Below are 115,343 nucleotides of genomic sequence, written 5' to 3'. Positions count from 1 at the left end.
GCGGCTGGTGCCGCCGATGCCGGACGGCCCCGGCGTCGACGTCGGCGCGCCGTCGCCGGTGCTGGCCAGGCTGGGTCTGCGGATCCCGCCGGGGCTGTGGCTGTTCCTGTGCCGCTGGGCGGGGTGGATCGGGCCGCTGGCGATCACTCTGGTCGCCGGGATCACGATCTTCTGGAACCTGGGCAACCCGCACGCGATCATCTTCGACGAGACCTACTACGCCAAGGACTCCTGGTCCATCTGGCACTTCGGGTACGAGCGCAACTGGGCGGACAACGCCAACACGCTGATCATGCAGCACCCGCAGAAGATCCCGACGCCGACCGGCGCCGAGTTCATCGCGCACCCGCCGGCGGGCAAGTGGGTGATCGGCATCGGAGAGATGATCTTCGGGCTCAACCCCTTCGGCTGGCGCTTCATGGTCGCCGTGCTGGGCACCCTGGCCGTGCTGATGGTCTGCCGGATCGGCCGCCGTCTGTTCCGCTCCACGCTGCTGGGCTGCGTCGCCGGTCTGCTGCTGACCTGCGACGGCATGCACTTCGTGATGAGCCGGACCGGCCTGCTGGACCAGGTGGTCATGTTCTGGGCGCTCTGCGCCTTCGGACTGCTGCTGATCGACCGGGACCGCAGCCGGGCGCGCCTGGCCGACCTGGTCGGCGCGACCGCCGACAACCCGGACGCGGCGCCGAACGACGAGCTGGCCACCGCCGCCCGCCTGGGCTGGCGTCCCTACCGGCTGCTGGCGGGCGTCTGCCTGGGCCTGGACTGCGCCACCAAGTGGAACGGCCTCTGGTTCGTCGCCTTCTTCGGCGTGATGACGGTGCTGTGGGACGCGGGGGCACGCAAGGCCGCGGGTGCACGGCGGCCCTACCGGACCGCGCTGCTCCACGACACGCCGCTGGCGTTCGTCTGGATGGTGCCGGTGGCCCTGGTCACCTACGTCGCGGCCTGGTCCGGCTGGCTGTTCACCAGCGGCGGCTACGACCGCACCTGGGCCGACGGCCGCAAGGGCCTGTCCCCCTCGTCGATCGGCCCGCTGCACAACCTGCCGCAGTTCGACATGAGCTGGGTGCCCGCGCCGCTGCGCAGCCTGTGGCACTACCACTCGGAGATCTGGAACTTCAACACCAACCTGCACACCCCGCACACCTACATGTCCAACCCCTGGAGCTGGTTGGTCAACGGGCGGCCGGTCTCCTTCTACTACGAGTCGCCGACCAACGGTCAGAGCGGCTGCCACGTGGCGCAGTGCTCCAGCGAGGTGCTGGCGATCGGCACCCCGCTGCTGTGGTGGACGGCGACCTTCGCGCTGGTCTACTGCCTGTACCGGTGGCTGCTGCGCCGCGACTGGCGGGCGGGCGCGATCGCCTGCGGCATCCTGGCGGGCTACCTGCCGTGGTTCCAGTGGCAGCAGCGGACGATCTTCCTCTTCTACACGATCGCCTTCGAGCCGTACCTGGCGCTCGCGGTGGCGTTCCTGATCGGCGCGCTGCTCGGTTCGGCGCGGGCGCGGGGGGACCGGCGACTGCTGGGCGGCATCGCGGCGGGCGTGCTGGTCGTGGCGATCATGGCCAACTTCCTCTACTTCCTCCCGCTTTACGACGCCCAGGTCATTCCGATCGACAGTTGGCGCGCGCGGATGTGGTGGCCGACCTGGATCTGACCTGCCGTCGGATTCCCCGCTCACCATCCAGATCTGGATTCAGGGGGCACGAACGGGTCACAGAGTCCGCACAAGTTCATCGATTCCCCCTGCCATGACCGGCCTGGCACGCATACGATCCGATTGATTGGGTCGTATGTGTGCCATCAGGCACGGGGGGATTCGGCAGACAATGAACAAAGCGGCGAAAATCGCCGTCGCCACCACGGTGACGGCCATGCTGGCAGGCGGCGCGTACGCCGCGTTCAACATCGTGCACGCCGTGGTCGGGGGCGGCGGTGACAGCAGCGACACGAGCTCGGCGGCGAACGTCGATCCGACCGCGATGGCCACCAAACCGCCCAGCAACACGGACGCACAGAAGCTCGCCACCGCCTTCCTGCAGACCTGGCAGAGCGGCCCCGCCCACTACGGCGGCGCGGCCAGCGACACCGACTTCCCCACCAACGCACTAGCGGCACTGCAGAGTTACCACGACGGGCTGGCCCTCACCGGCATCGCCTTCACCGGCATCACCGCCGCAGGCCCCGACCCGCAACTGACCGGCGCGACCAAGGTGAACTTCACCGTCACGGCCCAGGTCAAGGGCGGCACCTGGACCTATCCGGGCACGCTGGACGTGGTGCAGAGTGCCAGCGGCGGCACCCAGGCCGTGCACTGGGCGTCCTCCGTGCTCTACCCCAAGCTGACTGACGGCCAGAACGTCACGGCCGGGCCGATCCCCAATGCCTCCGGCGGGTCGGCCACCGTCCTGGACGACAAGGGCAAGCCGCTCACGGCTGCGCAGTTCCCGTCCCTGGCGGACATCCTGAACCAGCTGCGCGCGAACGGCGCGGGCCTGGCCACCGGGTCGTCCGGCAGCGGCGTGTCTGTCGTCGACTCCGCCGGCAGCCCGGCCGGCATCACCGCCACGGTCTTCCAGGCGCCGACCGGGGCCGTCCTCAAGACCACCCTGGACGCGGGGCTCCAGGCCGCCGCCGAACGCGCCGTGCAGGACAACCACATCAACGGCATGCCCTCCGGCGTGGTGGCGATCGACCACCACACCGGGGAGATCCGGGCGATCGCCTACAGCGGCAGCACCGACCTGGCCATCAACGACTGGTCGGCCCCCGGCTCGACCATGAAGATCATCACTGCTGCCACGCTGATGGACCAGGCGGGCATGAACCCGGACACCCCGGCCTCCTGCCCGCCCACCACCCAGGTCAACGGCCAGCTCTTCCACAACGTGGACAACGAGCACGCAACCGGCTCCGACATGCGGACCGCGTTCGAGATGTCCTGCAACACCGCCTTCATCGACCTGCTCGACAACGCCTGGGGTACCCACAACCAGCCGCACCTGGACTCGGTCGCCAACGAGGCGACGGACGTCTTCGGCATCGGCAGCTGGCACATCGGTGTCGCCAGCAGGGACCCGCAGATCCAGGCCGCGCCGAACCGCAACTTCCTGGCCGGGGACGCCATCGGACAGGGCGACGACGCCGCCAGCCCGTTGGTGATGGCCTCGGTGGCGGCCACAGTCGCCCACGGCGGGTTCCTGCAGCCGATCCTGGTCCCCGGGCTGCCGCAGACCCCGGCGCCGCAGCAGATGAACCCGACGACCGCACAGAACCTGCGCGACATGATGCGCGACACCGCCCAGTACGGCACCGCCGCACCCCGCACCGCGGGCATGAGCGGCGTCGGCGCCAAGACCGGCACGGCCGAGGTCGGCAACAGCACGAACGGCTGGTTCGTCGCCTTCGACGACAACATCGCGGTGGCGGCCGAGGTGGTCGGCGGCAGCACGGGCGTGGGCTCCGCCGGCTATGTCGCCACGGACGTCCTCCAGGCCGACCAGTGACGGTCCGTCAATCGACGTTGCCGACGCGTCAGACGCTCGACCCGTAGACGTCCTGCAGGTTGTCCCTCGGGGCCGGGCGGTGGTTGGCCGCCGGGCCCTGGGCGAAGGCGGTGAGCAGGTTCTCCGTCGCCTTGGTGACGAAGCGCGCCGTGCGCGCGTCCATGCCGTGGTCGCCGTAGTCGTCGTGGCCGCCCGCCATCAGGCCCTCGACCCAGCGCATCGTGCCCGAGGCGAAGACGCCCGCACCGCTGCGGGCGGTGTAGTAGGCCGTGTCCGAGTGGCTGTGGTTGCCGTTGCAGACCAGCGGCGAGTGGGCCAGGATCTCGATCGGCCGCGGCGTCGGCGCGCTCGGGGTGACCCGGTCGTACTCGACGCCGATCAGGTGCGCGAACGAGTCGCCCGCCTTCACCCCCGTGCCCGCGAAGAGCCAGTGGTCGGGGGTCTGCACCACGTAGGGGGCGTCGGTCGGGTAGCCCTCGTAGAAGACGCCGGTCATCGACGACTCCGGGTCGGGGGCGGGGCCGGAGCGGAAATCGGTGGTGGTCAGCGCCCGGTCGGTCCAGTAGACCGGGTCGTCGCGGTAGTCCGTCTTGTAGCAGACCACCGTCCGCCCGGCGTCCTCGATCCGAATCCGGCGGAAGCAGGTGTTCGCGCCGAGGAAGGCAACGTTGGTGCCGGTGTCCCTGGCCTTGGTGACGTAGCCGCGCTGCTCCGGGGTCCAGTACTCGTCGTGGCCGAGGGAGATCAGCGCCGTCGCCCCGCTCAGGATCGACGGATCGTTGTGCACGTCGACGCCCGTCGTGTAGGCAACCGGCAGGCCGAGCCGCTCCGCGAGGACGACCAGGGCGCGCTCGTAGACCAGGAACTTGACCGCACCGTTGTCGTCGTAGGGCCGGGCGAAGGAGACCTTGAGCGCCCGGGCGTCGTAGCTGCCGTCCGCACCCTGGTAGAGGCTGGTGCCGCCCCAGGTGTTGTACGCCTGCCAGGTCGCGGTGCCGTGCATCACCAGCACCTTGCCCTGGGCGGACGCCGACCGGACCACCAGCGGGATCCAGCGCTGAGCGCGGTTCTCGGCGTCCAGGCGCAGCAGGTAGGCGCCCTCCGGCCAGCCGGTGGTGTCGACGGTGAGGCTGGGCTTCCAGCGGACCTGGACGGTGCGGGTCGCGCCGACGATCTGCGACGGCGGCTGCCGGTGTCCGGCGATCCGCCCGGACTTCCAGACCAGCCGGGCCTGGTCGCCGCCGTACCAGCCGACGCGGTAGGCGGAGACGGTGAAGCCGGGCGCCGTGGTGGAGACGCGCAGCGTCAGCTTCTCGCCCGGACGGAGGGACGCCTGGTCGGCGAAGCCCTCGACGTCCTCCTGCGCGCCCTGGTGGGTCATCCGCCAGTCGGCAGCGCCGGGCTTGGCGTTCTCGCGGGCGGTCGCGTTCGCCGCGGAGGCGGGCGACGCGTCCACCGACTTGGCGGACGTCGCGTGCGTGGCCGTCGAACCGGAGTCGCACGCGGCGAGACCCAGCCCGGCCCCGGTGGCGGCTGCTGCCGCTCCCAGCACCGTCCGACGCCGCACTCCCCGCCGACCTTCGTCCTGCACCGCCGGTTCCCCTTCCCACAACCGTTGCTACGAACATTCCATGTGTTTCCTGAATGTTCGACTCCCCGCGACGACGATACGCCGGGGGACCGACTCCGGCGTCCGGGAATCGGCCGCGTGGAAGAGCGCCGCAGGTGGGAGAGGTGGCCGCAGATGCCGCGTCAGGACTCGCCGACGCCCGCCAGGACCCCGGTGCCGTCCTCGTCGTCCGTGCGGTCGAACGGCCCCGGTTCGGCGTCCGGCGCGTCCGGGCCGGCGTGGAGCGCGAGCCTGGGCCACAGGAAGAGCAGCGCGGGCAGCTGGAGGTAGCCGAACCGCCCCGCCGGGGCCAGTAGGAACGCGGTGGCGACGCCCAGCGCCAGCCGGTCGCACGCGGCCCGCGCGTTCTGCGGCGGGCGAACCACCAGCCACACGCAGATGGCCAGGCCACCCAGCCCGAGCAGGGCGAGCGAACCCATGCGCCCGGCCGGGCCCAGCTCCGCCAGCAGATGGCCGGGCAGCGGGCTGTCCGCCGGGGTCCGCACCGAGGAGAGGCCGAGCGGGAACCGGATCACCTGCTCCAGCATCGTCCCCGGGAAAGCGACGGCGAACGGAACCACCAACACGCCGCCCACGATCGCCGTCCACAGCGCACTGCGGCGCACCGCGCGCCAGCCGCCGACCTGGTAGAGCAGCAGCAGACCGACCGGCACCGCCGGCCAGGCGGTCCACTTGATCGCGCAGACCAGCCCCAGCACCACGCCCGCCCGGGCCGCGTACCCGCGTCCGGCCAGCGCCATGGCGAAGCAGCAGCCGCCGATCATCGGAAGGTCGACACCGCTGACCGCCGCGGGCAGCGCGACCAGCGGCGAGGCGAGCACCGCTCCCAGCGGCACGGCCAGCCCCGCGGTGCTGCCGCCGCGCAGCAGCTTCCAGGTGGCGACGAGGAAGCCCAGGAAGGCGAGCAGGAACCAGATCCGGACGTCCCCCAGCGCCCCCGGCAGCACCAGGTGCGGCAGGCCGAACAGGGCCATGCCGGGCAGATAGGGCGTGTAGCCCCGCCAGTCCTGCGGATGGAGTATGTAGGGCGACCCGGTGTGCAGCAGCCTGGTCGCCGACTGCTGAACCACCCAGATCTCCGACTGCCCCTCGTTGCGGGCCAGCAGCACGGCCATCGGCACGACCAGCGCGAAGGTGAGCGCCAGCGCGACCGCGACCCGGAACGCACGCGCGCGAGGCAGCAGCGCCGCCGCCAACGCGGCGAGGCCGTACCCGACGGCGGCGGACCAGCCCCAGTAGCGCTGGGCCGGGATGTTGGAGATCAGCGGGAACCCCAGGGCCCAACCGCCGCAGACGAGGGCGCCCAGCACCCAGAGCGTGCGACGGACCAGCCAGGTGCCCTCCGGGCCGACGAAAGCGGCGGCGAACCGCTCGACGCGCGGCCGCGGCACCCTGAGGCGGGTGGCGGCTCTGCTTGCCTCCCCCAAGCGCGCCCGCAAACGCTGCCTCGAACGCTCCCCCGACCGGGCATGAGTCGTCGTCACGATCCCAAGCCTAGAAAGGGACATACCGCGCTGTCGTCACGCTGAAGGGTTGTTCACCCATCCACCCCCAGGTAGGGGTCCGCATGGTCCCGTAAGCCGACCACGAACGGGTTCACTCCCCGGGTTCACGCCCCGGTTGATTCCGGTTCCCTGTCGACGCCGTACGCCGTTCATTCGGGCTGTGCGGTTCACCGGGCTGCGCCGTTCACTCGGGCTGGTCGGTGCCGCCCGCGAGGCCGTGCTCGTAGGCGAAGACCACGGCCTGGGTGCGGTCGCGCAGCTCCAGCTTGGCCAGGATCCGGCCCACATGGGTCTTGATGGTCTGTTCGGAGAGGACCAGCTCGTCCGCGATCTCCGCGTTGGACAGCCCGCGGGCCACCTGGCGCAGGACGTCCAGCTCGCGCGCGGTGAGCGCGGAGACCGCCTCCGGCCGGAGGTTCCCCGCGCGGCGACGGCGTGCCACGTCGGCGATCAGACGCCGGGTCACCGACGGGGCGAGCAGCGCCTGCCCGGCCGCGATCACCCGGACGGCGTTGATCAGGTCCCGTGCGGGCGCGTCCTTGAGCAGGAATCCGCTGGCCCCGCGCGCCAGTGCCTCGTACACGTATTCGTCGAGGTCGAAAGTGGTCAGGATGAGGACGCGCGGTCCGTCCTCCCCGGCCGCGTCGATGATGGCGCCGGTGGCCGTCAGGCCGTCCATGCCCGGCATCCGGATGTCCATCACCACGACGTCGGGCCGGAGTTCACGCGCCAGCCGGATCGCCCGGACGCCGTCGCCGGCCTCGCCGACCAGCTCGATGTCGGACGCCGTGCACAGCAGCGCGCCGAGCCCGTCCCTGACCATCTCCTGGTCGTCCACGAGCAGCACCCGGATCGGGTCGCCCGAGCGGTCCAGCACCTGCCGGGCCTGCTCGTGGGCCTGCTCCGCGCCAGGTTGAGCGCCCCGTTCTGCGCCCGGTACTGCGCCCGGTTCCGCGCCCGGCTCCGGAACCGCCTCAGCCATCGCCCCCGCCCCGGTCATCGATCACCTCGCCCGTCAGGCCGCCCGTGCGGCGGTTCCTGTCCGATTCTCCATGGCGATGGCGTCTCCAGGGCGCCTGGCCGTCCACCGACACGTCGGAGAGTTCGCGAGTGTCGTCGTCCTGCGTCCGTTCGGCCTCAGGCAGCTCGGCGGCGGGAGGCGGTGCGAAGGCCTCGTCCGGCGTCGCGAAGAGGAGCCGGTTCAGCCGCTCCTCCAGGCTGCCGTCGAGACCAGCGGGGAGACCGGCGGCGGCCAGGCCGCCGTCCACCGGCCCGTCCGTCGGCAGTTCGGCGCTCACCTCGAAGCCGCCGTCGGCACGCGGCCCCGCCCGCAACGTGCCGCCGAGCAGCGCGGCGCGTTCGCGCATGCCGGTCAGTCCGTGCCCGCCGTTGCCGCCCGGCGGGACCGCCTCGACGCGGGCGACGGTGCCGCCGTCGTCGGCGACGTTGACCCGGACTTCGGAGCGGGTGCGGTGCACCTCGATGGCAACGCGGGCCCCGGGCGCATGGCGGCCCGCGTTGCTCAGCGCCTCCTGGACGATCCGGTACGCCGAGACGTCGACCACGCCCGGCGTCCGCTCCGGGCCGCCGGTCAGTGTGAGGTCGACCTGCATGCCCGCCTGGCGGGCGGCGCGGACCATGTCGGGGATGCTGTCGATCCCCGGCTGCGGCGCGCGCTCGGCGCCCTCGTCCTCCTCGCGGAGCAGCCCGATCACCCGGCGCATCTCGGTGAGCGCGGTGGTGGACGCCTCCCGGATGGCGGCCAGGGTGCGCCGGGTCTGCTCGGGCAGGCCCGGCTCCTTGTACGGCGCGGCCTCGGCCTGGATCGCGATCATCGACATGTGGTGGGCGACGACGTCGTGGAGCTCGCGGGCGATCCGGCTGCGCTCCTCCAGCACCGCCTGCCGCGCCAGCCCGGCTCTGCGCTGCTGCTCGGCCTGCTCCAGATGGCGCTCCGCCTCCAGCCGGGAGTGGATCGACTCCCCCAGCACCAGCACGAGGGTCACCGCCACCACCGCGACGGCGAAGACCACCGGCGGCATCCCGACCAGCAGCGTCGCGGGCAGCAGTACGGCGCCCGCGACCAGCACGTCCACCGCGAAGGCGATCTCGCGGCCGTAGCGCTGCGCGACCACGAAGAGCAGCACGACGTAGCCGCAGCAGGAGCCGACCGGCCAGGGCCAGAACGGTGTGGGGACGTGCCCCACCTCGGCGAAGGTCGCCAGCGTCATGCCGAGCGTGCAGATCCGCCAGGCGGCCAGCGGCCGGGCGACGACGAGGAGCAGCGGCAGCGTCTGCACCGCCGCGAGCGCCCAGGCCAGGCTGCCGGGCACCAGCCCGGTCAGCTGCTCGTTGGCCGTCACGGCCAGGACCGCGACCACCAGCGAACCGGCCACGGCGAGCCCGATCCGCGCGGACAGGTTCAGCCCGGGGGCCAGTGCCACCGGCCGGTCCGGCGCCGCCCACGCGGCATCCCGGATCAGCCGCGCGCCGCGGCTACCCCGCCGCCAGACCCGCGCTGCCTGCTCCTGCAGTGCTCCGCCCATGACGACTTCAGCGTAGGCCCTGACGGGCCGCAACGGCCGGACGACGGACGGTCGGGGCGGCCGCGTCCCGTCACTGCTCGGGAGGCGCGCGGCAACCCACTCACAGCATCAGAACGCGGCCATTGACCCTCTGCCAGATTGGCCTATACCTTCCCTCTCATTGGTCTATGCCAATGCCGCTGCTCCGCACCGTCTCGCGGTCCTCCCCGCACCGCCTCCGCGCTCCATCCCGCCGAGGAGAGTCCATGCCTGCGATCCGTCGCGCCTCCGTCAGAAGAACCGCCGTCGCCACCGCCGCGGCGGCCTGCGCCCTCGCGCTGCTCGGTGGAGCACCCGCCCACGCCGCCGCGCCTGCCTCCAGCACCAGTAGCAGTGACCGCGGCAACAACCAGAAGCAGCTGATCGGTTACTTCACCCAGTGGGGCATCTACTCCGGCTTCGACGAGAAGAACCTGATCACCTCCGGTGAGATCAAGCACCTCACCGAGCTCGACTACGCGTTCAGCAACATCTCCGCCGACGGCCTCTGCGCGAGTGGCGACAGCTGGGCCGACTACCAGCGTCCGTTCGCCGCCACCGAGTCCGTCAACGGCCAGGCCGACGCCTCCGGCCAGGCGCTGATGGGCAACTTCAACCAGCTGCGCGAGCTCAAGGCCGCCTACCCGCACCTCAAGATCGTGATGTCGATCGGCGGCTGGTCCTGGTCCGGCAACTTCTCCGCAGTCGCCGCCACCGCCGCGTCGCGGCAGAAGTTCGTCGCCTCCTGCGTCGACCAGTACCTCAAGGGGGACATCCCCGGCCTGCCCGCCGGGGCCGCCGCCGGGATCTTCGACGGGTTCGCGATCGACTGGGAGTACCCGGACGAGCCCGGCAACGGCAACCCCTACGGGCCCCAGGACACCGCGAACTTCACCTCCCTGATGCAGGAGTTCCGCACCCAGCTGACCGCCGCCGGGGCGCAGAGCGGCGAGCGCTACCTGCTCACCGCCAACACCTCGGCCAGCCCTGCCGTCGCCGCCAAGGTGCAGCTCCGCCAGGTGGCCAAGGTCGTCGACTGGTTCAACGTCATGACCTTCGACTACCACGGCAGTTGGGAGCCTGCCGGCCCGACCGACTTCGCCTCTGGGTTGACCCAGGACCCGCGCGACCCCAACCCGGCGAACAACCGGTTCAGCGTCGCCCAGGCCGTGTCGTACTACGAATCCCAGGGCGTCCAGCCGAGCAAGATCGGCATCGCCATCCCCTACTACGCCCACGAGTGGACCGGCGTGGCCCCGGGACCGAACGGGGACGGCCTCTTCCAGACCGCCACCGCGGGCGGCGGCACGCCGAACTACAACCAGGTCGTCACCGCACCCGGCAAGACCTACTGGGACCCGCTGGCCCAGGAGCCCTACAAGTACGACGCGGCCTCCGGCACCTTCTACACCTACGACAACCCGCTCTCCGTCTTCATCAAGGGCCGGTACATCCAGGACCAGGGCCTGCGCGGCACCTTCGTCTGGTCCATGGACGGCGACACCAGCGACGGCAGCCTGACCGCCGCTCTCGGCGCAGGGCTCGGCATCGGTTCCGACAACTGACCCTCCGACATTTGCCCCTCCCACCACCGTCCCTGCGCGGCGCGGACCGACACCCGACCCGTCAGTCCGCGCCGCGTAGGCGCGAGTGCTTGATGCTGTACCCGAAGTAGATCAACGCCGCCCCCGTGAGCCACGCCGCGAAGAACCCGAAGGTCAACGTGTGCAGCCCCGAGATCACATAGATACACGCCGCCACTGACAGCAGCGGTGTGACCGGGAAGCCCGGCACCCGGAACCCGCGCGGCATGTCCGGGTGCGTGCGGCGCAGCACCATCACGCCGATCGAGACGACGGTGAACGCCACCAGCGTGCCCAGGCTGGTCAGGTCGGCGAGCACGTCGAGCGGCACGAAACCGGCCAGCAGCGACACGCCGATGCTCACCACCACGGTGTTCCAGACCGGCGTCCCGGTGCGCGGCGAGACGCTGGCGAAGGCGGGCGGCAGCATCCCGTCCCGGCCCATCGTGTAGAGGATGCGGGTCTGGCCGTAGATGACGACGAGGGTGACGCTGAAGATCGAGGCGATCGCCCCCAGCGCGAACATGATGGACGGCCAGGTCTGTCCGGTGACGTCCCGCAGGATCTGGGCCAGGCCCGCCTGCTGGCCCTGGAACAGCGTCCACTTCTGCGCGCCGACGGCCGCCAGCGCCACCGCGATGTACAGGGCGGTGACCACGATCAGCGCGATGAGGATCGCGCGGGGCAGCGTCCGGTGCGGCTCGCGGACCTCCTCGCCCGCCGTGGAGACGGCGTCCAGCCCGATGAAGGAGAAGAAGATGCTGGACGCGGCGGTGCTGATGCCCGAGAAGCCGAGCGGCGCGAAGGGCTTGAGGTTGGAGCTCTGGAAGCCACTGAAGGCGATCGCCACGAACAGCAGCAGGACGACGAGCTTGACCCCGACCATCACCGCGTTGAGCGTCGCGGACTCCTTGGTGCCGCGCACCAGCAGCAGGCAGCAGAGCGTCACCAGCACCATCGCCGGCACGTTGACGTAGCCGCCGTCGCCGGGCGGCTGGGCGATCACGTTCGGCAGGGTGAATCCGAAGGCGTCGTGGAAGAACTCGTTGAGGTACTGCCCCCACCCGACCGACACCGCCGAGGCAGACACCCCGTACTCCAGCAGCAGGCAGGCCCCGACCCCGAACGCGACGATCTCGCCGAGCGTGGCGTAGGCGTACGAGTACGAGGAGCCGGACACCGGGATCGCCGAGGCCAGTTCGGCGTAGCAGAGCGCAGTGAGCCCGGCCGTGATCGCCGCGATGACGAAGGAGACGACGACGGCCGGACCCGCCTCCGGCACCGAGGTGTTGAGCACGAAGAAGATGCCGGTGCCGACGGTCGCGCCGATCCCGATCGCGGAGAGCTGCAGCAGCCCGATCGACCGCGTCAGATGCGGGCCGGTCCCCGCCGGCGTCCCACCGGCCCCCGGTGGCGGGGTCTCGATGTCGCCGCTGCTCTCGGCCATCAGCTGGGCCACCGACTTCCGACGCAGCAGCTGCTTGGCCAGCGGAGTGGAGGGCGGCGTGGGCGGGGTGGCCAAAGGGACGTTCGGGGGCGTCATATGACGTATCGTCGCATGAAAAACGGACAAACTCTGACAAACAATACGGGCCAGCGGCCGTCGCCCGTCAGAGTTCGCCGAGCTCCCTGGCCAGCTCCTCGCGCGTCGGCAGCGACGGCTGCGCGCCCGCGAGGGTCGTGCTCAGCGCGGCGGCGACGTTGGCCCGCCGGACCGCCTCGTGCAGCTCACGTCCCTCGACCAGACCGGCGGCCAGCGCCCCGCAGAACGCGTCGCCCGCCGCCGTGGTGTCCAGCGGCCGGACCGGGTGCGGCGGGACCAGCAGCACCGCGCCGTCCTCGCAGAGCAGCGCGCCGTCCGCGCCGAGGGTGACCACGACCGCCGCAGGACCGCGCAGTTGGCGGGCCGCGTCGGCGACGGCGTGCAGGTCGGGGAGCGGATGGCCGACCAGCGCGGCCAGCTCGGCGCGGTTGGGGACCAGGATGTCGACCATGTGCAGCAGGTCGACGGTCAGCTCCCGCGCGGGAGCGGGGTTGAGCAGCACGGTGCCGCCCGCGAGCCGTGCCGCGGCGGCCACCGTCTCCGGCGGGATCTCGTGCTGCAGCAACGTCACCGTGGCGTCCCGGAGCAGGGATCCCTCGGTGGCGCAGTGCTCCGGGTGCAGCGCGTTGTTGGCGCCGGGGCTGACGATGATGGAGTTCTCGCCGGTCAGCTCGTCGACCGCGATCAGCGCCCGCCCGGTCGGCACCCCGTCGACCGGCTCGACCCGGGTGACGTCCACGCCCTCGCGCTCCAGCGCGCCCCGCATCCGCGCGCCCGCCTCGTCCGCGCCCACCCGGCCCAGCATGGCCACGGCCGCGCCCAGACGCGCGGCGGCGACGGCCTGGTTGGCGCCCTTGCCGCCCGGATGCTCGGCCAGGTCCCCGCCCAGCACCGTCTCCCCCGGCAGCGGATGCCGCGCCACCGGGACGACCAGGTCGAGATTGAGGCTTCCGACGACTGCGATCTTCGGCATGACGCCCACCTTAGAGGCTGCCGGGTCCGTCCGACGCAGACATGTCAGCCGTTGAGCACGGCCTGCATCACGGCCTTGGCGATCGGGGCCGCCAGGCCGCCGCCGCTGATGTCCGCGCGGTTGGCGTTGCCGTCCTCGATCACCACGGCCACCGCGACGGGCGAGGGCGCGGACGCGGTCGGCTTGGCGTAGGAGATGAACCAGGCATACGGCGTACCGGAGTTGCCGACCCCGTTCTGCGCCGTCCCGGTCTTGCCACCCACGACGACGCCCGGGATCTGCGCGTTGGTCCCGGTGCCCTGGTTGACCACGTTCACCATGGCCTGCTGGATCTCGGACGCCACCTGAGACGAGACCGGCCGGCTGAACGTCCGGTCACCGAAGGTCTGGACAGTCGTGCCGTTGCTTCGGGTGATCCGGTCCAGCAGCCGGGGTTGCATCAGCGTCCCGTTGTTCGCGACCGCCGCCGCGACCTCCGCCATCTGCAACGGCGTCGCGGCCGTGTCGTACTGGCCGATCGAGGAGAGCGCGAGGAAGGCCTGGCTGGTCAGGCCGGTGTCGAAGTTGCTCTTCACCACACCGACGGGAACCGTCTGGTTCGTCTGGTTGAAGCCGAAGGCCTGGGCCGTCTTCACCATGCCCGCCTCGCCGACGTCAACGCCGACCTTGGCGAAGACGGTGTTGCAGGAGACCTGGAGCGCGTAGTCGAGCGTCGCGTCGGCGCACGGCAGGCCGGGGTTCTCGTTGGTGATCGCGTGGTTCGTGTCGTTCGGGGTGAACGGGTCGGGCGAGTTGGTCGGCACGTCGATACCGGTGTAGAGACCGTTCTGCAGCGCCGCGGCGAGCGTGACCACCTTGAACGTCGAGCCGGGCGGGTACGTCTGCCGCAGCGCGCGGTTGAGCATCGGCGTGGTGCTGTCCGCGTTGAGCGTGGTCCAGTCGTCGACCGTCGACTGGCCCGCGCCGGTCAGGCCGTTGGGGTCGTAGGAGGGCGTGCTGGCCAGCGCCAGGATCCGGCCGGTCGTCGGGTCGATGGCGGCGACGGCGCCGCGCTTGTTGCCCAACCCCTGGAAGGCGGCCTGCTGCGCCTGGGGGTTGATGGTGGTGAAGACGTCGCCGCCGGGCACCTTGGCCCGGGAGACCGCGTCCCACAGCGCGTTGGTGGACAGCCTGCTGTCCTGGCCGGTGAGCACGTCGTCCTCGACGCCCTCCAGCAGCGTGTTGCCGTAGGTCTGCGAGGAGAATCCGGTGACGGGCGCGTAGAGCGGGCCGTCGGTGTAGGTGCGCTGGTAGTCGTAGAGTCCGCCGGTCGCCTTGGAGCCGGTGACCGCTCTGCCCGCGACGTAGATGTCGCCGCGCGGCTGGCCGTAGCGGGCGATGACGCTGCGCTGGTTGGCGGTGTTGTCGTTCAGCGACTTCGCCTGGAAGAACTGAAGCCGCGTCATGTTGACCAGCAGCGCGAGGATCAGGACGAGGCAGAACAGGCCGGCCCGGCGACCGGTCCGGCTGAGCGACAGCCGGACCGCCCCGCGCGCAGGCGTCTTCGGGCTGCCGGGGCTGCTGCTCATACCTTCGGCACCCCCTGCGTCTCCTCGCCGTCGGGGCCCTCGCCGTCGCCGTCTTCGGTTTCTTCCCGCTCCGGCCCGTCCGGTCCGGCCTTGCGGAGGCGTCTGGGCCACACAGGCCGCCTCGCCTCGCGGCTCTCCCTGCTCTCCCTGCTCTCGAGGGCCTCCTGGATCTCCTCGATCTCGTCCGGTTCCATCGGCGCGACCGGCGCCTCCGGGCGGCGGGCGGCATCGCTCAGCCGGATCAGCAGCGCGATCAGGATCCAGTTGGTGACCAGCGACGATCCGCCCTGCGCCAGGAACGGCATGGTCATCCCGGTCAGCGGGATCAGGTCCGTCACGCCACCCCCGACCACGAAGACCTGCAGCGCCAGCAGCGTCGCCAGGCCGATCGCCAACAGCCGCCCGAACGGGTCCCACAGCAGCCGCCCGGTCCGGTAGCCCCGGACGACCAGGATCGCGTAGAGCAGCAGCAGTGCCGCCAGGCCGACCAGGCCGAGCTCCTCGCCGAAGGTCGCCAGGATCCAGTCGGACTTCATGGCGAAGCCGATCAGGTAGGAGTGGCCGAGCCCCAGGCCCGTGCCGAGCAGGCCACCGGCCGCGAAGGCGAACATCGACTGCGCCAACTGGCTCGGCCCCTGGCCCTGTTGGATGGTCCGCATCGGGTTGAGCCAGTCGACGAAGCGGACGTGCACGTGCGGCTCCCAGAGCGCCACCGGCACGACCGCGATCCCGACCAGCACCAGGCCGACGGCGATCCAGCCGATCCGGCCGGTCGCCACATAGAGCATGACCACGAAGAGGCCGAAGAAGAGCAGCAGCGTCCCCAGGTCCTGCTCCAGGAAGAGGATCGCCGCGCTGGCCAGCCAGATCAGCACGATCGGGCCGAGGTTGCGGCCCCGCGGCAGCTCCAGCTTCCACACCTTGCGGCCGGTCAGCGCCAGGGCGTCCCGGGCGACGGCCAGATAGGCGGCGAAGAAGATCGCCAGCGCGATCTTCGCGATTTCCCCGGGCTGGAACGAGAGCGGGCCGATCTTGATCCAGATCTTCGCCCCGTAGACCGCGGGCAGGAAGATCGGAACGATCATCAGCAACAGCGTGGCGAAGGCCAGCACGTAGGCGTAGCGCTGCAGCACGCGGTAGTCGCGCAGCAGGAGCACCACGCCGATGAAGCAGAGCACCCCGACGGCCGACCAGACCAGCTGGGTGGGCGCGGAGGCGCTGCCGGGCGTGGCCCGGTCCAGTCGGTAGATGACCACCAGGCCGAGGCCGTTGAGCAGCACCGCGATCGGCAGCAGCAGCGGATCGGCGTAGCGGGCCCGGAACCTGACGGTCAGATGGGCCGCAAGCGCCAGGACGCCGAGTCCCACCGCGTACTTCACCGTGTCCGACGGGACCTTGCCGTCGATGTCGTAGCCGACGTCGGCGTACCCGTACGCGGAGATCGCCACCGCGACCACCACCAGGGCCAGTTCGATCCAACGGCGGGAGCGGGGCTTCGGGGCGGCGTCGGGTGCGGGGGTCGCCTGGGCGGCGGTCGCTGCCATCGAGGAATTCTCGGTCGCTTCGATTCGGTCAGTCGAGAGGTCGGTACATCGCTGGGTCCGTCAGTCGACAGGTCGGCACAGACAGCGGCCTCGGCTGGACGGACGGCTGCCCGAGGCGGCCCAGGAGCGACACCGTCCGGGCAGCCGGGATGTCGGCTGCCCGGACGTGCGTGTCGCCGCGCGGGGGCGGAGGGGTCAGGCGTGGGCCGCGGACTGGGCAGCGGCCACGGCCTCCTTGAGGTGCTCCTCGTCGGCCGGGCTGAGGGAGGTCTGGATCAGCTGGCCGCCGAAGGGGGCGAGCTCCGGCAGGACCTTCTCGGTCACGGCGTCGCTGACCAGGGTGAAGACCGCCGCCGCGCCCGGCGTCAGGTGCTGGCCGACCTGGCGCATGAAGTTGTCGTCGACGCCGAAGTCCTGGGCCGAGCCGACTGCCGCGCCCGTCGCGCCGCCGATGGCCGCGCCGAGGAACGGCATGAAGAAGAGGAGGCCGATCAGGCCGCCCCAGAGCGCGCCGCCCGCTGCGGCCGCACCCGTGGTGCTGACGGCCTGGTGGAGCTTGACCTTGCCGTCGGGGCGGCGCTCGACGACGACGGCGTCCTCCACCTTGATCAGCTTCTGCTTCTGCAGCTCGATCAGCTTGTTGCGGACCTGCTCGGCGGTGGCCACGTCGGGGTAGGCGACGGCGATGAGGTTGCTCACGGGGGTCCTTCCCAGCGTCCAGAGAATGGGTCTCTGGTGGGAATCTACCGAGCTACTCCTGATTTGTCCGATTTATTCTCCGCGTGTCGGGCCCGCAGCCCGAGCGTCGGCAGATCCGCGCGACCGACCGCCGGAGGAGCGGGCTGGGGCTCGCGCAGCGTGAAGCCGATCTCCGCGCCGCCGCCGACCCGGTTGCGGGCGAAGACCTCGCCGCCGTGCTCCTCGACCACCTCGCGGACGATGGAGAGCCCCAGGCCCGAGCCGGGCAGACTCCGGGCGGCCGTGGCCCGGTAGAAGCGGTCGAAGATCCGGTCCAGGTCCTCCGGGTCGACGCCAGGACCCCGGTCCAGGACGCTGATCCGGTCGGCGCGGACCACGACCAGGATCTCCTCGGGCCCGCTGGAGAACTTGGCCGCGTTCTCCACCAAGTTGGTCAGCGCGCGCTGCAACGCCTGCGGACGCACCGTCCGCACCACCGGGAGCGCGTCCACCACGATCTCGCGTCCGGTCCGACGACGCGTCAGATCGGCGACGCGTTCGGCCAGCTCGTCGAGCTCGGTCTGGGTGGGCAGCTCGGTGCTGCGGCGGTCGTTGGCCAGCTCCACCAGCTCGTTGACCAGGACCGTCAGCTCCCGCGTCTCGGTCTCCAGATCGTCAAGCAGCGCGGCCCTGGACGCCGGGGGGAGCCGGTCCATCCGGCGCAGCGCCGCGATGTTGGTGCGCAGCGAGGTCAGCGGGGTGCGCAGCTCGTGGCCGGCGTCCTGGACCAGGCGTCGCTGGTCGTCCTTGGAACGGGCCAGTCTGCCGAGCATGTCCTCGAAGGCGCGGGCGAGTCTGCCGATCTCGTCCCGGCCGCGCTGCGGCACGTCGAGAGAGAGCTCCCCGGTGATGGCGACCTGTTCGGCGGTCGCGGTCAGCCGCACCAGCCGTCGGGTGATCCGACCGGCCACCCACCACCCCGCGGCACCGGCCGCGACGACCACGGCTCCCGCCAGCGACGCGATGCGCAGCATCAGCGAGTCGAGCAGCGCGTCCGTGGCGCTGAGCCGCTCGGAGATCATCACCGCTCCGCGTCCGCCGCCCAGCGAGACCGTGACGACCCGATAGCGGTCGCCGCCGGTGAACTCGGTGATGTCGCGGCTGCGGCCGGGCTGGTGGGCTGCGGCGAGCTCCTTGTCCTGCTTGCTGACCGGGAGCGGGTCCGGCTTGCCCCACTGGAGCACGCCGCCGTCCTCGCCGAGGACCTGGATGCCGATGTCACCGGACTGGGTCACCTGGTCGGAGAGCTGGTCCTTGCTCTCCTGCTTGGCCAGGAAGTCCTGCGCGGTGAGCGTCATCGAGCCGACGTCGCTCTTGAGCGTGGTGAGCGACTGCGAGAACTCCTTCGCCCGGTCGTTGCGGATCAGCGCCGCGGCGGAGCTGTAGCCGAGCGCCCCGACCAGCACCGCGACGAGCGCCGCCAGCGCAGCGAACGCGACGGCGAAACGGACTCTCAGGCCGACGTCGGCCCGCACCCAGTTCATCCCTGGACCTTACGGCAGTTCATACCCGGCCTTACGGCTCGCGCAGCGTGTAGCCCACTCCGCGGACGGTGTGGATCAGCGGCGTGCGCTCCGGGGTGTCCAGCTTGCGGCGCAGGTAGCCGATGTAGACGGCCAGGTTCTTCGAGCCGGGGCCGAAGTCGTAACCCCAGATCCGGTCGTAGACCGTGCTGTGGTCCAGCACGATGCCCGCGTTGCGGGCCAGCAGCTCCAGCAGGTCGTACTCGGTGCGCGAGAGCTGGATCTCCTCGCCGCCGCGCCAGACCCGGCGGGCGGTCGAGTCGATCTTGAGGTCGTCCACCTCGATCAGGTCGTGCCCGGCCAGGATGCCCTCGGCCTCGGACCCGTTGTCGTCCGAGGTCACCGCGGGCGCGGCGGCACGCCGGAGCAGGGCACGGAGCCGGGCCAGCAGCTCCTCCGCCTCGAAGGGCTTGACCATGTAGTCGTCCGCGCCCGCGTCCAGACCGGCGACGCGGTCGGAGGTCTCCACCCGCGCCGTCAGCATCAGGATCGGCACGTGGTCACCCTCGGCGCGGAGCACGCGGCAGACGGCCAGACCGTCGATCCCGGGCATCATGACGTCCAGCACCACCACATCCGGGCGTTGCTTGTGCACGGAGGCCAGCGCCTCGATGCCGTCGGACACCGGAGTCACCTGGTAACCCTCCAGCGTCAGCAGGCGGTCCAGCGAATCACGGATGGCCCGGTCGTCCTCGGCCAGCAGAACAGTCGACGTCACGACACCGATTGTCCACGACAGGATGAGGAAGGGGTAAGAGACACCCGTTCACCGGAGGTTCACCCCTGCCCCGGCTGGGCCGCCCCATCAGCCCTCGGTCCGGCCACGGCGGCGGAGACTGCCGTCGCGTCCATGGAGGGCGGAGCCGGCGAGCTGGTCCTGACCCATCGTGTGACGGTGCGTCAGGCCATCCTGGGCCGTTCAGCCCGCGTAGACCGTGAGCACCGCCCCGTCGATCTCGACCCGGCGCGTCCCGCTGACGTCGCCACGGCGCAGGGCCTCCAGGCAGCGGCGGAACAGCACCATCTCCCCACTGTCCAGGACGGCGGCAGCCAGATCCAGCACCTCCACCAGATTCTGATCCGTCAGATCCGCGGGCAGCTCCCCCGACAGCAGCACCACGGACTCCCCCGTACGCCCCCGGACCACAGCGGTGGTGGGGCCTCCTTGCACGACCAGCACGTTTCCCCCTGGCCTTCGCGCCATTGAGCGCAGGAGTCTCCGGCAGCCCCGGAGCCCCTGTGGCGCAGACGGTAGCCCGGTTCATGCCGGTTTGCCCGGGGCAATCGCCGAATTCCCTCTTTCCGGTCGGACTCGGACAGCGACGCAACCGTTTCCGTCAGCCGCGCGTCAAGGTACGACCGTGTCGCCTGCACCGCCCGCATCGTCTTCGGTGTCGTCGGTGCGCCGGCCGCGCTCCAGCAGGGATTCGACCAGCGCCGCCACATGCCGCCGGTCCTGCGCCGAGAGCTGCTGCACGCTGGCGATCAGCACATCGACCTCGGGGTCGGGCGCCGCCTCGTAGACGTGGATGCCGCACGCCTCGGCGGCGGCCCTGCGGACGGTGTCAAGCGGCAGCTCCAGCCCGCGCGCCAGACCCTCCAGGGTGTTCGGCTGCGGCATCCGCACCAGCCGGTCGGCGGTGGCGAGATGATGCACGGTCGACCTCGGAATGGCACCGCGACGTGCCACGTCGCCGTACGACCAACCCTGCCGGTCCAGCCGTTCCCGCATGAGCGCCTGCAGCGCGTTGGACACCCTGATTCCCTTCTCCAGCCTGCGGTGGCGCGCCCCCGATTCTAGGGCGATCACCCCTTCCATGACCGGCGCATACCGCCCGACCTGCAAACTTCTCTCTGTTGCGAGCCTGTTACAGAGAGTTGCCAAAAGCCGCTTGCGCAGTGCCCGACGCGGCCACTACTGTCCAATCTCGTTGGACAGCTCGTCCGACAGGATTGGACAGGTGGCCGCACGGCGTCGGCCTTCGTCCGGTCCGGCCCATCACTGATTCGTCCCAAGGGGGACTCATGAGCATGGACATTACCGAGCTCGAGGCGGAGTCGGCCGAGCTGCTGCCGGGCCGCGAGGCCCTCGGTCGCCTGAAGTTCAACTTCACCAAGACCGTCAACGTCACCAAGCACGTCGCCACCGTCAACGCGCACAACCACTCGACCGCGCTGAACATCGGCTCCAACTGTTCGACGGCGGCCTCCGACGCCAGCCAGGCGATCACGATCCACCAGTAGCACCACCGCAAGAAGAGCACCACGGCAAGAACTGCACCACCGCACGCAGACACCACACACGACAGGAGTCACACCATGAGCATGAACATCACCGAGCTCGAGGCGGAGTCGGCCGAGCTGCTGCCGGGGCGCGAGGCCCTCGGTCGCCTGAAGTTCAACTTCACCAAGACCGTCAACGTCACCAAGCACGTCGCCACCGTCAACGCGCACAACCACTCGACCGCGGTGAACATCGGCTCCAACGGCGCCGACGCGGAGTCCGAGGCCGCCCAGACCATCGTGATCTCCCAGTAGCTCCGAGCGGTCCCAGCGCTCCGCAGTTCCACCTCCGCGGTGCCACGCGGAACAGGCTCCATGTCGTGGGCCGGCCCAGGTTGCCCGACAACCCCTCCGGGGCTGGGTCGGCCCACGCCTACGGGGGAAGGACACATCCGCATGACCGTCACTACTGAGGCCGAGGCGCTGGTCCCCGGCCCTGGTGGCTTCGCGACGCCGGTGCCCGTGCCGTTGGCCCGGTCCCCGTTGACGGAGACGCTGGTCGACTCCCTCGCCGGCTCGTCGACCGAGGCGCTGGACTGGCCTTTGCCCGTGCCGCGGTTGAGTGCGGGTCTGCGACTGCACGGCGAATACCAGGGGTCGGGGTTCACCGAGCCCCGGTACATCGCGCGCCGCGGCGACGGCCAGGTCGTGCAGCTGTCACGGCTGCTGCACCTGGTGGCGCGCGCGATCGACGGGGTGCGGGACACCGAGGGGATCTCGCACCGGGTGAGCGGACTGTTCGGCCGGGAGGTCAGCGCGGAGAACGTGCTGTTCCTGATCGACAACAAGCTCATCCCGCTGGGCGTGGCCGTCCCTTGGGACCAGGAGCACGACGAGGTCGACGACGCACCGCGTTCCGATCTGTTGCTGGCCCTGAAGGGGCACAAGGTCCTGTTCACCCCGCGCCGGGTCAACCGGATCGGGCGGGCGCTGGCCTGGCTGCACCGCCCGCCGGTGGTCGCCCTCGTGCTCCTGGCCGCGCTGGCCCAGGACGTCTGGCTGTTCGCGCTGCACGGGGCGATGACCCCGCTGCTGCAGGTCCTGGACCAACCCGTGCTGCTGCTGGCCGTCTTCGCACTGACGGTCGCCTCCCTCATGTTCCACGAGTTCGGCCACGCCTCCGCCTGCCGCTACGGAGGGGCCAGACCGGGCTGCATCGGCTGCGGGCTCTTCCTGATCTGGCCTTCCCTCTACACCGACGTCACCGACGTCTACCGCATCGGCCGGGCCGGACGGATCCGCACCGACCTGGGCGGCGTCTACTTCAACGTCGTCTTCATGCTGGCCCTCACCGCCGGCTACGTGGTGACCGGACAGCCTTTCCTGTTGTGCGCGGTCTACCTGGGCCACTTCGAGATCCTCGAACAACTCATGCCCGCGGTCCGCCTGGACGGCTACTACATCCTGGGCGACCTGGCCGGCATCCCCGACCTCTACGGGAAGATCCGCCCCATCCTGGCCGGCGCGATCCCCGGCAGGCCCGTCCCTCCCGAGGTCGCGGGCCTCAAGCGCTCCGCGCGGACCATCGTGACCTGCTGGGTCGCCACCATGGTCCCGCTGCTGGCCGTCGACCTGGGCTACGCCCTGTGGAACCTGCCGCGCATTCTGAGCACCAGCGTGCGCTCGCTCACCGAGCAACTCGCGGGCACCGGCGACGCGCTGGCGCACGGTCAGGTCGCGGCCGGAACCGTCGGCCTGCTCGGCTGTCTCATGCTGATCTGCCCGCTCGCCGGGACGACCTACCTCTCGGTCCGGCTGACGGGACGCCTCCTCCGGGCGGCGCGCCGGGCGACGGCGCAGAACCCCAGGCTCCGTATCGCCCTGTGCGCCCTGGCGACGCTCACCGTCGCCGGGCTGACCACGGCGTGGGTGATCGGCGTGACGCCGAAGCCCATCCCCGCCCAGCCGCCGATCATCCCCGTGCTCCAGCCCGGTGTTCCCACTGCGGTGCCCACGCCCACGCCCACAACTCCCGCGCCGCAGCCGCCCGGCAGTACGGGTTCTGGTACCGGCACGGGCGGGCGCAGCCGTCACGGCTCCGACTCGAGCCCGACCGCGCTGCCCTCGGTCTCGGCATCGGCATCGGCATCGGCCTCCCCTTCCGCAAGCGCGACGGTCACGGCTTCCCCTTCGGCCGCACCGACACCCAGGCCGACGGTCAGCCCGTCCGCCTCGGCATCCCCGACCCGGCCCGTCGTCGGCCCGACGACCAAGCCGACGGGAGTGGCGAGCGCCTCCCCCTCAGCGTCCGTATCGGCGACTCCCCCGCCCGTGACGACGACACCGAGCGCCCCTGCCACCGCCGGCGCGCTCAAGCCCACCCCCTAGCAGGTAGCAGCGAGGAGTCCACCATGGCTATGGAACTCAACCACCACCGCAAAGTCCGGATCCGCGTCGGCTCGGTGCGACGCGCCGTGCGCTTCGGTCTGCTGGTCACCGCCGGCCTCGGCACTCTGGGCGCCACCACGGGCGTCGCCCAGGCGGTCGGCCCCAACGGCGGTGCGCTGGACGGCACCGCGGTGCGCGGCGTCGCCGTGGCCGACGACGGCGCGTTCACGCTGGCCACGCGTGCCCACGAGTCCCGCTTCCAGGACTCCTTCACCGTCCACCAGTTCGGTGCGGTGTACTCGGCCACCGCCGACAACCAGGCCACCGCATACACCTCCTGGTGCTCGGCGGACGACCCGTGCCGGTCCGTCTCACTGTCCTTCCAGATCGTCACCATGGCCGGGACCGACATCCACCTGGACGCGCACAACCGCAGCACCGCAGCCAACGTCCACTGCCCGGGCTGCGAATCCCTCGCCGGGGCTTACCAGTTCATCGTCTCCACCCCGCGCCCGTTCACCCTCGGCGTCTCGGCGCAGCGCCAGTTCGCGGAGATCCACCGCAAGCTGGACGCCCTCGGCCGGTCCTCCGCGCCGGTGGCCGAGGTCCGGCAGCAGGCCGACGCGCTCGCGGCCCAGGTGACCGCCCTCCTCCGAGCGGCCGCGGCGACTGCGCCCAAGGGACCGGGCGTGAACGCCCTGGCGGAGCTGGAGCCCCAGGTGACGGTCCATCGCGTCTGGGCTTGACGAGGGCTACCCCCGCGGGCGCGCGGCCCGTGCCGCGCGCCCGCGCTGTCGGCGCGACAATCTCCTCCGGTTGCCCCGTGAGGGTGGTAGACAGGCGGTGTGACTTCCATGCGCCACCTCGTCCGCCCGGACGGCATGCCTCCAGCGAACGGCTACAGCCATGCCGTGGTGGCCCAAGGGCCGCTGATCGCGATCTCCGGCCAGGTTCCCCTCGACGCCGAGGGCAGGCTCGTCGGGGCCGAAGGCGACGCGGTCGCCCAGCTCCGCCAGGTCTTCCGCAACATCGGCACCGCCCTGAACGCCTCCGGGGCGGACTGGCGGCACGTCATCAAGTTGACCGTCTACCTGGTGGATCTCGACGACCTCCAGGCCTTCCGCACGGTCAGGGACGAGTTCGTCGACACCGTGCAGCCTCCGGCCAGTTCGCTGGTCCAGGTCAGCGCGCTGGTGCACCCCGGGTTCCGGGTCGAGGTCGACGCCTTGGCAGTTCTCACCGCGCCGTAAGAGCCGCGACGAACCGAGAGGCGACGCTCATGTCCCTGTCCCTGGACCTCCCCGGTCCCCTGGTCGGCGTCGAGTGGCTGGCGGAGCGGCTCGGCAGCGCCGACCTGCTGGTGCTCGACGCGAGCGTGGGCGGGCACCGGCGCGAGGTGCCCGCGATTCCGGGTGCGCGCCTCTTCGATCTGGACGGGCCGATGTCCGACCGGAGCAGCCCGCTGCCGCACACCATGCCCGGCGCCGAGGAGTTGGCGCGCGAGCTGCGCGCGCTCGGGCTGAACGCGTCGAGCACGGTCGTGGTCTACGACAACGCGGGCATCTACTCGTCCGCCCGCGCCTGGTGGATGCTGCGCGCGGTCGGCTTCGACCGCGTCGCCGTGCTCGACGGCGGCCTGCCCGCCTGGTCCGCGGCAGGGCTGCCCGAACAGACGGAGCTGCAGCACCCCGCCGCGCCCGGCACGTTCACGGCGCGCCCGCAGCCCGGGATGTTCGTCGACAGTCGGGCGGTGCTGGCCGCCCTGTCCGACCCCTCGGCGTCAGTGCTGGACGCGCGGGCGCACGAGCGCTACACCGGCGAGGCGCCGGAACCCCGGGAGGGTCTGCGCGGCGGCCATATGCCGGGCGCGCGGAACCTGCCGTTCACCGCGCTCCAGGACGCCACCGGCCGCCTCCTCCCGCCGGAGGAGCTCCGGTCCCGGTTCGGCCCGACGCCGTCCCAGCTGCTGTTCAGCTGCGGCTCGGGCGTCACCGCCTGCGTGCTCGCGCTCGGGGCCACGGTCGCCGGGCTGGACGGCGCGTCCCAACTCGCGGTCTACGACGGGTCGTGGAGCGAGTGGGGTCTGCCGTCCGACCTGCCCGTCGTGACGGGCCCATGACCGCCGGGGCAGGCGAGGCCGGCGAGCGGCGGAAGCCCGTCCTCTTCCTGGACATCGACGGCCCGCTCAACCCCTATGCGGCCATGCCGGACCACCTCCCGACGGGCTACCAGGAACACCACCTGATGCCGCCCCGCTGGGAGGAGATGGAACGCGCCCGACTCGAAGCCTGGGGCCGCCCCTGGGCAGAGCCACGACCGCTCCCGGTCTGGCTCAACCCCGCGCACGGCGCACAGCTGGCGGCCCTCCCCTACGAGCTGGCCTGGGCCTCCACCTGGGAGGAGGACGCCAACGGCTTCGTCGGGCCGCTGATCGGTCTGCCTCCGCTCCCCTGGATCACCTGGGAGGGCACGCTGATCGGCGAGCCGGGCCCGCTCTACTGGAAGACCCCCGAGGTCGTCGCGGCGGCGGCCGGTCGTCCCTTTGCCTGGGTCGACGACGAGGTGACCGCGGCCGACGAGACGTGGGTGGCCACCCACCATCCGGCCCCGGCCCTGCTGTTGCGCATCGACCCGAACGTGGGCCTGCGTGAGCCGGACTTCGAGCGCCTCCGCGCCTGGGCCGCCGGGCTACGGTGAGGCAGGTCCCGTCCACCGACCGCCCGTCCACCGAGTGCCTGGAGCCCGCGATGTTCGACGCCACCGATGCCGCCCTGGTCGCGGTGCTGCAACGGGACGGGCGTACCTCCTTCCAGGACCTGGCGACGGCGGTCGGCATCTCCCGCGAGGCGGCCCGCGCCCGGGTGCAGCGGCTGCTGGAACGGCGCGAGGTCCGGGTCGTGGGCATCGTCGCGCCGGAGGTGCTCGGCCTGCGCACGCTGGCCCACGTCTCCGTGGAGGTCGTAGGCGACAGCGCCGAGGCGGCCCGGACGCTGGCCGGACGCGGTGCGGTGATGTTCCTGTCCCGCACGGCGGGCCGCCGCCATCTGGTCGCCGACGTGCGCGTCCGCGACACCGCGGCGCTGGAAACGGAGCTGGCGCTGCTCCGCGCGGCTCCCGGCGTGCGCGGGATCGAGGTCTTCCGCTGCACGGAGCTGGTCAGGGACGCCTACTCGCCCGCCGTGCCGAGGCCGTCGCTGCACGGCCCACTGGAGCTGGACGACCGGGACCGGATGCTGCTCGCCCTGCTCCAGCGCGACGGTCGCAGCAGCTACGCCGACCTGGCGGCGCGGATCGGGCTCTCCCAGGCGGCCACCCGCGCCCGGGTGCTGCGGATGCTGGACGCCGGCGCGGTGCACGTGACCGGCCTGGTCGCGTCGGCGGCGATCGGCGTCCGCGAGGCCGCCGGGATCGGGCTCGGCGTCGGCGGACCGGTCGGCCCCGTCGCAGAGGCGGCCTCGGCCCTGGAGGGGGTCAACTTTGTGATGTCCGGAAACGGGCGGTTCGATCTGGTCTGCGGGGTCGACGCCCCGGACCGCGCCCGGCTGCTCGCCACGCTGGACCGGCTGCAGGGGCTGGCGGGCGTCAACCGGTCCGAATCGTGGGTCCACCTGGACATCGTCAAGGAGGACTACACACACGTTTCGCCGCTCCGACCGGCGGATTGATATCCGTACTCGCCGGTGACAAATGAATCGCCCAAATCAAGCGCAATGCACTGCGATTAGTTATCCCAGTGATATTGACGCCATCTTTTCACCTGCCTTTCAATGGCCGGACCCCCACACCGCGTCCGCCCGCTGAAAGTCGGTGCCCGATGCCCGCGCCCTCGCCCACTCCCGGCTCCTCCTCCGCCGATCCCGTCCGGCCCGCCGAACTCCCTCGCTCGCTCGGCGTCTTCGGCGCCGTCATGCTCACGCTCTCCTGTGTCACCCCGGCCTCCTCGCTCTTCATCGTCGTGCCGCCGCTGCTGACCTCGCTGGGCAGCGGCACCGTCGAGGCGCTGCTGATCGCGGCCGTGCTCTCGCTCGGAGTCGGCCTCTGCTACGCCGAGTTGGGCACGCTGGTGCCGAGCGCGGGCGGCGAGTACTCGATCGTCGGGCAGCTGCTGGGCCGGATGACGGGCTGGCTGGTCTTCGTCATCTCGATCGTCTCGCTGATCGTCATCCCGCCGATCATCGCGCTCGGCACGTCCGACTACATCGGCGCCGTCGTCCACGTCGACCCGCGCTACGCGGGTGGCGCGGTGATGCTGATCTCGGTGCTGGTCGGCGTGCTGGACATCAAGTCGAACGCCCTGATCACCGGCATCTTCCTGGGCATCGAGATGCTCGCCGCGGCCGTGGTCAGCGTGCTGGGCTTCGCCCACGCGCGGCAGCCGGTCTCGTCGCTGCTGCACGCCGTCGTGCCCGACGGGCACGGCCACACCTCCCCGCTGACCGTCGGGCTGCTCGTCTCCGGGCTCGCCGTCGCCCTGTTCACCTACAACGGCTTCGGCACCGCCATCTACCTCTCCGAGGACCTGGTCGAGCCGCGCCGCACCGTGGCCCGGACCGTGCTGTGGTCGCTGCTCGCGGGCGTGGTCGTCATCACCGTTCCGGTGGCCGCGATCTGCCTCGGTGTCAGTTCGCCGGACCAGCTCGCCTCGGGGGACCTGGTCGCGATCGTGACCTCCTGGGCGGGCAGCGGCGTCGGGACCTTCGTCAGCCTCTGCATCGCCGCGGCCATCCTCAACGCGGTCATCGTGATGGTGCTGCAGAACGGCCGCGTGCTCTTCGCCTCCGCGCGCGACCGCACCTGGCCCGACCCGCTCAACCGCGCGCTCGGCCGGATCCACCCGCGTTGGGGCTCGCCGTGGGTCGCCACCCTCGGGATCGGCCTGCCGGGCGTGGTGCTCGCGCTGGCCGTCGACATCAACTCGCTGCTCGGCTTCACCGGCGTGGTCGTCGCCGTCATCTACCTGCTGCTCGGCGTCGCCGCCCTCGCCGCCCGGACGAAGCGTCACCGGGCCACCCAGGCCTGGCGGATGCCGCTGTGGCCGATCCCGCCGCTGATCACCACGGTCGCGCTGGCCTACGTGCTGACGCAGCAGACCGCGCACGACCTGACGATCACCGGCATCGTCCTCGCGGTCGGCGCGCTCTACTGGCTGCTCTACCTGCGTCCGCGCCACGCAACCCACTGGCAGCTCAGCCTGCCCGCCGACCAGCGCACCGACGCCGCGCCGCAGTCCGGCCCGGACGCCGAATCCGCCGTGTCCCCCGCCGCCATCTCGGCCGACGCCTCGGCCCTCAGCTCGGAGAACCCGTGAACGACAGCGCAGCCCCCGCCGACCTGATCATCCACAACGCCCACGTCCACACCGTCGACCCCGCGCTCCCCCGCGCCGAGGCCCTGGCCGTCCGCGACGGCGTCATCACCTGGGTCGGCGACGAGGCCGACTGGTCCCACCTGCGCGGACCGGCGACCGAGGTCGTCGACGCCGGAGGCCGCCTGCTGCTGCCGGGCTTCGTCGACGCGCACAACCACGTCCGCCTCGGCTCGGACTCCGCCTGCGTCCAACTGGCAGGCGCCCGCACGCTGGAGGAGATCGGCGCACGGATCACCGCCTGGCTGGACGCGCACCCGGACGCTCACTGGGTGGAGGCCGAGGCCTTCGACTACTCGGCGATCCCCGACGGCCGCATGCCCACCGCGGCGGACCTCGACCGGTTCACCGGCGACCGTCCGGCGCTGGTGCTGAGCTACGACGTCCACACCGCCTGGCTCAACACGGCTGCGCTGCGCCTGCTCGGCATCGACGCCTCGGTCGAGCAGACGCCGTACGGCACCGTGCAGAAGGATCCGGCGACCGGCCGACCCACCGGGTTCCTCACCGACTTCGCCGTGCGCGGCCTGTCCCGCGACGGCCACCGCGCGCTCCAGGCGGCGGGCGTCCCGTGGGCGCATCCGGACCGGCAGTACCAACGGCTGTGCGGCAGCCTGGACATGGCCGCGCGCTTCGGCATCACCACGGTCGTCGAGCCGCAGAACTCCCTCGACGACCTGGAGTTGTTCCAGCGCGCCGCAGCCGAGGGCCGGCTGCGCTCCCGCCTCGTCGCCGCGCTCTTCCACCCGCGCGGGACCACCCAGCGCGACCTGGCGGAGTTCCTCAACGCCGCCCGTCACCACGCCGACGACCGGATGCGCGTCCGCGCGCTCAAGCTCTACATCGACGATGTCGTCGAGCCGCACACGGCCGCGCTGCTCGAGCCCTACGCCGGGCACGCCCACCACCGCGGCGAGACCTTCTACCCGCCGCAGGAGTTCGCCGACACCGTCGCCGAGTTGGACGCGCTCGGGTTCCAGCTCTTCGTGCACGCCACCGGCGACCGCGGCATCCGCACCGTGCTGGACGCCTTCGAGCACGCGCGCGACGTCAACGGCACGCGTGACTCCCGCCACCAGGTCGTCCACGTCGAGTGCCTGGACCCGGCGGACCTGCCGCGCTTCGCCGAACTCGGCGTCGTCGCCTGCATGCAGCCGCGTCACTGCGCGCCCGACATCGCGGGTCCGGGCCAGGACTGGGCGGAGGCGGTGGGCAAGGAACGCTGGTCCAAGGCCTGGCCGATGCGCAGCCTGCACCGCGCGGGCACCCGGCTCGCCTTCTCCAGCGACTGGAACGTCGCCGAGATGGACCCGATGGTCGGCATCTACACGGCGGTCACCCGCCAGGGCCTCAACGGCGGCCCGGCCTGGATGCCGGAGGAGACCGTCGACCTGACGACGGCCCTGCACGGCTACACCATGGGCAGCGCCTGGGCGAACCACCTGGACGACCGGCTCGGCTCCCTCACCCCGGGCAAGCACGCCGACCTGGTCCTGCTCTCCCGGGACCTCTTCGCGATCAGCGACCCGCGCGAGATCCTCGACACCCACGTCGAACTCTCCACGGTGGGGGGCGAGATCGTGCACCGCGCGCCGTCGTTCGGCTGAGCGCCGGGCCGGGCCGCCTGGACCAGCGTCAGCCCTCCTCGTCCCGGAACTTCGGGTAGCGGAGGATGACCAACTGCTCGTCGGGGTTGAGCACATACGGGACGCGCAGGCCCGACGGCTCGAAGCCGACGCGGCGGTAGAAGGCCTGGGCACGGACGTTGGCCTCGTGGACGCCCAACGTCAGGTGGCCGACGTCGATGTGGCGGCGGGCGAAGTCGACCGCCGCCGCCACCAGTTCGGCCGCCGGTCCGTGCGGGCCCCGGTGGGCGGGGGTCACGTAGACCCCGTGGATATGGGCGTGGTCCACCACGTCCGGAATCGGCGCCGCGCCCGCCATGCCCAACCAGGCGCCGCCCGGATCGACCGCGACGAAGAGCGCGGCGTTCCGGGCGGAAGCCCCCGATACGGTCTGGGCCTTCCAGGCCGTATCGGGGAGGTCCTCACTTGCGGCACGGGTGGTGCTGAACGCCGACGGGGCGTCGTCGAGCGCCTCCAGCCGCAGTGCGCGGAGCTCCCGCCACTCACCGGGGGTGACCCGGCGGACCTGGAACGGAGTGCGCTGGGCGTGCGCGCGGGAGTGCGCGTTGGATTGCGCCTGGGAGTGTGCCTCTGACTGCGTCTGCGGCTCGGCCATGGGGACGATGATCCCGCACCGCCCACCGACCGGGCCGCCCCGGTCCTCAACCGCGGACCAGAACCACCTTGCCGAGGTTGCTGCGGGACTCGATGACCTCGTCGGCCCCCAGGGACCGTACGAACGCGGCTTTCTCAGAGATCCCCAGCCGCACCGGTGATGCGCGTCACACCCACGCCAGTCACACGGCCAACAGCGCCCGCACCATATGCCAGAGGCCCGGTCGGATCAACCGACCGGGCCTCTGTTGGGTGGAGCTGAGGGGATTCGAACCCCTGACCCCCTCGATGCGAACGAGGTGCGCTACCGGACTGCGCCACAGCCCCAACGAGAAGAAACTCTAGCAGGTCCGGAGGGGTACTCGTGACCGGGTTACTCGTTGGCGGCGCGAGGGGCGTCGTCGGCGTACTGGTCGAAGAGCGGGGTCGCCGGGGGCTGGACCGGGCGGCGCGGCGGGACCGGGGGCTGGGCCTGGCTGCGGGGCGCGCGTGCCGAGGAGTAGGTGTCCGGCGCGGAGAGGTCCAGGCCCAGGGTGGCGCGCGGGGCGACCGGGGCCGTGACATAGGTGGGCAGCGGCACCGGGACCGGGTTCCAGGCGTCGTCGCCCGGACGTCCCGTCGACGGCGAGGCATGCTCGGGCCGGTCGTCGTCCGCCCAAGGCTCGGGCGTCGACGGCGTCGGCCCGGTCGGCCGTGCCGATCGCGCAGACCGCGCCGTCCGCGCCGCCTGCCCTGCCGCGCCCGCTGAGGCGGCGAGCGCACCCGTGCCGGACGTGGTCGCCTCGCCGGGAGTCGCGGCAGCCCGCGGGGACGGCGCGGGCGGCGCCGGGTGCGCCACCGTCTCCGCCTCCTGCACGCGGCGCGAGGCCGCCTGCTGGCGGACGCGCTGGGCCGCCTCGGCGGCGAGACGGTGGTCGAGCTTCACCTCGTAGCGGCGGCGCTCCTGTCGACGCATCTGCGCGATGTAGAGCGAGAAGAGCACCGCCGGGACGGCGGGGATCCAGAGCAGCGCGACACCGCCGACCGCAGCCACGACCATGCCGACCGTGAACGCCGCGAAGAGCACCATCACCATGCGCCGACGCCGCGCCAGCAGCGCCGCACGCCGACGCGACGCCGTACCGGCGACCGACGGAGCGGCGGCAACGGGCGCAGAAGGCGCAGCATGCACAGGCGGTGCGGAAGGCGCAGGAGGCGTGGCCGCGGGGCGTCGCGGCTCGGCCGGGAGGTCGGCGGGCGGGTTGAGCCCCTGGGTCTCCTCCAGTTGGCGGGAGATCTTCCGCTCCATCGCCGCGCGACCCGACAGCAGCCTGATGGCCGTGCTGAACCGTTCCGTCGGACGTGCCTCGTTGAGCTCGTCCTGACGGCGGAGCCACATGGGGACCAGATACGCGGCCCAGGCCCCAACAATGACCGCGTAAATGAGGCCGCTACTGCTCACGCTTCACACCGTACGGGCGTGAGGGACGGCCGGGCGGCTATTTCGACCGGTGTGTCGCTGAATCTTCTTCATATCGACCTATTTATGTGGATGGTGACTCTCAATCCGGTGCCAGCGGGCCAGCATTCCCTCGGGTACCTCGTCGACGGTGAGGGCGTAGACCAGGTGGTCCCGCCAGCCGCCGTCGATGTGCAGGTAGCGCGGGCGCAGGCCCTCCTCGCGGAAGCCCAGCTTCTCGACCACACGGCGGCTCGGGCTGTTCTCCGGCCGGATGCACACCTCGATGCGGTGCAGCCCCATAGCCCCGAAGCAATGGTCCACGGAAAGCGCGACCACCGTCGGGATGATGCCGCGACCGGCATATGCCTCGTCGATCCAGTAGCCGATGTTCGCCGAGCACATCGACCCCCAGGTGATTCCCCCGACGGTCAACTGCCCTACCAGGCGGCCCTGGTAGGTGACCACGAACGGCAGCATCCGTCCGGCGTGCGCCTCCCCGCGCAGGAAGCGCACCATCTGACGGTACGTCGGGCGCAGCGCGGGCGGTTGTCCGGCGCGGGCGGGCGGAACGGTGGCCTCCCAGCGGCGCAGCCAGTCGCGGTTGCGGCGGCTGACCTCCTGCCAGGAACGCTGGTCGCGCATGCGGATGGGACGCAGCCCGATCGGCCCGTCCTGCAGCTCCACCGGCCAGAAGGCGTTCAGTGCGGGCCTCCTCTGCCGTGCTCCTGTCCCTGGGGAACGGCGGTCGGCGCGCCGCCCGGCGCGTGGTCGCCGCCCGCGATCTGGTCGACGGCGTGGGACAGCAGCGGGCCCAGCACGGCCAGGCCGTCCTTGACGCCGCCCGGCGACCCCGGGAGGTTGACGATCAGCGTGCTCCCGGCCACCCCGGAGAGCCCGCGCGACAGAGCCGCCGTCGGCACCCCGTTCTCCCGCCCGTAAGCGCGGATCGCCTCGGCGATGCCGGGCACGGGACGGGTGATGACCTGCGCGGTCATCTCCGGCGTCAGATCCAGCGGCGTCAGGCCCGTGCCGCCCGTGGTCACCACGACGTCGTAGCTGTCGGCGACCGCCTTGCGCAGGGCGATCAGCACCGGGTCGCCGTCGGGGACGACCACCGGGCCGACCACGCGGCAGCCGAGCCCGGCCAGACCGGACGCGATCAGCGGCCCGCCGCGGTCCTCGTAGACACCCGCGTGCGCGCGGTTGGAGACGGTCAGCACAAAGGCCTTGATCGGGCGCTGCCCTGTCATGACGTCACCTCTTCGTCACCCGTGACACCGACGCCGGCGATCCGGCCGTCGACCAGCTCCTCGCGGCGCCAGTCGCCGCTCTTGCCGCCGGTCTTCTCCTCCACCTGGACCGCCTCGATCCGGGCGCCCTTGTCGACGGCCTTGACCATGTCGATCACGGTCAACCCGGCGACGGCGACGGCGGTCAGCGCCTCCATCTCGACGCCGGTGCGGTCGGCGGTGCGCACGGTGGCCGCGATCTCGACAGCGTCGTCGGCGACCTCCAGCTCCACCGTGACGCCGGAGACGGCGATCGGATGGCAGAGCGGGATCAGGTCGGGCGTGCGCTTGGCGCCCATGATCCCGGCGATCCTGGCCACCGAGAGGGCGTCGCCCTTGGGCACGCCCTCACCGCGCAGCAGCTCCACGACCCGGGGCGAGACGACCACGCGACCGGTGGCCCGCGCGGTGCGCGCCGTGGTGGCCTTCGCGGAGACGTCGACCATCCTGGCCGCACCCGAGGCGTCGACATGGGTCAGGCCGGACCCTGACGGGACGGGATTGCTGGTGGTCACTGTGTGCTCCTGCGATCGCGACGGGCGGGTGCGGCGCCAGAGTATCGCTGAGACCACAGAACGTCGCATCGTCGGATCAGTGGAGCACCGCAGCGGGAAAGCCGGGAGGGCCTGGGCGGTCAGTCCAGCAGGACGGTCTCCACCTCGGCGCCCGCCGCGACCGACGTCGCGTCCTCGGGGACCACGATCAGCGCGTTGGCGTGCGCGAGGGCGCCGAGCAGATGGGAACCCGCGCCGCCGACCGGCGTCACCGTGCCCGCGGCCGGGTCGTACGAGCCGCGGGCGAACTGGCGTCGGCCCGCCGGTGAGCCGAGGCCCTCGGTGAGCCGGGCGGTCACCACCGGCCGGTGGATGTCCGTCGCGCCCAGCATCGCGCGGATCGCCGGGCGGACGAAGAGCTCGAAGGAGAGGTAGGCGCTCACCGGGTTGCCGGGCAGAGCCAGGATCGGCACCGGCCCGTCGGACCCCTCAAGCACGCCGAAGCCCTGCGGCTTTCCCGGCTGCATCCGGAGCTTGCGGAAGGAGACCCGCTCCCCCAGCGCCTCCTTGACCACGTCGTACGCGCCGACGCTGACGCCGCCGCTGGTGACGATCAGGTCCGCGCGGATCAGCTGGTCGTCGATGACCTCGCGCAGCCGCTCGGCGTCGTCCGGGACGCCGCCCACCCGGTACGCGATCGCTCCGGCGTCCCGCGCGGCGGCGGTCAACGCGAAGCTGTTGGAGTCCGTGATCTGGCCGGGGCCGACCGGCGAGCCGGGCTGGACCAGCTCGCTGCCGGTGGAGAGGACCACGACGCGCGGACGCGGGCGCACCAGGACACGATCCCGGCCGATCGCCGCGAGCAGGCCGATCTGCGTCGGGCCGAGACGCGTTCCCGCCGGGAGCAACGACTGGCCCTCGGCGATGTCGTCACCACGTCGCCGGACGAAGGCGCCGGACTCGACCGGCTGGAAGATCCGCACCTCGCCGCCGGAGGTGACCGGCTCGCCGCCCTGCGGGGCCATGGTGGTGGCGGCCTCCGCCGAGCCGGTGCCCGCGTCCGTCCACTCGACGGGAACGACGGCCTCGGCGCCGGGCGGCATCGGCGCGCCCGTCATGATCCGCGCGCACTGGCCCGGACCGATCACCGGCAGCGCGGCGGCGCCCGCCGCGACGTCGCCGACGACGGTCAGCACGGAGGGGTAGTCCTTGGTCGCCCCGTCCAGGTCGGCGACGCGCACGGCGTAGCCGTCCATCGAGCTGTTGTCGAAGGGGGGCAGCGCGACGCCGGAGACCAGCTCGTCGACGGTCAGGCAGCCCTGGGCCTCCAGCAGCTGCAGCTCCAGCGGCGGCAGCGGCGCGACCTGGGCGACGGCGGTCAGGATGTCGGCGAGGTGCTCGTCGACCGTCCACAGCCGCCCGTCGCCGGACTTCTCCGCGCCCGGCGCCGCCTCGGCCGCGCACGGGTCCTCCGGGATCCCGGCGTCACCGGCCCGGCCGTGGCCATGGCCATGCGCGTGGTCGTGCGCATGCCCGTGGTCGTGGCCGTGGTGTTCGTGGTCGGTCATGGTGCGCTCCCCCGTGGCGGTGCGGTTCGGTGCTGCGGGCCCGGCGCGCAGCCGGGCCGTGTGACGCAGCCGACACTACCCGCCACCGCCGACAACCCGCGGACCGTCCGCCCGCCGGACACGCGAAGGCCCCGCAGGACACGCGAAGGCCCGGGCGCGGCAGGTGTCAGAGCGCGCCGGTGGCGCCGTCCAGCTCGCCGCTGCCGACGAACTCCTTGAGCCAGGCGCGGAACTCCGGACCGAGGTCCTCGCGCTCGCAGGCCAGCCGGACGATGGCGCGCAGGTAGTCGCCCTTGTCGCCGGTGTCGTAGCGGCGGCCACGGAAGATCACGCCGTGCACCGGACCGCCGCGGCCCGGCGTGCGCTGGGAGAGGACCCGGAGCGCGTCGGTGAGCTGGATCTCGCCGTTCTTGCCGGGCGGCGTGTCGCGCAGCACGTCGAAGACGGACGGGTCGAGCACGTAGCGGCCGATGACGGCGTAGTTGCTCGGGGCCTCGCCGGGGGCGGGCTTCTCGACCAGGTCGGTGATCCGGACGATGTCCTCGTCGCCGCCGAGCTCGCCGTGCCACTCCGCCGGGCGGATCGAGGCGCAGCCGTAGAGGTGGGCCAGCGCCGGGTCGACCTCGATCAGCGCCACGACGCTGCCGCCGAGCTCGCGCTGGACGTCGATCATCTTCGACAGCAGCGGGTCGCGCGGGTCGATCAGGTCGTCGCCGAGGAGCACCGCGAACGGCTGGTCGGCGACGTGCGGCTCCGCGCAGAGCACCGCGTGGCCCAGACCCTTGGGGTCGCCCTGGCGCACGTAGTGCATGGTGGCCAGCTCGCTGGACTCACGGACGCGGTCCAGCTTGGCCTGGTCGCCCTTGCGCGCGAGCTGCTCCTCCAGCTCGTAGGCCCGGTCGAAGTGATCCTCCAGCGGGCGCTTGTTACGGCCAGTGATCATCAGCACATCGGTCAGCCCGGCCGACGCCGCCTCCTCCACGACGTACTGGATCGCGGGCTTGTCGACCACCGGCAGCATCTCCTTCGGAGTCGCCTTGGTGGCCGGCAGGAAGCGGGTGCCGAGACCTGCCGCGGGGATGACCGCCTTGGTGATCTGGCGCGTACGAGCTTTCGTCATACGGACGACTTTAGCTGCCGGACTGTGTCCGCCAGATATCTCTCCCCTGTCAAAGACTTGTCAGCGGCCCTCAGCAACAGCGCCGCATGCGAACCGTCCCTGGGCAGCAGGCCGATGCCGACCCGGGCCGACAAGCCGTTGCCGGGGAGACTTCCACACTCGTTCTGGTGGACCGGGACGGAGGGCAGCGCCAGCGGGTGTCGGCGGACCGTCCAGGACAGCCGGTCGGCCACGGTCATGGCCCCCTTCTCGTCCGTCTCCGGCAGCAGCACCAGGAACTCCTCGCCGCCGTAGCGGCCGAAGACGTCCTCCTCGCGCACCTCCATGGCCAGCCGCTGGGCCAGGTCGCGCAGCACCGCCCCGGCCCGCTGGTAGCCGTGCTCGCGCCGGATGTCGGCGAAGCCCTCGATCTCCAGCAGCAGGACCGCGAGGACCCGCTCGTCGGGACGGCGTTTGCAGCGGGCGATCTCCCGGTCCAGCGCCAGTTGCAGGTAGCGGTAGTTCCAGACCCCGGTCAGCGGGTCGGTGCAGGAGGTGCGCTCCAGCTCGGCGCGGCCGGTGCGGAGCGCGGCGAGCTCCTCGCTCCGGACGGCGAGCAGCGCCCGGGCGCGGGCACGACCGCGCCGGAGCAGCCAGGCAGCGAGCAGCGCGGGAAGGCAGACAACAGCGAGGATGTCCGCGAGGACCGGCAGCATGGTCGTCCCTCCGCCCACATCAGGGCCCGCATCAGGGCCCGCAATCAGGACCGGCACGACGACGGACCGAACAGCACCGACGAGACGGAAGGCCGTCCCATCCGATGGATAACGACAAGAAGGCCCTGAGGTCACGCCTGCTCGCCGCACGCGCCGCGATGTCACCCGTCGAGCGGCACACCGCTGCGGACGCCCTGGCGAGGAGGGCACTGGAGTTCGTCAGCCAGGCCTTCACACGGACCTCGACGCAGCCCTCCACGCAGCCGTTCACGACGGAGACGGCGGCCATCACGGTCGCCTGCTACGTCTCGATGGGCTCCGAGCCCGGCACCCGTCCGCTGCTCGACGCGCTGCGCGGGCAGGGCGTGCGGGTGCTGCTGCCGGTGCTGCTGCCGGACAACGACCTGGACTGGGCGGTCTACCAGGGCGCGGAGGGCCTCGCCCCGGCCCGGCTCGGGCTGCTGGAGCCGACCGGTCCGCGACTCGGCGTGGACGCCGTCGCCGCCGCGGACCTGGTGCTGCTCCCCGGCCTGGCCGTCGACCCCGCGACGGGACTGCGGCTCGGCCGCGGCGGTGGCAGCTACGACCGGGTGCTGGCCCGGCTGGCGGCGGCCGACTCGGCGGCCCGGCTGGTCACCCTGCTCTTCGACACCGAGCTGCTGCCCGGCCTGCCGACGGAAGCACACGACCGCCCGGTGGACGCCGTGGTGACGCCCGACCGGACGGTCGTGTTCGATTCCTGACCTCGCGTCAGGAGTGCCTCAGGGCGCCAGCGTGAGCGTGGCCTTGCCCGCCGTCTGGACCTGCTGCTTGCTGTAGGCCCAGGTCAGCATCTGGCCGTTGGCCCACAGCTGCATCTGGTCGTCGTAGTTCGCGCTGAACGCGTGCCCGGACGCGCCGCCGATGTTGATCCACCGCGAGGCGTCGAAGTCGGACAGGTCGACGATCATGCGCATCGACGGGGCCTCGTCCACGGTGAAGCCGTTGGCCGCGTCCCAGCTGGACGCGTCGACCGCCGCGCTGCCGCCGCTCAGCTCATAGGGGCCGCGGTTGAGCAGCCAGTGGACCGCGCCCGAGGCGATGTTCGAGTTGTCCGTGCCGAGGGTGCGCTCCTGGAGCTCCAGGGTGTGGATCCGGCCCCAGCTCCAGGTGCTGATGTCCTTGCCCATCAGCGAGGTCAGCTGCTTGCGGGCGTCGACCATGGCCTGGGCCAGCAGGTTGTCCCGGCCGGAGTACTGCTTGCCGGTGGCGTCGGTCCAGTTCCACCACTCGCTGTTCGGCTGGTCCAGCAGCGCGCCGACCACGGTGGTCCACTGGTCGTTGCCGTCCGGCTGGGCGGTGGCGTCGTCGCGCAGACCGCAGGTGCGGACGCGCTGCGGCTGGCCGTTGACGTCGTCCGCCGGGAGGCCCTGCTGGCTGGCGGGCACCACCATGATGCAGTCGGTGGTGGAGCGCACGGCCGCCGGGAACTTCTGGTCGAAGGCCAGGTGCAGCAGGTTCGACCAGACCGCGTTGTAGTAGGCCGCCGCCGCAGATCCCGCGTCCTGCTGGAAGTTCCAGCCGCGCAGCAGGTCCTGGGCCTGGGTGTAGTAGGAGCCGTTCAGCTTCACGTTGAGCAGGTACGGGACCAGGGACTTGGCGAAGACGCTGGTGTCGTCCTCCTGGATCGAGGCCATGTCGTCCGGCGAGATCTTGCCGCCGCCGTTGAGCTTGCCCTGGATCAGCGTGTCGATCTGCTTGGCGCGGGTGCCGTAGTCCCAGTCATTGGTGATCAGGTACGGGTAGTTGGGGTCCACCGCTGCCTGGTTGGCCGTCACGATGTAGCCCTCGGGCGGGTTCTCCACCCACGGCAGCGCGTCGAACGGCACATACTGGCCGGTCCACTTGTAGCGCGAGTCCCAGCCCGGCTGCGGGTAGGTGCCGTCGTCGCCGGAGATCTTCGGGCGGATCGGGACCTGGCCCGGCATCTGGTAACCGATGTTGCCCTTGGTGTCGGCGTAGATCAGGTTCTGCGCCGGGACCGAGAAGTCCTTTGCCGCACCGCGGAACTCGCCGAAGTTCTGCGCCTTGTCGAGCTCGAAGACCGCGTCCATGGTCTTGTTCGGCGTCAGCGCGGTCCACTTGAGCGCGATCGCGTAGCCGCCGCCACGCGGGGGCGCGGCGCCGTCGACGGGTGCGCTGGAACCCGCGGCCTGCTCCTGCGTGCTGTGGTCGGAGATGATCGGCATGCCGTCCTGGGTGGACCTGACGGTGATCGTCTGCGGCGAGCTTCCGGCGACCGGGATGGTGACCTGATGGGTCACCAGCGGGATGTTCTTCCCGTCGTAGAGGTAGGTGCCGTCGCTGTTGACCTGCTCCAGGTAGAGGTCCTGGACGTCGCTGCCGACGTTGGTGAACCCCCAGGAGACGGTCTGGTTGTGGCCGATGATCACGCCGGGCATGCCGGGGAAGGTGAAGCCGGTGACGTCGAACGGGCACTGCGCGTCGACCGTGGTGCAGTGCAGGCCCATCTGGTACCAGATGGACGGCATCTGCGGCGACAGGTGCGGGTCGTTGGCCAGCAGCGGCTTGCCCGTGGTGGTGTGCGCGCCGTCGACCACCCAGGAGTTGGAACCGATGCCCGCCGCGCCGGGGCGGCCGAGCATGGTCGGCAGCGCGGAGAGGTTGTTCCCCAGCGCCTCCGCGGCCGTCTGCGCGCCCTGCGCCGCGGTGCTGCCACCGGCCGTCTGGTACGACGCGTTGGTCGCGCCGCCCGGCTTGCTCGACGTGCCCGAGGAGTTGGACCCGTTCGACGAACTGGAGCTCGACGAGCCGGAGTCGGAGGTCACCGGCGCGGTCCGGGCGCCCTCGGCCGGCGTGTAGGTGCCGTCCTTGACCTCACCGGTCTTCAGGATCGTGCCGTTGGTGGTGTACGGGTACGACGGGTAGAGCTGCGAGATCTCCTGCGAGGTGAACGTCCCCGACAGCAGCGAACGGTCGATCTCCTGCTGCATGTTGCCGCTCAGGTCCCAGGCCATCGCCGTCAGCCAGGAGACCGAGTCGACCGGCGTCCACGGCGCGGGCTTGTAGCCGCTGTGGGCGACGCCCAGCAGCGCGTACTCCAACGAGGCACCGGCCCCGCCCGGGTGCTGCTTGAGCCACGCGTTGACGCCGTCGGTGTAGGCGGTCAGGTAGTCCTTGGTGCTCTGCGAGAGCTGGGTGTCCCACTCCTTCTGCGCGACGCCCTGCCAGTCCATGGTCCGGATGAAGGCGTCGGTCTGCAGCTGCCCCGCGCCGAACATGGACGAGAGCGTCCCGCCGGTGATGTGACGGTCCACATCCATCTGCCAGAACCGGTCCTGCGCCTGCACGTAGCCCTGGGCCATGAACAGGTCCTCGGGGCTGGACGCGTAGATCTGCGGGATGCCCGAGGAGTCACGGATCACCTGGACCGGGCCGGTGACGCCCTGGAGGTGGATCGTGCCGGTGGTCTGCGGCAGCGACGCGCGCACCTGGCGCACGCCGTACCAGCTGCCGAAGGCGACGCCGCCGACGAGCAGCAGCACGACCAGCACCACCATGAGACGAAGACGGCGGGACTTCTTGGGGCGCTTGGGACGGGAGGAGCGGGGCATCAGGGTCCTTGTGAGGGGCAGTGACTTTACCGCGGCGTACCGCGCGAAGCGGCGGTGCTGACGCTAACACCCGAAGCGGAACCGATGACGCGCGGCGGTCGCGCCGCGAGCGGAGCGGCCGTGCGAGGCGGGTGCCGGGCTGCTGCCTGCCCAGAGCCCGCCAGGCAGCTGCCCGGGGCCTGCCTAGGGCCTGCTCGCGGCCTGCTCCCGGCCTGGTCGAACAGCGGCGGAGCGGTCGCCGACCGCTGCCGGACACCGTGTCCGCGCAGGTGACCACCCTTTGGACCGGTCGGAGAATACGCCGTCAGATCGGTAAAATCTTGCTCCAGACAAGTGGAAGCAACGATTCTGCTGTGAACCCCCGCTGCCCTCCGGGAAGCGGCAGGCCCAGCGCGCGAGGTGCCCCTGCGTGTCCGTCCACCGGCTCGACCTGCTCCTCCTGCTGTTCTCCCTGGTGTTGCTGGTGGCCGTGGCCGCGGTCCGGCTCTCCTCCCGCAGCGGGCTCCCCAGCCTGCTCCTCTACCTGGGCATCGGCGTCCTGCTCGGCCATGACGGCATCGGCAGCATCACCTTCGACAACGCCGAGCTCACCCAGGTCCTGGGCTACGCCGCGCTGGTGGTGATCCTGGCCGAGGGTGGCCTGGGCACCCGCTGGACCGACATCAGACCGGCCGTGCCGGCCGCCGCGGTGCTCGCCACCGTCGGCACCGCGATCAGCGTCGGCGTCGTCGCGATCGGCGCGCACCTGTTCACCGGGGCGGACTGGCGCGTCTCGCTGCTGCTCGGCGCGGTCGTCTCGTCGACCGACGCCGCGGCGGTCTTCTCGGTGCTGCGCCGCGTCCCGCTCCCGTCGCGGCTGAGCGGACTGTTGGAGGCCGAGTCCGGGTTCAACGACGCCCCCGTGGTGATCCTGGTCGTCGCCTTCGCCACCTCCGGGCCGGTCGACTCCTGGTACGTGCTGATCGGCACGGTCGTCGGCGAGCTCGCCGTCGGCATCGTGGTCGGCCTGGTCGTGGGTCGCCTCGGGGCGCTGACGCTGCGCCATGTCGCGCTGCCCTCCTCGGGCCTCTACCCGATCGCGGTCGTCGCGCTGACGATCCTCGCCTACGCGGGCGGCGCGCTGCTGGACGGCTCCGGCTTCCTCGCCACCTACATCTGCGCCCTGCTGCTCGGCAACGCCCGGCTCCCCCACGGTCCGGCCACCCGTGGCTTCGCCGAGGGCCTGGCCTGGATCGCGCAGATCAGCATGTTCGTGATGCTGGGCCTGCTGGTGAACCCACGCACCATGGGCGACGCGATAGTCCCGGCGCTGGTGGTCGGCCTGGTCCTGGTGCTCGCAGCGCGTCCGGCCTCGGTCCTGCTGACCCTGACGCCGTTCCGGATCGCCTTGCGCGAGCAGGCGCTGCTGAGCTGGGCCGGGCTGCGCGGCGCGGTGCCGATCGTGCTGGCCACGATCCCGGTGGTGCACAACGTGCCGGGAGCGGGCCAGCTGTTCAACACGGTCTTCCTGCTGGTGGTGGTCTTCACCCTGATCCAGGGCCCGACCCTGCCCTGGGTGGCCCGTGCCCTGCGGATCTCCGACTCCGCCCACGCCGACGACCTGGAGGTGGAGTCGGCCCCGCTGGACCGTCTTCAGGGCCACCTGCTCTCCGTCTCGGTCGGGCCCGAGTCGCGGCTCGGGGGCGTCGAGATCCACGAGCTGCGCCTGCCGAAGGGCGCGGCGGTGACGCTGATCGTGCGGGACGGAGAGAGCTTCGTCCCCGGACCGACCACACTGCTGCGGCACGGCGACGACCTGCTGGTGGTGGCCACCGACCAGGTCCGCGACCGCGCCGAACGGCGGCTCCGGGCGGTCGACCGCGGCGGCAAGCTGGCCGGCTGGCTCAGCGGCAGCCGCACGGAGTACTGAGGCTCACACCCCCGATCAGTGGACTTCTCCACCCGGAATACCGCATCATTGAGGATCGTTAGCACTCATAGCCTTAGAGTGCCAGGAGGAAACAAGTGCCGACGTACCAGTACCAGTGCACCCAGTGCGGCAGCGGTCTCGAGGCCGTGCAGAAGTTCAGCGACGCCGCGCTGACCGAGTGCCCCGAGTGCGGCGGCAAGCTGCGCAAGATCTTCTCGGCGGTGGGCGTGGTCTTCAAGGGATCCGGCTTCTACCGGACCGACAGCCGCTCGTCGTCGTCCAGCAGCATCTCCTCCTCGGGCTCGTCGTCGAGCTCGTCGAGCTCCGCAGGATCGTCGTCCACCGGGTCGTCGTCCTCGTCGAGCTCCTCCACGGGCTCGTCGAGCTCGTCCTCCGGCTCTGCGGGTTCCGCGGCCTGAGCCCGGCCCTGGGTCCGACCCGGCCAGGCTGCACAGAGCTGCATGACAGAGGCGCGTGCCTCCGTCATGCAGCTCACCCTTTTGAGGAGAAGTTCTCCACAGCCCGGAGTTGTCCACAGGCTGTGCGGTCCCTCCTGGTTCTGGTCCTCGCCTCGCGGCAGCGTTGTCCTCGCAGCGAAGAACAGCTCCGAGGAGGCCAGCATGTCCCTGTCGATCCCGCCCACGAACTGCATCGCCGCGTTCCCGCCCATCCGCGCGGGACGCGGTCGGCATCGGCTGCCCGGTCCGGTGCGGCGGCGGCCGGGGCCCGTCGCCGCCGGGCTGCTCGTCGCGGCGACGACACTGGCCGTCGGTTCGTTGCGGCAACCCCCAGGGCCGGGTGAATCGGCGCCCACCGCCGGAGCGCGCGCCCATGCGCAGACGGGTGCGTTTCCGCAGGTCGCAGCCGAGCCGCCGCCCGCCGCACCGCCGCACGGCTGAGTGGGGCTACTACTTGTCGCCGTGGTGCGGCGGGGTCTCGCTCAGGTACCAGTCCAGGTCGCGGCGCTGCGACCCCTCGGTGCGCTCCTCGCCCCAGCCCGCGTCGCTGTCGTCCTTGCTGCGCCCGGTGACGGGGTCGTCGAAGACGATCCTGCGCTTGGCCCTGGTCTGCTCGTCATCCTTGCCGCTCATCCCTCCAGGGTAGGCGGCACGGATACGGACGCCGAAAGGGAGAGCCCCCGCTCCGCCTGGGGCGGAACGGGGGCTCTGTGGATCTTGGCTCTGGGGATCGGATCTTGGGCTCTGAGGATCTTGCTACGCGGCCTCGAAGCCCGCGTGGTCGGCGATCTTGCGGAGTTCGGCGAGCGCGTGCTTCTCGATCTGGCGGATGCGCTCACGGGTCAGGCCGTGCTGCTTGCCCACCTCGGTCAGCGTCCGCTCGCGGCCGTCCTCCATGCCGTAGCGGGAGCGGATGATCGAGGCGGTGCGGTCGTCCAGCCGGTCAATGAGCCGTTCCAGCTCCTCACGACGCATCATCACCATGACGGCGTCCTCGGGGGACTCCGCGCCGGTGTCCTCGACCAGGTCGCCGAACTGGGTCTCGCCGTCGTCGTCGACGGTCATGTTGAGGCTGACCGGGTCGCGCGCCCAGTCCAGCACGTCCTTGATCCGCTCCTCGGTGGTGTCCAGCTCGGCCGCGACCTCGGACGGCTCGGCCTCGCGCCCGAGCTCCTTGGACTTCTCGCGCTGGACGCGACGGATCCGGCCCAGCTCCTCGACCAGGTGGACGGGGAGGCGGATGGTGCGTGACTGGTCGGCGATCGACCGGGTGATCGCCTGACGGATCCACCAGGTGGCGTAGGTGGAGAACTTGAAGCCCTTGCCGAAGTCGAACTTCTCGACGGCGCGGACGAGTCCGGCGTTGCCCTCCTGGATCAGGTCCAGCAGCGGCAGGCCGCTGCGCGGGTAGCGACGGGCGACGGCAACGACCAGGCGCAGGTTGGACCGGATGAAGATGTCCTTCGCCCGCTGCCCGTCCGCGGCTATCGCACGCAGCTCGTCCTCGGTGGCGTCGCCGACCGTCCGCCCCTCGTCGAGAAGGTGCTCGGCGAAGACGCCGGCCTCGATCCGGGTGGACAGCTGTACCTCCTGCTCCGCGTCAAGAAGCGGGGTGCGCGCGATCTCGTCCAGGTACATACCGACGAGGTCGCGGTCGGCCTCACCTGCGGTCGGCCGCACGGAGCGACTCCGATCGGCCTTGTCGCGGACGACGGCACGGGTGGCCATACGTACTCCCTCGGGGACGTGACGGGCCTGGCTGGCCCGTACCTGGGAACTGCTTACGTAACGACTCAACGACGAGTTCCGAAGAAGCATTCCCGAAGTGGTGTTTTTCTTCGTCGATAGCAGTATGCTGGCGGGTTATTCCCGATCATCGACGCAGCGTCATCGGCCGATCACGGCGGGGCTGGCGTCCGGTTCTGTCACTCTCTGAGACGATTGTCCGCCTGGCGTTGGTTCCCCGCGCGACGAAATTGGCGACGAAATCGCGGTCGCCGACTCCGTGGGCCGGAGCCGATCAGAGTCGAGCAGAGGGAGCCTGACGTGCGGGAATGGCGCCTGTGGGCGGGCGCGGCAGTGTTCCTGCTGCTCTTCGGCGTCGTGCTGGCTCTCGTCGAGGTGCCCTGGCAGCCGCTGCTCCGGTTCGACCTCTCCGTGGACCAGCACCTGCACGACACCGCCCTGCGCCACGCCGCCTGGACCGGCTCGATGCGCACGATCAGCGCGGTCCTGGAGCCGACGGTGCTGCGGGTGGTGCTGGCCGGGGTGATCGTCTGGCTCTGGTGGCGCGGCGCGCGGATCGCCGCCGTCTGGGCGACGGCCTGCGGAGTGGTTCAGGCCGCGCTGGAGGTCGGGCTCAAGGACGCCGTGGCTCGCCCCCGCCCGGCGCTGCCGCATCCCGTGGCGGTGGCCACGGACTGGGCGTTCCCGTCCGGGCACGCGATGACGGCGGCGACGGTCCTGCCGCTGCTGGTCGCGATGGCCTGGCCCCGGCTGCTCCGACCTGCCGCGCGCGTCCTGGCCGCGACGGTGGCGGGCGGGCTGGTGCTGCTGGTCAGCTGGACCCGCATCGGGCTCGGCGTGCACTGGCCCAGCGATGTGCTGGCCGGCTGGTTCCTGGCCGGGTTCACGCTGTGCGCGGTGACGGCGGCGGTCGACACCTGGCGTCCCGGCCGGCGTGACGCCGAGCTCCGTGGCCTGCGCCCACGCGCCTCCCAGCGGGTCCAGCGAAGCACGGCGGACCCGCTGTGAGGCGGAGGAGGCGGGCGGACCAGCCGGCGGACCAGCAACTCTGCGCGCACTGACAGAGCGTGGGCACGCAGTGGGCACTCGGCGGGCACTCAGTGGGCGCTCAGCGGTGCAACTCCTGCTCGATCGTGTTCAGTTCGGCGTCACGGGCCTGCCGCGCGGCGCGGCGCGGGTGGAACACCCAGGCGCGCAGCAACACGAAGCGCACGACCGTGGACAGCCCGTTCGCCGCCACCAGCCAGACCAACTCCACCAGGTGCGACGCGTGCGGCGACACCGCGCCGGCCAGCGCGAGCGCGAGCGTGCTCAGCACCAGCCCGATCAGGAACGCGATCCCGCCCTCGACCTGGTGCCGCAGCCCGTCCCGGGAGCCGGTCACCCCGAAGGTGAAGCGGCGGTTCGCGGCGGTGTTGGCGATGGCGGTCACGAACAGAGCGACGGCGTTGGCCAGTTCGGCCGGGGCCGCCTGACGCAGCAGCAGGTAGAGCACCAGGTACGCGAGGGTGCTCAGCACGCCGATCACCGCGAAGCTGGAGAGCTGCCACCGCATCCCGGTCGGCAGCTGCGCCCGGCTGACACGCGGCGGGACCGGCAGTCTGGTGGCGCCGGAGAGTGCCTTGCGGCCCACCCGCCACATGCCCTTGAGGTCGTCCTTGACGGTCCGCACGATGTCGACGCGACTGTCCGGGTCGTCGATCCAGTCCACCGGCACCTCGTGGATCCGCAGGCCGCTGCGCTCCGCGAGCAGCAGCAGCTCGGTGTCGAAGAACCAGGTCTCGTCCTCGACCTCGGCCAGCAGCGCCTGCACGACCTCGGTGCGGGCGGCCTTGAAGCCGCACTGCGCGTCGGAGAACTTGGCCGCGAGGGTGGCCCGGAGCAGGAAGTTGTAGGTCCGCGAGATGATCTCCCGCTTCGGCCCCCGGACGACGGCGGAACCTCGGTGCAGCCGGGACCCGATGGCCAGATCGCTGTGCCCGGACAGCAGCGGCGCGACCAGCGGGAGGAAGGCCTCCAGCCCGGTCGAGAGGTCGACGTCCATATAGCTGACGACGTCCGCGTCGCTGCTCCCCCAGACGTGCCGCAGCGCGCGGCCGCGGCCCTTCTGGTCCAGGTGCACGAGCCGCACGTCCGGTAGGTCCGCGGCGAGCTCGTCGGCGACCTGACGGGTGCGGTCGGTGCTGGCGTTGTCCGCGATGGTGATGCGGAAGCGGTAGGGGAAGTTCTCGCGCAGGTAGCCGTGCAGCGTACGGATGCTCTGCGCGAGGACATGCTCTTCGTTGTAGACGGGGACGACCACCTCGACCAGCTTGGTGGTGGTGCCGTCCCTTTCCGTTCCTGGAGGGGCGGACTGCGCCGCGAAGCGCGCCGCCAGCGCGGGCGAATGGTTCATGCCCAGAACTGTTCGCCGACGCCCTGTGCTGGAGCTGTGCTGCGCGTAGGCGCAAGGTAGGCGTTGGCGGCCGAACGGGCGGCGCCCCTGCCCGGCTGGGAGAATGGATGCGCCCGACCGTCGCACGCTGTGCCACGACGCAGGGAGTCACCCGTGAGCGTGAGCGAACGTCCTCGTACCTGGCCCGCGCTGGAGTTCGCGGAGCTGGCGCCGATGGTCGACTACCTGAACCGGCTGGTCCAGGTCGGCGGCAAGTACTCCCTGGACGAGCCGTTCGAGGTCGGCTGGGGCGACATCGTGCTGGAGTGCACACCGCGCGGGCTGCGCACCCGCACGTACCGCACCGCGGGCGCGACCTTCACGGTCCACCACCGTCTGCTCGACGGCGACGTGGTCATCGAGGCCGACAGCGGCACCCGCACGATCCCGCTGACCGGCGATCCCCGCGCCCCCGGTTCCGTCGCCTCGTTCTACACCGCGTTCTGCACGGCCGCCGCCGAGCTCGGCATCGCGCCGCCGCCGAGCCCGCTGATCTGCGAGATCCCCGGCGCGCCGCCGACCTTCGACGACGACCATGCCGCGCGCACCTGGGACGCGGACGCGGCGCGCCTGATCTGGCAGGGCTTCGACCTCGCCGCGCACGGGCTGGAAGCGTGGCAGGCCCCGTTCATCGGGCACCGCCCGCGGGTCGGCGTGATGTGGGGCGGCTTCGACCTGTCCGCCACGCGCTTCCGGCACCAGCCCACGAAGCCGGTCGCGGACCGCCCGTCGTTCATGCAGAGCGGCGAGCTGTACGCCTACGTGTCGGTGGGCTTCTGCTTCGACACCACCCGCGGCGCTGACAAGGATCCCGCTGCGGAGCGCATCGGCCTGTACGGGTACATCTGGCCGCAGCCCGACGGCCTGGACGGCCGGAGCTGGGGCGTCGAGGGCGCAGCCTGGCGTCCGGACCTCGGCCTGGTGCTGCTGCCGTGGCCGACGCTGCGGCGGCAGCCCGATCCGCACCAGGCCGTCGTCGCCTTCGGCGACGCGGTGTACGACGCCGCCGTCGCCACGGCGGGCTGGCCGGCCGACGCCCTCGGCCCGCGCGTCGACGGCTGGCACATGAGCAGGACGCCGCCTCCCGGTTGAGCCCCGCGCTGTCAGGGCGTGCCTACGTCCTGCTCCTCAGTTCACCCTTGAGCACCTTGCCGGAGGCGTTCCGCGGCAGTTCCGTCACGAAGACGACGTCCCTCGGCACCTTGTAGTTCGCCATCTCCCGCCTGCACCAGGCGATCAGCTCCGTGCCCGCCTCGGCGTCGGCCGCGCTCCGTGGGACCACGAAGGCCCGGCCCACCTCGCCGAGGCGCGCGTCGGGGACGCCCACCACCGCCGCGTCCGCGACGAGCGGGTGTCGGGTGAGAACCCGTTCGATCTCCGCCGGATAGGCGTTGAAGCCGCCGACGGTGTACATGTCCTTGAGGCGGTCCGTGATCCGCAGGTTGCCGTCGGCGTCCAGGACGCCGACGTCGCCGGTGCGGAGCCAGCCGTCCGGGGTGAAGGCGTCGGCCGTGCCCGCCGGGTCCTCGAAGTACTCGCGCATCACCGTGTAGCCGCGGACCTGGACCTCGCCCGGCGCACCGGGCGGCTGGTCCTTGCCGTCCGCGTCGCGCACGCGCACCTCCACGCCCGGGATGGCGCGGCCCGAGGTCGCCGCCACCGTGTCCGGCGCGTCGTCGCGGCGGCACATGGTGACCATGCCGCTGGACTCGGTCAGGCCGTAGGCCGTCAGCACCGTGGCCAGGCCGAGCTCCTCGCGGATGCGGGTGACCAGCTCCAGCGGGACGACCGCCGCGCCGGTGACGGCGAGGCGGAGCGAGGACAGGTCGTGGCGGTGGCGCGCCGGGTGGTCCAGCAGGGACTGGTAGATCGTGGGCGCGCCCGGCAGGACGGTGACGCGTTCGGTGGAGATCTTGGCCAGTACCGCCTCGATGTCGAAGACGGGCTGCGGCAGGATCGTCGCGCCGCTCATCAGGCAGGCGAGGATGCCCGCCTTCCAACCGAAGGTGTGCGTGAACGGGTTGACCACCAGGTAGCGGTCGCCCTCGACCAGCCCGGCCAGCTCCGCCCAGGTGCCGAAGGCGCGCAGGGTCTGGACGTGCGTGGTGACCGCGCCCTTGGGGAGGCCGGTCGTGCCGGAGGTGAACATGATGTCCGCCGGGTCGTCCGGGCGGACCGCCGCGATGCGCTCACGGACGGCGCGTTCGGGTATGTCCGCGCCACCGGCCAGGAAGTCGTGCCAGCCGAGCAGCCCCTCCGGGACGGCCTGCGGCCCGCTCTCGCCGAGCAGCACGGTCGTCCGCAGGTCGGGCAGCGGGCCTGCGGCCTTCAAGGCCGCGACGTAGCTGACGCCGAGGAAGTTGGGGGTGACGAAGAGCATCCCGGCCCGTGTCCGGCGCAGCAGTTCGGCCGCCTCGCCGCCCTTGAGGCGGGTGCCCAGCGGAACCAGGACCGCGCCCGCGCTGACCGCGCCGAGCGCCGCGACGACGTAGTCGGGGGTGTTGGGCGCCCAGATGCCGACCCGGTCGCCGGGACGCACCCCGGCAGCCATCACGCCCGCGGCTGCCCGCCGTACCCGCTGGGCGAGTTCGCGGTAGCCGACCCGGGTGCGCGGGCCGACGACGGCCTCGGCGTCGCCGTAGCGGTCACCCGCCCGTTGGACCAGCTCGGCGATCGTTCCCCACTCCTGGTCCGCTCGCATCGGTCCGCCCTCCGCCCGACTGCCGCAATATGACTGCACGTCAGATTAGGGTGGCGACGGCCTTCCCGGAAGGGTGCACGACGCCTATTCTGACGAGGCGTCAGATAATCAAGGACGCACCGGTTCAAGCACACACCGCCGGGGCGCGGGGAGAGCGGGGGCAGCCATGCTCAAGGACCGCACGGCCATCGTCGGCATCGGCCAGACACGCTTCGCCAAGCACCTGGAGGAGTCCGAGAAGGCCCTCGCCTGCCGTGCCGTGCTGGCCGCGCTGGCGGACGCCGGGATCGAGCCGCACGAGGTGGACGCGCTCGCCTCCTACACCATGGAGGAGACCGACGAGGTCGAGCTGGCCAAGGCCATCGGCGCGGGCGACGTCACCTTCTTCTCCCGGATCGGCTTCGGCGGCGGCGGCTCCTGCGCCACCGTCGCACACCTGGCCATGGCCGTCGCCACCGGACAGGCCAGCGTCGGCGTCGCCTGGCGCAGCCGCAAGCGCGGCAGCGGCAAGCGGCCGTGGACCAACACCGCCCAGCAGCTGCCGACCCCGGCCCAGTGGACCCGGCCCTTCGGCCTGCTGCGCCCGGCCGACGAGATCGGCATGCTGGCCCGCCGCTACATGCACGAGTACGGCGCGACCCGGGACCACCTCTTCAACGTGGCGCTGGCCTGCCGCAACCGGGCCAACCAGAACCCCGACGCGATCATGTACGACCGGCCGCTGACCCGCGAGATGTACATGGACGCCCGCTGGATCAGCGAACCGCTCTGCCTCTACGACAACTGCCTGGAGACCGACGGCGCGCTCGCCTGCGTCGTGGTCAGCGCCGAGCGGGCGCGCGACTGCCGGACCAAGCCGGTCTACCTGCACTCGGTGGCGCAGGGCCTGCCCGCGCAGCACCACGGGATGGTCAACTACTGGAACGACGACCCGCTGACCGGCCCCGCCTGGGCCGCCGCCCGACAGCTGTGGAAGACCGCCGACTTCGGCCCCGAGGACGTCGACGTGGCGCAGATCTACGACGCCTTCACGCCGCTGATCCCGCTCTCCCTGGAGGGCTACGGCTTCTGCGGACGCGGCGAGGGCGCGGCGTGGACGGAGGGCGGCGCGCTGGAGCTGGGCGGACGGCTGCCGATCAACACCGGCGGCGGCGGGCTCTCCGAGGGCTACGTCCACGGCTTCAACCTGATCAACGAGGGCGTCAAGCAGCTGCGCGGCAGCTCCACGGCGCAGGTCCCCGACGCCGGAACATGCCTGGTCACCGCGGGCGAGGGCGTGCCCACCTCGGCCCTGCTGCTGCGCGCCTGAGCCCCGGAAACCCTTCGACTCGACGAGAGGATCCGCATGGACACCCTGACCGCCGACGGCCTGCTGCTGCCCTGGCCCGACGACGACGGCGAACCGTTCTGGGAGTACGCCCGGCGCGGCGAACTGCGGATCCAGGCCTGCGCGGACTGCGGGCGCCTCCGGTTCCCGCCGCGTCCGTGCTGCCCCCACTGCGGCAGCTTCGAGGACGAGTGGCGGCTGATGTCGGGGCGCGGGCGGATCTGGTCCTACGTCGTCGCCCATCCCCCGCTGCTGCCCGCCTACGCGGAGCGTGCTCCCTACCCGGTCGTCCTGGTGGAGCTGGACGAGGACCCGACCGTCCGCCTGGTCGGCACGGTCACCTCGTCCGTGCGGCGCCCCAACGCGCCGTGGGACGCGGTTCCGCCGCAGCGACTGCGGATCGGAGCGCCGGTCCAGGTGGTCTTCCAGGCGATGACGCCGGAGGTGACCGTCCCCCGCTGGGCGCTGTGCACGGGGTGAGCCCCGAGGGACGAAGAGCGAAGAGCGGAGTCAAAGCCGCTCCCGTCGCGAACTCCTGCAAACGGGTGAAACAAGGTAAAGAGCGCCGACCTCGGGAACAATGCGTTTCTTCCCGGTGAACTAGCTACGCTCCTGACCGTACTCTCGTCTGGATGGGTTACAGTCCAAGGTCGTCCGTGCCGCGTTCCGCAGCGTTCGCACAGGCCCGTAAAGAGGACCAGGAGCCATCGTGACCAGCAAGCCCGTCGAGCTGCCCGACGACTGGGCGGAGACGCCCGTGACCGTCGTCATGCCGACCTACAACGAGATCGGCAGCCTCGAGGCCACTGTCGAGCAGGTGATGGCACTCAAGCTGCCCGGCCTGCACCTCAAGATCGTCGACGACAGCAGCCCTGACGGCACTGGTGAGCTCGCCGAAAAGCTCGCCCAGCGCCATCTGTTGGACGGCAAGCCGCGCATCAGCGTGCTGCACCGCAAGGGTAAGGACGGCCTGGGCAAGGCGTACGCCGCCGGTATGTCCCTGGCCGTCGAGGAGGGTGCCCACTTCGTCGTCCAGATGGACGCCGACGGCAGCCACCCCGCCGAGGCCATCCCCCAGATGCTCGGCACCGCACTGGCCACCGGCGCCGGTCTGGTCGTCGGCAGCCGCTACGTCCCCGGCGGCGAGCTCGCCGACGAGTGGGGCTGGCACCGCCGCCTGCTGTCGCGGTGGGCCAACACCTACGCCGGGACCATCCTCTCCACCCGCGTCCGGGACATCACCGCAGGCTTCAACCTGTGGAGCGCGGAGACCATCCGCGCGGTCGACCTGGCCACGCTGGAGAGTGCCGGCTACAGCTTCCAGGTGGAGCTCAAGTTCCGTGCCGTCCACGCCGGTTTCAGCGCGATGGAGGTGCCGATCCGCTTCGAGGAGCGCCGCGCGGGCGAGTCCAAGATGAGCTTCGCGGTCCAGCTGGAGTCGGCCGTGGTGCCGTGGCGTCTGCGCCTGCGGGCCCGCAAGCACAAGCGCTGACACAGACGGCGGGTGCCGCCGCGTAGAGTGACGGGCATGACTTGGCTCGTCACCGGCGGTGCCGGCTACATCGGTGCCCACGTCGTCCGTGCGATGGTCGAGGCAGGCCACGGGGTGGTCGTCCTCGACGACCTCAGCACGGGCGACGTGGCGCGTCTGCCCGCGGACGTACCGCTGGTCGTCGGCTCGACCCTCGACCGCCCGCTGCTCGGCACCGTGCTGCGCGAGCACGCGGTGGTCGGGGTGCTGCACGTCGCGGCGAAGAAGCAGGTGGGCGAGTCGGTCGAGCAACCCCTGCGGTACTACCGGGAGAACGTCGAGGGCCTCCGCGTCGTGCTGGAGGCCGCGGTGGACGCGGGCGTGGGCCGCTTCCTGCTCTCCTCCTCGGCGGCGGTCTACGGGATGCCGGACGTCGACCTGGTCACCGAGGACACCCCCTGCCGCCCGATCAGCCCCTACGGCGAGACGAAGCTGGCGGGCGAGTGGCTGGTCCGCGCGACCGGCCGTGCGGCCGGCATGGGCACGGTGTCGCTGCGGTACTTCAACGTCGCGGGTGCGGCGGCCCCGGAGCTGGCCGATCCGGGCGCGTTCAACCTGGTCCCGATGGTCTTCGAACGCCTCGACGCGGGCGAGCCGCCGCGCGTCTTCGGCGACGACTACCCGACCCCCGACGGCACCTGCATCCGCGACTACATCCACGTCGCGGACATCGCCTCCGCGCACGTCGCCGCGGTGCGGCGGCTCACGGAGCGGCCGGACAGCACCGATCTCGTCCTCAACATCGGCCGTGGGGAAGGCGTTTCGGTCCACGAGATGCTCGCCGTCATCGGCGAGGTCACCGGCCTCGACACCACCCCCGTCGTCACCCCCCGCCGCGCGGGCGACCCGGCCCGCGTCGTCGCCTCCGCCGAGCGGATCGCCCAGGAGCTGGGCTGGAAGGCGAGGTTCGGCGTCGCCGAGATGGTCTCCTCCGCGTGGTCCGGCTGGCGCCGGCAGCACCCTGCGCAGAGCTGAGGTTTGCACTTACCTCAGGGGCGCGGGGAACTGCGCGAGTAACCACCCTGTGCGGATGGCCCTGCGCGTTGAGGACCATCCGCATGCGGGTGGCTTATCGCGCCCACGCGGCGGAGCCGCACATCAGCAGAGCCCCGCGCCCCTGGGTAGTGCAACTTGCTGCGGTAGGCGCATATCAGCGGAGCCCCGCGCCCCTGACGCGCAGCCTTACGGCTGCTTGGTCGCGGTGCCGAGCGCGGCGTCCAGCGCGTAGACGCAGTGGTCCTTGCTGAAGGCGAAGACCTTGCCGTCCGCCGCGACCGGGGTGCCGGTGATCTCGCCGCCGGTGTCGAGCTTCCAGCGGAGACGGCCCGTGGCCAGGTCGAGGGTGTGCAGGGAGTGGTCACGGCTGCCGACGTGGACGAGGCCGTCCGCCGAGGCGGGGACGCCGGCCAGCTCCGCGCGAGCGGCGTAGCGCCAGTGCTCCGCACCCGTGCGGGCGTCGAACGCGTGGACCGTGTCGCCGCTGCTCACCAGCAGCACTCCCCCGGCGAGGACGACCGGGTCCGCGCCCTGGCGACCGCCCGTGCGGACGTGCCAGCGCAGTGATCCCGTCGCCGTGTCGAGGGCGAAGACGGTGCCGAGGTAGTCGGCGAAGAAGACCCCCTCCTCGGTGACCACCGGCGAGGTGAACAGCGCGACCGGGGCGTCGAAGCGCCACCGCTCCTGGCCCGTGGCCTCGTCCAGGGCCAGCACTCTGGTGCCGTTGCAGACGTGGACCACGCCGCGGTGGAGCACCGGTCGGGAGGGGACGTCCTCGCCGAGCGGCAGCGCCCACTGCAGCTGACCCGACGTCAACTCGACCGAGCGGAGCCGACCGCCGCCGTAGTAGTAGACCGAGTCGCCGAGGACGCAGGGGCCGGACAGGCTGTTCTCGTAGTCCTGCTGGGCGTCCTTCGCCTGCCACATCTCGCTGCCGTCGATCGCGGAGCGGACCTGGACGCCGCCGCCGCGCGTGCCGGCGACGATCGCGCCGCCCGCCGCGTCCAGCGTGTAGGTCCAGCCGTCCAGTGCGACGCGCCAGCGCTCGCTGCCGTCGGCGGCATGGAGGGTGAACAGGTTCGGACCGTCGGCGGCGTGGACGCGGCCGTCCGCGACGGCGAGCGCCCAGGCGACGTCGCCGGTGCGGAAGCGGCGGCGTCCGCTGGCGATGTCCAGGGCATGGACCTCGAAGCTGGTGACGTAGAGGACGCCGTCCGCGACCACCGGCGAGCCCCAGACGTCGTGCGACATCCGGAACCGCCACGGCCGCCACGGAGCGGCTTGGGCCGCCTGCGCGACGTGCGTGGGCTGGGCGGCCGGCTGAGCGGCGGGCTGCGCCGCCTGCTGGGCCACGGGCGCGGGTGCGGCGTGGGCGCCGCCCTTGCGGACCCAGCCGGTGCCGGGCGGCATGACCGGCGGGGCGGGCTCACCGGCCGGGACGCGGACCCCCGGTCCGATCGGCGAGGGGACTCCGGGCAGGAGCACCTTGGGCGCGGCCTCGGTACGCGGGTCCACCCCGGTCGCGCCGACGGGCGCGGCCACCGGAGCGGGGACGGGCGTCGGAGCAGGCCCGGGATCCGGAATCGGCGCCTGCGCCGGAGGCGGAGGCGGGGTGCGACGGCCGCGCTTGGCGTCGATCAGGGCGAGCGCCGACGGGGGCAGCCACTCGCGGGAGTCGTCCTCGCCGCCGTCGCCGCTGGCGTACAGGTGCGGGCCGAGCTCGGCCGCGATCTGGGCCGGGGACGGGCGACGTTCAGGGGCTGGGCGCAGGCAGGCCTTGACCAGCGGCGCCAGGTCCTGCGGCAGGCCGGAGAGGTCCGGCGACTCGCGCAGCAGCATGAAGACCGTCTCCACCGGGTTGGCCCCGTGGTACGGCGCGTGCCCGGTGGCCGAGAAGACCAGCAGCGAGCCGAGCGAGAAGACGTCCGAGGCGCCGGTGACGCCCCGGCTGTCCCTGGCCTGCTCCGGCGACATGTACGCGGGCGTGCCGACCGCCACGTTCGTCATGGTCAGCCGGGTGTGCGAGACCCCGGCCGCGATGCCGAAGTCGATCACGCGCGGGCCGTCCTCGGTGACCAGCACGTTCGACGGCTTCAGGTCACGGTGGACCAGCCCGGCCGCGTGGATCGACTGGAGCGCCTCGGCGATCCCCGCGATCAGCCAGCGCACGGTGGCCACCGGCAGCGGTCCGCACTCGGTGACCAGGTCCTCCAGCGACGGCGCCGGAATGTAGGCGGTCGCCAGCCACGGCACCGCCGCGTCCGCGTCCGCGTCGACGACGGCAGCGGTGTAGAAACCGCTGACCGTCCGCGCCGCCGCGATCTCGCGGGCGAAGCGCACCCGGAACAGCTGGTCCTCGGCCAGCTCTCCCCGCACCGTCTTGATGGCGACTCGGCGCCCCGCCGCCGAGCGCGCCAGGTACACCAAGCCCATCCCGCCCGCGCCGAGCCGGCCCAGCACCTCGAAGGGCCCGATCCTCCTCGGATCGTGCGCCGTCAGCTGGTCCACGTCCTCAGCACCTCCCCGTTGGGTCACATCCGCGCCCACCCGGGGGCGCACACTGATTCTCCACGGCGGACCCCCCTGCGGACCAACCCATCCGGCAGGACATCAGCCACAACACCGCAACAGTCCGCGCAACGGGACGCAACGGTCCGGATCTTCGACCGTCGTCACACCCCGATCACACCCTCCATTGCACCCGCCAGAGCGGGACTCTGCGGCATCCGGTCGGCCTTCGTCACGACTCGCTGCCAAATACAACGGAATGCCCTCACAACCGGTGGTCAGCGATCTAGATTGGGGACGGACCATCACGTGCCGACGCGTCGTGAGAGGAGCCGTGATGACGAGCGACAGTGCACTCGCGCTGCGCGAACTACTCACCGAACTACTCGGTGCCGAGCCTCCGTTCCGCCTGCGGACCTGGGACAACGCCGAGGCGGGCCCACCGGACGCACCGCTGCTGACCGTCGCGAACCGGCGAGCGCTGCGTCACCTGTTGTGGGCGCCCAACGAGCTGGGCCTGGCCCGCGCCTATGTCGCGGGCGACCTGGCGATCGCGGAGGACGGCACCGGCGGACCGGGCCTTCCGGGGGACGACGAGGAGCTGTTCGAGCTGCTCCGCCGGCTCGCCCATCTCGCCGAGAACCGCCCCGAACTGTCGCTGCGCCCGTCCACACGGACCCTGGTCGGCCCGGAGGGACGCCGGATGGTGGGCGCGGCGCTGCGCCTGGGCGCGATCGGTCCGCGTCCGCCGATCCCGCCGGAGGAGGCGCGGCGCAAGTCCGGCCCGGTCCACACGCTGCGCCGCGACCGGGCCGCCATCAGTCACCACTACGACGTCGGCAACGACTTCTACCGCCTGGTGCTGGGCCCCTCGCTGGTCTACTCGTGCGCGTACTGGCCGCCCGGGACCACCACGCTGGAGGGCGCGCAGGAGGCCAAGCTGGACCTCATCTGCCGCAAGCTGGGCCTGCACCAGCTGGGCGAGGGTGCCCGGCTGCTGGACGTCGGCTGCGGCTGGGGCTCGATGCTGCTGCACGCGGCGCAGCACTACGGCGTCACCGGCGTCGGCGTCACCCTCTCGGCCGAGCAGGCGCGCGGGGCGCGGGAGCGGATCGCGGAGGCCGGGCTGACGGACCGGCTGGAGATCAGACTGCAGGACTACCGCGAGGTCGATGACGGTCCGTTCGACGCGATCTCCAGCATCGGCATGGCCGAGCATGTGGGCGCGGAGCAGTACCGCCGCTACGCCCGCACCCTGCACGGGCTGCTGCGGCCGGGCGGACGCCTGCTCAACCATCAGATCGCCCGCCGTCCCGGCCGCCCGGGCGAGCCGTACCGGCTCAGCCCGTTCATCGCGGCCTACGTGTTCCCCGACGGCGAGCTGGCCCCGGTGGGCAGCACGGTCGAATGGCTGGAAGACGCCGGTTTCGAGGTCCGCGACGTTGAGTCGCTGCGCGAGCACTACGCGCTGACGCTGCGCCGCTGGGTGGCCAACCTGCGCGAGGAGTGGCCCCAGGCGGTCAAGCTGGCGGGCCTCGGCCGGGCCCGGGTCTGGCGGCTCTACATGGCCGCCTGCGCGCTGGCCTTCGAGGAGAACCGGATCGGGATCAACCAGGTGCTGGCCGTCAGAACGGACCCGGAGGGCCGCAGTGGACTCCCGCTCAGCCGCGGGGCGTGGCTCGGCGAGGACCTGCCGGCGCCTCCGTCAGCGGGCCCCTCAGCGGGCCCGTCAGCCTGACGGAGCATTCAGATTTCCGTCCGAATAGCGCCCGGATCTTGCCACGGTAAACTGACGGCATGACAGGACAAGTTCGCACCGTCGATGGGCGTGTCGCCGGACGGCGCGGGCAGGCGACGCGGCAGAAGCTGCTCGACTGCCTTCGCGAGATGCTGGCGACCTCGCCCTACCGGGACGTCAAGGTCATCGACGTCGCCCGGATGGCGGGTACCTCCCCCGCAACCTTCTACCAGTACTTCCCCGACGTCGAGGGCGCTGTCCTCGAGATCGCGGATGACATGGCCAAGGACGGCGCCGGCCTCAAGGACCTGGTCGCCGACAAGTCGTGGGTCGGCAAAGCCGGCTACCAGACGGCAGAGGAGCTGGTCGACGGCTTCCTCTCCTTCTGGCGCGACAACGAGGCCATCCTCCGTGTCGTGACGTTGGGCTCGGCCGAAGGGGACAAGCGGTTCTTCAAGATCCGCATGAAGATCCTCAACGCCGTGACCAACTCGCTCACGGACTCCCTCAAGGCCATGCAGGCCTCTGGCAAGGCGGACAAGTCGGTCAGCGCGCCGGCTGTCGCCGGCTCCCTGGTGGCGATGCTGGCCGCCGTCGCGGAGCACCAGAAGGGGTTCGACTCCTGGGGCGTCAAGGCCAAGGAGCTCACCCCGAACCTGGCCCTGCTGGTCTACCTCGGCATGACCGGCAAGAAGCCGCCGAAGTAGCCCTCGAGCACAGGCTTCACCCTTCATGACGGAGCCATGGGCCCGGTCGCCTGTCCGCCGGCGCTAGCGCCGGGCTGTGCCTCGGGGGAGGTACGTCCAGCGCATCCATGCTCCGTTCCCACTAGGGCGGTACCGTCTCTGACCTGACGGTGCCGCCCTTGACCTTTTCCTTTGCCGTGGGTCAACACCAGGGAAAGTTGCACTCCCCAGGGGGGGGGGGGGGGGGGGGGGGGGGGGGGGGGGGGGGGGGGGGGGGGGGGGGGGGGGGGGGGGGGGGGGGGGGGGGGGGGGGGGGGGGGGGGGGGGGGCGGCCCCCCCGGGGGGGGGGGGGGGGGGCGGGGCCCCCCCCCCCCACTGTGTCGGACAGCTCTGTTCAGCTCGTCGTCAGATGACCGGGGTCACCTCGGCGCACCTCAGCTTTCGTCGGCTCCAGCCGACGCCTGGGTGGCCGTGAGTCGACCGCTCTCGTCCTGTATCTCAGCGGCGATCTTCTTCAGCTCAGGCTCGAACTTGCGGCCGTGGTGAGCGCAGAAGAGCAGCTCGCCGCCGGACGCCAGCACGACTCGGAGGTACGCCTGGGCGCCGCAGCGGTCGCAACGGTCGGCCGCGGTCAGCGGGGTCGCGGGGGTGAGAACGTTAGTAGTCACGTCGCCTCTTCTCTAGCTCGACGAGCTGTCTTACCAGGGTCAACATCCAACCAGTCTGGATTCGTTCCCGCTCGGTCTTTCTTTTTCGCGAGCGGTGGTTCCGGGGCTTGGCGGGTGGAGACGGCGGTCGTCGGTGTGGTGCTGTCTCGTGGTGCGTTGTTGTAGTGGAGGACGTGCCCGGAGCGCGAACGGTTCATGCCTGCCGCCGTCAGTGACCTTTGCTTCACTCGAACGTGTTATCGAACGCTCGTGCGAGGTGCGCGTAGCATAAGCCACATCGAGTGGGACGCAATAGCCCCAGCCCACGCACCGGTAGCCTGCACTCCGGCAGCATTGTTGCCATGGTGCCTTGGCACACCCGGTGGAAGCCAGGGAATGTGTCTTTGTTCGCAGCCAGCAGAAGTCGAAAAAAGAAGATGCAGAGTAGAGGAGCACCACGCGCGTGACCGCCGAACCCACCGTGCCCGCCAGCGCTCAGAAGGACGGGTCCAACTACACCGCGCGGCACCTCCTCGTTCTCGAGGGCCTGGAGGCGGTGCGCAAGCGCCCTGGCATGTACATCGGGTCGACCGACAGTCGGGGCCTGATGCACTGCCTGTGGGAGATCATCGACAACTCGGTCGACGAGGCGCTGGCCGGCGTCTGCGACCGGATCGAGGTGCTGCTCCACGCCGACGGTTCGGTCGAGGTCCGGGACAACGGGCGAGGCATCCCGGTCGACATCGAGCCCAAGACGGGGCTGTCGGGCGTCGAGGTCGTGATGACCAAGCTGCACGCCGGTGGCAAGTTCGGCGGCGGCTCGTACGCCGCCTCCGGCGGTCTGCACGGCGTCGGCGCCTCCGTGGTGAACGCGCTGTCGGCGCGCCTGGACGTCGAGGTGGACCGCAGCGGTCACACCCACGCGATCAGCTTCCGACGCGGCACCCCGGGCGAGTTCAAGGGCGACGGCCCCGACGTCGACTTCACCCCGGCCAACGGGCTGACCAAGACCAAGAAGGCGCCGCGCGGCCGTACCGGCACCCGCATCCGCTACTGGGCGGACCGGCAGATCTTCCTCAAGGACGCCAAGCTCTCGCTGGAGAACCTGCACAGCCGGGCCCGCCAGACGGCCTTCCTGGTGCCGGGGTTGACGATCGTGGTCCGGGACGACCGGGCGGTCGACGGCGCGCCGGTGGACGAGCAGGTGTTCCACTTCGAGGGCGGTATCACGGAGTTCTGCGAGTTCCTGGCCCCGGACAAGCCGGTCTGTGACACGCTGCGGCTGAGCGGTCACGGTACGTTCAAGGAGACCGTGCCGGTCCTGGACGAGCTGGGCCATATGACCCCCACGGAGGTCGTCCGCGAGCTCGCCGTCGACATCGCACTGCGCTGGGGCACCGGTTACGACACCACCCTCCGCTCCTTCGTGAACATCATCGCGACCCCCAAGGGCGGCACCCACGTCGCCGGGTTCGAGCGGTCGATCACCAAGACGTTCAACGAGGCGCTGCGGGCCGCCAAGCTGCTCCGCGTCGCCGAGGACGACATCGTCAAGGACGACGCCCTCGAAGGCCTGACCGCCGTGGTCACGGTGCGGCTTGCGGAGCCGCAGTTCGAGGGGCAGACCAAGGAGGTGCTCGGCACCTCCGCCGCGCAGCGGATCGTCGCCGCCGTGGTGGCCAAGGAGCTGAAGGAGTTCCTGACCTCCACCAAGCGGGACGCCAAGGCCCAGGCCCGCACGGTGATGGACAAGGTCGTCGCCGCGGCGCGGACGCGCGTGGCGGCACGTCAGCACAAGGACGCGCAGCGCCGGAAGACCGCGCTGGAGACCTCGTCGCTGCCCGCCAAGCTGGCGGACTGCCGCAGCGACGACGTCGACCGCAGCGAGCTGTTCATCGTCGAGGGGGACTCGGCGCTCGGCACCGCGAAGGTCGCCCGGAACTCGGAGTTCCAGGCGCTGCTGCCGATCCGCGGCAAGATCCTGAACGTCCAGAAGGCCTCCGTCTCCGACATGCTCAAGAACGCGGAGTGCGCGGCGATCATCCAGGTCATAGGGGCCGGCTCGGGCCGCACCTTCGACATCGACCAGGCGCGCTACGGCAAGGTCATCATGATGGCCGACGCCGACGTCGACGGCTCGCACATCCGCACCCTGCTGCTCACCCTGATGCACCGTTACATGCGGCCGATGGTCGAGGCAGGGCGGGTGTTCGCGGCGGTGCCGCCGCTGCACCGGCTCGAACTGATCAACCCGCGCAAGGGCCAGGAGAAGTACGTCTACACGTACTCCGACAACGAGCTGCGGAACACCTCGCTGGAGCTGCAGCGCAAGGGCCAGCGCTGGAAGGAGCCGATCCAGCGCTACAAGGGTCTGGGCGAGATGGACGCCGACCAGCTGGCCGAGACGACCATGGACCCGCGCCACCGGATCCTGCGCCGGATCAACCTGGTCGACCTGGAGGCGGCGGAGAAGACCTTCGACCTCCTCATGGGCAACGACGTGGCGCCCCGCAAGGAGTTCATCGTCGACTCCGCGGCGCTGCTGGACCGCTCGCGCATCGACGTCTGAGCAGGAGATTTCGGGGGTAGCACCCCACGTCCACCCGGGGGTGGAGAGGCGGCCGGGGCCGCTTCTCCACCCCTGTCTCCATCCCTGCTCCGAGGCCCGGCGAGCCGGTGATCCGTAGTTTCGGAGGTGTCAGCGGGACCCACCCGCAGCCGCCGGACAGGAGACCTGAGATGCCCGCCCTTGCGAACGTCGTCGTGATCATCGCGGTGGTCGGCTACGTGCTGTTCCGCCAGTTCCAACCCCGTCTGGTCAACAGCAACCCGCGCAGGCTGCTGATCGTCCCGGCCGTCCTGGCCTACCTGGCGCTGCGGGACCCGCACCTGCTCGACCCCCACCACCGGGCGCTGTCGGCGGGCTTCCTGATCGTCGGCGTGGTGCTGGAGATCGGCATGGGCGCCGCCTGGGGCTTCACCACCCGGATCTGGCGCGACGCCGACGGGTCGATCTGGTCCAAGGGCACCAAAGCCAGCCTCTTCGCCTGGATCGGCATGGTGATCGTCCGGATCGCCCTCTACGCCGGGGCCGCCGCGTTCAGCATCCCCCAGGGACAGGCCGGGATCCTGCTGTCGCTGGCCGCGCTGCTGCTGGTCCGTGGCATGGTGGTGACCTGGCGGTCCCGGGAGTTCGGCGCGGCGTACGGTAGCCCCGTCGGAGCGCTGTGACCGCCCCGGTCGCGGTGTGGTCCCGGATCTCCGGCATGCGGACCCCTGACGCCACGGAGAACAGGACACCTGACGTGGAAAGCTGGACCGAATGGCCCTCACGGGAGGCGATCTCCCGCGAGGGCCTCGCCGTGGGCCGCCGCACGGTGGGGGTCGGCGCGCGCCTGATGGGTCTCGGGTTCGCGCTCTGGTTCACCTTCCGGAACCCGGTCGAGCCGATGACGGCCGCCAGGGTCGCCACCATCGTCCTGGTGATGCTGGTGGGCGGCCTGGCCTTCTGGGGCGCGGTTCACTTCGCCAAGCGCATGAACCCGGCGGGGGCGCTCATCTGTCTTGCCGTCACCTTGGGCCAGGCGATCATCCTTTCGGTAGACGGGGCGCCGATTCTGGGCCTGGTGACGATGTGCGTCATCGCGATCCGGTCGGTGCAGCAGCTGCCGTTGATCTTCGCCGCGCCGATCGTGCTCCTGGGCGGGTCGGTCTTCGTGGTGGTCGCCCCCCTCGGTTACTCGAGCTGGGGCAACCTGATCACTGTCTTCGGTCTCGGCGTGCTCGGTTACGTCACCCGGCAGGACTGGGAGGCACGGGCACAGACCCAGCGCACACTCGCGCAGGAGCGGGCGCTGCGCACCGTCGAGGCGGAGTCGGCGGCGCTGGCCGAAAGGGCCAGGATCGCACGGGAGATCCACGACGTGCTGGCGCACTCCCTCTCCGCCCAGCTGGTCCACCTGGAGGCGGCTCGGCTGATGCTGGACAGCGGCGCGGAGCGGGACCAGGTGCGCGAACGCATCGTCGCCGCACGGAGGATGGCCCAGGACGGACTGCTGGAGACCCGGGCCTCGCTCTCCGCGCTGCGGGGCGAGTTCACCCCGGTGGGAGAGTTCCTGGCCAAGCTGACCAAGGAGGAGTCCGCCCAGCTGGAGGTGGTCGGCACGCCGCGACCGCTCACCGCCGAGGCCGGCGTCGCGGTGCGGCGGACCGCGCAGGAGGCGCTGACCAATGTGCGGAAGCACGCGCCCGGTTCGCGCTGCTCGGTCCGGTTGTCGTACCTGGAGGATATGGTCGAGCTCGAAGTGGTGAACCAGCGCGGTCCGGGCCGTGGCGAGTCCACCACCGGCTCCGAGCCGGCGTCGGAGCTTTCGTCCGAGCTGGCAGCCGAGCTGGCGGGGTCCGGCAGCGGGCTGGGGCTGCTGGGCATGCGCGAGCGTGCGGAGCTGCTGGGCGGGCAGCTGGAGGCGGGGCCTGTTCCGGGTGGGTTCCGGGTGCTGCTGCGGGTTCCGTGCTGACCGCTGCCTTCGGGGGCTGTTCACGGGACTCGTTCACGGGATTCGTTCACACAGTCCGTTTACGATGGGCCAGATGGAGAGTCAGCCGGTCAGGGTCGTGGTCGCGGACGACCAGCAGGTCGTGCGCGAGGGCATCGTCATGCTGCTGGGTCTGCTGCCCGGGATCGACGTGGTGGCAGCGGCAGCCGACGGTGAGGAGGCGGTCGCCCTGGTGGCGGAGCACGCCCCCGAGGTCGTGCTGATGGACCTGCGGATGCCGCGGATGGACGGGGTCGAGGCCACCCGCCGGATCCGGGCCGAGCATCCGCAGACGGCGGTGATCGTGCTGACCACGTACGCGGACGACGACTCGCTCTTCCCGGCGCTCCAGGCCGGTGCGCGGGGGTACCTGACGAAGGACGCGGGCAGCGAGGAGATCGCCCGCGCGATCAAGGACGTCCGTTCGGGGGCGGCGGGTCTGTCGCCGCAGATCCAGGCCAGGTTGCTGGAGCGCCTCTCCACGCCGGGCGCTGCCGTCCCTGCTGATCCATCTGCTCCCAAGGATCCTGACGCAGCGTCTGCTGACGCGGCGTCGACGCCGCCGTCGACCGCGGCATCAACACCGGCGCCCGGGACACCCGCGCCGTCGACACCGGCGGCATCGTCGCGGGTGCAGCCCGGCGCGCAACCGGCCCCGCTCCCGGACGGGCTGACGGCGCGTGAGGCGGAGGTGCTGGGGCTGATCGCGGCCGGGCTCTCCAACGCCGAGATCGCGGCCCGACTGTTCGTCAGCATGGCGACCGTGAAGACGCACATCAACAACCTCTTCGCCAAGACCGGTGTCCGCGACCGGGCCCAGGCGGTGGGTTACGCATACGAACACGGGCTTCATCACCTGATGGGGTGAACGTCCGTACACCGGACCACGCAACCGCGTTCGGCTGCCCATTCTTGTGGCGTGAGTCCTCAAGAACTGGCCGAACGTGAGTCGGCCGCACAAGCCGATCGTGCCGATCCGGCTGCCACGACGGACGACGCCGAGCGCGTCGCGCCCGACCTGGGGCAGGAGCCTGCCCCTCCCGAAGAGCCGCCCGAAGCATCCGAGCAGGAGCAACGACCAGCCGGTTTCGACTGGTGGGCGGCCACGCCCGAGGCCCTGGGCAGGCAACAGGCGCGGCAGGCGCACGACGCCCGCGCCGAGCGCGCCGCCTGGGCCCAACCTGTCGAGTCCGCCGAGACGTTGGGGTCCGCCGAGCCTGCCGGCGCCGATGCCCCGAGCCGGGACCAGGCCGCCGCCGTCTACCGGGCCGTCCACGAAAGCGCCGAGTTCCAGGCGATCCGCAGCCGGTACCGTCGCTTCGTCTTCCCCGCGACGCTCTCGTTCCTGCTCTGGTACCTGCTCTACGTCGTACTGGCGGTCACCGCACCGCAGCTGATGGCCCGTCCGATCGCCGGGCCGCTCAACACCGCCTGGCTGCTGGGGCTGCTCCAGTTCGTCAGCACCTTCCTGCTCACCTGGCTCTACGCCCGGCACGCCCGCGACCACCGTGATCGTGCCGCGCTCGGCCTGCGCTGGGAGACCCAGGACCGACTCCGGTGACGCGACCCACCGCGCCGGCGGCGTGCCCGCGTCCTCCGAAGGGGGATTGACCATGGCCGCAGGTCTCTTCGTGCTCGTCGTCCTGGTGACGTTGGGCATCACCCTCTGGGCCGGTCGCCGCAGCCGTGCCGCGGAGGACTTCTACGCCGGGGGACGGGAGTTCAGCCCTCTGCAGAACGGTTTCGCCATCAGTGGCGACTACATGTCGGCGGCCTCCTTCCTCGGCGTGACCGGCCTGATCGCGCTCTACGGCTACGACGGCCTGCTCTACACGATCGGCTTTCTGGTCGCCTGGCTCGTGGTGCTGATGCTGGTCGCCGAGCTGGTCCGGAACTGCGGCCGGTACACGCTGGCGGACGTGCTCTCGCTGCGGATGCGGCAACGGCCGGTCCGAGCGGCGGCGGGGATCTCGTCGATCGTGGTCTCGCTCTTCTACCTGCTCGGTCAGATGGTCGGGGCCGGCAGCCTGGTCGCGCTGCTGCTGCACCTGCACTCCTCGGCGTCCAGGGACTGGTCGATCGTCGGGATCGGGGTCCTGATGGTGGTCTACGTGACCGTCGGCGGGATGAAGGCCACCACCTGGATCCAGATCGTCAAGTGCGTGCTGCTGCTTGGCGGAACGCTTCTGCTGACGGTGCTGGTGCTGGTCCGCTTCCACGGCGACCTCGGCACGCTGATGCGCTCCGCCGCGCACGGCAGCGGCCAGGGCAGCGCGTACCTCCTGCCGGGCCTGCACTTCGGCCACAGCCTCACCGACCAGCTCGACTTCATCAGTCTCGGCCTGGCCCTGGTCCTGGGCACGGGCGGGCTGCCGCACATCCTGGCCCGCTTCTACACGGTCCCGACGGCGCGCGCCGCCCGGCGTTCCGCGATCTGGGCGATCGGTCTGGTCGGCAGCTTCTACCTGATGACCATCGTGCTCGGCCTCGGCGCCGCCGCGGTGATCGGCGGTCCCGCGCTGCGCGGCGCGAACGCCGCCGGGAACACGGCGGTCCCGCAACTCGCCGACGCCATGGGAGGAACGGTTCTCTTCGCGCTGACCTCGGCCGTCGCCTTCGCGACCATCCTCGCGGTGGTCGCCGGACTGACCCTGGCGTCCTCGGCGTCGTTCGCCCATGACCTGTGGGCGCGCGCCTTCCGGCACCCCGGTGAGCCGCAGCCGAGCGAGCGCCAGGAGGTCGTCGTCGCCCGGATCGCCGCGGTCGTCATCGGTGCGGTCGCCATCGTCCTCAGCCTGTACGCACAGAAGCTGAACGTCGCCGTGCTGGTCGGCATCGCCTTCGCGGTGGCCGCCTCGGCCAACCTGCCGGCGCTGCTCTTCAACCTCTTCTGGCACCGGTTCACCACGCGCGGCGCGACCTGGGCGATCTACGGCGGGCTGGTCCCGTGCCTGGCGCTGGTGGTCATCTCGCCGGTGGTCTCGGGCAGTGCGGCGGCGATCTTCCCCTCCGCGCACTTCGACTGGTTCCCGCTGCAGAACCCCGGACTGGTCTCGGTGCCGTGCGGCTTCCTCTTCGGCTGGCTCGGCACGGTCACCTCGCGCGGGCACGCCGATCCCGACGCCTACGCCGAGCTGGAGGTGCGCGCGCTCACCGGCGCCGGGGCGGCGTAGCGGGGGCGGCGTAGCCGGGCCGACACCGCCCCGACCTGGGCGGGAACGGCCGGGCCCCGAAGCGGAAAACGCAGGACCCCCGGGCGCGACGGGGGAGGCGCGCCCGGGGGCTGATTCCCAGCGTAGTCCTCGGGTGCGGTGTGGGAGGCCTTTCGCCGTTTCCCGCATTTCTCGATGTTCTGCTCATTCTGCGCAGTGAGACAGGGGTAGGCAAAACCCTCCTCACCAGGCACAATCGCCGGGACGCGGGCGTGGCAACGGGGCTTTCGCCCCTTGATCACCCGGTGGAGGCCGACTTGTTCGCACGGCGCAGGCTCTCCACCCGCATCCTGGTCGGCTCGTTGCTGATCCTGGCGGTGACCAGCGTCATCGGATTCGTTCTGCTGGGCTTCGCGCAGCGTGACGAGATCGACTCACTGAGCGAGCACCGGGCCGCGTCGATCGCCGACATCGCCGCCAGTGATCCGCAGATCGTGGCGGCCATGAGCGCGGGCGACCCGCACGGCGGACCGGACGGCGTGGTCCAGCAGGTCGCCCAGCGGATCGCGCTCGCCTCCGGCGCCAGCTTCGTCGTCGTGATCGACCGCAAGGGTGTACGTCACTCGCACCCGTTCCCGACGCTGATCGGACAACGGGTCACCGAGCCCATCGTCGCGCTGGACGGGCAGACCCACTTCCGGATCGACCCCGGGTCCACCGGCCGGTCCGCCAACGCGCTGGTGCCCCTCAAGGACAGCACGGGTCGCCGCATCATCGGCGAGGTCTCGGTCGGCATCGCCGACGACCAGGTCGTCAAGCAGCTGATCAGCGAGCTCTCCATCTTCGCGCTCTACATCGGCGCCGCGCTCGGCGTCGGCGTGCTCGCCTCCTACGTCCTGGCCTGGCGGCTCAAGCGCAGCACCTTCGGGCTGGAGCTGGAGGAGATCGCCGGGCTGCTCCAGGACCGCGAGGCGATGCTGCACGGCATCCGCGAGGGCGTGCTCGCCTTCGACCCGAGCGGCCGGGTCAGCGTCGTCAACGACGAGGCCCGACGGCTGCTCGGCCTCGGCACAGCGCTCGGCTCACGGCTGGAGGACCTGCTCCCCGACGGCAGACTGCGCCGGTCGCTGGCCGGGGACCTCGGACCGGATGAGATCCACGTCCTCACCGACAGCCACTGCCTGGCCGTCAACCGGATGCCCGTGGTGCTGCACGGCCGCGCACTCGGCGCGGTGGTGACGGTCCGCGACCGCACCGAGCTGGTCGGCATGCTGCGCGAGCTCGACTCGGTCCGCGGCCTGACCGACGCGCTCCGCGCTCAGCAGCACGAGTTCGCCAACCGGATGCACACCCTGGCCGGGCTGCTTGAGCTGGGCGAACAGCAGGAGGCGCTCGACTACGCCGTCGAGCTGGCCTCGGCCGACCGCTCCCGGGCCGAGGAGGTCCGCGAGCGGATCGGAAACTCGCTGATGGTCGGCCTGCTCGTGGCCAAGTGCACCGTCGCCGCCGAACGCGGCGTCGAGATTGTCCTCGACCCCGCGTCCAAGCTGGGCACCGACCCCGGCCATCTGCGCCGACTGCTGACGGTCGTCGGCAACCTGCTCGACAACGCGGTCGACGCGGCGGCCGGAAGCCATCCGGCGAAGGTCCGGCTGCTGCTCGCGGAGACGGAGAAGGCGATCAAGGTCCGCGTCGCCGACTCCGGGCCCGGCGTGCCGGAGGACGCCCTCGCGCACATCTTCGAGGACGGTTTCTCGACCCGCCCCGACCGGGGGACCGCGCGACGCGGCCTCGGCCTGGCGATGGTGCATCGCCTGGTCACCCGCCACGGTGGGACGATCGACGTGAGCAGCGGACCGGGCGCGGTCTTCACCGTCGTGCTGCCGCTGCCCGACAACGACCCGGCCCCGCTCGGGGCCGTCTTCACCGCGGCACCGCCGGTGCTCGCGTTCGACACGTTCGACGCGCTCGAGGTGCTCGACGGAGGAGGGACTCGCTGGTGATCAGAACCCTCGTCGTGGACGACGACTTCCGGGTGAGCGGCATCCATGCGGCGTACGTCGCCAAGGTGCCGGGCTTCGAGGTGGTCGGCCAGGTCGCCACGGTCGCGGCGGCGCTGGACGCGGTCCCGGGCCTGCGCCCGGACCTGCTGCTGCTCGACGTCTACCTGCCGGACGGCACGGGCCTGGACGTGCTGCGGCAGCTGGCGGCGACGCCGGTTCCCGTGCCGACGGCGGAGCTCGGCAGCGTCGAGGCGTCCGAGGCGGCCGGGGCGGGCGGGGCTGACGCGGACGCGCGGTACGGACGTCCGGACGCGATCATGATCACGGCGGCCCGCGACGTCAGCTCGGTGCGCGAGGCGATGCAGCTCGGGGCGGTCGGATACCTGGTCAAGCCGTTCGGCTTTGCCGCGCTCGAGCAGCGGTTGGCGGCCTATGCCGAGCTGCGGCAGCGGATGGCGGCTCTGGGCGACGCTGGTGAGACGGACCAGGCGGACGTGGACGCCCTCTTCAGCGTCGGCCGCTCAGCGCCGCTCCCGTCCGTCCCGGCCAAGGGCCACTCCGCGCCGACCCTCGCCCTGGTCCGCGACGCGATGCGGACGGCGCGGCGGGACCTTTCCGCGGCGGAGGTCGCGGAGCTGACCGGGGTGTCCCGGGCGACGGCGCAGCGGTACCTGTCGTACCTGGTCAAGGAGGGCCTGGCCCGCCTTGAGCTGCGCTACGGCACCACGGGCCGTCCTGAGCACCGCTACCGCGCGACGGCCTGAGGCTGTTTCAGTCGGCGCTGTTGCCCGTGAGGACGTTGTCGAGGTGCGCGAGCAGCGCGTCGAACGTTGAGAGCTGTTGTGGTTCGAGCGAGCCGAAGCATCGGCGGAGTGCGTGCGTTCCCGCTTGTTCCGCGGCCGCAAGCGTTGTTCGGCCCGCACTCGTCAGGGAGACGGTCTTGCGGCGGCGGTCCTCGGGGTCGCTGGTCCGGGCGACCATGCCGAGGCGCTCAAGGCCTTCCACGATCTGGGTGACGGATCGCGGCGCCTGGTCGAGGGCGGCGGCCAGCTCGGCTTGGTGGAGTGCGCCGCGGCCGGCCAGCGTCTGGAGGACCTTGGTGCGGGACAGGGACAGGCCGGCGGTCGACGTCATGTGCTGGTCGACCTGTTGGCGCAGGCTGTGGGCGAGGGCCAGGAAGGACAGTCCCACCTGCTCCGGAGTGCTGGCCGAGGTCGTTGCTTCGCGCTGGTCCATGGTTCGGGTATCCTCGCACAAACCATATTCGTGAGGTGCCTCATGAAAAGAGTCGTGAGATGAACCGTCCCGTCGCCGTGATCACCGGAGCCACCTCCGGCCTGGGCCGCGTCGCCGCGTTCGAGCTGGCCCGCCAGGGCTACCGCATCGGCGCCGTGGCCCGCTCCCGCAGCAGGGCGGAAGCCCTTGTCGCGGACCTGAAGGCGGTGACCGACGAGCCCGTCGACATCTTCCGCGCCGACCTCGGCCTGATCTCCGACGCACGCAGCGTGGGGGAGGAGATCGCCGCGTCCTATCCGCGCCTGGACGTCCTGGTCAACAACGCCGGCCTGCACGCCTTCGCCCAACGCGTCACCGCCGAGGGGTTTGCGGAGATGACGGCTGTGAACTACCTCGGCCCGTTCGTGTTGACCGAGGCGCTGCGGGAGAAGCTCGGTGCCTCCGCACCGGCGCGGATCGTCAACGTCGCCTCCGAAGCCTCCCGACAGGCGAAGGCCATTTCTCCGGCCGAGGACCTTCGCCGCATCGACCCCTACACCCGCCGCGAGTCGATGTCCCTGTACGGGCGCACCAAGATGATGACCATCATGTGGACCCAGGAACTCGCCCGCCGCCTGGATCCGGAGCAGGTCACCGTGAACTGCTGCGACCCCGGCTTCAACGCCACCGGCCTGGGGCGGGACCTGCCCGGCTCTGCGGTTCTGCAGCGCGTGCTGAACACCCTCGGGATCGGCGATCCTCGCAAGGGCGCCGGCATCATCGTGCGGCTCGCCAGCGACCCGGCGTTCGCGAGCACCAGCGGTGGCTACTTCTCGGTGCGCGACGCCCGCCCGCTGGAGTGCCCCGAGCCTGGCCGGAGCCCGCGCGTGCAGCGGGAGTTGTGGGAGGCGACCATGACGCTCCTCGCCACTCGCCCGGCCGACTGAGATCTTGGCGCCCGGGGCGTCACTCCCGCATTCATGAGGTACCACATTTTATGTTAGATTCATGAGGCACCTCATGAATTGCGGACCCCACGCAACAAGCGGAAGAGGACCTGCCCATGAACGTCCACATCGACGAGCACAAGTGCGTGGCCAGCGGACAGTGCGTCCTGGTCGCCCCGGACGTCTTCGACCAGCGGGACGAGGACGGCATCGCCTTCCTGCTCGACGCCTCGCCGTCGCCCGGGAAGCGCGACGAGGTACGGGAAGCGGTCACCGTCTGCCCCGCCGCGGCCATCCGCCTGGAAGACGAATGAACCGGGTCGTCGTGGTCGGAGCCGCCGCCGGCGGACTCGCCACGGCCGACTCGCTGCGTCAGCAGGGCTTCGCCGGACACATCACCCTCATCGGCGACGAACTCCACCTGCCGTACGACCGGCCTCCGCTGTCCAAACAGCTCCTGACCGGCCAGTGGGAACCCGAACAGCTGCTGCTGCGCTCGGAGTCGGACATCGGCGCACTTGGCCTCGACCTCCGTCTCGGTGTCGCCGCCACCTCCCTCGACCCGCGTCTCGGCACCGTCACCCTCGCCGACGGCAGTGCCGTACGGTACGACGCACTGGTCATCGCCACCGGCGTACGGCCCCGTCCGTTCCCCGGCGGCGAGAACACGGCCGGCGTGCACGTCCTGCGCACCGTGGAGGACGCCCTCACACTGCGGGACCGGCTGCAGCCCGGCCGCCGCCTGGTCGTCGTCGGCGGCGGATTCGTGGGCACCGAGGTCGCCGCAGCCGCTCGGCAGCGCGGCGTCGATGTCGCCCTGGTGGAACCGGAGCCCGTGCCGCTGGCGCGCAGCATCGGTGAGGACGCGGGCCGGTTCCTCGCCGAGCTGCACCTCAGCAACGGCGTGCGCATCCACACCGGAGTGAGAGCCGTAGCCCTCGACACCTCCGGCGGCGCCGTTACCGGTGTTCGGCTGGACGACGGGCGGCAGCTGCCCGCCGACGACGTGCTGGTCGCCACGGGCACCCTGCCCAACACCGACTGGCTGCGGGGAAGCGGACTGGACGTCAGCGACGGCGTGGTGTGCGACGCCTACAGCCGGTGCGCGCCGGGCGTCCACGCGGTCGGCGACGTCGCGCGCTGGTACAACGGGCTCTTCGGCTGCGCCATGCGGGTCGAACACCGCGCGACCGCGTCCGAGCAGGGCATCTCCGTTGCCCACAACATCCTGTACCCCGCGTCCCCTCGCCCGTTCACCCCGGTGCCCTACTTCTGGACCGACCAGTACCACCTGAAGATCCAGTCCTACGGCTACCTGCGGGGACACGAGGAGACCGCGCTCCTCGACGGCGACCTGGCCGACGGCCGGGCGCTGATCGGCTACCGCCGGGGCCGTCGTCTGTCCGGCGTGCTCTCGATCAACATGCCCTTCAAGGCGATCCGGCCGTGGCGCACCGCACTGACCCGCCGCACCGAATGGGCCGACGCCGTTCCCGCACGGACGCCCGCCCGATGAACGGAGGACCCATGACCGCCCCGCATGACAGCGCCACCGTGCACCCCCACTTCCCTCAGGCCCGCCCCTCCGCCTGCCCCTTCGACCCGCCCACGGACTACCGGGACTGGCAGCGGCGCGAGGGACTGCAGCGTGCCACCTTGTGGAATGGCTCCAGCGCCTGGGTGGTGACCCGGTTCGAAGACATCCGGGCCGTCCTGAGTGACCCGCGCATCAGTGCGGACGGCCGCAACGCAGGCATGCCCCGCCTCTCCCCGGCCGCCCAGCACCGACCCGACGAGGAGCCGCCCTTCGTCCGCCTGGACGACCCCGAGCACGCCCGGCAACGCCGCATGCTCACTGCGGACTTCACCGCCAGACACGCCGCGGCACTCCGCCCCCAGGTCCAGCTGCTCGTCGACGAGGCACTCGACGAGATGATCGTCAAGGGGCCACCGGCAGACCTGGTCAGCGACTTCGCCCTGCCCGTGCCCTCCCGGGTCATCGCCGTCCTGCTCGGTGTCCCCTACGAGGACCACGGCTTCTTCCAGCACAGCAGCAACATGCTCCTCGACATGTCGCTGCCCGCCGAACAGGTCAGGAGTGCCAGCGAGGTCTTCGTCGAATACCTGCACGAGCTCATCGCCAAGAAGGCGACCGCCCCTGGCGACGACCTGCTCAGCCGACTCCTTGCCGAACGCGTCGACACCGGCGAACTCACCCGCCGGCAGCTGACCTCCATGGCCCTGCTCATGCTCATCGCCGGGCACGAGACGACCGCCAACACCATCGCTCTGGGCACCCTGGCCCTGCTCCGTCATCCCGAACAGCTCGCCGTCCTGCGCGACGCGGAAGACCCGGCCGTCATCGCGCGGGCTGTCGAAGAGCTGCTGCGCTACCTGTCCGTGGTCGAGAACGTCGTCGTCCGGGTCGCCACCGAGGACCTCACCATCGGGGGAGAGGACGTCCGTGCCGGCGACGGCATCATCGTCAGTCTCCCGGCGGGCAACCGCGACACGGCCCTCCTGCCCGACCGAGCAGACGTTCTCGACCTCACCCACAACGCGCGCGCCCACCTGGCGTTCGGCTTCGGTGTCCACCAGTGCCTGGGGCAGAACCTGGCCCGGATGGAACTGCAGGTGGCGATTCCCGCGCTGCTGCGACGCCTCCCCGGGCTGAACCTCGCCATCCCCTTCGAGGACGTCGCCTTCCGTCAGCAGATGTCCGTCTACGGAGTCACCCGACTCCCCGTCACCTGGTAGGCCCGGCAGCCGGCCGCGTTCCTTGACGGCAGTCGGCGCAGCAAGACCTCAGCGCACTGGCGTCAGGCTGACCACGTCGAAGCGGTCCGGGTTCGTCGGAGACTTGAGGCAGCTCTCGGGCCGGGCCGGTTCGGAGGCCACGCGGTGGACGAGGGCGTCCCAGGCGCGGCCGTCGACGTGGGTGATGCGGACCGTCCACGCGTCCGCGACCTCGCCGTCGGCGACCGGCTGCTGGACGACCGTCAGCGCGTCGACGGCTTCGACGCCGAAGTCCTGACGAACAGCCAGCTCCGCCGCCTGACTGGGCCGTTCCCAGAAGGAACGGCCGCGGCACCACTCGGCGACGACCGTGCCGGAGTGGGTCGCCTCCAGCACCTCCTTCGCCGTGTGCGGGGAAAGGCGGCCGTAGGTGTAGCCGTAGGGCAGCACCAGCATGGTGGGGGAGAAGCGGTGGCCGCCCAGGTGGGTGACCTCCCAGACCTGGGCGTGGCCGGAGGCGGCCAACTCGGCCGCGAGCGGGCGGCCGAGGAGCGCGCAGCAGCGGTCGCGGCGCCCGTTGGTGCAGACGAGGGCGAGCGGGTCGCCCTCGTACGCGGTGCCGAAGTCGCCGTGCTCACCCGCGCCCACGGCGGCGAAGTCGAGGTCGCGCAGCGCGTGCGGGTCGTCGAGGTGGGCCTCGCGGACCCAGGAGCCACCAGGGGCGGTGTGGGCGAGGAAGACCGTGTGGGCCTTGGACGGCGGGCAGTCGGCGTGGCGTCCCGGGCGGCGGATCAGGGCGATCTCGACGCCGGTGCCCTTGGTCAGCTGCAGCAGGTCGCGGCCGAGCTCCGGGTGGAAGTGGCTCTCGGTGAGCGCGCGGGGTCCCCACGGGCCCGACTGCTCGATCAGCAGCCAGGCGGTGGCCCGGGGCGCGGTGCCGGCCAGGGGCTCGGTCAGCTCTCTGGACGCGGTCGTACACATGCTCACGGAGGCAAGGTTAGCCTTACCAGGCCTGTGGCTGTCCATCGGGAGGGACGAGTGGGTTGTCCGCGGTGGTCCACCGGTCGCCCGGGGCCGTGCCGTCGAGCCGCATCAGCGTGAGCGCCTTGAGCGGCAGCGGCTCGTGCAGCAGGGCGTCGCGGTCGGCGGGGTCGTGCAGCACCTGCGCCGCGGCCGCCCGGGCCTCGGCGGCGACCGTCTGCCAGAGCCGGGCCTCCATCGACCGGTCCCCGCCACCGAAGCCGGACACCAGGCCGCCGAACGCCCCGCCGACCAGCGAGCCGAACAGCTTGCGGTGCAGTACCACGGGATCGTCGCTGACCACATGGCCGGTGACCGGCGGGTGGTCGATCCCGGCGCGGGCGAGGCGGGCCGGGCTGACCCGGATGTCGGCAAGGTCCCGGTAGACCAGCCGCACGGGCCGGTCGGCCGGGTCCAGCACCACGAGCAGGTTCTGGCCGTGCGCCTCCAACGCGACGCCCCAGTCCAGCAGTCGGAGCAGCGCGGGCCAGGCGAGCCGTGCGAAGGCGGTCAGCCACCGGGCCGCGCTGAGACCGGTCGGCGGACGCTCCGCCAACGCGGCCAGCGGCAGCACCCGTTCGCCTTCGCGCAGACCCTCGGTCGGGGGCTGGCGGACGATCACCGCGAGGTCGGGGCTGGGCTCGGCGTCCACCAGGGCGGCGCAGGACGCCAGGTTGCGGGTGATCCGCAGGCTGCCGTCGAGTCGGCCGACCACGGCGTCGAGCAGGCCGGAGACGGCGAGCGCGTTGCGGACCGACCCGCCGGAGATGTCGCGGATCGAGGAGGTCATGCGCAGCGACAGCGAGGTCTTGAGGTGCGGGCCCGTGGTGGCGAGCGGTGCGAGGGTGCGGACGGACATCAGCGGTGCGGCGGTCAGGCGGCGACCGCTCGGGGCGAAGCCGAGCGGAGGAAGTACCGTGCGGGCCTGCCAGGGGTGGGCGGGAAGCAGGAGCGTGCCGGAGGCGCGATCGCGCAGGGCTTCGGGCCAGGCGCCGGTCAGCAGCGCATCCCGTTCCGGGACCGCGATCAGTTCCAGCTCGATGTCGGCGCCGTGCTCCGGCGCGTAGGCGAGCTGGTCGGCGACGGAGAAGCCGGGCCTGCTGCGGCAGCACGGATGGTACGGATGACCGTCGACGATCGAACGCTCAGCGGTGATCAGTTCGGCGGCGGCGAGATCGATCGAATCGGTCGAATCGATCAGTCCGACCGGTTTCCGTTCACTCCGTGCCCGTGCGCCCGCGCGGGAGAGCGCCAATGACACGACGCTGTGCTCGATCTCGCCGAGCAGTGTGTCCGAGCCCGGCAGCCGCAGCGCCTCCAGCAGGGCGGCCGGGTGCGTGTACGCGGTCGCGCCCAGCCGGACCGCGTAACCGGGATCCGGCGCGCCGATGTCGTACGCGCGCCGGTCGGGACCGGACAGCCGGGCCCGGTCGGCGGCTGAGAGCGGCAGTGGTTCCAGTCGCAGGGCCCGCCACAGTCGGGCGAGCACGGCCGCGCGGGCACCCGGGAGCTCGGCGGCGAAGCCCGCGTCCAACTCCGGGCGGACCCGGTGCAGCTCGGCCGCGAACACGGCCTCGGCGGGACGCAGCACCGGACTGTCTGTTGCGTGCATGAAGGTGAGGTACCCCGGATTGGGAGAGGATGCGTCTGGACAGATCATTCTCTGCCGTCACCGATGGGACAAACCGCCCTGACGGGTGGACCGGGCAGACGGGTGCGGGCACGGGTACGGGCACGGGGTGCGGAGGCAGGCATGGACGGGTACGCCGACGGCGACGGTTGGCAGGGCTGGCGTCCGGAGGAGGCGACGGCGGCCACCTCGCTGCTCAACTGCCTGGTCAGGGAGCTGACCGAGCCCCGCTCGGGGGCCGCGTCCGGCTACCGGCTGACCGGGACCGGCCGCACGCTCACCACGGGCGCGGGACGCTGGCCGCAGCCGCCGCTCGCCGTGGACGGTCTGATCCTCGACGGGTTCGACGCCCTGGTCGTGCTGGCCGAGGAGGAGGCACGCGCCCGGACCGGCGTGGACAACGCCACCCTCGGCGCGGAGATGCGCGACAGCCGCGATGTCGTGGCGGCGCTGCTCGCGGCGCGCGCCGAGGCCGCGGCTCGGGACGAGAAGGCCGTCGCGGATCTCTATCTCCGCTCCGAGCAGGCGCTGTTGGCCGGGCACCGCTACCACCCCGCGCCCAAGACCCGTGGCGGCACAGTTCCGCAGAGCTGGCTGCCGTACGCGGCGGAGGCGGGTGCCCGGTATCCGCTGACCCTGCTCGGGGTGCGCGAGGACCTCCTCGGCGGGGAGGGCGTGAGCGGCGCGATCGACGCGCTCTGGGGCGACGCCGCGCCCCCCGGCTACCGGGTGCTGCCCGCTCATCCGTGGCAGCTCGAACTCCTGCGCAGCCACCCGACGTTGGCTCCGCAGACGCTGACCGCCCTGGCTGACGGACGGATCCGCGACCTCGGCCGGACCGAGGAGCAGGCCTGGGCGACGTCCTCGCTCCGCACGGTCTACCTGCCCGACGCCGACCTCGCGCTGAAGTTCAGCCTGGAGGTGCGGATCACCAATGACATCCGCCGCCTCTGGCTGCGTGACCTGCGCTGGTTGCAGCCGGTGGACGAGGTGTTGGCGGCGCTGCCGCCCGCGCTCTCGTCGCTGGTCTTCGCCGACCAGGGCTACCGCACGCTCGCCGGGCACGGTGAGGACGGCTGGGAGGCCTACGCGGTCCTGCAGCGCGAGGGTTTCGCCCACCGCGTCGCGCCCGGACTGACGCCGCTGCTCGCGGCGGGCGTGAGCGAGGGCTTCGACGGCAATCCGCTCGACCGGCTCACCGCAGAGCAGGCGTTCGCCTGGTGGCGCCGCTATGTCGAGCTCCTGGCCCCACCGGCGCTGGACGCACTGCGCGACCACGGCGTCGTGTTGGAGTGCCACTTGCAGAACGTCCTGGTCGCCGTGGACGCGGCCGGGCTCCCGGGCCAGGTGCTCTTCCGGGACCACGAAGGCGTCAAGCTCACCACCGACCGCCACGCTTCCCGGCTGACCCGCTTCGGCCCGGGCGTCCCCAACCCGGGGGTGAGCCCGGAGTACGGCAGGGACCGGCTGCTGTACTGCCTGGTCGTCAACAACCTGATGGAGATGGCCGGGGCGATCACCGCCCGTCACCCCCAGCTCGCTGCTGAGCTGTGGCCCACGGCATGTCAGATCCTGTCCGAGTACCGCGACTTCATCGGTGTCCCGCACATCCCGGCGAAGACCAACCTGCTGCTGCGCTGGCTCGACGCGGACGGCGGCGACTCCACCTACGTCCCGCTGCCCAACCCGCTTGCCCAGGTCCAGCGGTAGCATGCCCGGGTGCTGCCGCCGGAGCCGGCGCAGCAGAACGACGACAGAGGACTGACGCCAATGATCCCGGCGACCCGCAGCGGCCGCCGTCGGGGCTGAGCACCCGCGCCGCGTTTCACGCGTCCGTGCGACCTGCCCCGTCCGTGCGGCCCCACGACACCGCAACCTGTTTCGCGCCGTCGTGCGCACAGTCATGCGCCTTTTCGCGCGCATGCGCACTCACGTGAGGTCGTCATCACCGTGGACATCGACGTCCAGAGCTTTGCCGTCGCCCATCTCCGCCGCCGTCCCGAGGTCGTGGAGACGGGCAGGTTCGTGATCGGGATCGACCCGGCCACCACCAGCCCCTACGTCAACTACGCCACCCCGCTGCCCGGTGCCGCGCCGACCGGCGCGGACGTCCGGCAGTTGGTCGGCGCGTTCCGGGAACGGGGGCTGCTGCCACGGCTGGAGTTCGCCCCCGACGCCGCGCCCGCCGTGGCATCCGCGTTGCAGGCGGCTGGGTTCGCCGTCGAGGCGCGGCACGCGTACCTGGTCTGCACGCCGGACACCCTGCCGCCGTCGGAGCGCGGGAACCCCGGACCGAAGGTCGAGACGCCCGTCTCGGACGCGGACTACCTCGCCGTGGCCGCCGCCCTCGCCGAGGCGTTCGGCGGGGAGTCCGCCGCCTCGCCCGAGGGTACGGCTCGCCTGCGCCGCACCCAGGAGGGAGGCGGTGCGGTCCGCTTCGTCCGTGCCCCGGACGGCAGTTGCGCGGGCGGCGGGCAGTGCTCCGCCCCGGCCGCGGGCACCGCCGAACTGGCGGGCGTGGGCACCCGGCCCGCCCACCGGGGGCGGGGTGTCGCCGCAGCCGTGACGGAGGCGCTGGCGCGGGCCGCCTTCGTCGGCGGCGCCGGGTCGGTCTGGCTGGAGTACTCCGGCGACGGCTCCCGTCGCGTCTACGAGCGGGTCGGCTTCCGGCCGCAGGGAACCCGCCTCTACATGTCGTTGCCGACGGGAGTGAACGACCCGCGCTGAGGCCGCAGACGCCGGTGGGGGCGCCGTCGGCAGTCCGCCGTCGACACCCCCACCGGGTCACTCCTCAGCCGGTCTCTCCTCAGCCGGTCACACCGGACCGGCCACCGCGGTGATCTCCTTGGCCAGCGGCACGCCGGAGCCGTCGCGACGCGGGTCGCGGCCCGGGAGTTCGGCCGGGGAGCCGTTGGCGGTCGCGGCGCGGGCGGGCGTGGGGCCGACCCAGGCGAAGACCAGGCGGTCCTCACCCTTGAGGAAGCGCTGGCAGCGAACGCCGCCGGTGGCGCGTCCCTTGCGCGGGTACTGCTCGAACGGCGTGGCCTTGGCCGTGCCCTGGCCCATGCCGTCGAGTGCGTCCGTCGCGCCCGCGACGGTGACCACCAGGGCGTCGGCGGCCGGGTCGACCGCCGCGAAGGAGAGGGCCTTCACGCCGTCGGCGAGCTTGATGCCGGCCATGCCGCCCGCCGGGCGGCCCTGCGGGCGGACCTGCGAGGCCGGGTAGCGGAGCAGCTGGGCGTCGGCGGTGACGAAGACCAGGTCCTCCTCGCCGGTGCGCAGTTCGACGGCGCCGATGACGCGGTCGCCGTCCTTGAGCGCGATGACCTCGAACTCGTCCTTGTTGTCCGGCCAGTCCGGCACGACGCGCTTGACCACGCCCTGCTCGGTGCCGAGGGCGAGGCCGGGGGAGGACTCGTCCAGCGTGGTCAGCGCCAGGACCAGTTCGCCCGCGTCGAGCTTGAGGAACTCGTCGGCCTTGGCGCCGCCCGCCAGCGCCGGTGCGTGGGCGCTCGGTGGCAGCTGCGGCAGGTCGATGACCGGGAGCCGGAGCACCCGGCCCGCGGTCGTGACCACGCCGATATGGCCGCGCGCGGTGGCCGGGACGGCGGAGACGATCACGTCGTGGCGGGCACGCTTGCCGGTGTCGTCAGCGACCGGCTCCGCGGACGCGGCGTCACCGCCCTCCGCGCCCGTGTCGGCGGTGCGGGCCAGCAGGCCCGTCGAGGAGAGCAGCACCCGGCACGGGTCGTCCGCGACCTCCAGCGGGACGGCGACGGAGGCGACCGAACCGGCCTCCAGCAGCACCGTCCGGCGCTCGGTGCCGAACTTCTTGGACACGGCGGCCAGTTCGTCGGAGACGACCTTGCGCAGCACCGAGTCCGACTCCAGGATCTCGGTGAGTTCGGCGATCTCGGCGTGCAGCTTGTCCTGCTCGGCCTCCAGCTCGACCCGGTCGAAGCGGGTGAGGCGACGCAGCGGGGTGTCGAGGATGTACGCGGTCTGCGTGTCGCTCAGACCGAAACGCTCGATCAGTCGATCCTTCGCCTGCGCGGCGTTGTCGCTCGATCGAATGATCGCGATGACCTCGTCGATGTCGATCAGCGCGACCAGCAGACCCTCGACCAGGTGCAGCCGGTCCTGACGCTTGCGGCGACGGAAGTCGGAGCGTCGCCGGACCACCTCGAAGCGGTGGTCGACGTAGACCTCCAGCAGCTCCTTCAGCCCCAGCGTCAGCGGCTGGCCGTCGACCAGGGCGACGTTGTTGATGCCGAAGGTCTCCTCCATCGGCGTCAGCTTGTAGAGCTGCTCCAGCAGCGCCTCCGGCACGAAGCCGTTCTTGACCTCGATGACCAGGCGCAGGCCGTGGTTGCGGTCCGTCAGGTCCTTGACGTCGGCGATGCCCTGGATCTTCTTGGCGTTGACCAGGTCCTTGATCTTGGCGATGACCTTCTCCGGGCCGACCGTGAACGGCAGCTCGGTGACGACCAGGCCCTTGCGGCGTGGGGTGACGTCTTCGACGGTGACCTTGGCGCGGATCCGGAACGTGCCGCGACCGGTCTCGTAGGCGTCTCGGATGCCGCCCAGGCCGACCACCAGACCGCCGGTCGGCAGGTCGGGGCCGGGGATGAAGCGCATCAGCGCGTCGAGGTCGGCGTTCGGATGCCGGATCAGGTGGCGGGCGGCGGCCACGACCTCGCCCAGGTTGTGCGGCGGCATGTTGGTGGCCATGCCGACGGCGATCCCGGAGACGCCGTTGACCAGCAGGTTCGGGAAGGCCGCCGGAAGGACCTGCGGCTCCTGCTCGCTGCCGTCGTAGTTGGGCGCGAAGTCGACGGTGTCCTCGTCGATGGACTCGACCATCGCCATCGCGGCGTTGGTGAGCCGGGCCTCGGTGTAACGCATGGCGGCCGGCGGGTCGTCGTTGCCGAGGGAGCCGAAGTTCCCGTGGCCGTCGATCAGCGGCAGCCGCATGGAGAACGGCTGTGCCATGCGGACCAGCGTGTCGTAGATGGCGGTGTCACCGTGGGGGTGCAGCCGGCCCATCACCTCGCCGACCACGCGGGCGCTCTTGACGTGGGCGCGCTCGGGACGCAGGCCCATCTGGTCGGCCTGGTAGAGGACGCGTCGGTGCACCGGCTTGAGGCCGTCCCGCGCGTCGGGGATCGCCCGGGAGTAGATGACCGAGTAGGCGTACTCCAGGTAGGAGCTCTGCATCTCGTCCACCACGTCGATGTCGAGGATGCGCTCCTCGAAATCCTCGGGTGGTGGGGTCGGCGAACTGCGGCGGGCCATCGCGGCGGCGCTCCCTCGGACGGCATGCACGCTCTCCGGTGGGTCCCGGAGGGGTCCCTGGAGGCGGCATGGGCTGGCACGGTCGGGACCATTCTGGACCAGGCCGCTGACAAACCCGGCCACCGCGTCCCCTGCCGGTGCAGCACAATGGGGCTTCCCGGGACTTGTGCGGTGTTTCGTGCGGTGTTCTCCGCACGCACGACAGGCCCCGGCCCGACCGACAGAAGTGCAGCAGACCGACTGTGCGGCAGCAGTGCCGCAACCAGTTCCGCAACAGCGCAGCAACCGGAAGGAACGACGCGGATGGCCCAAGGATTCACCATCAGCGAGCACACGTTGGCCAACGGCCTGCGGGTGGTGCTCTCCGAGGACCACCTGACACCGGTCGCCGCGGTGTGCCTCTGGTACGACGTGGGCTCCCGGCACGAGGTGCCCGGACGTACGGGTCTGGCGCACCTCTTCGAGCACCTGATGTTCCAGGGCTCGGCGCAGGTCCCCGGCAACGGCCACTTCGAGCTGGTCCAGGGCGCGGGCGGCTCGCTCAACGGCACCACCAGCTTCGAGCGCACCAACTACTTCGAGACCATGCCCGCCCACCAGTTGGAGCTGGCGCTCTGGCTGGAGGCGGACCGGATGGGCAGCCTGCTCGCCGCGCTCGACCAGGAGAGCCTGGACAACCAGCGTGCCGTGGTCAAGAACGAGCGCCGTCAGCGCTACGACAACGTCCCCTACGGCACCGCCTTCGAGCGGCTGACCGCGATGGCGTTCCCGGACGGCCACCCGTACCACCACACCCCCATCGGCTCGATGGAGGACCTGGACGCCGCCACCCTGACGGACGCCCAGGACTTCTTCCGCACCTACTACGCGCCCAACAACGCGGTGCTCTCGGTGGTCGGCGACATCGACCCGGAGCAGACGCTGGCCTGGGTGGAGAAGTACTTCGGCTCCATCCCGGCGCACGACGGCAAGCGCCCGCCGCGCGACGGCACCACGGTGGTCCGCGACGGCTCCGAGCCGCTGCGCGAGCACGTCGTCGCCGAAGTCCCCTCGCGTGCCGTGATGCAGGCGTACCCGCTGCCGCTCGACGGCACCCGTGAGGCCGACGCGGCCGACCTGGCGCTGACGGTGCTGGGCTCGGGCGAGTCCAGCCGTCTCTACAACCGGCTGGTCCGGCACGACCGGTCGGCCGTGACCGCGGGCTTCGGCCTGCTGCGGCTCTCCGGCGCGCCCTCGCTGGGGTGGCTGGACGCCAAGACCTCCGGCGAGGCGACGGTCGAGGCGGTCGAGGCCGCGATCGACGACGAGTTGGCCCGCTTCGCGGCCGAGGGCCCGACGGCGGAGGAGCTGGAGCGCGCGCAGGCGCAGATCGAGCGCGAGTGGCTGGACCGGCTGGACACGGTCGGCGGCCGTGCCGACGAATTGTGCCGCTACGCCGTCCTGTTCGGCGACCCGAAGCTGCTGGACACCGCGCTGGCACGGGTGTTGGACGTGACCGCGGCCGAGGTCCAGGCCGTCGCGCAGAAGTACCTGACGCCCGACAACCGCGCGGTGCTGACCTACGAGCCGCTGGTGTCCACCGAGGACACCGACGCCGACTCCGCCGAGACCGCCGACTCCGCCGACGACGAGGAGGTGCAGGCATGACCATCGCCTCCACCATGACCTTCCACCCGCGTCCCGAGCCGGGGCAGCCGACGCCGTGGAACTTCCCGGCCCCGACCCGGTCCACGCTGCCCAACGGGCTGACCGTGCTGCGCTGCGACCGTCCCGGCCAGGCGCTGGTCGCCGCCGAGCTGGTCCTCGACGTGCCGCTGGACGCCGAGCCGAAGGCGCAGGAGGGCGTGTCGACCATCCTGGCGCGCGCCTTCTCCGAGGGCACCGAGTCGCTCACGGCGGAGGAGTTCGCCGCCGAACTGGAGCGCGCGGGCGCGACGTTGGACGCCCACGCCGACCACACCGTGCTGCGGGTCTCGCTGGAGGTCCCGGCCTCCCGGCTGGAGCGCGGGCTCGGCCTGCTCGCGGACGCGGTCCGGGTCCCGGCCTTCCCCGAGCACGAGATCGAGCGGCTGGTCGCCAACCGCCTCGACGAGATCGTCCACGAGCTGGCCAACCCGGCGCGTCGCGCCGCGATCGCCTTCTACGGCGAGATGTTCGACGCCGGCGACCGACTGTCGCGTCCGCGCTCGGGCACGGCGGAAACGGTCAAGACGATCGATCGATCGGCCGTTTCTTCGTTCTACGCCGAGCATGTTCGTCCGTCGACCGCGACGCTCGTCGTGGTGGGCGACTTCTCCGGTGTGGACCTGGACGCGGTGCTGGCCGCGACGGTGGGGCGGTGGACCGCCGAGCCCGGCGAGCGCCGCCGTCCCGCGCCGGTGCGTGGCGACGACGCGGGCCGCGTGGTCGTCGTCGACCGTCCCGGCTCGGTGCAGACGCAGCTGCTGATCGGCCGGGTCGGGCCCGACCGCCACGACGACAGCTGGGCGGCGCAGATCCTGGGCACCTACTGCCTGGGCGGCACGCTGACCTCCCGTCTGGACCGGGTGCTGCGCGAGGAGAAGGGCTACACCTACGGCGTGCGGGCCTTCGCCCAGCCGCTGCGCTCCGGCGCGGACGGGGAGGGTCGGGCGCTGCTGGCGATCTCCGGCTCGGTCGACACCGAGTCCACGGCCCCGGCGCTCGCCGACACCTGGCAGATCCTGCGCACCCTGGCCGCGGAGGGGCTGACCGACGAGGAGCGCGACATCGCCGTGCAGAACCTGGTCGGTGTGGCGCCGCTCCGCTACGAGACCGCGTCGGCGGTCTGCGCCACCCTGGCCGACCAGGTCGAGCAGGAGCTGCCCGACGCCTACCAGGCCGAGGTCTACCGCCGCCTCGCGGAGACCACGACGGCGGAGGCGACGGCCGCGGTCGTCGCGGGCTTCCCGCCCGAGCGGCTGGTCGCCGTGCTGGTGGGCGACGCCTCGGTGATCGCCGGTCCGCTGAAGGACCTGGGGATCGGCGAGGTGACGGTCATCCCGGCCTGACCCACACCGGACCCGTCAGCCCCCGCCCCGCTCCGGCTCGGCGGGGGCTGCGGCGTTGTGCCAGGCACCGCGCCCTCGCGCCTACTCTGCGTGTGGATTCCTCCACGTAGAGAATTGTGATCCAGGTCACACTCGAATCCGGGATTTCCGGGGAGCGAGTCCCCGTTTACGTGAGTGACACTGGAACCGGGGAGCCCGTCCCCGTTTCCGAGACCTGGAAGGAGCGCTCATGGTTCAGCTCAGCGAATCGCCGGTCGGCGGCCCGTCGAGCGGCGTCAAGCCTGCCGTGGGCCTCCGCCGCCGCGCCGACGCGGCGCGTAACCGGGCCCGGATCCTGGACGCGGCGCAGGACGCCTTCGTCGAGTTCGGCGCGGACGTGCCGCTCGACGACATCGCCCGTCGGGCGGGCGTCGGCAACGCCACCGTCTACCGCCACTTCCAGGACCGCCGCAGCCTCGTGCACGGCGTGGTGCTGGAAGTGATGGAGCGGGCGATCGTCGTCGCGGAGCAGGCCTACGCCGAGGAGGCGGACGCGTTCGACGCGTTGAGCCGCCTCGTCCACGACTCCGTCAACTGGAAGATCGGCGCGCTGTGTCCGATGCTCTCCGAGTGGACGGACCTGCAGGAGACCGCGATCTTCGCGACGAAGGAGCGGTTGGACGCTGCCGTCCAGCGCATCCTCGACGCGGCACAGGCGGCCGGCACCCTGCGTGACGACGTGACCAGTCCGGACGTGATGATGGCCGTGGCCCAGCTGGTTCGGCCGTTCCCGGGCGCTGCCTACAACAGCATGCAGCCCTTCGTCCACCGCCATCTGCAGTTGCTGCTCGACGGTCTGCGCGCTCCGGCGCACACGCCGCTGCCGGGCAGCGCCCTGACCTTGGAGGACCTGCGTCGGGAGTGCATTCTCTCGGCCGCGCAGCGCAGTTGTCGGCAATGACGCCGAGCCTGCGCGGCGGCTCCTCCGCCCCGAAACGACCGACTGAATGATCGAGTGATCGGCTGATCGACCGAGCGATCCGACACGCGAAATTTCACGATATTTCATTTGACCGACCGTCATGGTCCGTCAGCACCTGACCTTCGCACGCCCTCCTGTTGTCCGCATGCGCCCGCAATGCGGCGAGGGCGGCACCGTCCGCCGCACCTTCTACGGGGATACCCTCATGTCTGAATCCGCAGCACCCGCGTCAGCCGCTCAGGCGACGCCACAGCTCGACCCGAAGCGATGGAAAGCTCTGGTCTTCATCGCCATCGCCCAGCTGATGGTGGTGCTCGACGCCACTGTCGTGAACATCGCGCTGCCGCACGCGCAGCAGAGTCTGCACATCTCCGACGCCAACCGGCAGTGGGTGATCACCGCCTACAGCCTGGCCTTCGGCGGTCTGCTGCTCTTCGGCGGTCGCGTGGCGGACCTCTGGGGGCGCAGGAAGGCCTTCATCGTCGGCCTGATCGGCTTCGCACTGGCCTCCGCCATCGGCGGCGCCGCGGTCAACTCGACCATGCTGCTGGGCGCTCGCGCCCTCCAGGGCGTCTTCGGCGCACTGCTCGCGCCCGCCGCGCTCTCGCTGCTCGCGGTGACCTTCACCGAGGCCAAGGAGCGGGCGACCGCCTTCGGCATCTTCGGTGCGATCGCCGGTGCCGGCGGCGCCGTCGGTCTGCTCCTCGGTGGCGCGCTGACCCAGTACTTCAACTGGCGCTGGGCGCTCTACGTCAACATCATCTTCGCCATCATCGCCGTGATCGGCGCGACGCTCTTCATCGAGGAGCGCGCCGACCAGCGCAACCGCAGCCGTCTGGACATCCCCGGCGTCCTGCTGGCCACCTCCGGTCTGGTCGCCCTGGTCTACGGCTTCACCAAGGCCGAGGAGTCCGGCTGGGGCTCCAGCGTCACCATCGGCCTCTTCGTGGCCTCCGTGGTGCTGCTGGCCCTGTTCGTCCTGGTCGAGTCACGGATCAAGGCCCCGCTGCTGCCGCTCCGCGTGGTGCTGGACCGCAACCGCGGCGGCGCCTACCTGGGCCTGGGCCTGGCGATCATCGGGATGTTCGGCCTCTTCCTGTTCATGACCTACTACCTGCAGGGCATCAAGCAGTACTCGCCGGTCATGACCGGAGTGGCGTTCCTGCCGATGGTGGTCGGCATGATCACCGGCTCGACCCAGATCGGCACCCGACTGGTGACCCGCATCCCCGCCCGCTGGCTGATGGGCCCGGGTCTGCTGGTCGCCGCCCTGGGCATGCTGATGCTCACTCAGATGAAGGTCGACAGCAACTACTGGACGCTGATCCTCCCGGCCGAGTTCCTGCTCGGTCTCGGCATGGGCACCTCGTTCATGCCGGCCATGAACCTGTCGACCCTCGGCATCCGGCCGCAGGACGCGGGTGTGGCCTCGGCGATGATCAACACCTCGCAGCAGGTCGGCGGTTCGATCGGCACCGCGCTGCTGAACACCATCGCCGCCAGCGCCACCACCAGCTGGCTGGTCGCCCACCACACGGCCGACCCGCGTAACCCGTTCGCGCAGGTGCACGGCTACACCGTGGCGATCTGGTGGGCGGTGGGCATCATGTTCGTCGCCTCGGCCCTGGTCTTCGTCCTGGTCAACGCCGGTCGCCCGGACCACCACGCGGTGGCCGCCAGCGGCGCGGGCGCCGAGGACGGCGCGGACGCGATCCCGGTGGTCATGCACTGACCCGCACGACCTGAACCGTCCCCGCGGAGTGCGGCACACGACGGCCCCCGCACACCACCTCGGTGGTGTGCGGGGGCCGTTGTGCGTCCCGCGGTGCTTTCCGGAACGCCGTTAATTCGTTGCGGACCAGGACCGGATCATGGGTTGATAGGCGCAGCGACCGGACGTGACAGGCCGGTCCCCGAGGTGGTGAGAGGAGGCAGTCCCGATGCGGGTCGAGTTGCGACGCAGGCGCCACATCAGCGCCGCCGCCTCCCTGTGGCGACGCCCCTCCACCGCCTGCGGCTTCCCGGGCTGACACGCCCGGATCCACGGCACCGCCCGTCCCGACCGCGCCCCCGTACCGGGCCGTTCGGGAACGGGCCCTGCCGTCCTCAGACTTGTAGCCTGTTCCCAGGAGAACACTTCCATGTCGTACACCGAGTACCCGGGCATCAACGTGCCCATCCGCATGTGGACCGACCCCGCGACGGTCGAGGGTCAGGCGCTGCAGCAGCTGCGCAACATCTCCTCGCTGCCGTGGATCCACGGTCTCGCGGTCATGCCCGACGTCCATCTGGGCAAGGGCGCCACGGTCGGTTCCGTGATCGCCATGAAGGGCGCCGTCTGCCCCGCCGCGGTCGGCGTCGACATCGGCTGCGGGATGAGCGCGGTGAAGACCACGCTCACCGCCCGCGACCTGCCCGACGACCTGTCCCGGCTGCGTTCGCGCATCGAGCGGGTCATCCCGGTCGGCCGTGGCCTGCACTCGGACCCGGTCGACCCGACCCGGATCCACGGTTTCGCCTCGGGCGGCTGGGACGAGTTCTGGTCCCGGTTCGACGAGTTGACCCCGGCGGTCAAGGCGCGGCGTGAGCGTGCGCTGCAGCAGATGGGGTCGCTCGGCTCGGGCAACCACTTCGTCGAGGTGTGCCTGGACACGTCCGGTGCGGTGTGGCTGATGCTGCACTCCGGTTCGCGCAACATCGGCAAGGAGCTCGCCGAGCACCACATGGACGTCGCCCGCTCGCTCCCGCACAACCAGGGCCTGGTCGACCGCGACCTGGCGGTCTTCATCGCGGCCACGCCGCAGATGGAGGCCTACCGGTCCGACCTGTTCTGGGCGCAGGAGTACGCGAAGCGCAACCGTGCGGTGATGATGGCGCTCTTCCAGGACGTCGTCCGGCGCGAGTTCCCCAAGGCCAAGGTCGGCTTCGACGACGTGATCAGCTGCCACCACAACTACGTGGCGGAGGAGCGCTACGACGGCGAGGACCTGCTGGTCACCCGTAAGGGCGCGATCCGCGCGGGCGCGGGGGACCACGGCATCATCCCGGGCTCGATGGGCACCGGCTCCTACATCGTGCGCGGCCTGGGGAACGCGGATGCGTTCAACTCGGCCTCGCACGGCGCGGGTCGGAAGATGTCGCGCTCGGCGGCGAAGCGCAAGTTCGGCGTCCGCGACCTGGAGGAGCAGACCCGGGGCGTGGAGTGCCGTAAGGACTCCGGCGTCGTCGACGAGATCCCGGGCGCGTACAAGCCGATCGAGAAGGTCATGGCCCAGCAGACCGACCTCGTCGAGGTGGTGGCCGAGTTGAAGCAGGTCGTCTGCGTCAAGGGCTGAGGCGTCAAGGGCTGAAGCCAGGCGTCGGAGCCAGGCGTTGACGTCGTGCGGCCCCGGTTCGTCCGTCGCGGGGGGACGGATGAACCGGGGCCGCACGTGTGTCCGTGTAGCTGTTCGCGGACGTGTTCGCACAGGCGTGCACGACCGTACGGCGTGACTTCTCTGGACAAGTGCGGTCCGAACACACTTGTACAGAGTCGTCGTCCGGGCCCATCGGACCGTCAATTACGGTTGTGTGAACGCAATGAGACGAATGCTCATGGGCGCGGGCGGTTCGTCGGGTGCATGCCGAGCCGATGATACGATCACCACGCTTTGCGGAGCGGACGGGTCCACCCTGCCGGTGCGGGGGATTCGGCAGCCGGCCGTCAGTTGCCTGAAGAGAGTCTTATGACGGATTACTTGGAGAACCCGGTGCTCTGGGCTCTCGTCGTCGCCCTGCTCGTCGCGATCGTGCTGGTCGTCCGCCAACGGGCGTCGTCCGACGCGCTGCGGCAGCAGATCGACGGGCTCAGAGAGCACTACTCCGATCTGGAGCACCACTACGCGCAGTCCGTCGCCGCGGCCCAGGAGCAGGCCGAGGAAGCGACGAAGACCGTACTCAAGTCCGCCATGCGGACCCTGCAGGGCCTCGCCGCCGAGCAGCAGTTGATCCTCTCCCGGCTGCAGAGCAAGTACGGCGAGTCGGTGATCCTCCAGGACATGATGGAGATCGACCACACCAACTCCCAGTTCGCCCGGCGCGCGCAGTCCATCGCGGTGCTCTGCGACGGCTGGTTGGGCCGTCACCGGGACGTGGCCTCGGTCTACGACGTGGTCCGCAGCGCCCAGGGCCGGGTGCGCCACTTCCGCCGGGTGGAGATCCTCTCCCAGGTGGACTTCGGCGTCTCCAGCCGGGCCGTCGAGCCGGTGGCGCTCGCCCTGGCCGAGCTGCTCGACAACTCGACCAGCTACTCCAGCCCGGACACCGTCGTCGAGATCAACATCCGTACCGTGCCCAAGGGCGTGGTCATCGTCGTGGACGACGCGGGCGTCGGCATGAACGACGAGGAGCGGGCGCGAGCCGACCGGCTGCTCAACACCGATCGCGTCTCCGGCGTCGCGGGTCTCGGCAACCCGCCGCAGTTCGGCCTGGCGGTCATCGGAGTGCTCTGCGAGCGCTTCGGCTTCGAGGTGTCGGTCGACTCCTCGTCCCCCTACGGAGGCGTGCGGGCGGTGGTCCTGCTGCCGCACGAACTGCTGACCAGCATGCCCGAGAAGAAGACTCCCGCCGCCCCGGCCGCGCCCGCCGCGGCCCCGGTCCCGCCGCCCGCCATGCTCCCCGAGCCCGGCCTTCCGGTCGGCGCGACCTCCGACGGCCTGCCGATGCGTCGGCGCAAGCGGCCGATGGCGATCGTGCCGACCGGCGAGCAGGGCCCGGTTGCCGCGCCGCGTTCCGGTGCACAGACCGCCGCGATCATGGGCGCCTTCCAGCGGGGCACCCGGTCGGGCCGGGCGGTGCCGTCGGACGGCACGGACCAGACGAGCACCGTGCGTGGTGCAAGCAGTGAAGGGCATGACTTCTCGTGAACAACGATCTGTCTTGGATGCTCGACAGCGCCCTGGAGATTCCCGGGGCACTGCACGCGGTCCTCATCTCCGCCGACGGCCTGCTGATGGCCCGGACGCAGGACTTCGACAAGGACAACGCGGACCGGGTCGCCGCCGCCATGAGCGGTGTGCAGTCGCTCAGTCGCTCGCTCGGGTTCTTCTGCGAGGACTCCAGCCAGCAGTGGCGGCAGACCCTGGTCGAGTTCGACGGGGGCTGGGTGTTCCTGATCTCCGCAGGTGAGGGCGCGTACCTCGCGGTCTCCGCCACGCCGGACGTCGACATGCAGGACATCACCTTCCGCATGCAGCAACTCGTCGGCCAGCTGGGCAAGTTCCTCGCCGCTCCGCCGCGCGAGAACCTCGGGGCGCATTCATGAACCGTCCCGAGGAGTGGGAGCCGGAGTCCGCCGCCTTAGTGCGACCGTACGTCATCACCAAGGGACGCGGTCTGCCGGACGACGGCGAACTCTCGCTGATCACACTGGTCACGGCGGCTCCCGACCAGGGGCAGCGGCCCACCCGGCTCTCGCCGGAGGAGCTGCGACTCCTGGACCTCTGCTCCGCGGGCTACCTCTCGGTGGCCGAGATCGCGGGGCATACCCGGCTGCCCCTGGGCGTGGTCCGGATCGTGCTGGCCGCCCTGAAGGACGGTGGCTACGTGCTCACCCGTCCGCCGGTGGCCCGCGCCCGTCTTGCCGACAAGGAGCTCCTGGAGGAGGTGCTCAATGGCCTCCGAGCCAAGTTTGGATGAACGCCCGAGTCTGAGTGGACGCCAGAGCCTGGATGGACGCCAGAACTTGGGGGAGCGCGACTACGTCTCCGCCGGGGCCACCCAGACCGCGGTGAAGATCCTGGTCGTCGGCCACTTCGCGGTGGGCAAGACCACGTTCATCGGGTCGATCTCCGAGATCGAGCCGCTGTCCACCGAAGAGACGATGACCCGGGCGGCCGAGGCGATCGACGACCTCAAGGGAGTCCGGGGGAAGACGACCACCACGGTCGCCATGGACTTCGGCCGACTCACCATCAGCGAACGCGTGGTGCTCTACCTCTTCGGCACGCCGGGCCAGATGCGGTTCGTGCAGATGTGGGAGGACATGGCCCGCGGCGCCCTCGGCGCGCTGGTCCTGGTCGACCCGGAGCGGCTCGCCGACTCGTTCGCCGTGATCGACCTGATCGAGCAGTACGGCCTCGACTACGCGATCGCCGTCAACCACTTCGACGGCAATCCGGAACGCGCCGAAGCCTCGCTGCGGGAGGCGTTGGACCTCCTCGACGACACCCCCGTCGTCACCTGCGACGCGCGCGACGAGAAGTCGTCGGCCGCCGCACTGACCACCCTCGTCAGCTATTTGCTGGCCCGTGCGGGCTAGGAGCCACCCGTGGACATGGACGTTCGCTCTTCGACCCCGGTTCCCCCGCCGGGGTGCCCGGCGCACGCCGTAGGCGGCCGAGTGCCGCTGTACGGCGCGGAGTTCGCGGCCGACCCGCAGGCCTACTACGCCTACCTGCGCCACTACGGGCCGACCGCGCCGGTCGAGCTCGCCCCGGGTGTCGACGCCACGCTGGTCACCGACTACCAGGCGGCGCTGCGGCTGCTGCAGGATTCGGCGTCCTTCCGCAAGGACTCGCGCCACTGGCGGGAGCTGAACGAGGGCATCGTCCCCGCGGACAGCCCGGTCCTGCCGCTGCTCGCGTACCGGCCCAACTGCATGTTCACGGACGGCGCGGAGCACCTGAGGCTCCGTCAGGCCGTGACGGACAGCATGGCCCGGGTCGACCAGCGACGCGTCACCCGGATCACCGAGCAGGCCTCCAACTACCTCATCTCCCAGTTCGGGACCCGGGGTTCGGCCGACCTGCTCGGTGACTACGCCAAGCAGCTGCCGCTCTTCGTCTTCAACGAGCTCTTCGGCTGCCCCGCCGACATCGGCGACCGCGTGATGTTCGGCATCACCGGCATCTTCGACGGCATCAACGCCGAGCAGGCGGCCGGCGTGCTCTTCGGCGCGGTCGGCGAGCTGGTCGCGCTCAAGCGCAGCCGTCCCGGCGACGACGTCGCCTCCTGGCTGATGCAGCATCATGCCCGGCTGAACGACGAGGAGATGCTGCACCAGCTGGCGCTGCTGCTGGGCGCGGGCGTGGAGCCGCTGCGCAACCTCATCGGCAACGTGCTGCACCGGGTGCTCACCGACGACGGGTACGCGCACAAGGGCGGACTGATCGACGACGCGCTCGACGACACGCTGTGGGAGAACCCGCCCATGGCGAACTTCGCGGCGCACTACCCGGTCACCGACATGGAGTTCGGCGGTCAGTACGTGCGGGCCGGAGAGCTGATGCTGATCAGCATCGGCGCGGCCAACACCAGCCCGGACCTCGCCGCGGCGCGCGCGGCCAACAGCCGTGCCCACCTGGCCTGGAGCGCGGGCCCGCACGCCTGCCCGTCCAAGGAGCCGGCCCGTCAGATCACGGTGACCGCCGTCGAGAACCTGCTCAACCAGCTTCCCGACGTCGTGCTCTCCGTCCCCGAGCAGAGCCTGTCGTGGCGTCCGGGCAGCTTCAGCCGCGGGCTGAACTCCCTGCCCGCGCGGTTCACCCCGGCCCAGATCACGCAGCGGGCGGCCGGCGCGCAGACGCAGCGTCCGGACGCGTCGTCCCGGGTCCAGCCGAGCGCGGCCGCGGCCGGCAAGGGCGAGAAGGGCGGCCGTTGGAGCCAGTTCCTCGGCTGGCTCAAGGGATAGCTCAAGGGATAGACGCACAGCAGTCGGGCCCCCGCGGATCTGGTGATCCGCGGGGGCCGTTGCTTCGGGGCCTGGGCGTGCTCAGGCGTGCTGCAGTTCCGTGTGTCCGACCAGTTCGCCCAGCACCCGCAGCGCGTTCAGGTCGCTGACCGGACCGCTCGTGGTCGCGGCGCCGAGTTCGGCCAGGTACGGGCCGACGTCGACCTGGATCGAGCTGCCTTCGGTGAGCCCGTAGCGCCCCTCGATGCCGCCCAGGTACGCGTCGATCTCCTGGAGCATCTCCTCCGCCGGAGGGAGCTCGCGCTCGCCCTCGACGATCCCGGCGATCCACTCGACCTGCGCCTCCACGAGACGGGTGATCGAGCCCACCGGGCGGATCAGACCCACGAAGAACAGGCCGGGCGCCTCGGGCGAGACGATCCGGCGGTAGAGCCGGACCGGCCCCTCCGGGCTCAACGGGCAGTTCTCCGGCAGGAACGGGAAGTCCATGCGGAACCCGGTGCAGTAGACGACCGCGTCGGCCGTCACCGAGGTGCCGTCGGTGAAGACGACCCGGTCGCCGTCCAGCTGTGCGACGGCGGGCTTCGGCGTCACCGCGCCGTGCCGGATCCGGCTGAGGATCTCGTCCGAGATGGTGATGGCGGAGGAGAAGATCGGGTGGTCGGGCTCGGGCAGCCCGTAGTCGGACATCCGGCCGCGCGCCACCAGCAGCGACTGCTCGATGAAGTGGACCTGCTCGGGGAGGGACATGCCGGTGAACCACGGCGCGTCGGCGATGAGGTCCACGGGCGTGCCGAAGAGCTGCTTGGGCACGACATGCAGGCCGCGGCGCACGGAGAGCACGGTCTGCGCGGCGTGCCGGGAGAGGTCGGCGGCGATGTCCACCGCGGACGCGCCCAGGCCCACCACCACGACCCGCTTGCCGGCGAAGTCCTGGCCGTCCAGGTAGTCCATGGAGTGCAGGATCGTTCCTGCGAACGACTCGGCACCCGGCGGCAGTGGGTTCGGCAGCGCGGGCAGCGAGTGGTGTCCGGAGGCGACGACCACATGGTCGAAGCTCCGCCGGGTTTCCGCCCCCTCGGCGTTCCGAGTCGTCACCGTCCAGCCGCCGTCAGGCTCCTGCTCGACGGCGAGCACCTCGGTGCGCAGCTCGACATGGGGCGTCAGACCCGCCCAGTCAGCGAACGACCGCAGGTAGGCGGCGATGTCGTGGTGCCCGGGATAGTGCGGCAGCTCGTCCGGCATCGGGTACTCGGCAAAGCCGGTCAACTGCTTGGCGGTGTTGAGGTGGAGCGCCTGGTACCCCGGACCCGGCTCACCGGCCCCCGGCATCCGCCAGATCCCGCCGACGTCCGGCGCCTTCTCCAGACAGACGAAGTCGATCCCCCTCCGCCTGAGCGCGTGTGCGGTTGCCAGTCCTGACAGACCCGCACCTATCACGCACACGCTCAACGTTCCTCCCCTGCGGCATGGACCCGCCCATGCCAGACGTTGCGGATCTCGGACCCATTCTGACTGCCCAGCCCATCTTCTCCTCACACCCTTCACACGAGGTGGCAGGGGGCACTGCGTTCACGGAACATTGAGAAACAGCACGTCGACGGCCATGACGTGTCCCGCATCACAGGGGAGGCGATTCCGGCCAGGGGTCCGGAAAGGGTCCGTTGCGAATGCGCGCCTTCACGGGATCGCTACCAAAACTCCGTGCTGTCGAGCCGGCTCGGGTGGGCCGTCCGACTGTTTCCGCAGCAGGTCTTGACGACATGTCAGGGACAGATCCACACTCGCACAGTCGCTGTGAACGTTACCAAGCGCCATCGATGATCACCGATCAGTGATCACCAGCCAGTGATCGCCGATCGCCGATCGCCGATCGCCGATCGCCGATCACTGATCAGCAACCGAAACAGGCTCGACAACCCCGCCACCCGGGAGGTCAGTCATGACGGAAGCCGTGCCGCTGCTCCAGGCGCGCGGTGTGACCAAGCGTTTCGGCCAGGTGCAGGCCCTGGACGGAGCGGACTTCACCGCGTACGCGGGTGAGGTCGTCGCCCTGATCGGCGACAACGGCGCCGGCAAGAGCAGCCTGGTGAAGACGCTGTCCGGCGCGATGCGCCCGGACGGCGGGTCGATCCAGGTCGACGGCCGGGAGGTGCAGCTCCACTCGCCCCAGGACGCGCGTCGGGTCGGCATCGAGACGGTCTATCAGGACCTCGCCCTCGCACCGGACCTGGACGCGGCGGTCAACCTGCATCTCGGCCGGGAGTTGCGACGCGGCGGCCTGCTCGGTCGGCTCGGCGTGCTCGACCGGGCGGCGATGCGGCGGGCGGCCGTGACGGCCTTCGCCGAACTGGGCGTGGAGCTGCCGGACGTGTCCGTGCCCGTCGCCACGCTCTCCGGAGGCCAGCGGCAGTCCGTCGCGGTGGCACGGGCGGTGGCCTTCGCGCACCGGATCATCTTCATGGACGAGCCGACGGCCGCCCTCGGCGTGGTGCAGCGCGGGCGCGTGCTGGACACCATCCGCCGGGTCAGGGACCGGGGCATCACCGTCGTGCTGATCAGCCACAACATGCCGGAGGTGCTGAGCGTCTCCGACCGGATCGAGGTGCTCCGCCTCGGCCGGCGCGTCGCGCGGTTCGACGCCGCGCGCACGTCGGTGGAGGAACTCGTCGGCGCGATGACCGGCGCGTTGGAGGTTAGGCCGGAGTCCCCGGAGGCGGAGACACCGGGGGAGACGGGGACGGGGGACGGATCGTGAACCTCTGGCTGCAACTGCTGCGGCTGCGGAAGCCGTTGACGACGGTGGCGCGCAGGACCGGTCTGTCCCGGCTGGGGGCCTTCAACGAGACCTGGACCTTCCTGATCCTGGCCGTCCTGGTCGTCTACTTCACCCTGGCTGCGCCCGGCAAGTTCCTCACCACCTACGACCTCACCCAGATCGCCACCAACGCCGCCATCTACCTCGTGCTCGGCGTCGGCATGACCTTCGTGATCATCACCGCGGGCATCGACCTCTCCGTCGGCTCGATACTCGTGCTCTCCGCCGTCCTCTCCGCCGAGTACACCGTCCACCACGGCGGTGCCGGGTCGGGTTGGGGCGCCGTCCTGGTCAGTTCGCTGATCGCGCTGGTGACCGGGTTGCTGTGGGGAGCGCTCCAGGGCTGGCTGGTGGCCAAGGCGAAGGTGCCGCCGCTGATCGTCACGCTCGGCGGGTTCGGCGCGGCGCTCGGCATCGCCGAGATCGTCACCAAGGGCGAGGACCCGACCGGCGCGGTCTCGTCCAAGTTGCAGGAGTCGATCGGCTTCGGCAAGCTCTTCGGGCAGATCCCCTGGCTGGTCGTGATCGCCTTCGTCATGACGGTGGTCTTCGCCCTGGTGCTCGCCCGGACCCGGTTCGGACTGCACACCTACGCCATCGGCTCGAACCCCGAGGCGGCCCGCCGGGCGGGCGTCGCCGTCGACCGGCAGCTGATCACGGTCTACGCCCTCACCGGCCTGCTCTGCGGTCTGGGCGCGGTGATGTGGCTGGCCTACTTCGGCACCACCAGCATCGCGGGGCATGCGACCGACAACCTGACCGTGATCACCGCGGTCGTGCTGGGCGGCGCCAGCCTCATCGGCGGGCGTGGGTCCGTGCTGGGCACGGTGATCGGTGTCTTCATCCCGGCGGTGCTCAGCACCGGGCTGATCATCATCGGGGTGCAGCAGTACTGGCAGGACGTCACCATCGGCGCGGTGCTGGTCCTGGCCGTCTACCTGGACCAACTGCGCCGCCGCCGACGCGAACACGCCTGATCGGTCGATCGATCGACCGGTCGATCACTCAGTCACTCGTCAACTCACTCATCGACTCCCTCGTCAACTCACTCATCGACTCATTCAACTCGCCACCCAGCCACCGACACCGGCCAGTGAGAGAGCAACGCCCACGGGAGGATCCCATGCGCAGACCGTCCGCGAAACTGATCGGCTGTGGTGCCGTGCTGGCCCTGGTCACCGCGACCGCCGCCTGCAGCAGCGGCTCCGGCTCCTCCGGCTCGTCGTCCGGCGGGAGTTCGGGCGGCACCGGGGCCAACTCCGGTGCGGGAAAGACCATGGAGCTGATCACCGGGGTCAAGAGCGACCCCTTCTACATCACCATGTCCTGCGCCGCGCAGCAGGAGGCGACCAGGCTCGGCGTGAAGCTGACCGTGGACGGATCCGCCCAGTGGGACGTCTCGGTCCAGCGGCCGATCCTGGACTCCGTCGCCGCGACCCACCCCGACGGCCTGCTGATCTCGCCGGTCGACAGCACCGCGCTGACCCCGTCCCTCCAGCAGATCCAGGGCTCGGGCACCAAGGTGGTGCTGGTCGACACCTCGGTGACCGACCCGACCGTCGGGGTCTCCCGGATCTCCTCCGACAACGAGGCGGGCGGGCGCCAGGCCGCTGACGCGCTGGCCCAGTTGATGGGCGACAAGGGCTCGGCGATCGTGATCAGCGTCAAGCCCGGCGTCTCCACCACCGACGCCCGGATCAAGGGCTTCACCGAGGAGATGCAGGCCAAGCACCCGCAGATCACGCTGCTTCCGGTGCTCTACGACAACGACCTGCCGGCCACGGCGGCCTCGCAGATCCAGTCGACGCTCGCGGCCCACCCCGACCTCGGCGGCGTCTTCGCCGGGAACACCAACACCGCACAGGGCATCTCCACCGGGCTCCAGGCCGCGGGCAAGCAGGGGAAGGTTAAGGTCGCCGCGTTCGACGCGGAGCCGGACGAGGTGACCGCGCTGAAGAACGGCACGCTCGACGTGCTCGTCGCGCAGAACCCGGCGCAGATCGGCACCCAGGGCGTCGACCAGGCGCTCGCGGCGATCCAAGGAAAGCCGGTCCAGTCGTCGATCGCCACGACCATGGTGGCGATCACCCGGTCCACCATGAACGATCCTTCGGTCAGCAAGTACTTCTACAAGTCGGCGTGCTGATGCTCCCGGGATGTCGTCGGCCCTGAAGGAGCTGAAGGAGCTGAAGCAGCTGGAGGAGAGGGACGTCCATGGCGCAGGGACCCGGGCGGCGCCCGACGATGCGGGACGTCGCCCGGGAGGCGGGGGTCAGCCCGATGACCGTCTCCCGGGTCCTCTCCGGCGAACCTGGCGTCTCGGCCGAGAAGGCGGCGAGCGTGGAGCGGGCGGTGCGGCGGCTCGGCTACCGGCGCAACGACCTCGCCCGGATGCTGCGCCGCAAGGGCGCGGGCAGCCGCACCATCGGCCTGGTCGTCGACGATCTGGCCAACCCCTTCTACGCCTTGATGGCCCGTTCGGTCGAGGACGCCGCCTACCGGCAGGGCTACGTGGTGCTGGTCGGCAGCACCAACGACGACCGGAGGCGGGAGCGCGAGGTGATCGCCGCGTTCTGCTCCCGCCAGGTGGACGGCCTGATCCTGGTGCCCACCTGCGGCAGCCACGGCTTCCTCCGGCCCTGGACCGAGACCGGCACCCGGGTGGTCTGCCTCGACCGCCCCGCGCGCGGGCTCGACGTGGACACCGTGACGGTGGACAACCGCGCGGCGGCTCGCGGCGCGGTGGACCACCTGCTCGACCACGGCCACCGTCGGATCGCCTACCTCGGCGACCGCCTGGACATCTGGACCCAGCGGGAGCGCCATCTCGGCTACCGCGAGGCCCTGGCCGCACGCGGCGTCGAGGCCGTCCCCGGGCTCCTCTGCCACGGCCTGCGCTCCCGTGCGGAGGCGGCGTCGGCGGTGGCCGCGATGCTCGCGTCGGACAGTCCACCGACGGCGTTGTTCGCCACCAACGGCCTGATCAGCGCGGGCGCGTTGGACGCGGTCCGCGCGGGCGGCGGCGGTGGCGGGAGTGATAGGAGCGATGGGGGAGGCGCCACCGCGCTGGGGGAGGGCGACGATCCCGCGATCGTCGGTTTCGACGACCTTCCGTTTGCCGATCGCCTCGATCAACCGCTCACTGTGGTCAACCAGGACCCCGCCGCGATGGGCGGCACGGGCGCGGCCCTCCTCTTCGCCCGCATCGAGGGCGACCGTTCCGCACCGCGCTCGGTTGTCCTGCTCACCCGCCTCATCCCCCGCGGCTCCGGCGAACGTCCGCCGCTGGCGTGATCAGTCGTTAGCATGCTGATCACCGCGCGCGAGCGAACGATCGAACGAAAGCAGCATGAGATGCCACCCGCACCGCACACCCTGGCGTACGGGCCCGGGGATCTCCTGCTCGACGTCCACCGACCCGAGGGCACACCCACCGGCACCGTTCTGCTCTGGCACGGACGCGGTGCCCAGGAGCGCGACGTGCTCGGTGCGTTGGCACAGCAGGCCGCCGCGCGGGGTCTGCTCGTCCTGGTCCCGGACTGGCAACCGGATGCGGAGGGCGCGGGCTGGTCGCAGCTGCGCGCGTCGGCGGCCTTCCTGCGGCAACGCGCGGGGGAGTGGGGCGGCGACCCCGAGCACGCGGTGCTGGCCGGCTGGTCCCTCGGCGCCCGTGCCGCACTGGCGACCGTGCTGCGCCCGGCCGACTCCTGGGACGGCTGGCGTCCCGCCGCCGTCGTCGGCATCGCGGGCAACTACCTGACCTCCCACGACCCACGGATGGGCCCGCCCGCCACCGAGGAGTTGGCGACCACCGCGCAGCCGCCGCTGCCGGTGCACCTGGTGCACGGGAGTGCCGACACCCTCGTGGACGTCAGCAACTCCCGCGAGTTCCACACCGCATTGGCGCAGCACCACTGGCCGGTCGCCTACACCGAGACCGCGACCGACCACGCGGGCGTCGTGATGACCGAGTTCGCCCCGGAGCTGGGCCGCTGCCGCCGGGTCCACCACGGCCACGCGCTCGCCGGAGGCCTGGCCACCGCTGACGCCCTCGCCCAGGCGGCCGTGCAGGTGGCCGGTCGCTGACTTTCCCGCTGTTCGACGGGGGTCCCTCGTGTTAGCTTCGCGCCATGTCGAAGCCCGAGATTGACGCACTGACGGCCGAGTTCTTCGGTGCGTTCGACAACCGTGGTGGCAGGACCCCCGATGTGGAGCGGCTCCGCCGTCTGGTCATTCCGGAGGGCGTGATCGTCTGCACGAACCCGAAGTACGGTGCCTACACCCTCGAGGAGTTCATCGAGCCTCGGGAGAAGCTGCTCTCCGACGGCCGGTTGGTCGAGTTCTCCGAGTGGGAGACCTCGGAGCGGACCGAGATCGTCGATGACCTGGCCACGCGTTTCTGCCGGTACCGCAAGTCCGGGCTGCTCGACGGGGAGCCCTACGGGGGCGACGGGACCAAGACCCTCCAGTTCGTCCGCACGCCCGAAGGGTGGCGGATCGCCTCGGCGGTCTGGTTCGACGAGCCCTGATCCGGCGAACGCCTGGTGTTCTTTCAACAAGGCTGTGTTGCAGGCATGCTGATGCCATGTCGATCACGCCGCAGTCGTCGGGACATCAGCCGTCCGTGCCCCTCACCCCTGACCTCGCCGAGAAGCTGCTCGCCGACAACTTCGCGCCCTGGGTGCTGGATCTGGGCCTGCGGGTGGAGAGCATCGGCGGGCGCGAGGCGGTGCTGCGGTTGCCGTGGTCGGACCGGCTCGCGCGCGAGGGCGGTGGGATGTCGGGGCAGGCGTTGATGGCCGCCGCCGACACCGCGACGGTCGTCGCCGTCGCGGCGGCGCGCGGGGGCTTCGTGCCGATGACGACCGTGCAGTTGTCGACGTCGTTCCAGCGCGCGGTGGTCGGCGCGGACGTGCTGGTGCACGCCCGGATCACCAAGCTCGGCCGCTCCCTTGCCTTCGCGGACATCGTGATGACCGCCGACGGCGCCGCCGCGGACAGTCCGGCCGCCCAGGCCACCGCCGTCTACGCGCTGCTCGGCTGAACGCCCCTACGCCCCTGGACCCCTACGCCCCTGCACCCCTGTCTCTCGGGCGAGTTCCTCACACCGCGCGTCACTTCTTCTCGTCCGGACCCTGGCGGCGGACCTCCTGGACGTGGCGCAGCGCGTCGCGCAGGTCCGTCAGCCACGTGTCGGCGTTCTCGCCTACCTGGCGGACGCACCAGGCCAGCGCCTCGCTGCGGCTGCGCGCGACGCCGCCGGCCACCAGCGTGTCCAGCACCTGCCGCTCCGGCTGCCGCAGCCGGGTCATCGCGGGGACGGCGAGGTGGGTGAACATCACCCGTCGGCCCTCGTGCTGCACGCCCCAGGACACCTTCTTGTCGAAGCGCTCCTCCGCCGCGCGGGCCACCCGCATCCGCTCGCCGCGCGTGCGCTCGCGGTAGTCGCTGATCGGGTCCTCGACAGCATCGTCCCCGGCCGGGATCGGGCCGACGACCGTGATCTCCTCACGGTCGACCACCACGACCGGCGTCTCCTCGAACAGTCCCTCGGGCAGATGGGTCGCGAACCACTCCGCGACCGACTCCCCGGTCTTGCCGAAGCCAGTCATGATTCCAGGATTACACCATTACACGCTTACGGAAAGCCTTGCTGGATGCAGTTGTCCGCTTGAACGAGCCCATTGACGGCGAGCCCATGGAACGCGCACACTGTTCCCATTAGAGAGCAGTGCTCTCAAAAGCGAGCGAAGGCCGCATTTCCGTCCCGTGAGGAGCGCGTGATGATTCCCAAGCCTGTGCAGCGGGCCAACTGGGCACTGGCCTTCCTGCTTGAGTTGGTCGCCCTCGGCGCCCTGCTCTGGTGGGGTTTCCACACCGGTTCCGGACTGGCGCTGCACCTGCTGCTCGGGCTCGGGACGCCGGTGCTGACCGCCGTGCTCTGGGGAACGTTCCTGGCGCCGCGGGCGACCCGCCCACTGCCGGTGCCGCTGGCGATCACGGCCAAACTCGCGGTCTTCCTGGTCGCGGCCGTCGCGGCCTACGCGGTCGGGGCGCACGCCTTCGCCGTCGGCTTCGCTGTCGTGGCCGTACTCAACACCGCGCTTCTCGTCGTCGACCGTGAGGCGATGGAGATCCAGGCCGGCGGCACGCGCGGCTGAGTCGGTGCAGCCGCGCGTCCGCGCGTGGGGTGCGGCGGTTCAGTCCTTGAAGTCCTCCTCCCAGAACTCCAGTTCGCCACGGATCGGGGCCTCCGGGCCACCGTGCAGGTCGGCCTCACGGCCACGCAGTTCGACGCGGCGGATCTTGCCCGAGACGGTCTTCGGCAGCTCGGCGAACTCCAGGCGGCGGACCCGCTTGTACGGCGCGAGCCGTTCCCGCGCGAAGGCGAGCACCGAGCCGGCCGTCTCCCGGTCCGCGGTCGCGCCCGGAACCAGCACGACGAACGCCTTGGGGACCGACAGTCGCACCGGGTCCGGTGACGGAACCACCGCCGCCTCGGCGACCAGGGGGTGCTCGATCAGCACGCTCTCCAGCTCGAACGGGGAGATCCGGTAGTCCGAGGACTTGAACGGACGTACAGGCCAAGGGTTCCTATCGTTCCGAATGGAGACATCCCTGTGAGCTGCGCAAATGCTGCTTATGGGGGCGGTCGTCTGGAGCGTCACGACGTCGCCGGATCGATCGCGCTGGCACGGCGGTGTGGCACAAGCCGCGCGCGGGTCCTGGCAGGCGCCTCGGGTGTGCATCCCTGCGCGTCCGGATGCGCCAAGCGTGTTCGCGTTTGGGCCGCCTGGGTGGCAGTGGGGCCGCTACAGTGCGGTGGTCCGGCTGCCCGTTTCGGGTAACAAACGGTGTGTGCCACTGTGGGACGCAGCGATGCGAAAGGCCGGACGAGAGCGCGGAAGGAGGTGTTGATCATGAGCTTTCCTGTCGACCTAGCCGCTGTCCTCAGCGGAGCCTCGGTGTCCCAGTTGCACAACTGGCGACGCACCGACCTGCTCCGCCCTGAAGCGAAGGACAATCCTGTCCTGTATTCGTTCCGGGACGTCGTCGCGTTGCGGGTCTTCGTCAAACTCCGCAGCGAGGTGCCCCTTCAACGCGTCCGCAAGGCCATGAACCGCCTCAAGGAGTGGGATCTGGCTGAGCATCCCTCCGCCTACCGACTCCTGACTGACGGTGACTCCATCTTTCTCGTTGAGGAAGATCGAGCAGTAGACCTGGTGCGCAAGCCCGGCCAGCGCGTCCTCCTCAGCCTTGAAGACGCCTTCGCCCCATTCGACAACCTTCAAGGACGTCACGTGGTCGACTTTCGTCGGCCCCGTCCGCGCCTGGAGGTCCGTGAGCAGCGCCTTGGCGGCTGGCCCACCGTCGCAGATACCCGCGTCCCCTACGACACCGTCGCCAAGCTTGTGAGCGGTGGGGTTGACCCTGCAGACGTGGCCCGGTTCTACCCCGCCGTAACGGAGCAGGCCGCCCGCGACGCGGCTGACTTCCATCAGGAAGTGGCACAGGTCCGGGGGCGCGCCGCGTGAGGTTCTTCCTGGACGAGAACGAAAGCCCAGCCATTCTCGAGCCACTCCGCGCCGTTTACTTCCAGCACGAGTTCCAGTCCGCCGAACAAGAGGGACTGCGGGGGACCCTCGACGTCGAGCTGATTCGAGAGGTCCACCAACGGGGTTTCGACGCCATCCTCACCCAGGACCGCAACCAACTGCGCAACCGGGACGAGCGACAGGCGTACATCGATACGGGCCTGCACTGGATCGGCCACGCAGTGCCCGACGCCTCGGGGCTGATCCTCATCGCGAGCACGGCAGCCGCCTACCTCGCTGCAATGCCGCACATCATCGAGGAGATCGAGCAGATCACGGACGCCCACGCCTTTCACGTCCGCAATCTGCCTGTTCAACTCGGCCAGCGCCTGACCGTGCGACTGCTCAAGGCATAGCGCCTCCCTACGCCGGCACACAACCTCCACTTACTTGGTGAGGCCGTCGTGCCGGAGTAGCCGTCAAGGCTCGGGGAGTGATTGCCGCGGAGGTCTCGTGAGGCGTGCCCCGGAATGGAGGGGTTCCCTCCATTCCGTCAGTCCGGTTGGGCCTAGGTGTCCTTCAAGCCGGGGAGGTCTTCCTCCCAGAATTCGCGGTCGCCTCGGGGCGTCGCTGAGTGCGGGCCATGGAGGTCGTGGAGCTTCTTTTCTTGGCCACGGAGTTCGATTCGGCGGATCTTGCCGGAGATGGTCTTGGGGAGGTCGGCGAACTCGATGCGGCGGATGCGCTTGTAGGGGGCGAGTCGCTGGCGGCAGAAGGTGAGGATGGAGCGGGCGGTCTCGGCGTCCGGTTCGTGCCCGGGAGTCAGGACGATGAACGCCTTGGGCACGGAGAGCCGCAGCGGATCGGGGGAGGGGACGACCGCTGCTTCAGCCACCGCCGGGTGCTCGATCAGCACGCTCTCCAACTCAAACGGTGACAGTCTGTAATCGCTGCTCTTGAATACATCGTCACTTCGACCGACGAAGAGGTAGTGGCCGTCGGCGTCGCGCTGGGCGACATCGCCCGTGTGGTACCGGTCGCCGGCCATGGACTCGGCGTGGCGCTGGGGGTCGTTCTGGTAGCCGTCCATGAGGCCGAGCGGTCGGCTTGCCAGCGGCAGGCAGAGCTCGCCATCGACTCCGTCCTCGGTGACCTCTGCACCGGTCACGACGTCCACGAGGACCACCTCGTAGCCGGGCAAGGGGTGACCCATGGAGCCGGGCTTGACCAGCTGGCCGGGCGCGTTGCCGATCTGTGCGGTGGTCTCGGTCTGGCCGTACCCATCGCGCAGCGCGACGCCCCAGGCCTGCTCGATCCGCTCCACCACCTCCGGGTTGAGCGGTTCCCCGGCCCCGACCAGCTCACGGAGCGGGGGCCGCCAGGCGGTCAGGTCTTCCAGCAGCAGCATCCGCCAGACCGTGGGCGGTGCGCAGAACGAGGTGACGCCGTGGTGGACCATGGCGTCCAGGAGCGGCTTGGCCGCGAAGCGGGGCTGGTTGACGATGATAATCTCCGCGCCCGCGTTCCAGGGAGCGAAGAAGTTGCTCCACGCGTGCTTGGCCCAGCCGGGGGAGGAGACGTTCAGGTGCACGTCGCCCGGCCGCAGGCCGATCCAGTACATCGTCGACAGGTGGCCGACCGGGTAGGAGCGGTGGTTGTGCTGGACCAGCTTCGGGCTGCTCGTGGTGCCGGAGGTGAAGTAAAGCAGCAGCGGGTCGTCCGCGCGGGTGGGGCCGTCCGGAGTGAAGTCGGCGGTGTGGTGGGCGGCGTCGGCGTAGTCGAGCCAGCCGGTGACGGGGGCGCCTACGGCGATCCGGGTCCAGTCGCCTGGCAGACCGGTGAAGCCGGGGGTGAGCGCGGACTCGGCGACTACGTGCCGGACACGGCCTCGTGCGAGCCGGTCGGCCAGGTCGTCGGGTGTCAGCAGGGTGCTGGCGGGGATGACCACGGCGCCGAGTTTGATCGCGGCGAGCATCACCTCCCACAGGGCGACCTGGTTGCCGAGCAGCAGCAGGATCCGGTCGCCGCGGGCCACCCCCTGGTCGCGCAGCCAGGCGGCGGTGCGGTCGGAGCGTTCCCGCAGTTCGGCGAACGTGAGTGCGGTCTCGGTCAGCAGGGTGCCGTTCGCATCCAGGTCGACCACGCGCAGCCCGACCGCGTTGTTGCCTTCCGACTCGACGTCGAACCAGTCCAGGGCCCAGTTGAAGTGCTCGCCCTGCGGGCGAGGGAAGGCATGGGCGGCCTGCAGATCGCCGCGGTACCTCAGCAGATGGTCCCGGGCGGCCCGGAAATCGCGGTACGCGGCAGATTCCTGTCGAGCGGTGGTGCCCGATGCCATGTTGTCGTCCCTTGGTTTCGGCTGCCCGATCGCATTCCGGCGGTCAGCAGTGAGTTCATCGGCACGCTGCCACCCCTGCTGAGTCCTGGTCAAGGAGCCACGGGCGCAGCGCTCCTTCCGCGGGGGCTGTCCGACGGTGACCTATGAGGGCTGAAGCGGAACGCACCAGACAAGACAGCGCATTCGCCGCCTGTCTGTCGGCGGTGTGGGTTAGGCTGCCAGCAGTCGCATGGTCCGGACTTCCGGGAGAACCTGGGGAACCAGCCGCGCCCAAGTCTTCATTTCCGTCCGGGGGAGCGTCAGTAGCGCGCCCACCAGCGGAGCTTCGTATACGTGGTGCGCGTGGTTTCCCGCGTGCCGACACTTCTTCGGAGTCCCGCATGCCCGCCGGCCTGGATCAGACGTACCTTTTCGACTTCCCGTGCGAGCACACCCCGGGCAAGAGCCGGGTGGTGGCCCTGATCGGCACCATGGACGCGCCCCGATGCCTGACGGCCGTCATGACCTGCAAGGATCAGGCGCTCGCGTACCGCGCTCAGCTGCTGCTGCGCCGCATCCTCGCGGCTCGCGATGGCTCGTGGGCCGGTGCGGACCTCGCCGAGCTGGCAGCTGCCCTTCCGGACGCCCCTGCGGGTTCGCTGCGCCAGGCCGCCGTTCATGCCGCGACCGGAACCTGGCCGCTCGCCTGCACCATTCATATGCCGGAGCCCGAGGAGGAAGACGAGGAGCCGGTCGAGGCGGCGTCGGGCGCGCGGACCGTGACGCGGGACGGCGCGCGGCTGAAGGATCTTCCGGGCATGGTCGTGCGTGTCGCGCATCTGCGGGAGTTCCACATCACGGACGAGGATGTGTTGTTGCGGGAGGCTCTGGGACGGGGCTGGGAGCCGATGCCCGCCTCGGAGCTGGACGAGGACGACCCGCGGGACTTGGTTGGTGCGGTGATGACCCTCGCCGAGGAGGGAGGCCAGATCGTCGGCGCGGACACGCTGGAAGACCAGTGCGAGGCGGGCCTGCTGCGTCCGCAGAACGGTGATGAGCTTGCCGTCTGGAGCGAGCGGCCGATCCGCACGCACTTCTCGTATGGTCTGCGTCTTGCCCGGCACCCGGTTGAGGCTGATGCGGCGTCCGAGCCGGCTGCGGCGCAGGAACCGGCTGCGGACCTGGCCGCCCTGTTCCCCCTCAAGGACTGCCAGTGTGGTGGCGAGGAGTGCGAGGACTGCGGCTGGCAGCTCACCCCGCGCACGGCCGATCTGCTGCTGACCGCGCTCAGCGTCCTCTCCGACCAGGCGTACGAAGAGTCCGAGGAACTGCGGGACATGCCGCTTACGGATCTCCACCGAGGCAACTGGGGAGTGTTCGAGCGCCTGCCCGAGCTCACTTTCGGTGCCGACCGGCGCTGGCGCCGTCGCATGGCCCGTGCCTTCGACGACCTGGCCGACGACCTGGAGGCGGGCCACTGGCCCGAACCGTCCTGCACGGCGGAGGAGATGGCCCTGCACCTGGCGATCGAGGACGCCCCGAGCTATCTGGACGACATCGAAGACCGGGATGACCATACGCGTCTTCGCGAGCACGGCGACGACTACGACTGGCACATGTGCTCGAGCCTGTTTTTCCAGGACCACGACGTCCTCATGCTCTTCGACTCCCGAACTGCCGGTATCGCGTACCCCGATGACGCGGCGAACCAGCGTCTGGGCGTCGGAGACCTCCGCCGTCAGGCATGGTTCGAGTCCTTCGGCAACACCCCGGTCCGCGACCCCGCACGCGGGTTCCGCCGCTGACCGGCGCGCCGCCACCAGACGAGCGACAGACGCGAAGGACTCCACCGTGCTCATCCGCCACCTGCACCGCCACAACGACGTCAACCTGGTCATGTCTGCCCTTGCCCGGGACCCGCAGCAACTCCCGGTCCTGATAGCCCTGGGAGCGGCCCTGCGTACCGACCTCGCTAAAGCCATGCGCGAGACCATCGCGACCAGGGCCTGGCAAGATGCCCGCCGAGTCTGCGCTGAGGCCGCACGGTACGGAGAGATGCAGTTTCACACCTTTTGGGAAATGGACCTGGAGAAGCGCCGCGACCGCGGCCCCAAGCGCGAGCACCTCGATGCGGCGCTGCTCACCCACCCGGAGACCCGCATAGCCCTGTACCGCGTGCTGGCTGCCGACAGTCCCCAGCACTGCCGCAGTGACAGCGGCGACCACGGCCGTGACGAGCACGTCGAGGACTACCAGCAGGCCCTGTACGGCTGGTACGCGGCCATCCGGCACGCGCATGGGGCCGTGGTCGCGGCGGCCCGCTGGTTCCTCAAGGAAACTGAAGATGCCCGCCGGCGTTATCCGTCCTTCGTCGACCTGCTCACCGACGGCCGCACCCGTGGTCACCGGAACAGCGTGGACAGCAGCGAAGCCAGCCACCAGGCGCTGCGCGAGCTGCTGCTGATGATGCACGCGTGGAGCCCGCACACCTTCGAGGCGATCGATGTGGCGTTCAAGAACGCCGACGGCGGGCAGGCCTTCCACGGCTGGGGAGCGGGCTTCGAGCCGGCCGGACGGCAGGAGGCCCAGGAAGCAGCTGAAGCCCTCGCCGTCGTCCTCACCCCGGCCGAGCGCACCGTCGTCCGTGGCCTGGTGGCGAACATCGAGACCCTGGACGAATGGGGCTACGACCGCAAGCTGGCCGGGCACGACGACCTGCCCTGCACCAGCGATAAACACCGCAGTCTCCGACACACGGACACCACCGACGAGCGCACAAACTGCGCCAAGGCCCGCGCCCGCGTCCACCACCAGGCGACCCAGCTCGACGACCCGACCGGTGACCGCTCCGACGCGGCCGCTCGACTGGCGTCCCTTCTCCTCGGCTCACGAATCGACCGCCTCAGCGCCGCGTTGCGCATCGCCGGGGACTGCGTCCCGGAAGCCGTTGCACGGCAGGCACCACAGATATGGCGGGACAACGCCGCCGATCTGTGCGCCGCTCGTGAAGCAACCGGCCTGGATGAAGAAGCGGCAGCTGCCTGCATTGGGGTCCAGCCCGCCAGCCTGAGACGATTCGAGCGCGCATCCGGGAAGCATCCCGGGGCGCCGGTTTCGCTGCGCTACCTCCAACTGCTCGCGCACGCCTGCGCCGACAGCGGCTACCCGGTGCCGGCCTGCATCTCGCCGTCCCTCGTAGCCGAGAAGGCATGACTGCTCAGGGTTGAACACCCGCCGGGTCCAGCCGCCCCCGGGTGCCCAACCAGGTGCAGTTCAGTGTCGGATGAGAAGGCCCGGGATTGGCTCCTGCGCACGGATCCGCCAGGCGGGGACGCGGATGACGCGGGAGAGGGGTGCCTGGGCTGCGCCGTTTCCTCCGCTGTCCAGGCCGGTGAGGAGACGTGCTCGGGCATCCAACAGGCGAAGGTGACGTGCGGCCTCCTCGTCCGGGGAGGGGCCGGGATCGATGAGTATGGCGAGGTTGCCCTCTTCGGCGCTCACCACGAAGTCGCATGGGTAGCCGCCGACCATGGCGTCTCGCTCGAGGTCGGCGTATCCGGCCTTCTCCAGGCGGGCTTGGAGCAGGTTCGCGAGTTCGGTGCGGTCGTCGTCAGTGACTTGTGCCGACCGTACGGCCGGCGAGTTGGTCATGGCGCGTTGGCAGTGGTCGGCCAGCAGCGCTGGCAGACCGCGGCGCTGGGACCACAGGGCGAGGTCGCCCACGACCGTGAGATGGGCTCGGGCACGGGTGATGGCCACGTTCCACATGCGCGTCTCGGCGGCCACCCAGTCGAGACTGTCGGGAGCTGCCGTGGGGTCGAGGACGAGGCTGAGGATCACGGCGTCACACTCGTCGCCCTGGAAGGCGTGGATCGTACCGGTCTTCACCCGTTCGTGTTTGAGACGGGACTTGAGTGCGTCGGCCTGGGCGCGGAACGGGGTGATGACTCCGATGGTGGACTGGTCGGGAAGCTGGGCCAGGAGCTCTTCTACGACGGATTCCACCTGCGTGATCTCGGCATGGTTGCGCCAGGAGGTGCCATGCGGCCCCACGGTGGCGGCTCCGGTGGAAACATCCCGCCAGCGCAGCGGCTGCTTGGCCGTGCTGTCAGGTGGCAGTGTGGCGGTGGCCAGGTTTCGGACGTCGGTGAGAACCCGCAGGCGGCCCGCGTAGCAGTAGCCGTTCACCACGGATGCGATGGCCGGATGGCAGCGGTAGTGCTCGTCGAGGAGCAGCGGGGCCGGGACCGCGTGAGCGGCGGCGTCGTAGGCGGAGTGGTCGATGTAGCCGACGCGGTGCTGCTCGAGCCAGGATGCGCTCAGCTTGGCGTCCCGGCGGGCGAGCTGCTCGCGGTGAGGGGGCACGGTGGTGATGTGCCGCAGTTGTTCGGCGTCGCCGATGATCAGGGCGTGCTTTGCCCGGAAGAGCAGCGGCAGGATGGCGGGGACCGAGCACTGACTTGCCTCGTCGATGATGACAAGGTCGAACATCCCCGGCTGGAGCTCCAATTGCTGGACGGAGTGCGTGGTCACCGCCCAGCTTGGCAGCTTGCCCATCAAGGCCCGCTGAGTCGACCGCCGCGACCCGCTTTGGATGAGAGAGGTGCGCCGTTCGGACAGCTCACGCTCGGCAGTTGCCACCTGCTCGCGCACCTGGGCCCGGGAGTATTCCTGGGAGACCCTGGCCGCGTCGGCGGCGAGATCGAGACGCTTGCGGTTGAGTACCTCCAGTTCGCGATAGTCGTGTGTGGCGCGGAGCCGACGCATGAGCACTTCGTTGTCAGCGAAGTCGGCAAGCACACGGAGCCCATCAGGACCGGCGGCGTCGAGAGTTTGCTGTAGTTGTAGCCCGATGTCGGGGTGGACCTGCTGTCTGAAGGCTTTGGCCGACGACCGGCGTCGCCAGGTCCCGAACCAGCGCGTCGTCACACGGCGTCGGGCTGTGCGGGACCATGCCGCCAGTTGCTCGGCCTCACGGGCCCAGGCGGGGGCGAGGTCGCTCACGGCCGTGCGCAAGGCGCTGGCCGACAGCACCCGGCCAGCCGCTGCACGGTCCAGTTGGACCTCCTCACCGACGAGGCATTCGGTCGCCGTCGTCACCGCCTGCAGTTCTCCGGTCAGGTTGTGCAGGGTGCCGGCATGAGTGGTGCTGCTGCGCTGGCCTGCAGTTGGATGCTGTTGCAGGAGCTGGCCCAGGAGCTCGGCCTCGCGCTTTCGGACCTCCTCGTTGCCGGTGCGGATGAGCAGGCCCGGTGCGATGCCGTCGCACCGGCTTTCCACGGTCGTGAGCGCCTGGTTGTTGGTGGAGGCGATCAGAACTGACCAGCCCAGGCTTCGAGCGGTGGTGTTCAATGCCGTGACCAGCTGGCTCTTGCCCGTGCCGGCCGGTCCGGCCGCCACCGTCAGCCGCCGTGTCAGAACTGCCTGGATCACGGCCTGCTGCCGCTCGTTCAGGGGAGCCGCGGAGACGATCGTTGGCTGCGGACGCCGAGGGCCGGTAGCACTTTCGGGGGAGCCGAGCAGCGCGGCGAGGGCGGTCCGCTCGAACTGCGGAATTCGCGTCCGCAGAGCGGCCAGGTTGTCCACGAGACCCGCGGTCATCGCGGTCGACCCGCGGGTCGTCAGCAAGATCGCCGTGTTGTGGGCGCCGCGGCGCACCTCCGTGTCCGCGCTGTGGCGGCTGAGCGCCAGCGGGTCGAGCGGGGTCAACTCGTCAAGGCCGACCTCGCGGAGCAGGTCGCGAATCGCCTTCTGCATCTGCATCGCATTGCCGTGCTGCCACGTCGGCTGCCAGGCGAGGGTGAGGCCGGCCGCCTCGCCCTGGTCGAGAAGCTCGTGGAGTACTCCGGGGTGCAGGAACGGCAACCCTGCGGGTCGCAGCAGTCGCCGCCCGTCCTGTCCCACGGTCTGTTCGAGTTGCTGCATCAACAGGGGTGCCAGCCGCACCTCGACCCTGCGACCGCGTTGGTGGGGCAGAGTTACAACCGGATAGCCGTACCAGATCTCCGGGGTGTCCTTCGCGGCGCCGGATTCCGACCGCGGCAGTTGCTCCGGAGCCTCCACCTGCTCGTCGCTGCCGCACATCAGGTGCTCGGCTATGCCGTCGAGCAGGTCGTACCGGTCGTACTGGTCCCGGCGCGGCATGGTCGCCCCGGCGGACTCCTGCGTCATGCACGCCAGGTAGTAGCTCAGCAGCCGTTCCCACTGCGCCCCGGCACTTTGCTCCGCGCGTGCTCGCCCGGCCGCCTTCCCCGGGATCTCCGGCGCAGGCTGTGCGAGGGCGGAACCGGCTGGTGGGGCGGGCAACGTGACTGCACGGGCCGGTGAACGGGCGATCACCAGCGTTCCGCTGGCTCCGACCATCGACCGTGTCGGCCGCTGTTCCTTGGCAACGCCGCTGCCCATCAAGCGCTGTGTGACGTAGGCGAACAGCGCATCCACGGTCACGGTGCCGTCGCTGACGAGCCCCTTCCGCAAGCCCTCGACGATCTCGCCGGTGAACCGGGACATGCCCAGCGGCGCGTCGACGAACGCCTCTTGCAGCGCGTCACTCGCGGTGATCACGTAGACGCCCCTCGGGCGCAGCGGCCCCTGCTCGAATTGGTCCCGTGCGTGAGGACCCAGGCCCTTCGCCGAGAGCGACTGGGCCACTGACCCGCTGTCGCAGCAGTCCAGCAGCACCAGCTTGGAGGCGGCCCGGCACTCTTGCAGCTGTCGGTGGAGGAATTCAGCCGACACCGCCGTGTGCGGCAAATCCTGCGGGTCCGCGTCACGCGTCAGGAAGTACAGCTGGCCGTCGTCCTGGTCGAACTGGCCGTGCCCACTGAAGTACAGCAGCGCGGTCTCGGACTGCTGCCGGTCAGCGAGGTAGTCCTCCACCGCGCACATCATCTCCGCGCGTGTCGGTTCGGCCACCGTCGTGCACGGATTGAACATGCCGATGTCCAGCCGCTCCAGCACTTCCTTCATGTAGTGCAGGTCCGCCCGGACTGCTGGCAGATCACGCACGTGCGGATGCGTGTACTGCGACACCCCCACCAGCAGCGCGTACCGATCGTTGTTCAACACTGCGACGGTGCCCCTCAGGCCGAGTCCGCGTCCGGGCCGTCTCCCGCTGTCGGGGCAGGCTGGGCCGCTGACAGGCTGCCGCTTTGCATGAAGCGTTCCAGCATCTCCGGATGCTCACTCAATTCCTTGGCAACAGCAGTGAGTTCTGCGCCATCAGCGCGACGGAACCGCAGCTGTTGGCGCGAGACGCGCGCCATCCACACTTGCAGCGCGCCAATCGCCAAGCCTCCGCCATTGATGACCAGTCCGATGACCTCAATGGCACCTGCGCCCTTGCCGTCCGGGCTGGACCGGCGGTCGCCAGGCAGCGGGGAGGCCGTGACACCGCCGGCCGCCAGGTGCGCCTTCAGCTCCCGCACCCGGCGCATCGCCCGCAGCACGTCGTCGTCCACGATCTCGACAGCCAACTCGTCTGATGCCAGCACTGATCTCCCCCTCGACGCATCGCCGTGCAATGCAGCAGGCAGGCCACGACCCGGAGGCTAGCCCGAGCCTCCCTTTGGACGCAGGCGAACGGTGGCCGTGGCCGGGCAAGAAGCAGAAATGGCCTGAAAATGTCCGGCGCATGCCATGTGCTTTCAGGCGCCGCCTTGCGCCCTGCCTGCGCCCCCGAGGCCGACGTTAGGCTCCACGACTTGCCGTGCCAGTGGAGCGAGCGCCTGGGGGAGAGCGTGGAGTCGGTTGCCGAAGTCCTGCACGACCTGATCCGCACCTCGAACGTTGCCGTCGACGCGAGCAGCAAGCTCGTCGGCAGCGTTGAGGCAGCTGCGGCGGAGGACGACAAGGAACGCGAGAACGACGCCCTGGAACCCTTGCGCCGCAAGCCCCGCCTGCAGGCGCTGTCGGCAAGGGAGGTGCAGCAGCCGATCGAGCTGACCCCGTGGGAGGTTCTGCACACCCTGGGGAGGGCCATCAGCCTTTCCCACCGTGGCGCCGGACGCGGTCTCGCCGAACACTGGGCCTGCCTGAAATACACCCAAGCCCTCACCGGCCGCGAAGAAGCCTTCATGGCCCTGTCCACCGAGGGAAAGGAGACCGCCAACTACTACAAAGCCATCCAGTCCGACGAACTCGGCGTCGGATTCGCGCTCGCGACCGCCCGCCGCCTGCTGCGCGCGCAGTACCCCGGCCACGCCGTCACCTTCGTCCCCGCTAGCTCAGCCGTGCGCGCAGGCTTCGCGCTCACCAGCAAGGACGCCGGAAAGGGCGGCGCCAGCGTCGGCTACCGCTACCGGCCCCAGTTCTTCGCCGAAGTATGGAAGCCCGGCGAGCGCTCCCGTGCCATCCCCATCGCGATCAAGGGCAACCACAGCAACGCCGCCGTCTCCCACACCCAGCTCGCCTCCGCGTCCGTCCACGCCGAGGGCGTGCACATCGGCGCGTGGAACCAGACCCCCGCCCTGCTGTTCAGCACCTCGCTGCCCATGGACGGACCGCTCACCGTTCACGCGCTCCAAGCGAAGGGAACCGGAGGCTGGCTGAAGAACTCAACGCAGCCGCAGACCGGGGTCAACCATGAGGCCCTCCAGCAGAACCTCTACCCCGGAATCCAGCCGCCCTGGGACGAGGAAGCCGGGCCCCGGCCCGACGGTCTCCCCGGCTGCCACGTTGA

At 71.0% G+C, this 115,343-nt stretch carries 99 protein-coding genes, 1 tRNA gene and 1 pseudogene (2 of these 101 running past the window's edge); 62 read left to right on the top strand and 39 right to left on the bottom strand.

Features of this window, described 5'->3' with window-relative positions:
- A protein-coding gene (locus I2501_RS26800; RefSeq protein WP_328806656.1) for a dolichyl-phosphate-mannose--protein mannosyltransferase crosses the window boundary here: on the top strand, window positions 1-1,663 show its 3' portion. 164 nt of this gene lie to the left of the window's left edge; only the last 1,663 of its 1,827 coding nucleotides appear in the window; the start codon falls outside the window, past its left edge; it ends in the stop codon at window positions 1,661-1,663.
- A 172-nt stretch (window positions 1,664-1,835) separates the two neighbouring features.
- On the top strand, window positions 1,836-3,512 hold the full coding sequence (locus I2501_RS26795) for a penicillin-binding transpeptidase domain-containing protein (RefSeq protein WP_196196791.1): 1,677 nt from the start codon (window positions 1,836-1,838) through the stop codon (window positions 3,510-3,512).
- 28 nt (window positions 3,513-3,540) lie between these two features.
- Here the strand turns inward: I2501_RS26795 and I2501_RS26790 are convergent, their stop codons facing one another.
- From I2501_RS26790 to I2501_RS26775, 4 genes are all read right to left on the bottom strand, one after another.
- On the bottom strand, window positions 3,541-5,103 hold the full coding sequence (locus I2501_RS26790) for a N,N-dimethylformamidase beta subunit family domain-containing protein (protein WP_328806655.1): 1,563 nt from the start codon (window positions 5,101-5,103) through the stop codon (window positions 3,541-3,543).
- Between the two features lie 161 nt (window positions 5,104-5,264).
- Complete coding sequence (locus tag I2501_RS26785; protein ID WP_196196790.1) at window positions 5,265-6,533, bottom strand: glycosyltransferase 87 family protein; 1,269 nt, start codon at window positions 6,531-6,533, stop codon at window positions 5,265-5,267.
- Between the two features lie 298 nt (window positions 6,534-6,831).
- Window positions 6,832-7,629 carry a response regulator gene (locus I2501_RS26780; RefSeq protein ID WP_196196789.1) on the bottom strand — a complete coding sequence of 266 codons (798 nt, stop codon included), beginning with the start codon at window positions 7,627-7,629 and terminating at the stop codon, window positions 6,832-6,834.
- Entirely contained in the window at window positions 7,622-9,193 is a 1,572-nt protein-coding gene (locus I2501_RS26775; RefSeq protein WP_196196788.1) for a sensor histidine kinase, read from the bottom strand. Before I2501_RS26775 ends, I2501_RS26780 begins: the two co-directional genes overlap by 8 nt.
- A gap of 245 nt (window positions 9,194-9,438) precedes the next feature.
- Here I2501_RS26775 and I2501_RS26770 point away from each other — a divergent pair, with 245 nt between their 5' ends.
- Window positions 9,439-10,776: a glycoside hydrolase family 18 protein gene (locus tag I2501_RS26770; RefSeq protein ID WP_196196787.1), complete on the top strand. Its 1,338-nt coding sequence runs from the start codon at window positions 9,439-9,441 to the stop codon at window positions 10,774-10,776.
- 61 nt (window positions 10,777-10,837) lie between these two features.
- Here I2501_RS26770 and I2501_RS26765 read toward each other — a convergent pair whose 3' ends face one another.
- The 9 genes from I2501_RS26765 to I2501_RS26725 all read right to left on the bottom strand — a co-directional run bounded on the left by I2501_RS26765 (window position 10,838) and on the right by I2501_RS26725 (window position 20,502).
- Window positions 10,838-12,337, bottom strand: a complete 1,500-nt coding sequence (locus I2501_RS26765; RefSeq protein WP_236047243.1) for an APC family permease — start codon at window positions 12,335-12,337, stop codon at window positions 10,838-10,840.
- A gap of 67 nt (window positions 12,338-12,404) precedes the next feature.
- A complete protein-coding gene (gene rbsK / locus I2501_RS26760; protein ID WP_196196786.1) occupies window positions 12,405-13,310 on the bottom strand; it encodes a ribokinase in 906 nt (301 codons plus the stop codon).
- Between the two features lie 44 nt (window positions 13,311-13,354).
- Window positions 13,355-14,878 carry a penicillin-binding transpeptidase domain-containing protein gene (locus tag I2501_RS26755; RefSeq protein WP_196196785.1) on the bottom strand — a complete coding sequence of 508 codons (1,524 nt, stop codon included), beginning with the start codon at window positions 14,876-14,878 and terminating at the stop codon, window positions 13,355-13,357.
- Window positions 14,875-16,422, bottom strand: coding sequence for an FtsW/RodA/SpoVE family cell cycle protein (locus I2501_RS26750; RefSeq protein ID WP_196196784.1), 1,548 nt, complete (start codon window positions 16,420-16,422; stop codon window positions 14,875-14,877). Before I2501_RS26750 ends, I2501_RS26755 begins: the two co-directional genes overlap by 4 nt.
- 195 nt (window positions 16,423-16,617) lie before the next feature.
- Window positions 16,618-17,121 (bottom strand): DUF1269 domain-containing protein, encoded by a 504-nt coding sequence (locus tag I2501_RS39695; RefSeq protein WP_196196783.1) that lies wholly within the window; start codon window positions 17,119-17,121, stop codon window positions 16,618-16,620.
- Between the two features lie 44 nt (window positions 17,122-17,165).
- Window positions 17,166-18,644: a HAMP domain-containing sensor histidine kinase gene (locus I2501_RS26740; RefSeq protein WP_196196782.1), complete on the bottom strand. Its 1,479-nt coding sequence runs from the start codon at window positions 18,642-18,644 to the stop codon at window positions 17,166-17,168.
- Between the two features lie 31 nt (window positions 18,645-18,675).
- Entirely contained in the window at window positions 18,676-19,401 is a 726-nt protein-coding gene (locus tag I2501_RS26735; protein WP_196196781.1) for a response regulator transcription factor, read from the bottom strand.
- A gap of 201 nt (window positions 19,402-19,602) precedes the next feature.
- Window positions 19,603-19,863 (bottom strand): hypothetical protein, encoded by a 261-nt coding sequence (locus I2501_RS26730; protein WP_328806654.1) that lies wholly within the window; start codon window positions 19,861-19,863, stop codon window positions 19,603-19,605.
- 168 nt (window positions 19,864-20,031) lie between these two features.
- The gene (locus I2501_RS26725) at window positions 20,032-20,502 is read right to left on the bottom strand and encodes a helix-turn-helix domain-containing protein (RefSeq protein ID WP_236047241.1); all 471 of its coding nucleotides are present in this window, start codon (window positions 20,500-20,502) and stop codon (window positions 20,032-20,034) included.
- 206 nt (window positions 20,503-20,708) lie between these two features.
- On the opposite strand from I2501_RS26725, the gene I2501_RS26720 reads away from it, so the two are divergent.
- The 10 genes from I2501_RS26720 to I2501_RS26675 all read left to right on the top strand — a co-directional run bounded on the left by I2501_RS26720 (window position 20,709) and on the right by I2501_RS26675 (window position 30,266).
- Window positions 20,709-20,927, top strand: coding sequence for a hypothetical protein (locus tag I2501_RS26720; RefSeq protein ID WP_196196779.1), 219 nt, complete (start codon window positions 20,709-20,711; stop codon window positions 20,925-20,927).
- 75 nt (window positions 20,928-21,002) lie between these two features.
- Window positions 21,003-21,221, top strand: coding sequence for a hypothetical protein (locus I2501_RS26715; RefSeq protein ID WP_196196778.1), 219 nt, complete (start codon window positions 21,003-21,005; stop codon window positions 21,219-21,221).
- A 141-nt stretch (window positions 21,222-21,362) separates the two neighbouring features.
- Window positions 21,363-23,294 carry a hypothetical protein gene (locus I2501_RS26710; protein ID WP_236047239.1) on the top strand — a complete coding sequence of 644 codons (1,932 nt, stop codon included), beginning with the start codon at window positions 21,363-21,365 and terminating at the stop codon, window positions 23,292-23,294.
- A 23-nt stretch (window positions 23,295-23,317) separates the two neighbouring features.
- A complete protein-coding gene (locus I2501_RS26705; RefSeq protein ID WP_196196777.1) occupies window positions 23,318-24,040 on the top strand; it encodes a hypothetical protein in 723 nt (240 codons plus the stop codon).
- Window positions 24,041-24,148: 108 nt separating this feature from the next.
- Complete coding sequence (locus I2501_RS26700; RefSeq protein WP_196196838.1) at window positions 24,149-24,544, top strand: RidA family protein; 396 nt, start codon at window positions 24,149-24,151, stop codon at window positions 24,542-24,544.
- A 29-nt stretch (window positions 24,545-24,573) separates the two neighbouring features.
- Window positions 24,574-25,413, top strand: coding sequence for a sulfurtransferase (locus I2501_RS26695; protein WP_196196776.1), 840 nt, complete (start codon window positions 24,574-24,576; stop codon window positions 25,411-25,413).
- Window positions 25,410-25,991 carry a hypothetical protein gene (locus tag I2501_RS26690; protein ID WP_196196775.1) on the top strand — a complete coding sequence of 194 codons (582 nt, stop codon included), beginning with the start codon at window positions 25,410-25,412 and terminating at the stop codon, window positions 25,989-25,991. Before I2501_RS26695 ends, I2501_RS26690 begins: the two co-directional genes overlap by 4 nt.
- A gap of 50 nt (window positions 25,992-26,041) precedes the next feature.
- Complete coding sequence (locus I2501_RS26685; protein ID WP_196196774.1) at window positions 26,042-26,959, top strand: Lrp/AsnC family transcriptional regulator; 918 nt, start codon at window positions 26,042-26,044, stop codon at window positions 26,957-26,959.
- A gap of 149 nt (window positions 26,960-27,108) precedes the next feature.
- Window positions 27,109-28,602: an APC family permease gene (locus I2501_RS26680; protein WP_196196773.1), complete on the top strand. Its 1,494-nt coding sequence runs from the start codon at window positions 27,109-27,111 to the stop codon at window positions 28,600-28,602.
- Window positions 28,599-30,266, top strand: a complete 1,668-nt coding sequence (locus tag I2501_RS26675; protein WP_196196772.1) for an amidohydrolase — start codon at window positions 28,599-28,601, stop codon at window positions 30,264-30,266. Before I2501_RS26680 ends, I2501_RS26675 begins: the two co-directional genes overlap by 4 nt.
- 28 nt (window positions 30,267-30,294) lie before the next feature.
- On the opposite strand, the gene I2501_RS26670 is transcribed toward I2501_RS26675, so the two are convergent.
- The 9 genes from I2501_RS26670 to I2501_RS26630 all read right to left on the bottom strand — a co-directional run bounded on the left by I2501_RS26670 (window position 30,295) and on the right by I2501_RS26630 (window position 37,506).
- Entirely contained in the window at window positions 30,295-30,900 is a 606-nt protein-coding gene (locus I2501_RS26670) for a GNAT family N-acetyltransferase (protein WP_196196771.1), read from the bottom strand.
- 252 nt (window positions 30,901-31,152) lie between these two features.
- Window positions 31,153-31,226, bottom strand: a tRNA-Ala gene (locus I2501_RS26665).
- A 46-nt stretch (window positions 31,227-31,272) separates the two neighbouring features.
- A complete protein-coding gene (gene sepX / locus I2501_RS26660; protein ID WP_196196770.1) occupies window positions 31,273-32,340 on the bottom strand; it encodes a divisome protein SepX/GlpR in 1,068 nt (355 codons plus the stop codon).
- A 78-nt stretch (window positions 32,341-32,418) separates the two neighbouring features.
- A complete protein-coding gene (locus I2501_RS26655; RefSeq protein WP_196196837.1) occupies window positions 32,419-33,042 on the bottom strand; it encodes a GNAT family N-acetyltransferase in 624 nt (207 codons plus the stop codon).
- Window positions 33,039-33,590 (bottom strand): MogA/MoaB family molybdenum cofactor biosynthesis protein, encoded by a 552-nt coding sequence (locus I2501_RS26650; RefSeq protein WP_196196769.1) that lies wholly within the window; start codon window positions 33,588-33,590, stop codon window positions 33,039-33,041. The genes I2501_RS26655 and I2501_RS26650 overlap by 4 nt, the downstream gene beginning before the upstream one ends.
- On the bottom strand, window positions 33,587-34,213 hold the full coding sequence (gene moaC / locus I2501_RS26645; RefSeq protein WP_196196768.1) for a cyclic pyranopterin monophosphate synthase MoaC: 627 nt from the start codon (window positions 34,211-34,213) through the stop codon (window positions 33,587-33,589). Before moaC ends, I2501_RS26650 begins: the two co-directional genes overlap by 4 nt.
- A gap of 50 nt (window positions 34,214-34,263) precedes the next feature.
- Entirely contained in the window at window positions 34,264-35,691 is a 1,428-nt protein-coding gene (gene glp / locus I2501_RS26640) for a molybdotransferase-like divisome protein Glp (protein WP_196196767.1), read from the bottom strand.
- A 166-nt stretch (window positions 35,692-35,857) separates the two neighbouring features.
- Window positions 35,858-36,811 carry a UTP--glucose-1-phosphate uridylyltransferase gene (locus I2501_RS26635; protein ID WP_196196766.1) on the bottom strand — a complete coding sequence of 318 codons (954 nt, stop codon included), beginning with the start codon at window positions 36,809-36,811 and terminating at the stop codon, window positions 35,858-35,860.
- Complete coding sequence (locus I2501_RS26630) at window positions 36,808-37,506, bottom strand: GGDEF domain-containing protein (RefSeq protein WP_196196765.1); 699 nt, start codon at window positions 37,504-37,506, stop codon at window positions 36,808-36,810. Before I2501_RS26630 ends, I2501_RS26635 begins: the two co-directional genes overlap by 4 nt.
- A 104-nt stretch (window positions 37,507-37,610) precedes the next feature.
- Here I2501_RS26630 and I2501_RS26625 point away from each other — a divergent pair, with 104 nt between their 5' ends.
- On the top strand, window positions 37,611-38,249 hold the full coding sequence (locus I2501_RS26625) for a 5-formyltetrahydrofolate cyclo-ligase (RefSeq protein WP_196196764.1): 639 nt from the start codon (window positions 37,611-37,613) through the stop codon (window positions 38,247-38,249).
- An 18-nt stretch (window positions 38,250-38,267) separates the two neighbouring features.
- On the opposite strand, the gene I2501_RS26620 is transcribed toward I2501_RS26625, so the two are convergent.
- Window positions 38,268-41,120, bottom strand: coding sequence for a penicillin acylase family protein (locus tag I2501_RS26620; RefSeq protein WP_196196763.1), 2,853 nt, complete (start codon window positions 41,118-41,120; stop codon window positions 38,268-38,270).
- A 409-nt stretch (window positions 41,121-41,529) separates the two neighbouring features.
- Here I2501_RS26620 and I2501_RS26615 point away from each other — a divergent pair, with 409 nt between their 5' ends.
- From I2501_RS26615 to I2501_RS26605, 3 genes are all read left to right on the top strand, one after another.
- Complete coding sequence (locus I2501_RS26615; RefSeq protein WP_328806650.1) at window positions 41,530-43,029, top strand: potassium/proton antiporter; 1,500 nt, start codon at window positions 41,530-41,532, stop codon at window positions 43,027-43,029.
- Window positions 43,030-43,124: 95 nt separating this feature from the next.
- Complete coding sequence (locus I2501_RS26610; RefSeq protein ID WP_196196762.1) at window positions 43,125-43,448, top strand: FmdB family zinc ribbon protein; 324 nt, start codon at window positions 43,125-43,127, stop codon at window positions 43,446-43,448.
- A 201-nt stretch (window positions 43,449-43,649) separates the two neighbouring features.
- On the top strand, window positions 43,650-43,928 hold the full coding sequence (locus I2501_RS26605; protein WP_196196761.1) for a hypothetical protein: 279 nt from the start codon (window positions 43,650-43,652) through the stop codon (window positions 43,926-43,928).
- A gap of 9 nt (window positions 43,929-43,937) precedes the next feature.
- On the opposite strand, the gene I2501_RS26600 is transcribed toward I2501_RS26605, so the two are convergent.
- Together I2501_RS26600 and I2501_RS26595 are read right to left on the bottom strand one after the other, a co-directional pair.
- Window positions 43,938-44,120 carry a hypothetical protein gene (locus I2501_RS26600; protein WP_196196760.1) on the bottom strand — a complete coding sequence of 61 codons (183 nt, stop codon included), beginning with the start codon at window positions 44,118-44,120 and terminating at the stop codon, window positions 43,938-43,940.
- Window positions 44,121-44,243: 123 nt separating this feature from the next.
- Entirely contained in the window at window positions 44,244-45,215 is a 972-nt protein-coding gene (locus I2501_RS26595) for a sigma-70 family RNA polymerase sigma factor (protein ID WP_196196759.1), read from the bottom strand.
- A 318-nt stretch (window positions 45,216-45,533) separates the two neighbouring features.
- On the opposite strand from I2501_RS26595, the gene I2501_RS26590 reads away from it, so the two are divergent.
- A complete protein-coding gene (locus tag I2501_RS26590) occupies window positions 45,534-46,241 on the top strand; it encodes a phosphatase PAP2 family protein (protein WP_196196758.1) in 708 nt (235 codons plus the stop codon).
- A gap of 100 nt (window positions 46,242-46,341) precedes the next feature.
- Here the strand turns inward: I2501_RS26590 and I2501_RS26585 are convergent, their stop codons facing one another.
- A complete protein-coding gene (locus I2501_RS26585; protein ID WP_196196757.1) occupies window positions 46,342-47,628 on the bottom strand; it encodes a bifunctional glycosyltransferase family 2/GtrA family protein in 1,287 nt (428 codons plus the stop codon).
- Between the two features lie 153 nt (window positions 47,629-47,781).
- On the opposite strand from I2501_RS26585, the gene I2501_RS26580 reads away from it, so the two are divergent.
- Window positions 47,782-48,759, top strand: coding sequence for a DUF5996 family protein (locus tag I2501_RS26580; RefSeq protein WP_328806649.1), 978 nt, complete (start codon window positions 47,782-47,784; stop codon window positions 48,757-48,759).
- Between the two features lie 22 nt (window positions 48,760-48,781).
- Here I2501_RS26580 and I2501_RS26575 read toward each other — a convergent pair whose 3' ends face one another.
- A complete protein-coding gene (locus I2501_RS26575) occupies window positions 48,782-50,368 on the bottom strand; it encodes a FadD3 family acyl-CoA ligase (protein WP_196196756.1) in 1,587 nt (528 codons plus the stop codon).
- A gap of 166 nt (window positions 50,369-50,534) precedes the next feature.
- Between I2501_RS26575 and I2501_RS26570 the strand changes: the two genes are divergently transcribed.
- The 4 genes from I2501_RS26570 to galE all read left to right on the top strand — a co-directional run bounded on the left by I2501_RS26570 (window position 50,535) and on the right by galE (window position 54,201).
- Window positions 50,535-51,677, top strand: coding sequence for a lipid-transfer protein (locus tag I2501_RS26570; RefSeq protein ID WP_196196755.1), 1,143 nt, complete (start codon window positions 50,535-50,537; stop codon window positions 51,675-51,677).
- A gap of 36 nt (window positions 51,678-51,713) precedes the next feature.
- Window positions 51,714-52,175 (top strand): Zn-ribbon domain-containing OB-fold protein, encoded by a 462-nt coding sequence (locus tag I2501_RS26565; RefSeq protein ID WP_196196754.1) that lies wholly within the window; start codon window positions 51,714-51,716, stop codon window positions 52,173-52,175.
- 289 nt (window positions 52,176-52,464) lie between these two features.
- A complete protein-coding gene (locus tag I2501_RS26560; protein ID WP_196196834.1) occupies window positions 52,465-53,187 on the top strand; it encodes a polyprenol monophosphomannose synthase in 723 nt (240 codons plus the stop codon).
- 36 nt (window positions 53,188-53,223) lie between these two features.
- Entirely contained in the window at window positions 53,224-54,201 is a 978-nt protein-coding gene (gene galE, locus I2501_RS26555) for a UDP-glucose 4-epimerase GalE (RefSeq protein WP_196196753.1), read from the top strand.
- 207 nt (window positions 54,202-54,408) lie between these two features.
- On the opposite strand, the gene I2501_RS26550 is transcribed toward galE, so the two are convergent.
- Window positions 54,409-56,730 carry an outer membrane protein assembly factor BamB family protein gene (locus I2501_RS26550; RefSeq protein ID WP_196196752.1) on the bottom strand — a complete coding sequence of 774 codons (2,322 nt, stop codon included), beginning with the start codon at window positions 56,728-56,730 and terminating at the stop codon, window positions 54,409-54,411.
- A 337-nt stretch (window positions 56,731-57,067) separates the two neighbouring features.
- Here I2501_RS26550 and I2501_RS26545 point away from each other — a divergent pair, with 337 nt between their 5' ends.
- A complete protein-coding gene (locus tag I2501_RS26545) occupies window positions 57,068-58,468 on the top strand; it encodes an SAM-dependent methyltransferase (protein ID WP_196196751.1) in 1,401 nt (466 codons plus the stop codon).
- A gap of 59 nt (window positions 58,469-58,527) precedes the next feature.
- A complete protein-coding gene (locus I2501_RS26540; protein ID WP_196196750.1) occupies window positions 58,528-59,175 on the top strand; it encodes a TetR family transcriptional regulator in 648 nt (215 codons plus the stop codon).
- Window positions 59,176-59,588: 413 nt separating this feature from the next.
- Here the strand turns inward: I2501_RS26540 and I2501_RS26535 are convergent, their stop codons facing one another.
- A complete protein-coding gene (locus tag I2501_RS26535; RefSeq protein ID WP_196196749.1) occupies window positions 59,589-59,822 on the bottom strand; it encodes a DUF7455 domain-containing protein in 234 nt (77 codons plus the stop codon).
- Window positions 59,823-60,264: 442 nt separating this feature from the next.
- Here I2501_RS26535 and I2501_RS26530 point away from each other — a divergent pair, with 442 nt between their 5' ends.
- The 8 genes from I2501_RS26530 to I2501_RS26495 all read left to right on the top strand — a co-directional run bounded on the left by I2501_RS26530 (window position 60,265) and on the right by I2501_RS26495 (window position 70,255).
- The gene (locus I2501_RS26530) at window positions 60,265-62,370 is read left to right on the top strand and encodes a DNA gyrase/topoisomerase IV subunit B (protein ID WP_196196748.1); all 2,106 of its coding nucleotides are present in this window, start codon (window positions 60,265-60,267) and stop codon (window positions 62,368-62,370) included.
- Window positions 62,371-62,540: 170 nt separating this feature from the next.
- Window positions 62,541-63,032, top strand: coding sequence for a CcdC protein domain-containing protein (locus I2501_RS26525; RefSeq protein ID WP_196196747.1), 492 nt, complete (start codon window positions 62,541-62,543; stop codon window positions 63,030-63,032).
- 74 nt (window positions 63,033-63,106) lie between these two features.
- Window positions 63,107-64,318 carry a sensor histidine kinase gene (locus I2501_RS26520; protein ID WP_328806647.1) on the top strand — a complete coding sequence of 404 codons (1,212 nt, stop codon included), beginning with the start codon at window positions 63,107-63,109 and terminating at the stop codon, window positions 64,316-64,318.
- 73 nt (window positions 64,319-64,391) lie between these two features.
- Window positions 64,392-65,204: a response regulator transcription factor gene (locus I2501_RS26515; RefSeq protein ID WP_196196746.1), complete on the top strand. Its 813-nt coding sequence runs from the start codon at window positions 64,392-64,394 to the stop codon at window positions 65,202-65,204.
- Window positions 65,205-65,255: 51 nt separating this feature from the next.
- On the top strand, window positions 65,256-65,897 hold the full coding sequence (locus tag I2501_RS26510) for a DUF485 domain-containing protein (RefSeq protein WP_408022789.1): 642 nt from the start codon (window positions 65,256-65,258) through the stop codon (window positions 65,895-65,897).
- 52 nt (window positions 65,898-65,949) lie between these two features.
- On the top strand, window positions 65,950-67,509 hold the full coding sequence (locus I2501_RS26505) for a solute symporter family protein (RefSeq protein WP_196196745.1): 1,560 nt from the start codon (window positions 65,950-65,952) through the stop codon (window positions 67,507-67,509).
- A 284-nt stretch (window positions 67,510-67,793) separates the two neighbouring features.
- Window positions 67,794-69,491 carry a sensor histidine kinase gene (locus I2501_RS26500; protein ID WP_328806646.1) on the top strand — a complete coding sequence of 566 codons (1,698 nt, stop codon included), beginning with the start codon at window positions 67,794-67,796 and terminating at the stop codon, window positions 69,489-69,491.
- Window positions 69,488-70,255 carry a response regulator gene (locus I2501_RS26495; protein WP_196196744.1) on the top strand — a complete coding sequence of 256 codons (768 nt, stop codon included), beginning with the start codon at window positions 69,488-69,490 and terminating at the stop codon, window positions 70,253-70,255. Before I2501_RS26500 ends, I2501_RS26495 begins: the two co-directional genes overlap by 4 nt.
- A gap of 7 nt (window positions 70,256-70,262) precedes the next feature.
- Here the strand turns inward: I2501_RS26495 and I2501_RS26490 are convergent, their stop codons facing one another.
- Window positions 70,263-70,727: a MarR family winged helix-turn-helix transcriptional regulator gene (locus tag I2501_RS26490; protein WP_215910021.1), complete on the bottom strand. Its 465-nt coding sequence runs from the start codon at window positions 70,725-70,727 to the stop codon at window positions 70,263-70,265.
- A 59-nt stretch (window positions 70,728-70,786) separates the two neighbouring features.
- Between I2501_RS26490 and I2501_RS26485 the strand changes: the two genes are divergently transcribed.
- The 4 genes from I2501_RS26485 (at window position 70,787) to I2501_RS26470 (ending at window position 74,410) form a co-directional block, all read left to right on the top strand.
- Window positions 70,787-71,653, top strand: a complete 867-nt coding sequence (locus I2501_RS26485; protein ID WP_215910020.1) for an SDR family NAD(P)-dependent oxidoreductase — start codon at window positions 70,787-70,789, stop codon at window positions 71,651-71,653.
- A 116-nt stretch (window positions 71,654-71,769) separates the two neighbouring features.
- Window positions 71,770-71,967: a ferredoxin gene (locus I2501_RS26480; RefSeq protein WP_196196743.1), complete on the top strand. Its 198-nt coding sequence runs from the start codon at window positions 71,770-71,772 to the stop codon at window positions 71,965-71,967.
- Window positions 71,964-73,169: an NAD(P)/FAD-dependent oxidoreductase gene (locus I2501_RS26475; RefSeq protein ID WP_196196742.1), complete on the top strand. Its 1,206-nt coding sequence runs from the start codon at window positions 71,964-71,966 to the stop codon at window positions 73,167-73,169. The genes I2501_RS26480 and I2501_RS26475 overlap by 4 nt, the downstream gene beginning before the upstream one ends.
- An 11-nt stretch (window positions 73,170-73,180) precedes the next feature.
- Entirely contained in the window at window positions 73,181-74,410 is a 1,230-nt protein-coding gene (locus I2501_RS26470; protein WP_196196741.1) for a cytochrome P450, read from the top strand.
- A 48-nt stretch (window positions 74,411-74,458) separates the two neighbouring features.
- On the opposite strand, the gene I2501_RS26465 is transcribed toward I2501_RS26470, so the two are convergent.
- On the bottom strand, window positions 74,459-75,376 hold the full coding sequence (locus I2501_RS26465; RefSeq protein ID WP_196196740.1) for a sucrase ferredoxin: 918 nt from the start codon (window positions 75,374-75,376) through the stop codon (window positions 74,459-74,461).
- A gap of 16 nt (window positions 75,377-75,392) precedes the next feature.
- Window positions 75,393-77,021 carry an IucA/IucC family protein gene (locus I2501_RS26460; protein ID WP_196196739.1) on the bottom strand — a complete coding sequence of 543 codons (1,629 nt, stop codon included), beginning with the start codon at window positions 77,019-77,021 and terminating at the stop codon, window positions 75,393-75,395.
- A gap of 141 nt (window positions 77,022-77,162) precedes the next feature.
- Between I2501_RS26460 and I2501_RS26455 the strand changes: the two genes are divergently transcribed.
- Together I2501_RS26455 and I2501_RS26450 are read left to right on the top strand one after the other, a co-directional pair.
- Window positions 77,163-78,749, top strand: coding sequence for an IucA/IucC family protein (locus I2501_RS26455; RefSeq protein WP_196196738.1), 1,587 nt, complete (start codon window positions 77,163-77,165; stop codon window positions 78,747-78,749).
- A 240-nt stretch (window positions 78,750-78,989) separates the two neighbouring features.
- On the top strand, window positions 78,990-79,766 hold the full coding sequence (locus tag I2501_RS26450; RefSeq protein ID WP_196196737.1) for a GNAT family N-acetyltransferase: 777 nt from the start codon (window positions 78,990-78,992) through the stop codon (window positions 79,764-79,766).
- 87 nt (window positions 79,767-79,853) lie between these two features.
- On the opposite strand, the gene I2501_RS26445 is transcribed toward I2501_RS26450, so the two are convergent.
- Window positions 79,854-82,334 (bottom strand): DNA gyrase/topoisomerase IV subunit A, encoded by a 2,481-nt coding sequence (locus I2501_RS26445; RefSeq protein WP_196196736.1) that lies wholly within the window; start codon window positions 82,332-82,334, stop codon window positions 79,854-79,856.
- A 303-nt stretch (window positions 82,335-82,637) separates the two neighbouring features.
- Here I2501_RS26445 and I2501_RS26440 point away from each other — a divergent pair, with 303 nt between their 5' ends.
- The 10 genes from I2501_RS26440 (at window position 82,638) to I2501_RS26395 (ending at window position 93,993) form a co-directional block, all read left to right on the top strand.
- The gene (locus I2501_RS26440; protein ID WP_196196735.1) at window positions 82,638-83,981 is read left to right on the top strand and encodes a M16 family metallopeptidase; all 1,344 of its coding nucleotides are present in this window, start codon (window positions 82,638-82,640) and stop codon (window positions 83,979-83,981) included.
- Window positions 83,978-85,363, top strand: a complete 1,386-nt coding sequence (locus tag I2501_RS26435; protein ID WP_196196734.1) for a M16 family metallopeptidase — start codon at window positions 83,978-83,980, stop codon at window positions 85,361-85,363. The genes I2501_RS26440 and I2501_RS26435 overlap by 4 nt, the downstream gene beginning before the upstream one ends.
- A gap of 229 nt (window positions 85,364-85,592) precedes the next feature.
- Entirely contained in the window at window positions 85,593-86,303 is a 711-nt protein-coding gene (locus I2501_RS26430; protein ID WP_196196733.1) for a TetR/AcrR family transcriptional regulator, read from the top strand.
- 226 nt (window positions 86,304-86,529) lie between these two features.
- A complete protein-coding gene (locus tag I2501_RS26425) occupies window positions 86,530-88,056 on the top strand; it encodes an MFS transporter (protein ID WP_196196732.1) in 1,527 nt (508 codons plus the stop codon).
- Between the two features lie 409 nt (window positions 88,057-88,465).
- Window positions 88,466-89,659 carry an RtcB family protein gene (locus I2501_RS26420; protein ID WP_196196731.1) on the top strand — a complete coding sequence of 398 codons (1,194 nt, stop codon included), beginning with the start codon at window positions 88,466-88,468 and terminating at the stop codon, window positions 89,657-89,659.
- Window positions 89,660-90,049: 390 nt separating this feature from the next.
- Window positions 90,050-91,228: a sensor histidine kinase gene (locus tag I2501_RS26415; protein WP_196196730.1), complete on the top strand. Its 1,179-nt coding sequence runs from the start codon at window positions 90,050-90,052 to the stop codon at window positions 91,226-91,228.
- A complete protein-coding gene (locus tag I2501_RS26410; protein WP_196196729.1) occupies window positions 91,225-91,626 on the top strand; it encodes a roadblock/LC7 domain-containing protein in 402 nt (133 codons plus the stop codon). Before I2501_RS26415 ends, I2501_RS26410 begins: the two co-directional genes overlap by 4 nt.
- Complete coding sequence (locus I2501_RS26405; protein ID WP_196196728.1) at window positions 91,623-92,000, top strand: DUF742 domain-containing protein; 378 nt, start codon at window positions 91,623-91,625, stop codon at window positions 91,998-92,000. Before I2501_RS26410 ends, I2501_RS26405 begins: the two co-directional genes overlap by 4 nt.
- A gap of 46 nt (window positions 92,001-92,046) precedes the next feature.
- Complete coding sequence (locus tag I2501_RS26400) at window positions 92,047-92,622, top strand: GTP-binding protein (protein WP_196196727.1); 576 nt, start codon at window positions 92,047-92,049, stop codon at window positions 92,620-92,622.
- Between the two features lie 15 nt (window positions 92,623-92,637).
- Window positions 92,638-93,993 (top strand): cytochrome P450, encoded by a 1,356-nt coding sequence (locus I2501_RS26395; protein ID WP_196196726.1) that lies wholly within the window; start codon window positions 92,638-92,640, stop codon window positions 93,991-93,993.
- Between the two features lie 81 nt (window positions 93,994-94,074).
- On the opposite strand, the gene I2501_RS26390 is transcribed toward I2501_RS26395, so the two are convergent.
- A complete protein-coding gene (locus I2501_RS26390; RefSeq protein WP_196196725.1) occupies window positions 94,075-95,445 on the bottom strand; it encodes a flavin-containing monooxygenase in 1,371 nt (456 codons plus the stop codon).
- 490 nt (window positions 95,446-95,935) lie between these two features.
- On the opposite strand from I2501_RS26390, the gene I2501_RS26385 reads away from it, so the two are divergent.
- The 7 genes from I2501_RS26385 to I2501_RS26355 all read left to right on the top strand — a co-directional run bounded on the left by I2501_RS26385 (window position 95,936) and on the right by I2501_RS26355 (window position 101,855).
- The gene (locus I2501_RS26385) at window positions 95,936-96,751 is read left to right on the top strand and encodes an ATP-binding cassette domain-containing protein (RefSeq protein WP_196196724.1); all 816 of its coding nucleotides are present in this window, start codon (window positions 95,936-95,938) and stop codon (window positions 96,749-96,751) included.
- The gene (locus I2501_RS26380; RefSeq protein WP_328806644.1) at window positions 96,748-97,788 is read left to right on the top strand and encodes an ABC transporter permease; all 1,041 of its coding nucleotides are present in this window, start codon (window positions 96,748-96,750) and stop codon (window positions 97,786-97,788) included. Before I2501_RS26385 ends, I2501_RS26380 begins: the two co-directional genes overlap by 4 nt.
- A gap of 146 nt (window positions 97,789-97,934) precedes the next feature.
- Window positions 97,935-98,957: an ABC transporter substrate-binding protein gene (locus I2501_RS26375; RefSeq protein ID WP_196196723.1), complete on the top strand. Its 1,023-nt coding sequence runs from the start codon at window positions 97,935-97,937 to the stop codon at window positions 98,955-98,957.
- A gap of 68 nt (window positions 98,958-99,025) precedes the next feature.
- A complete protein-coding gene (locus I2501_RS26370) occupies window positions 99,026-100,105 on the top strand; it encodes a LacI family DNA-binding transcriptional regulator (RefSeq protein WP_236047237.1) in 1,080 nt (359 codons plus the stop codon).
- Between the two features lie 60 nt (window positions 100,106-100,165).
- Window positions 100,166-100,897 (top strand): alpha/beta hydrolase, encoded by a 732-nt coding sequence (locus I2501_RS26365; RefSeq protein ID WP_196196722.1) that lies wholly within the window; start codon window positions 100,166-100,168, stop codon window positions 100,895-100,897.
- A gap of 44 nt (window positions 100,898-100,941) precedes the next feature.
- Window positions 100,942-101,340 (top strand): nuclear transport factor 2 family protein, encoded by a 399-nt coding sequence (locus I2501_RS26360; protein ID WP_196196721.1) that lies wholly within the window; start codon window positions 100,942-100,944, stop codon window positions 101,338-101,340.
- Between the two features lie 56 nt (window positions 101,341-101,396).
- On the top strand, window positions 101,397-101,855 hold the full coding sequence (locus I2501_RS26355; RefSeq protein ID WP_196196720.1) for a PaaI family thioesterase: 459 nt from the start codon (window positions 101,397-101,399) through the stop codon (window positions 101,853-101,855).
- Between the two features lie 70 nt (window positions 101,856-101,925).
- Here I2501_RS26355 and I2501_RS26350 read toward each other — a convergent pair whose 3' ends face one another.
- Window positions 101,926-102,423 carry a hypothetical protein gene (locus I2501_RS26350; protein ID WP_196196719.1) on the bottom strand — a complete coding sequence of 166 codons (498 nt, stop codon included), beginning with the start codon at window positions 102,421-102,423 and terminating at the stop codon, window positions 101,926-101,928.
- 171 nt (window positions 102,424-102,594) lie between these two features.
- Between I2501_RS26350 and I2501_RS26345 the strand changes: the two genes are divergently transcribed.
- A complete protein-coding gene (locus I2501_RS26345) occupies window positions 102,595-102,972 on the top strand; it encodes a YrdB family protein (protein WP_196196718.1) in 378 nt (125 codons plus the stop codon).
- Window positions 102,973-103,011: 39 nt separating this feature from the next.
- On the opposite strand, the pseudogene I2501_RS26340 reads toward I2501_RS26345, so the two are convergent.
- Window positions 103,012-103,383 (bottom strand): annotated as a pseudogene (locus I2501_RS26340) (AMP-binding enzyme); the annotation flags it as partial.
- Window positions 103,384-103,731: 348 nt separating this feature from the next.
- On the opposite strand from I2501_RS26340, the gene I2501_RS26335 reads away from it, so the two are divergent.
- On the top strand, window positions 103,732-104,346 hold the full coding sequence (locus tag I2501_RS26335; RefSeq protein WP_196196717.1) for a DUF433 domain-containing protein: 615 nt from the start codon (window positions 103,732-103,734) through the stop codon (window positions 104,344-104,346).
- On the top strand, window positions 104,343-104,762 hold the full coding sequence (locus I2501_RS26330) for a PIN-like domain-containing protein (protein WP_196196716.1): 420 nt from the start codon (window positions 104,343-104,345) through the stop codon (window positions 104,760-104,762). The genes I2501_RS26335 and I2501_RS26330 overlap by 4 nt, the downstream gene beginning before the upstream one ends.
- A 152-nt stretch (window positions 104,763-104,914) precedes the next feature.
- On the opposite strand, the gene I2501_RS26325 is transcribed toward I2501_RS26330, so the two are convergent.
- A complete protein-coding gene (locus I2501_RS26325) occupies window positions 104,915-106,684 on the bottom strand; it encodes an AMP-binding protein (RefSeq protein ID WP_196196715.1) in 1,770 nt (589 codons plus the stop codon).
- Window positions 106,685-107,064: 380 nt separating this feature from the next.
- On the opposite strand from I2501_RS26325, the gene I2501_RS26320 reads away from it, so the two are divergent.
- Both I2501_RS26320 and I2501_RS26315 read left to right on the top strand, forming a co-directional pair.
- Complete coding sequence (locus tag I2501_RS26320; RefSeq protein WP_196196714.1) at window positions 107,065-108,468, top strand: hypothetical protein; 1,404 nt, start codon at window positions 107,065-107,067, stop codon at window positions 108,466-108,468.
- Window positions 108,469-108,514: 46 nt separating this feature from the next.
- A complete protein-coding gene (locus I2501_RS26315; protein ID WP_196196713.1) occupies window positions 108,515-109,876 on the top strand; it encodes a hypothetical protein in 1,362 nt (453 codons plus the stop codon).
- A gap of 60 nt (window positions 109,877-109,936) precedes the next feature.
- Here I2501_RS26315 and I2501_RS26310 read toward each other — a convergent pair whose 3' ends face one another.
- On the bottom strand, window positions 109,937-113,728 hold the full coding sequence (locus tag I2501_RS26310; protein ID WP_196196712.1) for a caspase, EACC1-associated type: 3,792 nt from the start codon (window positions 113,726-113,728) through the stop codon (window positions 109,937-109,939).
- 17 nt (window positions 113,729-113,745) lie between these two features.
- On the bottom strand, window positions 113,746-114,138 hold the full coding sequence (locus I2501_RS26305) for a hypothetical protein (RefSeq protein ID WP_196196711.1): 393 nt from the start codon (window positions 114,136-114,138) through the stop codon (window positions 113,746-113,748).
- Between the two features lie 264 nt (window positions 114,139-114,402).
- Between I2501_RS26305 and I2501_RS26300 the strand changes: the two genes are divergently transcribed.
- On the top strand, window positions 114,403-115,343 hold the 5' portion of the coding sequence (locus I2501_RS26300) for a hypothetical protein (RefSeq protein ID WP_196196710.1). 436 nt of this gene lie beyond the right edge of the window; only the first 941 of its 1,377 coding nucleotides appear in the window; the start codon lies at window positions 114,403-114,405; its stop codon lies beyond the right edge, outside the window.

It is taken from the genome of Streptacidiphilus fuscans, assembly GCF_015690355.1.
GTDB lineage: Bacteria > Actinomycetota > Actinomycetes > Streptomycetales > Streptomycetaceae > Streptacidiphilus > Streptacidiphilus fuscans.
This window is presented reverse-complemented; position numbering and strand designations above follow the sequence as displayed.

Coding starts and splice junctions, on each gene's coding strand:
- I2501_RS26405 (WP_196196728.1), top strand. CDS start 91,623: ATGAACCGTCCCGAGGAGTGGGAGCCGGAGTCCGCCGCCTTAGTGCGA.
- I2501_RS26490 (WP_215910021.1), bottom strand. CDS start 70,727: ATGGACCAGCGCGAAGCAACGACCTCGGCCAGCACTCCGGAGCAGGTG.
- I2501_RS26325 (WP_196196715.1), bottom strand. CDS start 106,684: ATGGCATCGGGCACCACCGCTCGACAGGAATCTGCCGCGTACCGCGAT.
- I2501_RS26585 (WP_196196757.1), bottom strand. CDS start 47,628: ATGAACCATTCGCCCGCGCTGGCGGCGCGCTTCGCGGCGCAGTCCGCC.
- I2501_RS26630 (WP_196196765.1), bottom strand. CDS start 37,506: ATGCTGCCGGTCCTCGCGGACATCCTCGCTGTTGTCTGCCTTCCCGCG.
- glp (WP_196196767.1), bottom strand. CDS start 35,691: ATGACCGACCACGAACACCACGGCCACGACCACGGGCATGCGCACGAC.
- I2501_RS26425 (WP_196196732.1), top strand. CDS start 86,530: ATGTCTGAATCCGCAGCACCCGCGTCAGCCGCTCAGGCGACGCCACAG.
- I2501_RS26770 (WP_196196787.1), top strand. CDS start 9,439: ATGCCTGCGATCCGTCGCGCCTCCGTCAGAAGAACCGCCGTCGCCACC.
- I2501_RS26375 (WP_196196723.1), top strand. CDS start 97,935: ATGCGCAGACCGTCCGCGAAACTGATCGGCTGTGGTGCCGTGCTGGCC.
- I2501_RS26710 (WP_236047239.1), top strand. CDS start 21,363: ATGACCGTCACTACTGAGGCCGAGGCGCTGGTCCCCGGCCCTGGTGGC.
- I2501_RS26525 (WP_196196747.1), top strand. CDS start 62,541: ATGCCCGCCCTTGCGAACGTCGTCGTGATCATCGCGGTGGTCGGCTAC.
- I2501_RS26515 (WP_196196746.1), top strand. CDS start 64,392: ATGGAGAGTCAGCCGGTCAGGGTCGTGGTCGCGGACGACCAGCAGGTC.
- I2501_RS26395 (WP_196196726.1), top strand. CDS start 92,638: ATGGACGTTCGCTCTTCGACCCCGGTTCCCCCGCCGGGGTGCCCGGCG.
- I2501_RS26650 (WP_196196769.1), bottom strand. CDS start 33,590: ATGACAGGGCAGCGCCCGATCAAGGCCTTTGTGCTGACCGTCTCCAAC.
- I2501_RS26595 (WP_196196759.1), bottom strand. CDS start 45,215: ATGGCCACCCGTGCCGTCGTCCGCGACAAGGCCGATCGGAGTCGCTCC.
- I2501_RS26685 (WP_196196774.1), top strand. CDS start 26,042: ATGTTCGACGCCACCGATGCCGCCCTGGTCGCGGTGCTGCAACGGGAC.
- I2501_RS26480 (WP_196196743.1), top strand. CDS start 71,770: ATGAACGTCCACATCGACGAGCACAAGTGCGTGGCCAGCGGACAGTGC.
- galE (WP_196196753.1), top strand. CDS start 53,224: ATGACTTGGCTCGTCACCGGCGGTGCCGGCTACATCGGTGCCCACGTC.
- I2501_RS26475 (WP_196196742.1), top strand. CDS start 71,964: ATGAACCGGGTCGTCGTGGTCGGAGCCGCCGCCGGCGGACTCGCCACG.
- I2501_RS26795 (WP_196196791.1), top strand. CDS start 1,836: ATGAACAAAGCGGCGAAAATCGCCGTCGCCACCACGGTGACGGCCATG.
- I2501_RS26460 (WP_196196739.1), bottom strand. CDS start 77,021: ATGCACGCAACAGACAGTCCGGTGCTGCGTCCCGCCGAGGCCGTGTTC.
- I2501_RS26565 (WP_196196754.1), top strand. CDS start 51,714: ATGGACACCCTGACCGCCGACGGCCTGCTGCTGCCCTGGCCCGACGAC.
- I2501_RS26635 (WP_196196766.1), bottom strand. CDS start 36,811: ATGACGAAAGCTCGTACGCGCCAGATCACCAAGGCGGTCATCCCCGCG.
- I2501_RS26415 (WP_196196730.1), top strand. CDS start 90,050: ATGACGGATTACTTGGAGAACCCGGTGCTCTGGGCTCTCGTCGTCGCC.
- I2501_RS26435 (WP_196196734.1), top strand. CDS start 83,978: ATGACCATCGCCTCCACCATGACCTTCCACCCGCGTCCCGAGCCGGGG.
- I2501_RS26320 (WP_196196714.1), top strand. CDS start 107,065: ATGCCCGCCGGCCTGGATCAGACGTACCTTTTCGACTTCCCGTGCGAG.
- I2501_RS26780 (WP_196196789.1), bottom strand. CDS start 7,629: ATGGCTGAGGCGGTTCCGGAGCCGGGCGCGGAACCGGGCGCAGTACCG.
- I2501_RS26575 (WP_196196756.1), bottom strand. CDS start 50,368: ATGCGAGCGGACCAGGAGTGGGGAACGATCGCCGAGCTGGTCCAACGG.
- I2501_RS26370 (WP_236047237.1), top strand. CDS start 99,026: ATGGCGCAGGGACCCGGGCGGCGCCCGACGATGCGGGACGTCGCCCGG.
- I2501_RS26385 (WP_196196724.1), top strand. CDS start 95,936: ATGACGGAAGCCGTGCCGCTGCTCCAGGCGCGCGGTGTGACCAAGCGT.
- I2501_RS26725 (WP_236047241.1), bottom strand. CDS start 20,502: ATGGAAGGGGTGATCGCCCTAGAATCGGGGGCGCGCCACCGCAGGCTG.
- I2501_RS26350 (WP_196196719.1), bottom strand. CDS start 102,423: ATGACTGGCTTCGGCAAGACCGGGGAGTCGGTCGCGGAGTGGTTCGCG.
- I2501_RS26715 (WP_196196778.1), top strand. CDS start 21,003: ATGAGCATGAACATCACCGAGCTCGAGGCGGAGTCGGCCGAGCTGCTG.
- I2501_RS26740 (WP_196196782.1), bottom strand. CDS start 18,644: ATGAACTGGGTGCGGGCCGACGTCGGCCTGAGAGTCCGTTTCGCCGTC.
- I2501_RS26765 (WP_236047243.1), bottom strand. CDS start 12,337: ATGACGCCCCCGAACGTCCCTTTGGCCACCCCGCCCACGCCGCCCTCC.
- I2501_RS26775 (WP_196196788.1), bottom strand. CDS start 9,193: ATGGGCGGAGCACTGCAGGAGCAGGCAGCGCGGGTCTGGCGGCGGGGT.
- I2501_RS26440 (WP_196196735.1), top strand. CDS start 82,638: ATGGCCCAAGGATTCACCATCAGCGAGCACACGTTGGCCAACGGCCTG.
- I2501_RS26430 (WP_196196733.1), top strand. CDS start 85,593: ATGGTTCAGCTCAGCGAATCGCCGGTCGGCGGCCCGTCGAGCGGCGTC.
- I2501_RS26485 (WP_215910020.1), top strand. CDS start 70,787: ATGAACCGTCCCGTCGCCGTGATCACCGGAGCCACCTCCGGCCTGGGC.
- I2501_RS26720 (WP_196196779.1), top strand. CDS start 20,709: ATGAGCATGGACATTACCGAGCTCGAGGCGGAGTCGGCCGAGCTGCTG.
- I2501_RS26695 (WP_196196776.1), top strand. CDS start 24,574: ATGTCCCTGTCCCTGGACCTCCCCGGTCCCCTGGTCGGCGTCGAGTGG.
- I2501_RS26365 (WP_196196722.1), top strand. CDS start 100,166: ATGCCACCCGCACCGCACACCCTGGCGTACGGGCCCGGGGATCTCCTG.
- I2501_RS26605 (WP_196196761.1), top strand. CDS start 43,650: ATGTCCCTGTCGATCCCGCCCACGAACTGCATCGCCGCGTTCCCGCCC.
- I2501_RS26445 (WP_196196736.1), bottom strand. CDS start 82,334: ATGGCCCGCCGCAGTTCGCCGACCCCACCACCCGAGGATTTCGAGGAG.
- I2501_RS26420 (WP_196196731.1), top strand. CDS start 88,466: ATGTCGTACACCGAGTACCCGGGCATCAACGTGCCCATCCGCATGTGG.
- I2501_RS26690 (WP_196196775.1), top strand. CDS start 25,410: ATGACCGCCGGGGCAGGCGAGGCCGGCGAGCGGCGGAAGCCCGTCCTC.
- I2501_RS26705 (WP_196196777.1), top strand. CDS start 23,318: ATGGCTATGGAACTCAACCACCACCGCAAAGTCCGGATCCGCGTCGGC.
- I2501_RS26680 (WP_196196773.1), top strand. CDS start 27,109: ATGCCCGCGCCCTCGCCCACTCCCGGCTCCTCCTCCGCCGATCCCGTC.
- I2501_RS26345 (WP_196196718.1), top strand. CDS start 102,595: ATGATTCCCAAGCCTGTGCAGCGGGCCAACTGGGCACTGGCCTTCCTG.
- I2501_RS26600 (WP_196196760.1), bottom strand. CDS start 44,120: ATGAGCGGCAAGGATGACGAGCAGACCAGGGCCAAGCGCAGGATCGTC.
- I2501_RS26545 (WP_196196751.1), top strand. CDS start 57,068: ATGACGAGCGACAGTGCACTCGCGCTGCGCGAACTACTCACCGAACTA.
- moaC (WP_196196768.1), bottom strand. CDS start 34,213: ATGCGACGTTCTGTGGTCTCAGCGATACTCTGGCGCCGCACCCGCCCG.
- rbsK (WP_196196786.1), bottom strand. CDS start 13,310: ATGCCGAAGATCGCAGTCGTCGGAAGCCTCAATCTCGACCTGGTCGTC.
- I2501_RS26505 (WP_196196745.1), top strand. CDS start 65,950: ATGGCCGCAGGTCTCTTCGTGCTCGTCGTCCTGGTGACGTTGGGCATC.
- I2501_RS26355 (WP_196196720.1), top strand. CDS start 101,397: ATGTCGATCACGCCGCAGTCGTCGGGACATCAGCCGTCCGTGCCCCTC.
- I2501_RS26625 (WP_196196764.1), top strand. CDS start 37,611: ATGGATAACGACAAGAAGGCCCTGAGGTCACGCCTGCTCGCCGCACGC.
- I2501_RS26360 (WP_196196721.1), top strand. CDS start 100,942: ATGTCGAAGCCCGAGATTGACGCACTGACGGCCGAGTTCTTCGGTGCG.
- I2501_RS26700 (WP_196196838.1), top strand. CDS start 24,149: ATGCGCCACCTCGTCCGCCCGGACGGCATGCCTCCAGCGAACGGCTAC.
- I2501_RS26570 (WP_196196755.1), top strand. CDS start 50,535: ATGCTCAAGGACCGCACGGCCATCGTCGGCATCGGCCAGACACGCTTC.
- I2501_RS26670 (WP_196196771.1), bottom strand. CDS start 30,900: ATGGCCGAGCCGCAGACGCAGTCAGAGGCACACTCCCAGGCGCAATCC.
- I2501_RS26470 (WP_196196741.1), top strand. CDS start 73,181: ATGACCGCCCCGCATGACAGCGCCACCGTGCACCCCCACTTCCCTCAG.
- I2501_RS26755 (WP_196196785.1), bottom strand. CDS start 14,878: ATGAGCAGCAGCCCCGGCAGCCCGAAGACGCCTGCGCGCGGGGCGGTC.
- I2501_RS26750 (WP_196196784.1), bottom strand. CDS start 16,422: ATGGCAGCGACCGCCGCCCAGGCGACCCCCGCACCCGACGCCGCCCCG.
- I2501_RS26455 (WP_196196738.1), top strand. CDS start 77,163: ATGGACGGGTACGCCGACGGCGACGGTTGGCAGGGCTGGCGTCCGGAG.
- I2501_RS26620 (WP_196196763.1), bottom strand. CDS start 41,120: ATGCCCCGCTCCTCCCGTCCCAAGCGCCCCAAGAAGTCCCGCCGTCTT.
- I2501_RS26540 (WP_196196750.1), top strand. CDS start 58,528: ATGACAGGACAAGTTCGCACCGTCGATGGGCGTGTCGCCGGACGGCGC.
- I2501_RS26335 (WP_196196717.1), top strand. CDS start 103,732: ATGAGCTTTCCTGTCGACCTAGCCGCTGTCCTCAGCGGAGCCTCGGTG.
- I2501_RS26560 (WP_196196834.1), top strand. CDS start 52,465: ATGCCGACCTACAACGAGATCGGCAGCCTCGAGGCCACTGTCGAGCAG.